Origin of the sequence: Klebsiella sp. 10982, assembly GCF_048589245.1 — a bacterium.
GTDB classification, from domain to species: Bacteria; Pseudomonadota; Gammaproteobacteria; order Enterobacterales; family Enterobacteriaceae; genus Klebsiella; species Klebsiella quasivariicola.
The window spans coordinates 1-111,007 of sequence record NZ_JBMAXV010000002.1 but is presented as its reverse complement, the minus strand read 5'-3'; the positions used below and the strand labels follow the sequence as shown (position 1 = coordinate 111,007).

Sequence of the window (111,007 nt, the reverse complement as noted above, 5' to 3'; positions counted from 1 at the left end):
AGGCGAAAGCCCGCCTGCGGCGATTGTTGGCCTGTACCTCGACGAGTGAAGCATGCCGTATTCTGCGCCCGTTGCTGGCATTAATGGCCAGCCGCAATGTGACACTGGATTTCGCCAGGCTACTCAATGAACTGCAGTGGTTTTCCGGCAGCAGTCGCGAACGGATCCGCGCCCGCTGGGCGCAAGAATTCTATCGTCGAGCCGACGAGGCAGCCGGGAATGAGGCGGGGAATCCACATGACTGAACTCTTTGCGAGTGCTTTACATCTCGATCGCGCTGCGGTGAAAGCCCTGAAAATCAGCGATGCCTATTCCCTGCACCGGGTGGTGTACAGCCTGTTTGCTGATGCGCGCACAGACCAGGAGAAGTGCAGCCATATGTCGAGCGGGATTGCTTATGCCGACCAGGGCGGAGATTTCCATGGCCGCAAAGTATTGATCGTCTCTGACAGACCTCCCGCTGCAAAGGTCGATGGGCTGTACGGTGAGGTCAACAGCAGATTAATTCCGGCCGCCTTTCTCTCTCATTCACATTATCGCTTTCAGGTGCAGGTGAATCCGGTACGGAAGGATAAACAGACAGGTAAACGCGTCGCGGTGAAAGGCCGGACTGATATTGCGCAGTGGTTCATTCAGCGCGCTGCCAGCCGCTGGGGCTTTGAAGTGGATGCGTCGAGCCTGCAGGTTGACGCGGTGGAAGTGCTGCAATTTAAAGATAAAGCAGGTCGCCAGGTGACCCTTGGCAAGGCGACGGTGCAGGGCTTGCTTACCGTCACCGACCGACAGCAGTTCCAGCATAGCTTTCATCATGGCATTGGCAAAGGGCGAGCCTTTGGCTGTGGCCTGCTGCAGATTGTGCCCGTTGTTGATGCGCTTTTTTCCTGATGGTTAATCAATTTATTAAGGATAATCCAATGACTACCCCATTTAAAAACACCCGTATCGAGTTTCATATTTTGCAGTCTTTCCCGGTGACCTGCCTTAACCGCGATGACGTGGGGGCTCCCAAGTCCGCTATTGTCGGCGGTGTGTCGCGCGCCAGAGTGTCATCGCAGTGCTGGAAACGTCAGGTTCGTCTGGCGCTGCCAGATTTTGGAATTCGTCTCGGGGTGCGTAGTAAAAAAATTGCTTCATTGCTGGCCAATGCCTGTCGCACAGCAGGGGCGAGCGAAGAACAGGCCACTCACTGCGGTGAGACGATGGCCGCTTTTTTCTCCGACGATACCCTGTTGTTTCTCAGCGCGGCTGAGGCCGCCGCATTTGCCGCTTATGCGCAGGAAAAAGATTTTGACGCCGCGAGCCTGAAAGACAAAGAACTGGTCAAGGTCGCCAAAAAGGTGGTTAACAATACCCTGGATGCCCTGGATATTGCGCTTTTAGGCCGTATGGTGGCCAAAGCGGCGGATATGAACGTTGAGGCGGCGGCATCGTTCGCGCATGCCATTTCCACCCATAAAGTGAGTAATGAGGTCGAGTTTTTTACCGCCGTGGATGACTGTAAAACGGAGGATGAAAGCGGTTCGGCACATATGGGCAGCCTGGAGTTTAATTCGGCGACCTACTATCGCTATGTCAGCCTGGATCTCGGGCAACTGGCGCAGACGTTGGGTGAGGGCGCCGATATGAAAACCGCCGTCGCCGCTTTTGTTAAGGCACTCTATGTCGCCGTCCCCTCAGCCCGACAGACAACGCAGTCCGGGGCCTGCCCGTGGGAATATGCTCGCGTGTTACTGCGTAAAGGTCAGGGTCTGCAGGCTTCATTCGAGCAGCCCGTTAAGAGTCAGGGTGAAGGCTTCTTATCCCCCAGTAAAGCGGCGCTCAAAGACTGGTTGCATACAAAAGAAAAACTCTCTGGCTCCCTGTTCGGCAAACAAGGCGATTACGAGTGGGGTGAGGATCTTGACTACAGCATTGACCGACTGATCGCTGACTTGCAGTCACATCTGTAATGGACGGTGAAGATGAGCCAAACTACGCACTATATGCTGCTGTGGCTTGAAGGGCCGCTGCAGTCATGGGGATTCGATTCAAAGTTCGGTGTACGCGATACGCTGAATTTCCCGACCCGCTCGGGCATTCTGGGGCTGATTTGCTGTGCACGAGGCGCCGCGGGGCCAGAGGTCGAGTGGCTGGCGGAGATGAATAACCTGCCGATGGAGGTTCGCGCCTACGCCCGAACCGACAAGGAGGGCCAGCCGCTCCTGCGCGAGCCGACATTGTGCGATTTCCAGATGGTTGGCAGCGGATATGACGACAGCGATCCGTGGCAAAGTCTGCTGATCCCTAAAACATCCGATGGAAAGAAAGCCGTAGGGGGTGGAACGAAAATGACCTACCGCCACTATCTCCAGGATGCCGTATTCGCCGTGGTAATGGGGCTTGGCAGCCAGCAAGCCGAGTCGTTACCAGAGGCGCTACAAAATCCGGTATGGGATTTATATCTCGGTCGTAAAAGCTGCGTGCCCAGCGAGCTGATCTATCAGGGCATCTATGACAGCGCAGAAGCGGCATGGCAGCAGGCCCGGACATTAGCTGAGAGTAAGCGGCGCACGCTGAGCTACAGGGTCATTGAAGGGGAAGGGGATGGCGATGTCATCACGCTTAATGATGTCCCGGTGCAGTTCGGCCGGCATAAGCGTTACCGGGATCGTCAGGTGACCGTGCTGGAGTGCGGCTAATGGCCCTGGGGGAGAGGCTGTTTGTCAAAGTTACCCGCGAACTCCTGCCTCAGGTAAAAGATAAATATCCTTTTCTCTATCTTGAGCGCGGGCGGCTGGAAATTGATGACAGCAGTGTGAAATGGGTGGATGCGGATGGCAACGTGGTGCCTCTCCCGGTGGCGACCATCAACACGCTGCTGCTCGGCCCCGGGACAACTGTGACGCATGAGGCGATCAAAACCGCGACCGCCGCTAACTGCGCGGTGTGTTGGGTGGGCGAGGATAGCCTGCTGTTTTATGCCGCCGGTTTTTTGCCCACTGCTGATACCCGCAATCTTAAAGCGCAGATGGCGCTGGCCTGCGATGGGGCGTCTGCCCTTAAGGTTGCCAGGATGATGTTTGCTAAACGCTTTCCGGATGCCGATCTGGAGGGTAAAAGTTTAAACAGCATGATGGGCATGGAGGGGAGTCGGGTTCGCGCGTTGTATCAGCAGAAAGCGCAGGAGTATGGCGTCGGCTGGAAAGGGCGTCAGTTTACACCAGGCAAGTTTGAACTGAGTGACCTGACAAACCAGGTACTGACCTCCACCAACGCCGCCCTGTATGGCATTTTATGCTCGGTTGTGCATGCGATGGGCTACTCGCCGTATATCGGCTTTATCCATTCAGGTAGCCCTTTACCGTTTGTCTATGATTTGGCCGACCTATATAAAGAACGACTCTGTATCGATCTGGCTTTTTCGCTGTCGAGGGAGATGGCGGGTCGATATGATAAACATAAAGTTTCTGAGGCATTCAGAAAACGAGTGATAGCCCTGGATTTGCTCAACCTTATTGCCGCCGATATCAATGAGCTAATGGGAGGAAAAGGTGCTCGTCGTACTGGCAAATGATCTGCCGCCAGCGGTCCGTGGACGAATGAAGCTGTGGTTTGTCGAACCCCGGCCAAATGTGTTCGTCTCAGGCGTCAAAGATTCGGTTGCACAAACCGTTGTTGATTATCTGATGCAGTACACGCCTGTGGAATCGGGCCTGATGCTGTTTCGCAGTATTCCTCAACCGCCTGGTTATGAAATTCGCTACAAGGGTGAGGTCAGAAAGCCGATTATTGAACTCAGTGGGTTACAGCTGATTATTGAAACCCTAAAACTGTCGTAATACGTGGATATTGTGGTTAAATTCTCGCTCTTTCACAATATGTTGGTGTCTTCCCCACGCACGTGGGGGTGTTTCCGGGTGAACTCCCCCCGCAGGTGGAGGTGTTTGGTCTTCCCCACGCACGTGGGGGTGTTTCCTCCCCCCGCAGGTGGAGGTGTTTGGGCAGCTTGTCTTCCCCACGCACGTGGGGGTGTTTCTTTGCTGGTCCGCAGCGCGGTCGCGGTTGGGGGGTCTTCCCCACGCACGTGGGGGTGTTTCCTTTTGATCTTCGCACCATTTTTCAACGGCTTTGTCTTCCCCACGCACGTGGGGGTGTTTCTAACCCCGGTTTGATCCAGTTTTTCAACCAGCCGTCTTCCCCACGCACGTGGGGGTGTTTCCAGACCTCTTCGTCCACCTCGACCGCCCTACAGGTCTTCCCCACGCACGTGGGGGTGTTTCTATCGCCCGGGCTCGCAGGCGCAGGACTATATCGTCTTCCCCACGCACGTGGGGGTGTTTCTACCAGTTACAGAAAGGGGATTGCCTCGAAGTTGTCTTCCCCACGCACGTGGGGGTGTTTCTATATTGGCTATATCCCGATTTATACAGGCATGGTCTTCCCCACGCACGTGGGGGTGTTTCTCTGAGCTGGTGGCCATTAATGCTGGAGCTGTAGTCTTCCCCACGCACGTGGGGGTGTTTCTAGATAACGACCCGGACGACTTCCGGCGGCGGCGTCTTCCCCACGCACGTGGGGGTGTTTCCAGATCCCACCAGATTTCCCGCAGCTCACTAAGGTCTTCCCCACGCACGTGGGGGTGTTTCTGTGGATTCATATGCTTTAGCAGGATATGCGCAGTCTTCCCCACGCACGTGGGGGTGTTTCCATCAGCAGAGAACCCGAGCGTAGACAGGCATTGTCTTCCCCACGCACGTGGGGGTGTTTCTATTGTTCGCGGCAAGTGTCATACGACCTGGTAGTCTTCCCCACGCACGTGGGGGTGTTTCTCATCCTTAACGGGTCGATGATTGAGCCTGTGAGTCTTCCCCACGCACGTGGGGGTGTTTCCCAGCCATCGGCAAAGCATATCGCGCGACCGTGGTCTTCCCCACGCACGTGGGGGTGTTTCCTCGCGCGCCGCTGCGGGCTGATCACGGCCAGCGTCTTCCCCACGCACGTGGGGGTGTTTCCAAAGAGGGGATCTGTTACGAGCTGCGCGACTAGTCTTCCCTACGCATGTGGGGCTTAGCAATAAGCGGAATACTCGTATTAGAATAAATATTTTATAGCCAGCGAAACTTAAAATGATTTTTAGCTAATGAAACTGTCGTTTGGGAGAGGTAGGAGTATTTTATTGCGATAGAGAAGGGAACTGTTTAAAGCAATAACCGCGAATGATTCTTATAAAATGAAGGATAGGGAATTCATATGTTTCGGCTTTACCAGTCACATGATTTAATACGCCAGTTAAAACCTGAAGACTTTCAATATATTTTGACACCAGCAGGTTCGCTAAGAGAAGTGTGTATACATTACGACCTCTCCTGTGAGGCGAATGGTCACAGCCTCGCTTTTGGCCTACCGAAGGAAATATACAATTCATCTCCACATAAAAGGCCATATGAACGAAGGCAACGTAGCTATGCAGATCCTATCTACGATGAGGTAGAGCACAGGCTACAAATTGGCTGGCTTGTTGGTCTGGATATCTCCAGGTGTTGGAGCAGTGACAGAAATCCATTTTACATCGACGACAATGGCGATTTAATTTTTACCCCTACCGCTTCGTTATACCATGCGTGGTTTAAGAACGAAATTATGAACGCCTACAGGCACACGATTGCCGATCGCCAAGGAAGGAAGCCAGCTCCCACTCAGCATATACAACACAATTATAATGGCTCAAGAATCGCACCAGCGTCAAAGACACTAAACAGTAAGACCATTGGCCGACTGCTAGCCGCTGGCGGTGTATATAATGGCAACATTGAAGGATTCCATGAAACAGCGTTGCAACTGGGTGGGGATGCGCCTGCAGGTTACGACCAGATTATGGACAATAAAGGATTACTCATTGCAGGAGCCTCTTTCGCGGCAGGATTAACAATGGGTAGGGTGAATCCTTTAAGTGAGTTAGATGAGTTATCGAGTCTCAGTAAAATACCAGCCTTTGAAAGTCCGTATGTAAAGGGCTTCATCTCTGAGAACGGTACGTTAGTGAATGCTGAACATGCCGTTATCGATCCGAAAAAACTCGCGACGTACGCTTTAGATTCAACACATCCTACAGGCGGTCATAAGGCTCGGGTGTTTGAGTCTGCCATGGGGTACAACCCAACGAATGCGGATGTTTTAGCCGCACGAATTCAGAAGGGCGTATTATCGGCCCCAGCAAAGATATTGCAGACAAACAACTACGGTCAAACAATGGCTGTAGATATGCCAATTTTAGGCATCAATGGTGAAACGGCGGTCATCCGTACAGGCTGGATGTATGAAACAGATGCGCTCGTTCCTCGCCTGACAACTATTTACGTTAAATAGGGAAATAAACATGAAAAGAGCCGAATTAGACGTTGTGGTTTTAGGTGAGGATTTACCGAATGAAGGGCTGGTAAAAGGAACGCCTGGTACGATTGTTATGGTTTTTAATACGCCAACAACTGGCTATCTGGTCGAGTTTTGCGACGAGAAAGGAAAAACAATCGCAATGCCAGTTTTATTCCCCGCCCAGCTAAAGCGCTATTTCACCATTGGTAACCTGAAGTCGCTGATGGTTGAAGGTAATTATCCCGTAGCCGACCCTGTAGACCCAGACGTCATGGCAGATTTAATGCACAAAGTCGCGCCTGTTGAATGGGAGGACAAGAAAAGAAGGGGCTATGAGGATATTCAACGACTATTGATTAGTCGGCCGGACTACGCGGATATGTTCAATATTATGGATGGGGGTGAGTACAATGGCATGACATTGTACAGCCTGGTGCAGGCAGAGAACGGTGAACCTGCATGGTCGAATATCTTTGTTCGAAACTTTGAGACGCGTATTAACGAAATCTATGTCGATCCAAACCTCAATGACAAAGTAGTGATTGGTGAAGAGGGCATGTCCGTGATTGTCTACAGCTTCACAGATGACCGTTTCGAAATCCGCGATAAAGTCTCCTCGGATTATGTCATTGAGTCACATACCCACTTCACCGGACTGTTGTCCGCCCTCATTGAGCCGGTCAGCTGAATCCGACACATCCATACCTTCAGCGTTTCCCACGGACGTGGGAATTTTTTTCCGCTCAGCTTACCCCGCCAGATGGCACACGGCTTCAATATTGTGCCCGTCTGGCGCAATCACAAACGCGGCGTAATAACTGGCGTGGTAGTTTGGCCGTAACCCCGGCGCGCCGTTGTCCCTTCCTCCGGCGGCCAGCGCCGCCTGCCAGAAGGCATCGACCTGCTCGCGGCTGTCGGCACGAAAGGCAATGTGCAGCGGCGCCGGTTTTTCCGCGCTTTGATAGAGGCATAGAGAAACATCGCCGCTGCCGGCCAGCTCTGCGCCGTAGCTCGGTTCGCCTTCGCCGACCAGCGTTACGCCAAGTGGGGCCAGAGCCTGTAAAAAGAACGCTTTGCTTGCGGCGTAGTCGCTGACGCCGAATTTCACATGATCGAACATAACGTCTCTTCTCCTGTGGACGGAATATCGCCAGCTGAACGGTTCAGCCAGGAAATAGATGGAAAATAATTAACAACGGTTATTAACTTTTTTAACAGCTCTAAATGTTTAATTATTCCTAATACGAGTGTTTACAGACGTTTAATCTGCCATGTACCATAAACAAAAAATAACATTTGTGATACAAGTCACTCTTTTTGGGCGCATAGGTAAGCTCAGCGCGGTGTGAACGCCGTTGGTTTACCGCCTCAAGGTTATGGCAGCACCCTTCTCACGATGACATCCCGGTGAATTTCGCTCCGATTTCCCGCGTTTCGTTGAGAATCGTCTACTATCCAAACGATAACCCTATAAATGATGTCGCCTCTGGCGATGTTTTATCCGACTTGCCGGGCCGGGCCAGACGCTAAGCGGTTTGAAAGCGCAATGGTATCGGTTCCAGCACGACATTCACTGGGTTTGTCTGCGACAAAAACAGTAATTTTCAATGACAGGAATGTGATGATGTCGAGCGAGAAAACCAACAATTCCAGGCGTGATTTCCTGGTGAAATCGATGGCGCTGATCCCGACGGTGGTGATCGGCGGCGCGGGAGCAGGGGCCATTGGCGTGGCCACCAGCGCGACCGCGCAGGCGGCCCCCGCGTCAGAGCCAGCCTCCGGGAACACCGCGGCGGCCAACGACTGGAAGCCGCAGTTCTTCAACGATCGTGAGTGGGTGTTTATCAACGCCGCCGTCGCTCGCTTAATCCCGGCGGATGAACTCGGTCCCGGCGCCAAAGAGGCCGGCGTCCCGGAGTTTATCGACCGCCAGCTCAATACCCCTTACGCCACCGGCTCCATCTGGTATATGCAGGGTCCCTTTAACCCCGACGTGCCGAAAGAGATGGGCTATCAGCTGCCGCTGGTGCCCAAACAGATCTATAACCTCGGGATCGCCGACGCCGAGGCCTGGTGTCAGGACAAATATCACAAGACCTTCGCTGAACTGAGCAGCGAGCAGCAGGACGAGGCGCTCGGCCTGTGGGAATCCGGCAAAGCCGAGTTCAAACAGCTGCCGGCCTCGCTGTTCTTCACCTATCTGTTGCAGAACACCCGCGAAGGCTTCTTCAGCGACCCTATCCATGGCGGCAATAAAGGTATGGTCGGCTGGACGCTGATTAATTTTCCCGGCGCGCGCGCCGACTTTATGGACTGGGTTGAACGGGGCGAACGCTACCCCTTCCCGCCGGTATCAATTAATGGGGAGAGGGCGTAATCATGGCCACCGTATTGAAAAAAACCGATGTCGCGATCGTCGGCTTCGGCTGGGTTGGGGCGATCATGGCCAAAGAGCTGACCGAAGCGGGGCTCAACGTCGTCGCGCTGGAGCGCGGCCCGATGCGCGACACCTGGCCGGACGGCGCCTATCCGCAGGTTATCGATGAGCTGACCTACAACATCCGCCGCAAGCTGTTCCAGGATCTGTCGAAAAGCACCGTCACCATCCGGCATAACACCAGCCAGCAGGCGGTGCCCTATCGCCAGCTGGCGGCCTTCCTGCCGGGTACCGGCGTGGGCGGCGCCGGGCTGCACTGGTCCGGCGTCCATTTCCGCGTCGATCCCATTGAGCTGCGGATGCGCAGCCACTATGAAGAACGCTACGGCAAAAACTTCATCCCCCAGGATATGATCATCCAGGATTTCGGCGTCACCTATGACGAGCTGGAACCGTTCTTCGATAAAGCGGAAAAAGTATTCGGTACCTCCGGGACCGCCTGGTCGATCAAAGGCAAGGTCGTCGGCAAAGGCCGCGGCGGCAACGCCTTCGCCCCGGACCGCTCGGACGACTTCCCGCTGCCGGCGCAGAAAAACACCTGGTCGGCGCAACTGTTTGAAAAAGCGGCGCTGGAAGTGGGGTATCACCCCTATAACCTGCCGTCGGCCAACACCTCCGACTCCTATACCAACCCCTACGGCGCGCAGATGGGCCCGTGCAACTTCTGCGGTTTCTGCAGCGGCTACGCCTGCTACATGTACTCTAAAGCCTCGCCGAACGTGAACATTCTGCCGGCGCTGCGCCAGGAAAAACGCTTTGAGCTGCGGACCAACGCCAACGTGCTGAAGGTCAACCTGACCGACGACAAATCCCGCGCCACCGGCGTGACCTACGTCGACGGCCAGGGGCGCGAAATGGAACAGCCGGCGGACCTGGTGATTATCGGCGCCTTCCAGTTCCACAACGTGCACCTGATGCTGCTCTCCGGGATCGGCAAACCGTACAATCCGGAGACCGGCGAAGGGGTGGTGGGGCGTAACTTCGCCTACCAGAACATGACCACCATCAAGGCCATTTTCGACAAAGACACCTATACCAATCCGTTTATCGGCGCGGGCGGCAACGGCGTCGGCGTCGACGACTTCAACGCCGACAACTTCGACCACGGCGCGGCGGGCTTTGTCGGCGGTTCGCCGTTCTGGGTCAACCAGGCCGGGACCAAGCCCATCTCCGGTTTCCCGGTACCGCCGGGCACCCCGGCGTGGGGCAGCAAGTGGAAAGCGGCGGTGGCCGACACCTACACCCATCACTTGTCGATGGATGCCCACGGCGCGCACCAGTCCTATCGGCAGAACTACCTCGATCTTGATCCGAACTACAAAAACGTCTTCGGCCAGCCGCTGCTGCGCATGACCTTCGACTGGCAGGAAAACGACATCAAGATGGCGCAGTTTATGTTCGATAAGATGGCGCCGATCGCCAAAGCGATGAAGCCGAAATATATCCTCGGCAGCCCAAAAAACGCCAACAGCCACTTTGATACCACCACCTACCAGACCACCCATATGAACGGTGGGGCGGTGATGGGGGAAGATCCGAAAACCAGCGCCGTTAACCGTTATCTGCAAAGCTGGGACGTGCATAACGTCTTCGTCATCGGCGCCTCCGCGTTCCCGCAGGGGCTGGGCTACAACCCAACCGGCACGGTGGCCGCGCTGGCCTACTGGTCAGCGAAGGCGATCCGTGAGCAGTATCTGAAAAATCCGGGTCCCCTGGTGCAGGCATAAAGGAAGGCAGATGATGAAAATGCAATGGTTATCGGCCCTGGTGCTTGGGGCATTGAGCTGCGCGGCTTTTGCCGAAGAGGCGCCTGCGGACAGCAATCTGATTAAGCAGGGGGAGTATCTGGCGCGGGCGGGGGACTGTGTCGCCTGCCACACCAACGGCAAAGCAGGGAAACCTTTCGCCGGCGGTTTGCCGATGGAGACGCCGATCGGCACTATCTACTCCACCAATATCACGCCGGATAAAGAACACGGCATCGGCGGGTACACCTTCGAAGAGTTCGACGACGCGGTGCGCAAGGGCGTGCGGAAAGACGGTTCCACGCTCTATCCGGCGATGCCGTATCCCTCGTTCGCGCGGATCAGCGAAGCGGACATGCGCGCCATGTACGCCTACTTTATGCACGGCGTGGAGCCGGTGAATGTCGCCAACAAGGACACCGACATCCCATGGCCGCTGTCGATGCGCTGGCCGCTGGCGTTCTGGCGCGGCATCTTCGCCCCGACGCCGAGCGACTTTGTCGCCAACCCGCAGGTTGACCCGGTGCTGGAGCGCGGCCGCTATCTGGTGGAAGGCCTGGGCCACTGCGGCGCCTGCCATACCCCGCGCAGTCTGACGATGCAGGAAAAAGCGCTCAGCGAAAGCGAAGGCGATGATTACCTGGCGGGCAGCAATGCGCCGATTGACGGCTGGGTCGCCTCCAGCCTGCGCGGCGAAAACCGCGACGGTCTGGGGACCTGGAGCGAAGCCGAGCTGGCCGAGTTCCTCAAAACCGGACGCAACGATAAATCGGTGGTCTTCGGCGGCATGAGCGATGTGGTGGAGCACAGTCTGCAGTATCTCTCTGATGACGACATCACCGCCATCGCCCGCTATCTGAAGTCGCTCCCGCCGCGCGGCGGCAAACAGACCCCAGCCCCGGTGGAAGACAGCGTGGCGAAAGACCTGTGGAAGGGGAACGACAGCAAAACCGGCGCCGCGCTGTACGTCGATAACTGCGCCGCCTGCCACCGCACCGACGGCGTAGGCTATAAGCGCGCTTTCCCGTCGCTGAAGGGCAACCCGGTGGTACAGACCGAAGATGCCACTTCGCTGATCCACATCGTTCTGACCGGGAGCACCACGCCGGCGGTGAAAGAGGCGGTCTCCAACCTGACCATGCCGTCGTTCGGCTGGCGTCTGGACGACCAGCAGGTGGCGGATGTGGTCAACTTCATCCGCACCAGCTGGGGCAACAACGCGCCGGCGGTCAGCGCCAGCGATGTGGCGAAGGTGCGTAAGGAGACCGCGGCGCACGATGAGAAGGCGTTAGGCAACGCCGATATCTCGAAGCTGCCGGGGGCCGGACAGTAATCGTCAGGGTTGCGTCGCCCGCGCGGCGCAACCCATACTTAGCCACGACGTAAAATACTGTCTGAATCAAGGAGTTTGCCTTCATGCTGCATGCAGAGCGACTGACCTGCATCGTTGACGATCGACCGCTATTTGCGGCGCTGACGCTGTCCCTCGCTGCCGGCGAGCTGCTGCAGGTCGCCGGTGATAACGGCGCGGGGAAAACCTCGCTGCTGCGGATCCTTTGCGGCCTGGCGCGCCCGGAAAGCGGGGTGGTGAGCTGGCAGGGGCATCCGCTGGCGAAGGTCCGGGAGTCATTTCATCGTCAGTTGCTGTGGCTGGGCCATAAACCCGGCGTCAACGCGGCGCTGACCGCCGATGAAAACCTGCGTTTCTTCTTTCCATCCAGCCGCCTTCAGCAGCGGGAAAGCGCCCTCGCCGCCGTCGGCCTGGCGGGCTATGAAGACCTCCCCTTGAGCCAGCTCTCCGCCGGGCAACAGCGGCGGGTGGCGCTGACCCGCCTGTGGTTAACCGACGCGCCGCTGTGGATCCTCGATGAGCCGTTCACCGCCCTCGACGCCACGGCGATGGAAACCCTGACCCGCCGCCTGGAGCAGCACGCCCGGCAGGGGGGAAGCGCGATCCTCACCACTCATCAGCCGCTGCGGCCGCTGCGCTGCCCGTTGCGCACCCTGCGCCTCGGCGGCGACGCGGGAGGCGGGCAATGATGCGAGCGCTGTTGGCCCGGGAACTGCGCCTGGCGTGGCGCAGCGGGGCGGAGATCCTCAATCCGCTCTGGTTCTTTCTGATCGTCATCACCCTGTTTCCGTTCGGCGTCGGCGCTGCGCCGCAGCTGCTGGCGCAGATTGCGCCGGGCGTGGTGTGGGTCGCCGCGCTGCTGGCGGCGCTGCTGGTGATGGATCGGTTGTTTCGCGACGACTGGCAGGACGGTTCTCTGGAGCAGCTGTTGCTCCTGCCGACGCCGTTGGCGGCGGTTGTGCTGGTGAAGGTGGTCGCCCACTGGATGATGAGCGGCCTGCCGCTGCTGATCGTCTCGCCGCTGGCGGCGCTGCTGCTGGGGATGAGTCTGCACGATGCCGGCGTGCTGGCGCTGACCTTGCTGCTCGGCACCCCGACGCTCAGTTTTCTCGGCGCGGTGGGGGTTGGCCTGACGGTCGGTCTGAAGCGCGGCGGCGTCCTGCTGAGCCTGCTGGTGCTGCCGCTGGCGGTGCCGCTGCTGATTTTCGCCACCGCGGCCTGCCAGGCGGCGGCCGCTGGGCTCCCGGTCAGCGGCTATCTGGCGATGCTGGCGGCGTTCTTAACCGCCAGCGCCACCCTGTGCCCGTTCGCCACCGCCGCCGCGCTGCGGCTGACCGTGCAATAATTCGCTGCGCCTGCGGGCGCGGCCATCATAACCGTGTGAGTAAGCGTCTATGTGGAAAGCGTTACATCAACTGGCGATCCCAGAGCGGCTGTACCGTCTGTGCGGATGCTGGATCCCCTGGCTGGCGGCGTTGAGCGCGCTGTTGCTGGTCATCGGCCTGGGGTGGGGCTTTGGCTTCGCCCCCGCGGACTATCAGCAGGGGGAAAGCTATCGGATCATGTACCTTCACGTCCCGGCGGCGATGTGGTCGATGGGGCTGTACCTGGCGATGGCCGTCGCGGCCTTCGTCGGGGTGGTCTGGCAGATCAAAATGGCCGACCTGGCGATCGCCGCCCTGGCGCCGGTGGGGGCGGTCTGCACCCTGGTGGCACTGGTCAGCGGCGCGGCATGGGGTAAGCCGATGTGGGGAACCTGGTGGATCTGGGACGCCCGCCTGACCTCAGAGCTGGTGCTGCTGTTTCTTTACGCCGGAGTCATCGCCCTGTGGCACGCCTTTGACGACCGGCGGCTGGCCGGGCGCGCGGCCGGGATCCTCGTGCTGGTCGGGGTGGTCAATCTGCCCATCATTCATTACTCGGTCTACTGGTGGAACACCCTGCACCAGGGCTCGACCAACCTGCAGCAAACCATCGACCCAAGCATGCGTCTGCCGCTGCGGATCTGCATCTTTGCCTTCCTCATGCTGTCGGTCACGCTGACCCTGATGCGCCTGCGTAACCTGATCCTGCAGCTGGAGCGCCGTCGACCGTGGGTGGTGGCGCTGGTGAATAAAGGAGCTGCCCGATGAGCCCCGCCTTTTCGTCTTTCGCCGCCTTCCTGAATATGGGCGGCTATGCCGTGTACGTCTGGCTGGCGGTGGCCGTGGCGGTCGCCGCCTTTGGCTTGCTGACGGTGCACACTCTGTGGGCGCGGCGGGCGCTGTTCCATGAGGTACGACGCCAGCAGGCGCGCGAGCGGCGGATCGCTGCCGCCCGCGAACACGACAAGGAGGCCGCGGATGCAAGCGCGTCGTAAAACCCGGCTGTATATCGTGCTGGCGGTGCTCGCCGGCCTCGGGCTGACCGTCAGCCTGACGCTGTACGCCCTGAGCAGCAATATCGATCTGTTCTACACCCCGGGGGAAATTATCTACGGCAAAACGGAAACCCGGGCGCTGCCCCATACCGGGCAGCGGCTGCGGGTAGGGGGCTACGTTCAGCCGGGCTCCCTGCAGCGCGACCCGCAAACCCTCGACGTGCGCTTTAAGCTGTATGACGCCCGCGGGGTCGTGGACGTCAGCTATAAGGGCATTCTGCCAGACCTGTTCCGTGAAGGGCAGGGCGTGGTGGCCCAGGGCATTCTGGACGGCGAGCGGCATATTACCGCCCAGCAGGTGCTGGCCAAACATGATGAAAATTACACGCCGCCGGAGGTGAAAAACGCCATGACGCCGGAGAAAGCGGGGGCGCAGCCATGATGCCGGAGCTGGGCAACTTTTTATTGTGTCTGGCGGCGGGGCTGGCGCTGTTCCTGAGCGTCTATCCTCTGTGGGGCGCGGCGCGGCAGGATCGGCGGCTGATGGCCCTGGCGCGGCCGCTGGCCTGGGGGCTGTTCGCCTGTATCGGCGGCGCCTTCCTGCTGCTGGTGCACGCCTTTGTGGTCAATGACTTTACCGTCCGCTACGTGGCGGAAAACTCTAACAGCGCGCTGCCGGTATGGTATCGGGTGGCGGCGACCTGGGGGGCGCACGAGGGCTCGCTGCTGCTGTGGGTCCTGCTGCTCAGCGTCTGGACCTTCGCCGTCGCCTTATTCAGCCGCCGGATGCCGCTCGACGCCGTCGCCCGGGTGCTGGCGGTGATGGGGATGATCGCCTTTGGGTTCCTGCTGTTTATCCTCTTTACTTCCAACCCGTTCAGCCGCGGCCTGCCGCAGTACCCCATTGATGGCCGCGACCTTAATCCGCTGCTGCAGGATATCGGCATGATTTTCCATCCGCCGATCCTCTATATGGGTTACGTCGGCTTCTCGGTGGCTTTCGCCTTCGCCATCGCCTCGCTGCTGGCGGGCCGGCTGGATACTGCCTGGGCGCGCTGGTCGCGTCCCTGGACCCAGGCGGCGTGGATGTTCCTCACCCTCGGCATCGTGCTGGGCTCGGCGTGGGCCTATTACGAACTGGGCTGGGGCGGCTGGTGGTTCTGGGACCCGGTGGAAAACGCCTCGTTTATGCCGTGGCTGGTGGGGACCGCGCTGCTGCACTCCCTGGCGGTGACCGAGAAGCGCGGCAGCTTCCGCGCCTGGACGGTGCTGCTGGCCATCGCCGCCTTCTCCCTGTGCCTGCTGGGCACCTTCCTGGTGCGCTCCGGGGTGCTGGTCTCAGTGCATGCCTTCGCCTCGGATCCGTCGCGCGGGCTGTTTATCCTGCTGCTGCTGATTGTCGCCATCGGCGGGTCGCTGCTGCTGTACGCCCTGAAGGGCGGCCGGGTGCGCGCGCGGGTGGAACATACGCTGTGGTCGCGCGAGTCGTTCCTGCTCGGCAACAATATCTTGCTGATGGCGGCGATGCTGGTGGTGCTCCTCGGAACGCTGCTGCCGCTGGTGCATAAAGAGCTGGGCCTCGGCAGCATCTCCATCGGCGAGCCGTTCTTCAATACCATGTTCACCGCCCTGATGGCGCCGTTTGCGTTGCTGCTGGGGCTGGGACCGCTGATCCGCTGGCGGCGCGATGACGTCGCCAGGCAGATTAAGCGCCTGATTATCGCTCTGATAGTGACGTTGTCACTTTCTCTGGCGCTGCCGTGGCTACTGCAGGACCGTATCACCGCCATGGCAGTCATCGGCCTGATGATGGCCCTGTGGGTGCTGATCTTCGCCCTGATGGAGGTTCACGAACGGGCCACCCATCGCCACGGCTTCTGGCGCGGCCTGCGCACCCTGACCCGCAGCCAGTGGGGGATGGTGCTCGGCCACGTCGGTGTGGCGGTGACCGTTATCGGTATCACCTTTAGCCAGAACTACAGCGTGGAGCGCGATGTACGGATGCGCCCCGGCGACAGCATCGATATCCATCACTATCACTTTGTGTTTAACGGCGTGCGCAATATCGTCGGCCCCAACTGGACCGGCGGCGAAGGCATTATTGCCGTGACCCGCAACGGCCGCCCGGAAGCGACGCTGTATGCCGAGAAACGCTTTTACACCGCCAGCCGGATGATGATGACCGAGGCGGCGATCAGCGGCGGGCTGACCCGCGATCTGTACGCCGCGCTGGGGGAAGAGCTGAACGACGGCAGCTGGGCCGTGCGTCTGTACTATAAACCGTTCGTTCGCTGGATCTGGTACGGCGGGGTGCTGATGGCCCTCGGCGGTCTGTGCTGCATGCTCGACCCGCGCTACCGTATGCGTAAGAAGCTGCAGGAGGCCTCATGAACCGGAAGCTACTGTTTATCCCGCTGGTGCTGTTTCTGGCGCTGGCCGCCGCGCTGTTCTGGCAGCTGATGCGCAACGCCGATGGCGATGACCCGACGACCCTCGAGTCGGCGCTGATTGGTAAACCGCTACCGGAATTTCGCCTTGAAGCGCTGAATACCCCCGGGCAGACGCTGGACCGGCGAACGCTGATTGACGGCAAGCCGTTGCTGCTTAACGTCTGGGCCACCTGGTGTCCAACCTGTCGCGCCGAGCATCAGTTTCTCAACGGCCTGGCGCAGCAGGGCGTGCGGGTGGTGGGGATGAACTATAAAGACGATCGGCAGAAGGCGATGAGCTGGCTGCAGCGCCTGGGGAACCCGTACATGCTGAGCCTGTACGACGGCAACGGCATGCTTGGCCTGGATCTGGGGGTGTATGGCGCGCCGGAGACGTTTCTTATCGACGGTCAGGGCTTCATCCGCTGGCGGCATGCCGGCGACCTGAACGAACGGGTGTGGCGCGAGGAGCTCCAGCCGCTGTGGGATCAATACAACCGGGGGGCGGGCTGATGAGAGGGGTAATGGTCATCCTGCTGGCGCTGATGCTGACCGGCCAGGCGTGGGCCGCCATCGACACCTGGCAGTTTAAGGATGAGGCCCAGGAGCAGGCCTTCCGCGAGATCACCTCCCGGCTGCGCTGCCCAAAATGCCAGAACAACAGCATCGCCGACTCAAGCGCGATGATTGCCGCCGATATGCGGCAGAAGGTGTACGAGCTGATGCAGCAGGGAAAAACGCAAGAGCAGATCGTTGACTATATGGTGGCTCGCTACGGCAATTTTGTCAGCTACGAGCCGCCGCTGACCGCGGGCACGGTGCTGCTGTGGCTGGGGCCGGGGCTGTTCGTCCTGGCGGGCGCGGGGGTGATTATCGCCCGCGCGCGTCGTCGCGACATTCCTGACGCGGCGCTCAGCGCCGAAGAGCGCCAGCGGCTGGCGGCATTATTGCAAGAAGGAAAAGAACGATGAGTCTGTTGGTGGTTATCGCCGGGCTGTTGCTGGCTGGCGCGCTGGGGCTGCTGTACTTCCCGTGGTCGGGCAAAGGGGCGGTGGACCGCGATACCCTCAACCGCGCCCTGTACCAGTCGCGCCTGCAGGAGCTGGCGCAGGAGCGCGGCGAGGACAACCCGGCGCTGGTCGTCGAGCTGCAGCGCACGCTGCTGACCGATATCCCGCCGCAGCCGCTGCCTGGCGAACGGCCGCTAAACCGCTGGGCGTTGTTTCCGGGCGCGCTGCTGCTGGTGGTCCTGAGCCTCGGCCTGTATCTGAAAACCAGCGATATTGGCCAGGTGTTGCTCTGGCAGCAGGCTGAACGGCATTATCCTGCGCTGTTGCAGCAGGTTAAGGACCCGACGGCGGCGCCGCTACGAATGGATGAGCTGGCGGAGCTGCGGCTTGGCCTGCGCAGCCACCTGCAGGATACCCCGAACGACCTCGCCGGCTGGCAGCTGCTTGGGCGGCTGGGCCTGTTGTTAAACGATGGCGAGACGGCGATCGGCGCCTTTGGCCGGGCGCATGCTCTGGCGGCGGATGACCCCGCGACGGCTTTCGATTACGCCAGCGCGCTGGTGCGGGCGGGGGATAGCGGCCAGGTTCGGATGGGCGAGCTGCTGCTGCGCGACCTGCATCAGCGGCAGCCGACCAGCCTGCCGGTGCTGGAGATGCTGGCCCTGAGCGCGGTGCGTAATGAAGATTACCCCGAGGCCGTGGCAGCCCTGCAGGCGTTACTGGCCCGGCTGCCGGAAGGAGATGCGCGGCGCGCGGCGATCGTCCGCCAGCTGGCGCAGGCGCAGCAGCAGGCGCAGTAACAGCCCGGCGGCGCTGAACTTGGGGTCTGCCGCGAGGACGGTACGGGCAGTTTTTGTAGGCCGGGTAAGTTTTGTAGGCCGGGTCAGGCGCAGCCGCCACCCGGCATAAAATCGGCCCATGCCCGCAGTCCTTGCCCGGCGGCGCTACGCTTGCGCGGGCCTACGAAGGGCGCGATTAGAGCGTCAAATCACCGGGCCGGGTAAGGCGTAGCCGCCACCCGGCAAAAATACGGCACCAGAGCGTAGCCCGGATTAGGTGCCATACGCCGCCATCAGGGATTTTCTCTGCTGGCGCTGTCATCAGAATGAGAGCGATTGCAAACGTCCTTTCTTCGCTCATAGCGGACCTTCAACTCAATCGCTCGTCCGATCCGCGCCAGCAGCGGACGTTACGCATGAACTCTAATGATCAATGGGTGGGGTAGTTCCCCTACTTAGCGCGTTGTTCCACTCATCCAGAGTCACAGTAAAAAGCATGCTTGCGGGCTCATTTTTCACGTCATGAATATTTCGTGAAAACCGGAGACCTGCTTTCGTCAGGATCTTTTGGGATGCCAGATGGTTTGGTCTTACTACCGCAGAAATCTCAGCCAGTTTTAAAACATCAAACCCGTACCCGACCGCATATTTAGCGAACTCTGTCGCCAGACCTTTCCCCCACGACTCTGTAGAGAAACGATACCCCAGGTTCATTATCGGTGTATTGTCATAACTGATAATGCTAAGCCCTCCAAAACCGATAATTCTATCGGGATTCTCTTTCAGTGAGATAGCCCAGTTTCCGAACCTATAATTCTCCCAGTGGTTAAGCCAACGGGCCATTACATTACGTGCGTGACTCATATCAGGATACGGGCCTGCTGGATTGAACGTATTTGTTGCAGGGTCGCCATAAATCCTGAAGAGATCATCTATATCTGATGCGTTAACGCGGCGAAGATAAAGTCTTGAGCGATCTGACTGCAAAGTAATCTCCCGATCTACAGTTTATAAAGCGGAGTATATTGCTGATATATAGATGTTAGATCCAGATTTCTCAACAGGATTGTTATGCTCGTGTGACAAAATATTCAATCGCACATAGTGACAGGTAGCTCTTCGCTCAAAGCATACTTTCATCCCAGCCAGATTGCCACGTTGTGCCGAAGCGTAAGTGAGAACGCCAGAGACTTTCAAATATCGTTGCTGTGTTTTGCACGAAGCTCACACCCAAACCAAAAAAAAGCCCCTGCGTGAAAGCAGGGGCAAGCCATGTCAGAGCTTATTTTTTATTAGTTAAATACCATCCCGCCGTCGATCAGCAATGACTGACCGGTCATGTAATCAGAATCCGGGCTGGCAAGATAGGAGACGCAGGCGGCGACATCTTCCGGCTCGGATAGCCGACCGAGAGTGATGCGTTTGGCGAACTCGGCGGTACCGTAGCCCAGCGGTTTCCCGGCGGCTTCGGACACCTGGCGGTCAATTTCGGCCCACATTGGCGTTTTGACAATCCCCGGGCAGTAGCCGTTTACCGTGATGCCCAGCGGCGCGAGGTCGCGAGCGGCGGTCTGGGTTAAGCCGCGTACCGCGAATTTACTGGAGCTATACACCGCCAGCTCCGGGTTGCCGACGTGGCCAGCCTGGGAACAGGCGTTGATGATTTTCCCGCCGTGACCCTCTTTTTTAAAGGCCTCGACCGCCGCCTGAATGCCCCAGATCACTCCTTTGACGTTGATGTTGTAGACTTTGTCGACAATCTCCGGAGTAATGGATTCGATCGGCGTGGACGGTGCCACGCCGGCGTTATTGACGATGACGTCGAAGCCGCCCAGCGTTTTGCGCGCCTGTTCGACGGCGGCAAACACCTGATCGCGGTCAGAAACATCCACTTTCACCGCCACGGCGCGTCCGCCGGCCTGGTTGATTTCGGAGGCGACCGCCTTGGCGGTGGCGTCGTTATAATCGGCAATGGCCACGGCAAATCCATCTTTCACCAGACGAAGGGCGATAGCTTTGCCGATCCCCTGGCCGGCGCCGGTAACAAGTGCGACTTTTTTCATTTTCCTTTCCTTATTGTGATGACTTACAGAATCTGACTCAGATGCAGCTGGCCCATCAGCAGCGGGTTATCGCGATAATCCACCGGGATGGCCACTACCGCCGGGCCGTCGACGTCCATCGCCGCATGCAGGGTTGGCTCCAGCGCTTCGGCGCTTTCCACGGCAAACCCTTTGGCACCGAAGGATTCGGCATAGGCTTTAAAATCCATCGGCCCGAACGCGACGCCGGACAGGCGCTGATATTTTTTCTCTTCCTGAATGGCCACCATGTTGTAGCCATTATCGACCCAGATGAGGTGCAGCACGTTGGCGTTCAGGCGGACAGCGGTCTCCAGCTCCATGCTCGACTGCAGGAAGCCGCCGTCGCCGGAGACGGAGACCACTTTGCGCTCAGGATTAACCAGCCAGGCGCCGATGGCCCAGGGCAGGGCGACGCCCATGGTCTGCTGGCCGTTGGAGATCATCACCTGACGGGCGCGGAAGCTGTACAGGTAGCGGGCGATCCAGATATGGAAGCTGCCCATGTCCACGGTCAGCGTGACGTCGCTGTTGACGATATCCTGCATGGCGCGAACGATGCGCAGCGGATGCAGGGCAAACTGGTTCAGCTGCGCGCCGCGATGGTCCAGCAGCTCGCGCTGGTGCTGGCGGTCGCGGAGGATCTCCGCCGCCTGCGGGGAGAGCACCAGCCGGTGATCGATATTTTGCGCCAGTTTGTTAAGCGTGCCGGCGATATCGCCCACAAGCTCGACATCCGGGGTGTAGTTGCGCTCTTCATAGGCGGGCAGCACGTCGATATGCACCAGCGTTGCGTTGCCGCTGTTCCACATCGCCGGTTCATATTCCACCGGGCTGTAGCCAATGCAGATCACCAGGTCGGCGAGCTGCAGCAGACGGTCCCCGGCCTGGTTGTTAAACAGCCCGACCCGGCCGGCGAAGCGAGAAAAGTTATCCTGATTCACCGCCCCGGCGGCCTGATAGGTGCTGGTGACCGGAATATGGCTGGCCTCCAGCAAACGGCGCAGCGCCGCGCTGTTTTCCGGCTGGCTGGCCATCAGGCCGAGCAGGAAGATCGGGTTCTTCGCCTGGGCGATAAGTTTCGCCACCTGGTCGATGGCGTCATCCGGCGCGGCGCCCATCTGCGGAGCCCCGCTGGCCGGCAGCACTTTGCCGCTGACCGGGCCATCGACCACATCCTGCGGCAGACTGACGAAGGCGCTCCCCGGCCGGCCCTGTTCGGCGGCGCGGAAGGCGTTGGAGACCACCTCGGCCAGCGCATCCGGCGCCGTCACCTCGACGGCGTATTTGGTGACCGGGCTGAACATCGCCACCGTGTCCATACTCTGATGCACCTGTTTGGCTTTATCGGCGCGTTTTACCGCGCCGCCCAGGGCCACCACCGGGTCGCCTTCGCTGTTGGCGGTGGCCATGCCGGTGATCAGGTTGGAACAGCCGGGACCGGAGGTGACCAGCGCTACGCCCGCTTTGCCGGTAATGCGTCCGACCGCGGCGGCCATAAACGCGGCGTTGGCTTCGTGGCGTACCGGAATAATGCGAATCGAGGAATCCAGTAGTGAGTCAAACACCTTGTCGATTTTGGCGCCGGGGATGCCGAACACCTGCCGTACGCCCTGAGCTTCCAGCTGGCTGACGACGAGATCGGCGCCGTGCGCCCACTGGCGTACCGGATACTGTTTGTCCATGTGACCCCCTTAACTTTCTACGGAACGGATGGAGGCATCGAGATTATCGGGATGCAGATTGGCCTGCAGGAACGCGCTGTCGGCGGGCAGGTCGATCATCAGCTTGTGTATTTCGCCGAAGGTCAGCACCCCGTGATCGAGCTGGTAATCCAGCAGGTGACCGCCGCCTTTGCGGTCATCGGTAATAAAGTGCTCGTGATACCCGGCGACGTTGATCCCCTGCATATGCTGCGGGGTACGGAAGCCGACCAGCACCCCTTCGCGCTGGTTAAAGCGGAACACCGGCTGATCGTCGAGGACGTCGGTCATCGCCCGGTACGGCGGCGTCTGGCGTGGCACGGTGCGGGTATGGGCATGGCGGAAATGGCCGTCGATGCGCAGGGCGCAGAACAGGTTGTCAGAGGGGATTTGCTGGTCGATAACCTCGTGCAGCTGCTGGCGGCTCACCGGATGGTCGAAGGTTTTCCGGTACTGCGGCTGAAACCAGGTCATCACCGCGAACGGCGTTTTCTGCTCCGGCTGGGCTTTACGCGCGCTACCGTCGGCGCGCAACTGATAGACCTGACTGCTGAAGGCGATCATCTCCCCGTCCAGCTCATTAAAGGTCCCGAGGCCGAAATCGCCGTGCTTCAGCAGGTCCGCGATGGTGGTGCTGCCTTCGTAAACCCCGCTCAGCAGGGCGCTCATGAGCGATGTCTGATAGAGCACGCTCTCGGGATGCTGCGCGGAAAACGCCCGCAGGGTTTCGCACAGACTTTCTTCGCAGGTGCATTCAGCAGAATGATTCATATACCACTTCCTCGTTCAACAAATATAAGAAAGGTTAAATAAATGTTGACCCGATTCAGCTCACAGTTCCAATATAGAAACCATGCTGGTTTGAGATGTTTTCGATATGGAACTTCGCTATCTTCGTTATTTTGTCGCCGTCGCCAGGACGCGGCACTTCACCCAGGCCGCCAAGGAACTGGGTATTTCACAACCTCCATTAAGTCAGCAAATTCAGCGGCTTGAACGCGAGGTGGGGACCCCGCTGTTTCGGCGTTTAACCCGCGGGGTGGAGCTGACGGAAGCGGGCGAGTCGTTCTATGAGGATGCCCGTCAGATCCTCGCCATGAGCGATGCGGCGCTTGAGAAGGCCAAGGGCATTGCGCGCGGGATGAACGGCAGCCTGTCGCTAGGCATTACCAGCTCTGATGCTTTCCATCCGCAAATCTTCACCCTGCTGCACCGTTTTCAGCTCGATCACCCCGGGGTGACCCTCCATCAGATGGAGGGCAATATGGCCAATCTGATGACCGCCCTGAGCGAGGCCGAGCTGGATATCGCCTTCGTCCGTCTGCCGTGCGAGAGCAGTAAAGCGTTTAATCTGCGGATCATTGATGAGGAGCCAATGGTCATTGCGCTGCCGCGCGATAACCCGCTGGCGACGCAGCCGACCCTGACTCTGGAGCAACTGCGCGACGAGGCGCCGATCCTCTTCCCGCGGGAAGTGGCCCCGGGGCTGTATGAGCTGGTGTACAACAGCTGCCTGCGCGCCGGGATCGATATGGAGCGCGCCTGGCAGTCGTCGCAGATTTCGTCGTCGCTGAGCATGGTCAATGCCGGCTTCGGCTTCGCGCTGGTCCCGCAGTCGATGACCTGCATTCAGCAGCCGAACGTCAGCTATCACCCGCTCAGCGGGGCGCCGCTGAAGACCGATATCGCCATCGCCTGGCGGCGCTTCGAGCGCTCGCGCACGGTGAAACGCTTTCTGGCGATGTTCTGATCTTCGCGGCGCCAGCGGCTTACTGCGCCACCCAGCCGCCATCCATGTTCCACGCGGCGCCGCGCACCTGGGCGGCGGCATCGCTGCACAGAAACAGCGCCATTTCGCCCAGCTGCTGCGGGGTGACAAACTCCCCGGAGGGCTGTTTTTCCGCCAGCAGCTGGGCGCTGGCCTGCTCCGGGTCGAGCCCCTCGGCGATGCGCTTATCGATCTGCTGCTGCACCAGCGGGGTCAGCACCCAGCCGGGGCAGATGGCGTTGCAGGTGATGCCGCTGCGCGCGGTTTCCAGGGCCACGGTTTTGGTCAGGCCGACCACCGCGTGTTTGGCGGCGACGTAGGCCGATTTCTCTTTCGACGCCACCAGGCCATGCACTGAGGCAATGTTAATGATGCGTCCCCAGTTGCGCTGGCGCATGCCCGGCAGCGCCAGGCGAGTGGTGTGGAAGACGCTGGAGAGGTTAATGGCGAGAATATCGTTCCATTTCTCCACCGGGAACTGCTCCACCGGGGCGACGTGCTGGATGCCGGCGTTATTGATCACGATATCGACGCCGCCGCAGGTGCTTTCGGCATAGCGCATCATCGCCTCGATCTGCCCGACGTCGCGCAGGTCGGCGTCGTGATAGCCGGGGATCTTGCCCAGCGCGGCGACTTCAGCCCGCGCGTGGCTGCTGTCGCCGAAGCCATTGAGGATCACCTGCGCGCCCGCCTGCGCCAGCACTTTGGCGATCCCTAAACCGATGCCGCTGGTGGAGCCGGTGACCAGCGCCGTTTTACCGTTTAAATTCATTTTATTCCTCCTTCAGTCTGGTATCAGACAATGCCGGTGACATAGAACGTGGCGATGACAAACAGCACCGCGAGGCTTTTGATCACCGTGATGGCGAAAATGCCGCCGTAGGCCTGGCGATGGCTCAGGCCGGTGATCGCCAGCAGGGTGATCACCGCCCCGTTATGCGGCAGGGTGTCCATACCGCCGCTGGCCATAGCGGCGACGCGGTGCAGGACCTCCAGCGGAATATTGGCGGCGTGGGCGGCGGCGACAAAGGTCTCGGACATTGCCGCCAGCGCGATGCTCATCCCCCCGGAGGCCGAGCCGGTGATCCCGGCCAGTACCGTGACGCTGATCGCCTCGTTTAACAGCGGATTGGGAATGGCCGCGAGGGCTTTCGACAGCACCAGGAAACCCGGCAGGGCGGCAATGACTGCGCCGAAACCATACTCAGAGGCGGTGTTCATCGCCGCGAGAATAGCGCCGCCGACCGCCGTCCGGCTCCCCTCCGCCAGCCGGCCGCGAATATTGCGATAGCCGCAGACCAGCACCAGCACAATGCCGGAGAGCAGCGCCGCCTGCACCGCCCAGATGGCGGTGATTTTCCCCACCTCGGTGACCACAGGCTTGGCCAGACCCGGCAGGGTGAGCTCATGGCTGGCGCCGTACCACTGCGGGATCCAGTGGGTAAACAGCAGATTCAGCACCCCCACCAGCAGCAGCGGGGCGATAGCGATCAGCGGATGCGGCAGATCGATATCATCTGGCGTCTCCGGCTCATTTTGCAGGTCGGTCCCATAGCCTTCGCCGCGGGCCTGCGCTTTGCGGCGCTGACGCTCCAGCCACAGCAAGCCGAAAATGATAATGAACAGCGAGCCGATAAGCCCCAGCCACGGGGCCGCCCAGGCGTTGGTGCCGAAGAAGCTGGTGGGAATAATATTCTGGATCTGCGGCGTGCCGGGCAGGGCGTCCATGGTAAACGAGAAGGCCCCGAGAGCGACGGTGGCCGGGATCAGCCGTTTCGGGATCCCACTCTGGCGAAACAGTTCGGCGGCGAAAGGGTAGACGGCAAAGGCCACCACAAACAGCGACACCCCGCCGTAGGTCAGCAGGGCGCACACCAGCACGATCACCGGGATCGCATGGCGGCGTCCGAGGATGCGGATGGCGGCGGCGACAATCGAGCGCGAGAATCCCGACAGCTCAATCAGCTTGCCGAACACCGCGCCCAGCAGAAACACCGGGAAATAGAGCTTCACAAAGCCGACCATTTTTTCCATAAACAGGCCGGTAAAGGCCGGGCCGACCGCGCCCGGATCGGTGAGCAGCACCGCGCCGAGGGCGGCGATCGGCGCAAAGAGGATCACGCTGTATCCACGGTAGGCCGCCAGCATCAGTAACGCCAGCGCGGCCAGGGCAATTATCACACTCATCACGACGTCTCACTCTCATTGTTATTGTAGGGGTACAGAACGCGATACTAAGGCTTCAGGGCGTAGCGAAGCTGATGTTCCCGGCGCGACTGGATGCGCTGTTGCCGCGCCTCATCCCAGCGGTAAAAGCCTTGCCCGCTGCGGGCGCCGGTGTTGCCTTGCGCCACCTTCTCCGCCACCAGCGACATCATCTCCGTGCCGCTGGCCAGCTCCGGCAGCAGGTGCTGGCGGATATCCTGGACCGTCGCCAGGCCGGTCATGTCCGCTGCCTCCAGCGGGCCGACCATCGCATAGCGGCGGCCGAGCGAGGCGCGCATCACCTGGTCCACCACCTCGGCAGAGGCAATGCCGCTGTGGACGATATGCAGTGCTTCGCGCAGCAGGGCGAACTGCAGCCGGTTGCCGACAAAGCCCGGCGCGGCGCGATTGAGCACCACCGCTTCCAGCGCGCAGGCGGCGCAAAAGTCGCTCACCTGGCGCGCCAGATGGGGCAGTGTGGCGCTCCCGGGCACCACTTCCACCAGCGGGATCAGGTGCGGCGGATGCCAGAAGTGGGCGATCAGCAGCCGTTCAGGGTGGCGCATGCCCTGCGCCAGCGAGTCCGGCGGCAGGCCGCTGGTGTTGCTGGCGATAATCGCCTCGTCGGCGATCAGCGTTTCCAGTTCGGCATACAGGGCGTGCTTCAGCGTCAGCCGCTCGGGGATCGCTTCTATCAGCAGCGTGGTGTCGGCCAGGGTATTCAGCGCCGGGGTGGGGGGCAGACGGGCCAGCACGGCGTCGCGGTCGGCGGGATCCTGCTGGCCGCTGGCCTCCAGCTCGCACAGGATGGCGCTGGCCACCGCCGGAACCTCGGCGAGACGCTGCGGATCGGTGTCATACAGGCGGACGGCGTGACCGTGACGGGCGAAATGACAGGCGATGCCGACGCCCATCAGTCCCGCGCCAAGTACCGCCAGGCGTGGTGTAAACATAGTAGCTCCTGTTAACGTTGAAGGGTCATGGCGATGCCCTGGCCGCCGCCGACGCACAGGGTTGCCAGCCCTTTGCTGGCGCCCCGGCGCTGCATCTCATGCACCAGACTGACGAGGATCCGGCAGCCGGAGGCGCCGATGGGATGGCCAAGGGCGATGGCACCGCCGTTGACGTTGACCTTCTCGCTATCCCACTCAAGCAGCTGACCGACGGCCAGCGCCTGGACGGCAAAAGCCTCGTTGGCTTCGATAAGATCCACCTCGTCCAGCGTCCAGCCGGCGCGCTGCAGCGCCTGGCGGCAGGCGCTTACCGGGCCGATGCCCATCACCGACGGGTCAACCCCGGCGACCGCCGCGCTGACGATGCGCGCCAGCACCGGCAGCCCAAGCTCGTGCGCTTTATCGACGCGCATCAGCAGGACCGCCGCGGCGCCGTCGTTCAGCGATGAGGCATTCCCGGCGGTGACGCTGCCGTCAGCGGGACGAAACGCCGGACGCAGCTGGGCCAGCTGCTGCTCGCTGGTCTCCGGGCGCGGTTGCTCATCGTCAGTCACCCTTCGCGGCGGTTTTTTGCCCTGCGGGACGCTGACCGGGACGGTCTCGTCGCGAAAGCGTCCAGAGGCGATGGCGGCCGCCGCTTTGCGCTGGGAACTGACGGCGAAGGCATCCTGGCGCTCGCGGCTGATGTCGAAGGCGTCGGCGAGGTTCTCGGCGGTGATGCCCATGTGGTAGTCATTGAAGGCGTCCCACAGGCCGTCCAGAATCATGCTGTCCTGCAGGCTGGCGTGGCCGAAACGCAGGCCGTCGCGGGCGCCGTGCATCAGGTAGGGGGCATTGCTCATGCTCTCCTGGCCGCCGGCGATGACGATCTCGGCGTCGCCGCAGCGGATCGCCTGCACCGCCTGCTGAACCGCTTTCAGCCCGGAGCCGCACACCAGATTGACGGTGACCGCCGGGGTCTCGACCGGCAGGCCGGCCCGCAGCGCGGTTTGCCGCGCCGGGTTCTGCCCGCAGCCGGCGGTGAGCACCTGGCCGAAAATCAGTTCGTCGACCACCGCGGCGGGCAGCTGGCAGCGTTCAAGCAGGCTGCGCACCACCGCGGCGCCGAGGTCTACGGCGGAAAGCGGGGCGAAGGCGCCGCGAAAGCTGCCGATCGGGGTACGTCCTGCAGCAACAATGGCAATATCGGTCATGGTCTCTCCTTAGCTGAAGCGCATTTCGCGCACATCGTCGGCCACGATCAGCCGTCCCGCCGTTTTACGCCTCACCTCGTCGGGGCTGACCCCCGGGGCCACTTCGCGCAGGACAAACGCGCCGTCGACAATGTCCAGCAGGGCCAGGTCGGTGAGCACCCGGCGAATACAGCCCACGCCGGTGAGCGGCAGGGTGCACTGCGGCAGCAGTTTGGATTCGCCGTTTTTTGAGGCATGGGTCATCACCACGATGATGTTCTGCGCACCGGCCACCAGGTCCATGGCGCCGCCCATCCCCTTGACCATTTTTCCAGGGATCATCCACGAGGCGATATTCCCCGCGACGTCGACCTCAAAGGCGCCAAGAACGGTCAGGTCGACGTGGCCGCCGCGGATCATGGCGAACGACTGGGCAGAGTCGAATATCGCCGCCCCGGTTTGCGCGGTGACGGTCTGTTTGCCGGCGTTAATCATGTCGGCGTCGATGGTTTCCTCATCGGGAAATTCGCCCATCCCTAACAGGCCGTTCTCCGACTGGAGCATCACCTCAATACCGGCGGGAATGTAGTTGGCCACCAGCGTCGGGATACCGATCCCGAGATTGACATAGTCGCCGTCGCGCAGCTCCTGAGCGACGCGCATCGCCATTTGTTCACGGGTCAGCATCTCAGTGCCCTCCGGCGCGCAGGGTGCGCTGTTCAATACGTTTTTCGAATTGCCCGACGATCAGCCGGTCGACATAGATCCCCGGGGTGTGGATGGCGGAGGGCGGCAGTTCGCCCGGCGGCACAATCTCTTCCACCTCCACCACCGTAATGCGCCCGGCGGTGGCCATCAGCGGGTTGAAATTCTGCGCGGTATGGCGATAAACCACATTGCCGTACCAGTCGGCTTTCCAGCCTTTGACCAGCGCGAAATCGCCGCGGATCGCCTCTTCAAGGATGTAGTGCCTGCCGTCGAACTGGCGCACCTCTTTGCCTTCGGCGATCGGGGTGCCATACCCGGTGGCGGTGTAAAAGCCGGGGATCCCGGCGCCGCCGGCACGGATTTTTTCGGCCAGCGTTCCCTGCGGGGTAAGCTCAACCGCCAGCTCGCCGCTCAGCACCAGCTGTTCAAACAGCGCGTTCTCCCCGACGTAAGAGGCCACCACCTTGCTGACCTGGCGCGACGCCAGCAGCAGGCCGAGACCGAAGCCGTCGACGCCGCAGTTGTTGGAGACCACCGTCAGCCCCTGCACCTGGCGACGCTGCACCTCGGCGATCAAGTTCTCGGGAATGCCGCACAGGCCGAAGCCGCCGGCGAGCAGCGTCATGCCGTCCGTTAACCCTTCCAGCGCCGCTTCGTAGCTGGCGACGCGTTTATCCAGTCCTGCCATCTTGTCTCTCCTGCCTTGCGATGGCCTTATCATTGGCGCAGGCGACTGATTTGATAATTTTGAATTTGTGACCCACTCATTTGGATTTTTAATTAATTTCCTGTTAACTAATTTTTTTCAATTAGTTAACGGGAAGAAAAATGAAAATGAGTGTCAAACAGTTACGCGCGTTTTTAGCGGTAGCTCACACTCTCAATTTCGCCCACGCCAGCGAAAGGCTGAATCTGTCGCAGCCCGCTCTCAGCCTGACTATCAAAGGGTTAGAGGAGGCGCTGGGCGGCGCGCTGCTGCAGCGCAGTACCCGCAAGGTGAACCTTACTCAGGAGGGGGAACTCTTTCTGCCGATGGCCCGTCAGCTGCTGGCCGACTGGGATAACGTCGAGGAGGCGATGCGTCAGAGCTTTACCCTGCAGCGGGGGAAAATTTCGGTGGCCGCGATGCCGTCGTTTGCCGCCAACGTCCTGCCGGAGGCGCTGAAGGCCTTTCGCGATCGCTATGCCGGGGTGAACGTCACGGTGCATGACGTGATTAATGAGCAGGTAATCGAGATGGTGCGCGAGGGGCGAGTGGAGATGGGCATCGCCTTCGAGCCATCGCCCAGCCACAATTTGCTGTTTACCCCGCTGGCGGTGGACCGCTTCGTGGCGATCGTTCCCCGGCAATCGCCGCTGGCGAAGAAAAAGCAGCTCACCTGGCAGGAGCTGTTGACCCTCGATTTTATTACCCTGCAGCGCCCCTCGGCGGTACGCCTGATGCTGGAGGAGGCGCTGGCGCGCAGCGGTCGTCAGCTGGACGTGGCGCTGGAGAGCCACCAGCTGGTGACGGTGGGAAGAATGGTGGCCAGCGGGCTGGGGGGCAGCGCGGTGCCGGCGCTGTGTAAAACGCAGATGGCGTCGCTGGGCGCCGTCTGTCTCCCGCTCAGCGATCCGCCGATTGAGAAGTGCGTCGGCGCGATCCATGCCGGGCACCTGCCGTTGTCAAAGGCGGCGCAGGCGCTGCTGGATACGCTGAAAGGGTTCTTGCCTACCTGAGCAGGCGGGAGGAACAAAAAAAACCGGCCAGCTGGCCGGTTGGATAATCAGATTTTGCAGGCGTCGCCGCAATCGTCATCGGCAACGATCGCCTGGGCTTTTTTGTCCGCTTCTTCCAGACGCTCCGCGTTGCGCTCTTCCGCTTCATCCAGGCCGCTGAAGACCAGGTTGTCGAGATCAATTTCCATAAGTTACCTATCGTTGCTGGTTTTTAATCAGCGTCAAGTATAGGGCAAAACCGCCAGCGGATGTAGCCGCTCTCCGCGCCGAACGCACAGAGCGTTAAGTCGCTGAATGCCACGCTCTCCCTACCATAATTAACCGTTGACAGACTGGCGTTGGCTTAATTAATAACCATGCAGAATGATTTCCTGTGTATATATTAAATGAAAGGACAACGAAGGAGTAATTAAGCGTTGACGAAACGCTTTTATGTTAATATGCCGGCGATTATGGATGAATCTATGGATCTTAATCAATGGAACATACTGTTGCAGGCGCCATCAAAGAATGGCGTAAACATAATAAAGTGATCGGTCAGGTCAAATTAAACTATAAAAAAATATTACGAAAATGCAGAGAGCTGTCGCTCGCAGGAGGTAAATACAGAGAATATCAAGAACGTTGTGCGCAATATCAGTGCGCGCGGTTGACTGCCGTAACCAAAGGACTGGTGCCTTTCGAGGATAAACCCTTTAAAGCCTATCTTAATAAACGGCTGTCAAAACGTCACAAACTGGATATCGCCCACGGTGCGCTGAATTTTATTGAGAAAACGTTTCACCCCGACGTCCTGCCGCAGCTGTACAATGTGGCGGATTTTGGCCGCGCAATGTTTGTTATTCCTTTGAAAAATGGCGATAACCTTGACGTTAAGCTGCTGGCGTCGCCGTTTCAGGAGGAGGGCGAGCTGATGCTACAGCTGTTTCTCGGTGAGCGCCGCGTCTACAGCGTCTGTTTTTCCTGTACCGACGATGGCCGCGCCTATATCGGCGGCATCCAGGGCGGGAAAGACATCACCAATGACGAAGTGAAGGTGCTGACGAAAGAGCTGCATGGCGCGCGGCCGAAAAATATCATCATGAGCGTGCTGTATGGTTTTCTGCGATATTTCAACATCACGACGATCTACGCGATTGATGCCGATTACCACGTGAAAAGCGATCTGGTGAAAGCCAGTTATTCATCGCTGTGGCTGGAAATGGGCGGTGAGAAGCAGTCACGTGGCTGGTATAAACTGCCCGCGCAAGAGATCAAAAAAAGTATTGAAGAGGTGAAAAGTAAGCACCGGAGCCAGTTTATTAAACGCGAAGGTCTTAAAGAGCTGATTCAGATTGATATGGCGAATGCCCTGCAGCAAATTACCTTGCCAGCGCGGGTGAATTAACGCCACTTACACGCCGGGCGGGCAGCAGGGGGCTGCCGCCCGCCCGGCGCTATCCTTTCTTCACTGGCGCGTTTCCCGCCAGATTTCCTCCTTTCCCGGCGTTTTGGTGACCTGTCGAGCAGGCGAGGCCGCGCGTCCGGCGCCCGGAACACCTTCCTCAGCCTTCGGCATGGTTATCGGCTTTGACGATCTGTAGCGCGGCGGGGTTCGCCACGGCGCCGCTGGCGGTGACGAATCCGGGATGGACGGTCTCACCGCTGGCGGTGTCCACCAGCGCAATATGCGGTGCGCTGTGCAGCACCTGCTGGTGGCCCCATTCCATCAGGGCGAACAGCACCAGCGCCAGGCTACGGCTTTTGTCGGTCAGAACATATTCATAGCGTTCGCGGGAGCCGGCTTCCCGGTAGGGCACTTTGCTCAACAATCCCGTTTCAGTCATGGTTTTTAACCGGGTGGTGAGCGTCTGGCGGGTGATGTGGGTGTGCGCCAGCATCGTTTCAAAACGCGTCACGCCGTAAAACGCTTCGCGGAGGATCAACAGCACCCAGCGGTCGCCGAGGATTTTCGCCCCTTCCGCCAGGCCGCACAGCTCCGGGTCGAGATAGGGTAGTGATTTATTTTTTGACATCGCGAGATTGACCTTCTACTCTGAGTTTGAATTTTAGACTTAGATGCTAAGGAGCATAGCGTGCCATTTGTTAACGTGCAAACCATTAAAGGGATCATGACGGCGGAACAGAAAAGTGAGCTGCTGCGACGGATGACCGATCTGCTGGTGGAGATTGAGGGGCAGGGCGATCCGCAGTTCCGCCAGTCGGTGTGGATCCGCATTGACGAACATGACCCGGAGCAGTGGAGTCTGGGGGGCGTACAGCCGACGGCCGCGATGATTGCGGCGAAATTTGCCGCCGCGCGGCGCGACTGATCCGTAGAAAAACCGGGCTGCAAAGCCCGGCTCGCCAGACGGGCCGCCATTTGCGCTTTTCGGCTTTGCTTTACTGAACTTCATCTAAGCTACAGCGCGTAAAAACGTCACACACGCTACATGCTGTAGTAATCTCTACACCATGACAATGCATCTCCTGATACTTAACCTGACAACGTCGCAAGCCACGCTGCGCATGCGTGTCTGGCGAACCCTGAAGCAGAGCGGGGCAGCAGTCCTGCGCGACGGGGTCTATCTGCTGCCCGACGTGCGCCAGGGCTATGAGACCTTCCTCAGCACCTGCGAGGCGATCCGCGCGCAAGGGGGAACCGGGTATGTGTTTACGATTGAGGCGGCGGAAGAGGAGGCGCTCAGGCCGCTCTTCGATCGCCGCGAACAGTACGGCGCGCTGTTGCAGGATCTGCAGGCGCTGCAGAGGGCGTTATCCGCCGACGAACTGGCGGCTCAGCTCAAACAGCTGCGTAAAATTCAGCGTGATTACCGGCGAATTGAGGCCATTGATTTCTTCCCGGGGGCCGCCCGGGAGCAAACCGCTGAGCGACTGGCCGTCGTTGAGCAGGCGATAAATCAGCGATTATCGCCGGACGAGCCGCAGGCGGTAGCGGGCGAACTGAGCCTGCTGGACAGAGAAGCCTTTCGCGGCCGGCAGTGGGCCACGCGCCGACGGCCGTGGGTCGATCGTCTGGCCAGCGCCTGGCTTATCCGGCGCTTTATCGACCACGAGGCGCGGTTCCTGTGGCTGGCCGCCCCCGAGACCTGCCCGGCGACGGCGGTCGGCTTTGATTTTGACGGCGCGCCGTTCAGCCACGTCGGCACGCGGGTGACTTTTGAAGTACTGGTCCACCGCTTTGCGCTGGAAGCCGCGATCCCCGACAGCCTGGCGCGGCTGATCCACTTCCTGGACGTCGGTGGGGTACCGACCCCGGAGGCGGCGGGGGTGGAAAGCATTCTTGCAGGGCTGCGGGAAACCATTACGGACGATGACCAACTGCTGGCGGCAGCCTGCTCGCTGTTCGACGGCTTACTGAGGTCCTGTGAAATGAGGTCTGGCAACCATGAGCAAAACGGTCGTTCTTCCGCAGACTGACACTCCTTCCGTCGTCGCTTCCGTCTCCTTCTGGCAGGCTTTTCGCTTCTGGCTGAAGCTTGGGTTTATCAGCTTCGGCGGGCCTGCCGGGCAGATCGCCATGATGCACCAGGAGCTGGTGGATAACCGACGCTGGATATCGGAAGGGCGATTCCTGCATGCGCTCAATTTTTGTATGGTCCTGCCCGGCCCGGAGGCCCAGCAGCTGGCCACCTATATCGGCTGGCTGATGCATAAAACCTGGGGAGGCGTCATCGCCGGGGTGCTGTTTATTTTGCCCTCGCTGGTGTTACTCATCGCCCTGGCGTGGATCTACCTCGTCTGGGGGGATGTCGCGGTGGTGGCGGGGATTTTTTATGGCATCAAGCCTGCCGTGGCGGCAATCGTGCTGCAGGCGGCGCACCGCATTGGCTCGCGGGCGCTGAAAAATGGCGCCTACTGGGCTATCGCCGCTGCTGCCTTTGTCGCTATTTTTGCGCTGAACGTTCCCTTTCCGCTGATTGTCCTCGCCGCCGCGATCGTCGGCTTTATCGGCGGACGGCTGGCGCCGGCAACATTCGGCAAAGCGGACGCCCATCGTGCTCCGAGTCACCCTGGCGGGGCCGCCATTATTGATGACACGACGCCGATCCCGGCCCACGCCCTGTTCAGCTGGCGGCGTACCTCCCGGGTGCTGATCGCCGGGTTGCTGCTGTGGCTGGTGCCGATGGCCGCCCTGACGCTGATGCTGGGCTGGGCGCATCCGCTGACCCAGATGAGCTGGTTCTTTACCAAAGCCGCGCTGATGACCTTTGGCGGGGCATATGCCGTCCTGCCCTATGTTTATCAGGGGGCGGTGACCCACTTCGGCTGGCTGACGGCAGGGCAGATGATGGACGGCCTCGCCCTTGGGGAATCGACCCCCGGACCGTTGATCATGGTGGTGACTTTTGTCGGGTTTGTCGGCGGCTACACCAAAGCGGTGTTGGGCGTTGATGATGTGCTGCTGGGGGGCATCGCGGCGGCGTGCCTGGTGACTTGGTTTACTTTTTTACCCTCGTTTATCTTTATTCTCGCCGGCGGGCCGTTTATTGAAACGACCCATAATAAGGTGGGATTCACCGCGCCGTTGACCGCCATCACCGCCGCGGTGGTGGGCGTTATCCTGAATCTGGCGCTGTTTTTTATCTGGCATAGCGTCTGGGGACCATCCGGTTTCGACCCGTGGTCCGCAGCCATAGCCCTGGGCGCCGCCGGGCTGCTGTTTCGCTATAAGTGGAAGTTGACCTGGGTGCTGGCCGCCGCCGCCGCGGTAGGGCTTATCGTCCATATGGCGGGACTGTCCGGCGCAGGATAAGGTCGGCGTTGGGCTGAGAGACGTACACCGATGGGGGAGAGGCCAGTGCCCGGGCAGGCCCTGGCCGGATGGAGGAAATTTATTTATAGACGGGAGGCTCCACCGCGAGATGCAGTTGACAATATTGTTCAACGCCTTCTTTAAGCATCTTAATAATCATAAGTAGCATGGGTAAGTGCGGAACTAACTGAACAAGCAGTGCGCCCGTAGATCCGTCAAGCAGCGCCAGTGCGGCATCCACTTTCTTTTTCCATGCTTTGTTATATTCCACGCAAAAATTTTTAATATCGGCTGGCTGCGTTGAACGGGCAATCTGTTCGAGTTCTTCGATGGCGTTGAGTGCCGCTTTTATTTTCTCAATATCAGTGTGTTGAGTCATGTTAGCCTCGTAGTAACAGGAGAAAGAGAATTAACTCGTTTTTACTTCCCGGTTTGTGGCTTAAACAAAAGCCACGGTAAGGTGTAATCGTACAGCGCTTTCACCGGCACCACGGATAAGTGGAAATGTTTATCGTGCGGGCTGGCGCCATGATAATCCCGCCATATCCATGGCTGGACAGAAGCGCTAATGATCCGTTTGTTCCAGATAATATATTTAATTCGTTTGTCTTTGCTCTCGACCAGCGCATCGACAATCGCCTGAGCATTACACCCGTGATAAGGATCGTGTGTAATATCGATAGCCGTTACCACACCAATATTGCCATCCATCACCTGCGGATTATGATCCGAGTTGGTGTGAGCATGATGTTCATCGCCAATGGTGCCATCGCTGTCCGTGTTGCGATGTGGCGCGAATTGATCAATCTGATCTCTGAGTATCAGCAGACTCTTTGCGACCCGCCATACCATGTTATTTACCCTCCGGATTAAAACAGGGATTTGAGCTGACCGGCTCTGCGCCAGGAACCACGTCCTGATAAACCGGAGAGGGGGGAACAGGATCGGCGACAGGAGCCGCTTTCGCGCTGCTGACTTGTTCCTTTTTCAGGTTTTTCACTTGCAACAGATAATTAAGAATGACGTTCCAGAGCGCCGATCCACCGCTCGCCATCAGGCCAATGCATAATGTCATCAGGTCCGGATGTTTAATGGCCGAGAAACTGCCGGCGACAAAAGGTTGGGTCAAAAACGCCGTCACAATACCAGCAGCTACCGCTAACAGCTGCAGGGCAGATTTGCGCCGTCCTTCGATGACCGGATCCTGTTTTTCCAGATTGAGCCAGGGAAAATACCCTTTGATAATCTCTACCAGTCTTTCCGAGGCGATACTGATGGCGATCAGCATCGTAATGATGTTTTCAAGTTGCGAAGAAATGGCATCGCTCATATTATCCTCACTCTTGCTGTGTTGAAGGGAAATAAATCACAATGTTTTTATCATGTGTTTAATTCACAGTAGAAAATTCATGTCGACTAATTTTACGGTCAATTTTCGTCGTTCAGGCCAGTAATTGATAAGTTGTAATAAAATGACGGCGCGAAATAAAAATACGCCAGAGCGTGTTCGGAATAACTATTTAATTCGGCACGAAAACTGACTCGCGATAATAAATATATCGTCGCTTTTTTGATGAGTATAACGGAGGAAACCGACACGCCACTCATTCATATGAATGAGTGGCGTAAAAAAACTCGCCGCGCGGGCAGGAGGAAGAGATGCGGGCCAGCGACCGGTTAGCGTACCCCGGAATGGGACGCTCAGGTCGTGGGGGTTTCGCGGGTGGCCAGTGCCAGCGGGTTGCTGTCCAGCTCCAGCTGGTCGCGCAGCGCCCAGCCGCGCAGCTTGCCGGGGTTAAGCAATCCCGCCGGGTCGAGAGACTGTTTCACCGCCACGACGTCAGGACGGATCTCGCCCTGTTTGCCGTCCTCAACCTGCAGTACGTGGGGATTGTTAATCTTGACGTCGTTGTCGCGAAATATCTGCATGATGGCGTTGAGCCGCGCGGGTGTGGTATAGCGCACCAGCTGCAGACCGCTGGCGGTGAGATTGCCCTCGCTATCGCGCAGAAACTCAATATGGGAAATCACCTCCCCGGCGAAGTGCTGCTCCATCTGTAAAATTTGCTGCGGATAGCGCAGCGGATCAAACGCCGTCTGCAGATAAGTCAGCGTATTGTCCACCTTGAGCGCATGCAGGGTGGTGTGGTTCCAGCAGTATTCCATTAACGAGGCGTTTTGCGTCCGGGCCTCGTCGCTGGCCTGACGGATGGCGTTGCTCCCGCGATGGCGCTGTAACAGGCTGGCGCAGAGTCCTTCGCTCTCCTCGGCGATCAGGCTGATAACCGCATGCTGCCCGGTGCGGTAACGATCCTTGAGGTGGCTAAAATAGTCGGCGATCGGCGTGGCCAGCAGCGCGACCTGACGTTTCACCAGCCCCGGCGAGCGGACGCAGGCGTTGGCATAGTTCAGCGCATCAGCGAAATCGTCAAACACGTCCAGACGTTCAATCCACTGGTGCACGGGCGCCAGCGCCAGCTCAACCTCCAGAATGATGCCGTTGGTGCCGTAGGCGTGATGCAGTAGCAGCGCTTCGGGAGCCGGGATGGTCAGTATGCGGGGGACCGGCTCGACGGTCATCACTTTGACGCTGAGCACATTGCCGGGCGCCGCCAGCGGCCCATAGTTGATGGAGCCGATGCCACCGAACCCGCCGCCGTAGAGGCCGCCCAGGCTTGCCAGGCGGTAGGTTGACGGCATACAGCGCAGCTCCCAGCCCGTTGGGCGGGCGGCGGTTTCGATGTCTGCCAGACGAATGCCGGCCTGGGCGCGTACCGTGCCGTTGCCGAGGGCGACGATCTGGTTGAGTCCGGTCATATCGACCAGCAGCCCGCCTTCGAGGGGGACCAGTTGGCCATAGTTGCCGGTGGCGCTGCCGCGCAGGGTCAGCGGCAGCTGGTGCTGCGCGCAGGCGGCGACCAGCTGGCGCAGCTCCTCTTCGTCGCGTGGGCGAACCACCGCGTCCGCCTGTTTCCCCGCCAGTTGCTCAGTGAGTAGCGGACTGAACCAGTGAAAATCGCGGGAAAGCCGTTTGATCTTCGCCGGCTGTAAGGTCCACTCCAGCATCGGGAGTGCCTGCTGGATCGCCGCGACCGCGTGTTGACGCTGCTCATCAGTCATCATTTTTCTTCCTGTTCGTCAGCAAAACATTAATGAGATTGCACGGCTTCGCTTTCATGCCAGGCGCTGAGCGCCCGGCGTGAAACCCAGGACATCACGCCAAACAGCGCGATCCCGGCGAGAGAGATCAGCAGCAGCGCGGCAAACATCAGCGGAATATCCAGCTGGTAGCCAGCCTGCAGGATCTGATAGGCCAGACCGGTATTGGTCCCGCCGGTCCCGGCGACAAACTCCGCCACCACCGCGCCAATCAGCGACAGCCCGCTGGAAATACGCAGCGCGCCGAAGAAATAGGGCAGCGCCGAGGGGATACGCAGCCGCACCAGCGTTTGCCAGCGGCTGGCGTGATTGAGGCGAAAATAGCTCAGCAGGCCGGGGGAGACGCTGCGCAGGCCCTGAGTGGTATTGGAGATGATGGGAAACACCGCCATCAGGGTGGCGCACACCACCAGCGAGAGCGTGGCGTCCTTCACCCAGATGATGATCAGCGGGGCGATGGCGACGATCGGCGTCACCTGCAAAAACACGATATACGGAAACAGGGCGGTTTCCACAAAGCGGTTCTGCACCAGGATAAACGCCACCGCGGCGCCGATGACAATCGACAGCAGAAACGAGATCAGGGTGATCTTGAGGGTGAACAGCAGCGCCAGCAGCAGCGGCGTGAGATGCGTCCACAGGCTCTCCAGCATCACCAGCGGCGACGGCACCAGAAAGGCCGGGATGCGGAAATAGCTCACCGCGCCCTGCCACAGAAGCACCACCGCCACCGCGACGAGGGTCGGATAGAGAATTTTGAGAAAACGCGGATGCTGGACCCACGGCGTTGAGGTTGTGTTTTTCATATTATGACTCCATACCGGACTGACTGGCCTGCAACAGACTGTCCTGCAGCTGACGGGCATACAGGGAAAAGGCCGGACTGACGCGGAACGCCTCGCTGCGCGGGAACGGCTCGCGGATGGCAATATCTTCCACCACCCGTCCGGGACGGGCCGCCATCATGATCACCCGCTGTGAGAGAAACACCGCTTCATGGATCGAGTGGGTGACGAACACCACCGTCAGGTTCTGCTCCTGCCAGAGACGCAGCAGGTCGCTGTCGAGTTTATTACGCGTGATTTCATCGAGCGCGCCGAAGGGCTCATCCATCAGCAGCAGCTTTGGCCGGGTGACCAGGCCGCGGGCGATGGAGACGCGCATTTGCATGCCGCCGGAGAGTTCGCGCGGCAGGACGTCGGCGAATTTGCCCAGCCCCACCAGCTCAAGGACTTCACTCACCCGGGTATTACCTTCCGCGCGCGGCACGCCGGCCAGATCCAGCGGCAACCTGACGTTATTGCGCACGCTGCTCCACGGCATCAGGGTGGCTTCCTGGAAGACGAACGACAGCGGATGCTGGGCTTTCTCCCGGCTATCGCGCCGCCACAGCATCAGCTTGCCGTCGCTGGGCTCCACCAGGCCGGCGACCATCTTCAGCAGCGTACTCTTCCCGCAGCCGGACGGGCCGAGCAGGGTAATAAACTCCCCCTGATTGATGGTCAGGTTAACGGGCAGCAGCGCCCGGGTACCGTTGCTGTAGATCTTCTCCGCCGACAGCACCTCGATGGCCGGGGTGGCAGAGGCGGGCGTAAAGCGGGTGTCGCTCATCACGGTCAGTTTCGGGGCGGTATTCATGGCATCACTCCGGCGTCTTTGACCATCTCCAGGGTGTAAGTCTGCTCAAACGGCACCTTGCTGGCGTCGATCAGTTTGTTTTTCACCAGCATGTCCCAGGTTTTCTTCAGCCGCGGCTCGGTGATGATGCCGATGCCGCCGGTCTTAGCATCGCCGCCGGTCACCAGCTGGTACTGCTTCATCTGGGCAATACCAAAGGCGATCTGCTCGGCGCTCATTTGCGGATTTGCTTTACCGATCAGGCTGTTGCCGGGGGCGGGATCCTGCAGGTAGCTTTTCCAGCCCTCCATAGAGGCTTTGACGAAGGCCGCCACCGCCGCCGGACGTTTGCGGATGGTGTCGGCCATACAGATAATCGAGTTGCCGTAGGGCGGGTAGCCCCAGTCGCTGAGCGGATAGACATAGAACGGCTGTCCGCCTTTGGCGACGGAGAACGGCTCGGAGGTCACGTAGCCCTGCTGCACCAGATTTTTATCGGCGAGGAACGGCTGGACGTTAAAGGTATAGGGGCGCACTTTGCTGCCAGCCAGACCCAGCTCGCTCTTCGCCCACGGCCAGAAAGAGGTATAGGCCTCGGTAGCGAGCAGGAAGGTTTTGTCTTTAAGCTCCGCCGGGTTCTCCACTTTGTTATGAGTGATAAAGACCGTCGGCGAGTGCTGGAACACGGTAGCGACGGTCACCGCATGCACCCCGGCCTGCCAGGTCTCCAGCGCCTGACCGTTGTCGCCAAGGGTACAGTCCGCCTGGCCGGCCGCCATCAACTGCATGACGTTGATCTGCGGGCCGCCCATTTTAATCTCGACATCGAGACCGGCGTGCTGATACAGCCCGGTGGCCTGGGCCTGGTAAAACCCGCCGTGCTCGGCCTGGGCATACCAGTTGGTGAGAAACGTAAACTTCTCCGCCGCGAAGCAGGAGGCTGAGGTGGCGAGGGCGGCCACGGTCAGCAGGGTAAAAACGGGCGTCGGTCTGCTATTCATCAGGGCTCCTTGGATCCAGCAACGAAAGAGGGGGGTAGAGACTGCACAAAGCCGTGCCAGTGCTGTTTGCCCCAGGTCGGTTCGCGACGTTCGACCCAGGCCATGCGGTGGATCTCAATGATCGCCTGCGCCCAGCTGGCGGCGAGGGAGTCGAGAAGCCCTTCGCCTTGCTCCCGCGTCGCCGGGGTCGGGTCGCCAATCACCCCGCTGGGGCCAAAGTCATAGGAGGCCCACGCCGCCGCCGGGCGGCCTTTTGACAGGGTCGGGCAGGGAAATTCCGGCGGGAAGTTGGCGACCGCCCGCTCCATATGAACGCACTCCGGCGCCAGCGCCAGCATCAGCGCCGTTTCGCTATGCCCGGCGTGCATCGCCATCCGCTGTTCATGCGGGCTGAGAAACTGCTTTTCGCAGTTGGGCACGTTGAACACGTCGTGGGGGATGGCGATGAAATCCCCGTGGCGCAGGCGCATTTCCCGGCAGGCGATCTGCAGGATCTGCGGCTGGCCGCCGTGGCCGTTGATCATCAGCAGCTTGCGAAAACCGGCCCGATAGAGGGATTCGGCGATCTCCAGCACGGTATGCAGCAGCGTATCGCCGCTGAGGGTCAGGGTGCCGGGAAAATGCAGATGCTCCTCGGACTTACCGTAGACGATCGGCGGGATGGCGTAGGCCGGGATCGCCGCCGGCAGCCGGGCAAGGGCATGGCCCGCCACGCCTGAAGATATCACGCTGTCCACCGAGCAGGGCAGATGCGGGCCGTGCTGTTCTATCGCTCCAGTGGGGAGGACGATAACCGTATTGCTTTTATCCGGCAGGGCGGCAACGTCCGTCCAGCTCAGAAAAGGGAGAAAGCGCGCGGCAGGAATGTAACCGTTAATCATCGCGGAGCCTCGGAGTTAAATGACGGGGGTAACCAGACGGTCGCTTCAACTTCAATCAGTACCGTGGCGTCGGGCAGCATTTCGCTGACCTGCACCACGGTGGAAACGGGCGGCTGGTCGGGATAAAACAGCTTTCTGACCCGGCTGTAATAGGGAAAATGGTCAAGGTTGCGAAAGTACTGCACCAGCTTGATAACGTCGCTCATCTGCCCTCCCGCGGACGCCACGGTGCGGCGGATGCTTTCCAGTACGTACCAGCTCTGGGCGAGGATCGGGCCCTGTTTCGCGTCGGTCGAAAATTCGCCGGTCGCCCCCAGCAGCTCCCGCACCGGCTCAGGCACATCCTGAAAGCCGTTGACGATGGTGCCGGTCAGGGGATTGACCGGAATAATGCCCGAGAGAAAGATAAAATCGCCGGCTCTGCGCCAGGCGGCATACCGCGCCAGCGGTGCCCCCGCGCCTGCTTCAAGACTCATGTGCCATCTCCTCTTGCCACACGCGCCGGTGGGTTAATCTGCCGTGGTTAACCACCAGACGGGCGGCGCTGTTTAAAGGCCAGGTAAAACGGTCGCTACCCGGGAAAATCACCACGCTGGCCGCCGCGCCGACGGCAAAGGGCGCCGCGTCTGCCGGCGAACCGGTTAACGCCGCGCGATCGCAGATCAGCCGCGACTGCCGGTCAAACAGGTCGCTGAGCTGGGCGCTGAACAGGCCGCAGGCCAGGGTGTCCAGCGGGTCATAGCTGCCCGCCGGGCAGAAGGCATCCTGAACGTTGTCACAGCCGAGCAGGGTGGCCACGCCGGCGGCCTGCGCCTCGTGCAGCAGGGTGATCCCCCGCTGGCGCGGCGTGCGGCCGAATGTCGCATCCTGCAGCAGCAGGTTGGTCATCGGCAGAGCGATAAGGGTGACGCCGTGCGCCGCCAGCTGGCGCAGGATCGGCACCGCCTGTTCGTCGCTGCCGGCGGCCAGCGCGCAGCCGTGGCTGCAGCAGATATGCCCGGGAAAAGGGTGGCGGGAGAGATGGTCCGCCAGCCAGGCCATCCCCTGAGACACCTCGCGGAGCTCCTCATCGATATGCAAATCCAGATCCAGATCCCAGCGGGCGGCGCTATCCAGCAGGTTTGCCATGGCGGCGGCGTCCCAGTTGGAGGAGTGGATAAAGCCGCCCAGCAGGCAGCGCTCCCCGCTGTTGGCGACCGTTCGGGCAATGGCCCCGGCGTCTGCCGGATCGCGAAACAGGGTCAGCGGGACCAGCGCCACTCGCTCCAGGGTGATGCCGCCGGTATCGAGGCGGGCGATCTCCTGCCAGACGTCCGGTGCGTCGGCGGTAAACCAGTCGATATGGCTGCGCAAATGGGTCACGCCATTTGCTGCCGCCCGGGCCAGCGCGGCGGACGCCCTACGTTGAATATCCGCTCTGGTCCAGTGCCGGCGATCCTCGTGCATGGCGTGGATCGCCGCCAGCAGCCCGGCCTGCGCCGGAAGGCAGCGTTCAATGGTAAAGGTCTTGTCCAGATGGGCATGAGGTTCCACCAGGCCGGGGAGCGTCAGGGCCCCCGCCAGGTCCCACAGGCCGGGAACCGGCTGGTCGGTCGGGGTCAGTGCGGCAATCCGACAGTCGCGAAAGGCCAGGTCCGCCAGCAGCGGTTCGCCATTGGCCTGCGTCGGCCAGCCGTCGGGCAGCGCCCAGGCCGGGAGGCGGGCGCGGCTGATGCCGGCGAGCGGCGAGGAAGAGGAGGGGAACGTCATCGTCAGTCTCCTCACAGATCCAAAACCAGACCCGGGGATTTCGCCCGCGAACAGCAGAGCGTGATCTGGTCGTTGCCGGCTTTCTCTTCCGCCGTCAGCACGCTGTCCCGGTGTTCGGGGATCCCGTCGAGGACCCCGGTAATACAGGAGCCGCACATTCCCTGTTCGCAGGAGAGCATCACCTCCACCCCGGCGTGCTGTAATACCTGAGCAATCGTTTGATCCGCGGCGACCTGCAGACGCTGGCCGCTGGAGGCCAGCTCAATATAAAACGCATTTTTCGCCGCGGTATTATTTTCCGCCGCGGGAGTAAAACGCTCGAAGACGAATTGCGACGGCGACCAGCAATATTCCTCCATGACCGACTGCAGTCGCTGAATAAACCCCTCCGGGCCGCAGGCGACCACTGCGGTATCAGGATCGGGCGTGGTTAAGCAGGCGGGGATCCGCTGGCGAAACGACGCGCCTTCCTCGCTACAGTGGATCGCCACGGTGCCGCCCGCAGCCAGCTGGGTCAGGCGCGGGGAGAAGGCCGTCTGGCGCGCGCTGGCGACATAATAATGCAGCTCCAGCGCCCCCATTCTGGCGGCAATCGCTTCGGCCATCGCCAGCAAAGGCGTGATGCCGATACCGCCGGCAAACAGCAGGTAGCGCCCGGCCTGCGGCAGGAGAAAATGATTACGCGGCGGCGAAATGGCGAGCCGATCGCCGGGTTTGAGCTGCTGGTGCAAATAGCGTGAGCCGCCGGTGGAGGTGTCAGTCAGCCTGACGCAAACTTCATAAGTATTACTGCGGTCAGGCGCGCCACACAGGGAATACTGCCGGGGGCCAACGCCGGGAATAATAATATCGATATGCGCCCCGGCGGAGCAGGCCGGTAATATTTCCCCGGCCGCCGCCTGCAATATTATGGATAGGTTTCCCTCACCATTGGGGCGTATTTCCCCGACCGAGACCGAAATAAGATCGTGGCTGTGCATTACCATTTACTCTCCCTCATTCCGCTGTCTGCAGGGCGGCCAGGGGCGGCGAAGAGATAACTCCCCTTCGCGGTGAACTGTCCGGCGTGCAAGAAAATGGGTGAAACGATCGTTTCTCCGCTATGAATGCTACGGTATTGTGATAAAACTGTTGCGTCCAGAGCTTTGATTCGCACAACCCGTTGCAAAAAAGAGAGCACCCAAACCATGTTTGCCTTCTCCCGATTTCTGCTCTATTTCACCGAAGTGGCCCGACAGGGGTCGTTTCGTAAAGCGTCAGAGGCGCTGCATGTGTCGGCGTCTTCCATCGATCGGCAGATTTTGCGCGTGGAACAGGAGCTGGCGATGCCGCTCTTCGAGCGCCACCCCACCGGGCTGCGGCTGACCGCCGCCGGGGAGCTGCTCCTGCACGCGGCCAATAACTGGAAAAAGGACTTTACCCGGGTCTGCGAACAGCTGGATGACCTGCGCGGGTTGCGGCGGGGGCATGTGCGCATCGCTACCATCGATGCTATTAACCGGCATTTTTTTTCGACGATGCTCAAAGAGGTGCATAAACATTATCCCAACATCTCTTTTACATTGACCACCATCAACAATATCCACATTCAGCAGGCGCTGATCTCCGGCGAGGCGGATTTCGGCATCATGCTCAATCCCCAGACTTCCCGCGAACTGCAGGTGCGGGCGTTTGCCGAGATGAATATGGGTATTGTGGTGCCCACCGGCCATCCGCTGGCCAGCCGCAGCGCGGTGCGCTTTAGTCAGTGCCTCGACTACCCGTTTATTCTGCCATCCGTCCCGTTGATGATCAGCGAGCCGGTGGCGGCGCTGGTGAATATCAGCGGCAACGAGGTGAAGGAGGTGGCGGTGTCGAATAACATTCACATGATCCGCACCCTGATCAAAGAGCAGATGGGCATCGGCATCCTGTGCCGGCTGGATATTCTCGATGAGATCGAGTCCGGCCAGCTGGCGTTTGTGCCGCTAACCGATCCGCAGCTTAAACCTTTCACGCTGGCGCTGTGCGTCTCGCCCGCCCGCCAGCTTTCCCTCGCCGCCTCGATGATGCTGAACCAGCTGGAGATGCTCTTCAGCCAGCTGTGAGCGACCGGGCAGGCACTAAAATCATTCATTAACGCACCATTGTGGTGCGTTTTTGGTGTGCATGAATCAAAGGTTGCATACCCAAGGGCGGCGGCGCAGGCGATTTCTCGCGGTAGTTCGCGGGCGATCAAATCTGGCATTGTTTTTGTATAACTGAGTGTGAGTAGAAGCGGTCAGTACGGGTTATCCATACGGGACATTGCTCAGTCACCATGTCGCGGTTCAATGTTGACCGGGATGGGAGGCTGAGCCGTGGTTTGCTCGCCCCTCTCCCGGCATGAAGAGGAGAGGGATAATGAAAAGTCATGCACGCCTTCCCCGGGGCTTACGCTGGCTGGGCCTGATGGCTCTCGGCGGTGTCTCGCTGGCCGTTCAGGCCGAGGAGAAAATCGTTCTGCTGACCTCCTGGTACGCCCAGGCGGAGCAGGGGGGTTATTATCAGGCCCAGGCCACCGGGCTGTACAAAAAATACGGTCTCGACGTCGAGATCCGCTCCGGTGGCCCCCAGGTCAACGGCATGCAGTTGCTGTTGTCGAAGCGGGCCGATGTGATCATCGGTTACGACCTGCAGCTGCTGGAAGGCATTCAGCGCGGCTTCCAGGCAAAAGCTATTGCCGCGCCCTTTCAGTACGATCCCCAGGGGCTGTTGACCCACGCCGATGTCACCTCCCTGCAGGGGCTGAAAGACAAAACCCTGCTGGTCTCCAGCTCCGGTCAGGCGACGTGGTGGCCGTGGCTGAAGGCGCAATACCAGCTGAGCGATGCGCAGGTTCGCCCCTATACCTTCAATATTCAACCCTTTGTCGTCGACGACGCCGTCGCCCAGCAGGCTTATGTCAGCTCCGAGGTGTTTCAGGTGCAGAAGGCCGGGGTGAAGGCGAACTTCTTCCTGTTTTCTGAGCATGGTTATCCTCCCTACGGCGGCATTCTCATCGCCCGCCCGGACACCATCGCCGAGCGTAAAGGGGCGATGGCGAAGTTCGTCCGTGCCTCAATGGAGGGTTGGGTGAGCTATCTCAAGGATCCGGCGCCGGGAAATGCGTTGATTAAGCAGGACAACCCGAAAATGACCGACGATCTGCTCGCCTGGGGCGTGACCCAGATCCGTGAGCATCATCTGATCGACGGCGGGGATGCCGCCAGCCAGGGCTGGGGGACGATGACCGACGCGCGCTGGCAGAAGACCCGCGACTTTATGGTCAGCGCCGGTCTGCTGGCGGTGACCACCGACTGGAAACAGGCCTACACCACCGAATTTGTCCAGGCCATGCAGGTTAAACCCTGAGGAGCGACGCCATGTCATTAATCATTAAAAATGCCCATGCCATCCTCAGCGGTCTGCCGGGGGAGGCGGCGCGGCTGGCCGGGCCGGATATTCGCATCCGCGACGGCAAGATTGCGGCCATCGGCAGTCTGACGCCGCAGCCGGAAGAGCGACAGATCGATGCCCGCGACTGCGTGATCTATCCGGCATGGGTGAACACACACCACCATCTTTTTCAGTCGTTACTGAAGGGCGAGCCGCAGGGGCTGAACCAGAGCCTGACGGCCTGGCTGAGCGCCACGCCGTACCGCTTTCGCGCGGCCTTCGATGAGCACACTTTTCGTCTGGCGGTGCGCATTGGTCTGGTGGAGCTTCTGCGCTCGGGCTGCGCCAGCGTGGCGGATCACAACTACCTGTACTGGCCGGATATGCCTTTCGATACGTCGGAGATTGTCTTCAGCGAAGGGGAAGCGCTGGGGATGCGTATCGTCCTGTGTCGGGGTGGGGCGACCCAGGGCCGGGCGGTGGAACAGGATCTGCCCGTAGCGCTGCGTCCGGAAACCTTCGACGGCTATATGGCGGATATCGAACGGCTGGTCAGCCGCTATCACGACCCCCGGCCCGGTTCTCTGCGTCGGGTGGTGATGGCGCCCACTACCGTCCTGCACTCCGCGCCGGGCGCCCAGCTGCGGGAGATGGCGAAGCTGGCCCGTCAGCTGGGGATCCGGCTGCACAGCCATTTATCGGAAACCGTCGATTATCTCGACGCCGCGCGGCAGAAATTCGCCATGACGCCGGTGCAGTTCTGCGCGGAGCATGACTGGCTGGGAAATGACGTGTGGTTTGCCCATCTGGTGAAGCTGCTGCCGGAGGAGATTGCCCTGCTGGGCCGTACCGGAACCGGCATCGCCCACTGCCCGCAAAGCAATGGCCGACTGGGCAGCGGCATCGCCGATCTGCTGGCGCTGGAGCAGGCCGGGGTCCCGGTCTCGCTGGGAGTGGACGGCGCTGCCTCGAATGAAGCGGCGGATATGCAAAGCGAAGCCCATGCCGCATGGCTGCTGCAGCGCGCGCGCAAGGGAATGCTGGCGCAGCCGCGCTACGCCGGGGGCACCTTCGAGGGCGGGGCCGATGCGGCCACGGTGGAGGATGTGGTGCGCTGGGGCAGCGCCGGCGGGGCGCAGATCCTTGGCTTAGCGCAGAGCGGCACTCTGCAGGTCGGCATGCAGGCGGACCTCGCCATTTACCGGCTGGACGATCCGCGCTACTTCGGCCTGCATGATATGGCCATTGGGCCGGTGGCCTGCGGCGGGCGCGCCGCGCTGAAGGCGCTGCTGCTCAATGGCCGCCCCATCGTGGAAGATGACGCCATTCCCGGTCTCGATCTTGACGCGATGCGCCACGACGCGCTGGCGGCCGTCCGTACCCTCCAGCAGCGCGCCGCTGTTTAACTGATAACAGGATAATGACGATGACCTCAACCACCCAGAATCAACGCTACGCCTTACAGGAACTGGAAAAAGAGGCGCTGATGGGCGCCCAGGGTGAAGAGACCTTCGCCCGCGAAGTGCGCTGTATCGACCTGTCGAACTTTGCCGAAAGAAAAAGTGAAATTGCCGAACAACTGTGGGAGGCGGCGGTGGAGATTGGCTTCTTCCAGGTCAGCCACCACGGTATTCCGCTGGCGGAGATCCGCCAGGCCTTCAGCATGACCGAGGCGTTTTTCGACCTGCCCGACGAGGTGAAGCGCCAGTATCCGCTGGCAGGCAACGCCGGCTGGGAGAGCAAGGCGCAGGTCCGGCCATCGACCCGCACGCCGGATCAAAAAGAGTCCTATCAGATAACCCGGCCGCTGATGGCCGGGCGCTGGCCCAGCGATCGGGAGTTGCCAGCATTTCAGCAGACGATGCTCGGGTTTGAATCGCAGTGCTGGCAGCTGGGGATGAAGATCCTCTCCTGCTTTGCTTTGAAGCTCGGTTTTCCGGAATCGTTTTTCACCACCGCGCACGATCCGCAGCGTGACACCTACCAGAGCACCTTACGCATGCTGCATTACTATGCGACCGGGCAGTCGCAGCAGGGAATGTGGCGGGCCGGCGCGCACACCGATTTTGACTGCCTGACGCTGCTGTTCCAGCGCCCCGGCCAGGGCGGCCTGCAGGTTTGTCCGGGCAAGGATCGTGAGAGCCAGCAGTGGACCAGCATTGAGCCGCGCGAGGAGGTGATCACCTGCAATATCGGCGATATGCTGATGCGCTGGAGCGACGATCAGCTGCCGTCTAACTTCCACCGGGTGAGAAACCCGCTGCCCCACGAATATCAGGGGCCGCGCTACAGCCTGGCGTTTTTCTGCCAGGCCAATAAAGATGTCGAGATCCTCGGGCCGCAGAGGAAGTACCCGCCAATCAGCGCTGAGGATTATCTGCAGCAGCGGATCCAGGCCAATTTTGCCAAAGGGTAAGATGCTGCCTTGAGAGGTATACCTGCCGCCGGCTTTCGCTGGCCGGGCGGCAGGATATCTGGCGCTGAGCTTTTCAGCTACCGTGTTAAGTTCCCTGGTGTCGTTGAAATAACTGAAGAATATCCCCTAAGCGTCAGCAGCAAGCTGCCTTGGTTAAGGCCCTGAAAATCATGCCCTTTACGTCGTAAACGCCGTAAAGCCAGCTCACCGGGGGTAAAGGGATTACCTTAACTTCTTTATTGCTGTTAGTGGGTTAAGGCTAACCAGGGCAGGGGGGCCGAATTTATAGCTCGGTAACCGGCTACGCCGGGCTTTCGGCGCCATTTGACTCCACAGACACATGTAACCTCATCTGGCACCTCCATGCCGTTGACGCGGCATTCACGATGCTGTAGGTTTTAACGTCTGCTTTGTGCCAAAAGCGGACATCACTATTTGTGTAAATATCCCGCTGAACCTGCAGTGTTTGGGACATAAACATCACAAAGATGGAGATCATACTCTGGGTTAATAACATATGGGAACTTGAAGGTTCCAATATGTTATTAATAGAATTCGAGCGATTATCAATGAAGTCGCAAAAAAGGTTAACTAACCTTCCTTTTCTTGACTTTGCTTAGCAACTAAAATTATGCAACCAATCACTTCAACAACCAGATTGAGAGACAGTGCTACGGCAAACAGCTTTGCTGCTATAAAAATTTAGCATGAGAAAGAATTAGCTAATGCTTGGGATGACTTATTAAAGACAAATTATAAATTTTAACATATGGCAGAAAAATTGTGTGTCTAAACAGAACACAAGGAATTTCAGATCAGCCTCTAAATTTTCAAAGCAACCTGAAAATCTTGGGCATTGTTGCCCTTTCTTTATAACCGCTAGCATGCCCACGATTACAGCCCCCCTAGGTGATTCCTCAGAGTAATGATCCAATCCCTCTGCCGATGCCTCTACTCAAACAGGGTATATATTTAACTATTGCGATCATTTAAAACATTGCTAATGTTGAGTGATGAATTGAGTGATCATTGTATGCTGTTAGCATGATTTTTTGATGTAACCCTCACTGTCCATATAAAGGTTATTGAAATTTCACCTTATATACAGTAATGTGTCTCGAGTATACCATCATATATTAACAGTAGGTGTAAATGAAAATTTTCAATGACCGTGAAAAGTTTGAAATCAAAGAGTCAATATTTACTTTTGAATCCTTAATTGCGGACGCACCACCAGAAATATCATCAATGCTCAAAGGAAAAAACGTTATTATTTTACCATCTCATGGGTATGAAGACGTTTATTACACAGGCACATTAGATACACTAGATTATCTTAATGAAAATAACATTAGTGCTGAAGTATATGCTACCGACGACGAATATAAAGAATTGGGGTTGCATGCGGCAGATATATGGCTTGGTACCTTTATTATTAAAAATTTTGTAATACCTATATTCTGTAGTGTAGTTTCAGCATATATTTATGATAAAATAAAAGCAAAGAAAAATGATAAAATTTCGCTAACATTCATCGTTGAAAAGAAAGATGGAAAGACTGTTTCAATTGAGTACAATGGAAAAATAGAAAACCTCAATGAAGTTCTGAATGCTGTTAAAGGATTTAGTAATGAATATTGAATTAACAACCTTGGAAGACATTGTAAATCCAGAAATTATTAAAGCAATTGACTCCTTAAAAGAAGAAAAATTAAAAGCTATCAAATATGGTGATGAAGAAAAAGCCAATGAGTGCTGGAGAGTACTTAAAGCATTTGATCTAAATGTGCTTTATATTCGAGCATTCAATAATATAAAAAATAATAAATATAGAGATGCATGGAATGAACTCGAACAGTGTGAAATAAATTATGAATTTCTTAATGAAAATTCAACGGAAACTTTTTTAATTAATACAAGATCTAAGTTCATAATAGACAAGGTTCTTAAATGGCAGTCACTTTATCCGTATTGCCTATTTATTAGTCCCGGTTTTAAAGTTGGTTACTATACCTGCAGTATCTGTGATCACAGAGTTAGACCAAGATCGAGGTGCGGACATAAAAAAGGTAAAATCTATAACGGTGAACTATGTCTTCATATAGCTCATGACATGGAGTTCCTTGAGGTTTCAATTGTATCAACACCTGCTCAAAAGTATTCAGTAATGCATGATGATGCAACCCTTGACTTTACACTGATACAATATATATCAAATATTTTAGAAAATGCATTCGAGGAGTGGGATTTAAATAGAACAACTATGAGTTTTCCAAAAGAGCGTTTTGCAAATGTGAGAAACGAGGATGATTGCCCTTGTAAAAGTGGCAGAGAGTTCCATAGTTGCTGTAGTGATAAAAAAGAAATTGAAATTCCACATATTGATTTCATACTTTCAAAAGCTATCCCTTCTGATAAAGAAGAAATTAGTTTTCCGTATTAGAAATAAATATGAGTTAGATCACGGTCACTAGGGCAAGCACATGATCCTTTCCTCGCCCATACACGTCATGCCAGAGGGATTCATCGGTATCGACGGAGGGGAAATTTTTTTGTTGGCAGAGGCGTTCGAGACGCTGATCCGTGAATTCACTGCGGGGTGCGCTGAAGGCACACTGGCGGAGGCCCTCGCCGGATTGCACTGTATGTATGAGGATTTGTGAAATGTCTGATATCGATGTAATGAGACTGGATCAGTCTGTCACCCGTCCGGAACAGGATCGCTATGGCTTTCGCTATGTTGCTGCACAGCTGGCACAGTCAATACAGGCTATCGGTCGTGAAGGAAGCGCCGTTATCGGCATTGAGGGAGTATGGGGCTCGGGAAAAACGAGTCTGCTTAACCTATTGCACACGGAACTGGATAAACAGAAAGAAGACAACACCTTTGTTCTGAGTATATCCCCCTGGCTTGACGGCAGCGGAACCAGTCTGGTCGAATCGCTGTTGATACCTGTGGCAGGTATTATTGCCGCTGAGGAAGAGCGTCTTCTTTCGCCTGAAGACCGGGAAAGCCTCGAAAAGAAAAAAGTACTTACCCGGACAGCTCGGACCCTGATGGAATATACAAGAGCGACTGCCCGCCATCTTGCCCCCCTAGCTCAGACTGCAGCGATGATCCCGGGAATACCTGATGCCAGCGGTGCGCTGGATGCGCTGTCAGAGTCTCAATGGCTAAAAGAAAAAGAAAAAACTGCTACGGAGATGCGTACTGAAATTGCAGAAAAGATTGTCGGAATGGATTTAAGCTTTATTATTCTTCTTGATGATCTGGACAGACTGGAGCCTGCGCAGGCTGTGGAGGTCGTCCGCTTGGTCAAATCCGTCGCTGATTTTCCCCGCTTCCGCTACATACTTTGTTATGACAAATCTGTACTTGCTCTGGCCATCAAAAAAGGTCTAGGCGTGGAGGATGGCGAACTTTATCTGCAGAAAATTGTGCAAATTTCGTTTAGCCTGCCGAGACCGGAATCTTTCGACCTGCGTCGTGAATTTTTTTCGGGAGTTGTCGGATTATACGAAACGGTTAACGGCGAGCTTCCGGACGAAGAATTTATAAATGACTTGAATCGCGTGACTGATATCTACGGTGCTGCGCTGAAAACACCCCGTGAAGTTCATCTGTCCCTGAATAATCTGCGGTTCAGATACAGCGGAATACGTGATTACGTCTATTTACCGGATCTGAGCTTTTTGCAATTGATTCGCACCACCAATCCCGGATTGTATGACTGGACAGAAGAATATCTTACAGAGCGGGCAATTGTGGAATCTGGTGACGGCAGTGTAAGTGAGGAAGAACAAAAATTGCTGACACAAAATTTAGTTGAGTGTCTGTCCCGTTTCCGAGCTGCAGAAGCAAAATCTGTAAGTTCCCTGAAAAACTGGGTGCCGGGAATTTCAGGGTACCAGGCTAATATACAGAAGCTATTTGCTCAGACAAGTGATGAAGATAAAGCGTTGATGACAGCAAATCGGCGTCTCGGGAGCACGGCATACTGGCGTTATTACTTTGCATTTTCTTCGCCTCAGAACGTACTGCCACCAGCGTATTTTGATGAGCTGTTCCGTAAAAGCAGTAATCCTGAAGAATATCCGGCGATGGCCCGTGAACTCTTGGCTAGGATCAACAGCAATGGTGTGTCCTCACGCACCTGGTTTGAACATATTCTAAGTCAGTTGACACGGCCGATGATAAACGAGCGTGCAGCCTTCGAATGTCATGGTCTGCTGACATTTTTCTTTAATGCTGGCGATGAGATATATGAACGTTACAGGCAGAGAAATCGCTGGTTTTCACGGTATGATCTTGATGTAAACAGCGTGGCTGATCGTCTTCTGAAAAGGATGTTGGATAATGACCGGACGAAAACGATGGAAATCCTGCTTTCATTGACGATGAAAGGAACCGCTTGGGTCTGGATTGCGAATTATATCCGCGATTTGCTATGGCAGAACGGGTTGGCCGGTGACCGAGCTGAGCCAGAGAACGAGCGTGTACTGAACGATGGAGAACTGAACTGTATTCGTCAACATTTCTGCGAACGTTTAAACAAGGGTGAACTGAAATCACTGCTTGTGCAGGATGGCGATCTGGGGGACTTTGTCTGGGCCTGGCAGGATATTGCAGGCCCAGAATACGTTATTGCATGGATTACTCAACATATTGACAGTGATAAAGTTTTTCTGATGTTGTTACTGAGCCTGCGATCTCATATTATTTCCAGTGCAACCGGGCACTATCTGACACTAAAAATAAGGGATATAGCTCACCTGTTTGGAGGTGAGGAAATGCTCTTGGAAAGGTTAGAGCGTATTGAGTCCGAGGATAATTTTCCAGATCAAGTAAAAGACGTTAGGGCCGCCATCGCCCTCAGTAAGTCATTCTGATGCCTCTGTTCTACGGGTAATAACGACTAACTCAGTGTGAGAGGCCGCTTAGCGGCCTTACATCTATTTTCAGACACTAAGAGCTTTTTCTTTGTCAAATGGGATCCCAGCATATTCCTTTGCTCAACAATTTGCGTTTCCAGCCGCCATATTCATCAAGCTCGGTATACAGTACGCCAGCAAGATCTGAACATCTTTCGTGCTCGCCCTTCTTGAGTACCAGTACTTCCCCGCGAAATATCCCAGCTCATACAGGACATTCTGACGTGCACGCAGTCGTGTGCTTTCAGATGCCAAGGAATAACCGCTAACACTAACTTCCGCTCCTCGCTCACAGCGGACCTTCAGCTTGTATAACTAGTCCGCTTCGTGCCAGGAGCGGACATCACAATGTTTGTTCAGCTAACATAAGTTGAGCGTTTCATAATGATATCTCTCTGGGGATCCGTCCCAACCTGGAAGATATGTTCACCCACCTCGGTAAACCCAAGCTTACGGTAAAAAGAGATTGCCCTTGGGTTATGTTCCCAGACACCTAACCAGACAACATCCGATCCCTTTGCCGCAAATTCAGCAAAGCATTTGCGCATAAGCGCTTGTGCTAATCCTTTGCCATGATAAGGTTCATCGACATACAGACACAGGATTTCTCCGGCGTGAATGCTATTTACGCAGGGAGGAAATTCTTCCCACCTCAGTTGGGCATACCCTATCAGTTTGCTTTCGTTTTCGCAGACTACTGTAATCCAGTCTTCTCTGAGGATTTCTTGCAACTGAATATCTGTTGAATAACTTGCCTGGCAGTGAAGATCCATATCCTTCTGCGTATTACCCTCCTCAAACGTTTTTCTGAAGGTTCGTTCGGCTAAAATGGCAAGCTCTTCTGCATCAGAGGGGCTGGCTCTACGGATTAACATTTATCATTACTCTCTGCGAAGTGTTCTTATTTTTGCCCGGGTTTACGATAAATATCGGGTCGATTGATTTGCCAGACAAAATCTGGTCGGTTCAATGGGTTATACCCCAGCTTCTGGTATAACCAGGGCGCGCTGTCGGTTACCAGCATTATCCGTCGCAGACCTGACATCACTGGATGGGCGTGGCAGCATTCAATCAGCCAACGACCAAGACCACTTTTCTGATAATCGTTCAGTACGTAGACGTCGCACAAATAACCAAAAGTGGCATAGTCGGTGACCAGTCGGGCGAAGCCGATTTGTCTTGTTCCATCCAGAAGCGCAAAACAAAGGCTGTTCTGGATTGATATCCTGACCGTTTCTGCATCAATGCCCGCAGCCCAGGACGATTGCGAGAGGTAATCGTGAATGGCTTCCAGCTGAAAAAAGGCGGGATCGGTTGTGACAGTAAACTGACCTTTGGTAAAACGCAGATGCTGATTATTCACCGAATTTTTCCTTCTGGGCTACTTGTAATGAGGCAGCGGGTTGTCCTCTGTTCCGGGGAATGCTCAGGATGCTTTTTCATGCACGGTCATGATAAATACCAGCGGGCTCTCCCCCTGGTTTTCGTAGAAATGAGGAACGTCCGTTCTGGCCGTTGCCGAACAGCCGGTTTTTACCCGATACAAATGGTCCTTTACCCCCAGTGTGAGCGTGCCCGACTGAACATAAAACAGTTCAAGCGTTCCTTCCGTGTGGCCCGGTGAAGCAAACTTTTCCCCCGGCTGCATTTCCCACATCCAGAGCTCGGTCATATCAGGCCCACCCGACCCTGCGAGCAGTCTTGCTCTCCCGCCTTTTTCACCTTCCCACAATTCTGGGATCTCATCTTCAGCAATGAGATGCACAGTCGGTTTGGAACTGACATCAACAAAATCAGCCACCGAAACCCCCATCGCGGCAGCCAGTCGGCATAACAGGGCAATGCTGGGATTGGCCCGGCATCCCTCAATCTCAACCAGCGCTCCCTTGCTGACGCCTGCCTGACGGGAGAGTTCATCGAGGGAGATTTTCTTTTGCTTACGATACCGTTTTATTCGCTGAGATACGGCTTCATTCACTGTGTTGACGATAGCATTTGCATCGGTCATTAAATTGACTTTTTTGGTCATCGGTCATTATCATGGGATAAATTAGTCATTACAGGATTATCACGTGTTAACAGTATCGCCGTCAATTGCCCCTGAAATTTATCGTATTGCCCCAGGTTTTCGGGCGCTCAGTATCTGCGTGAAAGCTGCGCCAGTGCTTCATCCCGGCGCTGGAGAAACCGCGCTGCGGGAAGCCTGTGAAGCCGTGCTGGCCGGTGAACCGGAGTGGGCGGAATCTCATCTGGCAGCCTGGGCCGACGTTTTTCAAAAGTTTGGTGCCAAACCTAAACGCACCCCTTGCTCAGCTGATGCGTTACGTAAGCGCGTATTACGTGACGGAACGATGCCCGCGCTCGATCCCATCGTTGATCTTTATAACGCCGTGAGTCTCCGCTACGCCGTACCGGTTGGTGGGGAGAATATCTCTGCCTATCAGGGGTCACCACGTCTGGCTGTGGCAAACGGAACAGAGCCTTTTGATACCGTCAAAGAGGGTGAAACGGCCGTTGAATATCCTTCACAAGGAGAGGTTATCTGGTGTGATGATACCGGCGTGACCTGCCGCCGCTGGAACTGGCGACAGGGGATCAGAACCCGCCTGGGCGTGGACGCTCAGCAAATGTGGTTCATTCTGGAAAGCTTACCGCAGATGCCGCTGGAGAAACTGCACGAAGCCGGAAAGATGCTGACCGACGGCCTGGAAAAAATGATGCCCGGCCTGTGGTTTGACGTTGCTGTCATCGAAGAACAACAGCAGTAATACCCTTCAGGAGAAACATGGATGTTTACCGGTTTGCCGGCGTTTCCATTAACCCCAGTCACCGCCAGCGGTGTGGATGAAAAGGGTTTCAGCCCTATCTGCAACCGTAGTCAGCAGGCGATATCGCGGGTATAGCCCATGTTAAAAGGGTGCTGGAGCTGAAGCAATCTACCCGCAGACCTGGCATCTGTCGGTTCTTTTGAAACCGGGTAGAAAATCAATCTACATCGCACGTTTGAAACAACATTTTTAGGTGCGTAATTCGCTAATGGCGGACCTTTGGCGCAGTGAACTCATCTGCTCTGTGCCAGAAGCGGACTTTCTTCTTTTGTTAAACAAAGAGGTTTAAACGAAACCGTTTCATGATAAATCTATAAATATAATAAGGCGAAAAGGAAGAAAAAATGAAAATCAGGCTTGCAGTACCTGAAGAGGCAGAGGAGTGTTGGAATATAAGGAATCTTTCTATCCGGGAAGGATGTAAGCCAAGTTATTGTGCCAGTGTGCTCGAGGCCTGGACGCCTGAAGCTATGCCTGAACATTACAGGGCGGTTATTACGGAAAATCCTTTTTTTGTTGTCGAGCTGCCTGATGCAGGATTGGTGGCGACGGGGTATCTGGATCTTACCGAAGGTAGCGTAGAAGCTATTTTTACATTGCCGGATTATTTTGGTAAAGGTTTTGCTAGCCTGATTATTGAGACGATTAAAGATGAGGCGGTTAAAAGAGGGTTGAAACAGTTAATCTTGACCTCAACACCAAACGCGCAAACTTTCTACGAAAAGCATGGTTTTATGTTTATCAAAGAAACGACATCCCCCTCAAGACTTGCCAAAACCGACCTGCGTTGCATGGATATGTCCATCACATTATCAGTCTGAGTTTTCTTGTGCTTCTGGCAGGATAAAATCTATTCGCTACAAGTTCAGGACGGCAGATTCTAAACCTTGGGCTGGCTATAACTCATGTGTTCAATGTCCGCTCCTCGCTCACAGCGGACTTTAAACGCACCCAGTACGCCCGCTTCGAGCCAGGAGCGGACATTTTGAAAGCCATCAAGTCCTTAGCTTGATGCCCATCGGAAATGTTTACTTTACAATACCAGCTACGAACAGCCTAACTAAAGCCAGGTGATCACGTGCATTCAAACATGATTGAATACCTTAATATTTTCGTACAGGTTGTTGAGCAGGGCAGCTTTACCAGAGCCGCTGACATTCTGCAGATTCATCGTCCCACCGTGAGCAAAGCGATACAGCAGATAGAGGACGACCTCGGCGTAAAACTCATCCATCGCACTACCCGTAAGTTGAGCGTTACGGCTGAAGGGGAGGCGTTTTATCATCGTGCCAGGCTTGTATTGTCTGAAGTTAATGACATGATGGCGAGTTTTTCACCTACCCTTCCACCTCGGGGGCGGCTCAGGCTTGATGTCCCGCTGGCGCTGGCTCACGCCATACTGATCCCTAATCTCAAACATTTCCAGTCACTGTATCCTGACATTGATGTCATATTGGTTTCATCGGACAAAAAAACCGATCTCATTACTGAAGGTGTGGACTGTCTTGTCCGCCTGGGTGAGCTTCAGGATTCGAGTTTTATCTCCAGACGTCTTGGTGACATCAGGATGGTCACCTGTGCAGCCCCGTCTTACTTGCAACAATATGGACGACCGGAAACACTTGCGGATCTGGATCAGCATCGGGCAATAAACTTTTTCAGCGACCACAGTCGTGATGTGATAGAATGGAAATTTACTAAGGACGGGAAGATTGTTTCGTTGCGTCCCGTAGGCAGCATGCTGGTTGATAATTCAGATATTCTGCTCTCCTGTGGACTGGCGGGCCTCGGCATAATCCAGGCCACCTTTAACGCCCTTGCTCCACATATTGCTTCCGGCGCTCTTGAAGAGATTCTGACGCAATACCCTTCTGTGTCTAAGCCCGTGTCGGTGCTGTATCCGGACAGGCGCTACCTTTCGCCCAAAGTACGGGTCTTTATCGACTGGTTCAGTGAGGTTCTGACCATGCAGAACCGCTGAAACCAATGGATTGTTAACAGATAATTAATACTGAAGTTCCCTGTCAGCTATTTTTGGTACGTTTATAGCAGCGTAGATTGTCAGTAAATAAACCGGGCATGTCTTCAACAATATTCGAAAGATGTGCTGATAACTGACGAGAGCTGAATATGTCTAAAGTTGTTACCTTTAACCGCACCGGTGGTCCGGAAGTTTTGGAAATTGTCGATATGGAGGTGCCCGCACCAGCAGCGGGTGAAGTTCAGATTCGCGTACATGCTATCGGTCTTAATCGTGCAGAAATCATGTACCGCAACGGCCAATATGTTATTGAGCCGGAATTTCCGGCACGTCTTGGTTATGAAGCGGCTGGCGTTGTGCAGGCCGTAGGTGAGAATGTTGAGGCGTTTACCACTGGCGATCTGGTCAGCGTAATCCCTTCGTTTATGTTTAATGAATACGGCATGTACGGCGAACTGGTCAATGCACCTGTGCACGCTGTTGTGAAGCATCCTGAAAATCTTTCCTTTGAGGAAGCCGCTGCAAGCTGGATGATGTATGTCACTGCATATGGCGCGCTGGTTGAATATGGCAACCTTCAGGCTGGGCAGAATGTTGTGATCCGCGCAGCATCAAGCAGCGTAGGACTGGCTGCCATACAGATTGCTAACATGCTGGGTGCTAAACCCATTGCGCTTACCCGAACTGCCGAAAAAAGAGACATGCTTCTTAAAGCGGGTGCCGCCACTGTTATCGCTAGCGCTGAGCAGGATATGGTTGCGGAAATCAATCATGCGACAGATGGCATGGGCGCCCATATTGTTTTTGATCCTGTCGGTGGGCCGGACGTGGCAAAACTGACCCAGGTGATGGCACCGCAAGGGATGTTCTTCCAGTACGGCGCGCTAGACAGCCGCGACCTGCTTGTGCCTGTCTTTGATATTCTCGGTAAGCATCTCACGCTGCGTGGATATGAGCTGTTTGAAATTACGACGGACCCTGAAAAAATGGCACGCGCAAAATCCTTCGTCACCGAAGGGTTACGTTCCGGCAAACTGAAACCTGTCATTGATAAAACATTCCCGCTTGAGGATATTGCGGATGCACAGCGCTATATGGAAGCAAATGGACAGGTTGGCAAAATCGTTGTAGTGGTTGAGTAAACCTCAAACCCACTAACCTTCACCCAGAGGAGCTGGTGTGAAAGGTGAAGCGGAGGGCCATACGCTGCAGATCAGGATTCAGCGGTGCAGGCTTTTCTGACCTAAAGGGAAGAGGGGGGCACACTCTGCTTCAGTGGGGGTAGCTAATCACCTCAAATTGTTTGATACAAGGGGTGGGGGCGCCGATGCGGGTGACAAGGGTATCTCTGCCGCAGCCATAAAATCGATGAAGCAACGTATTCGCGATGACAGATAGCGGCTGGCGGGCCACAGGACCGAGAAATGCCCTTCCTTCACGCAACAGCCGGGCAACACCTCCTGCAGCCGTCCCTCATCCATGGCCTCGCGCACGACAAAATCAGGCACATAGCCGATGCCCATTTCCGCCGTGCTTAAGCGAATGACGGCCTCAATGTTATTGACCGTTATCACGGAAGCGGCCCTGAAATCTCCCGTCAGCCGCATATCGCGTAGCTCCCAGGGCTGGATCAGCCCCGTCGCGGGGAAGCGGAAAAAAATGCACTTGTGCGCCGCCAATTCCGCTGGCGAGCCGGGAACGCCGTATTCCGCCAGATAAGCCGGACTGGCGCAGAGCACAAAACGAAAGCCCCCCAGCTTTCTGGCGATCAAGCGGGAGTCCGCTAATTCACCGCTGCGAATAGCGACATCGAATCCTTCATCGATCAGATTGACCAGCCGGTCACTAAAGTCGAGATCCAGTTCAACCTGCGGATAAAGACGGGTAAAGGCGGTGAGGGCGGGGAGCAGCAGGCGGTAGCCGATGACAGGCAGGGAAATCCTCAGTTTGCCGGTGGGCTGCGAGAGACGGCTCGTCAGCTCAGACTCGGCCTCCTGGATCTGCTCCAGGATACTCTGGCAGCGCGTCAGAAACGCGGCCCCTTCCGCCGTCAGACTGACGTTTCTGGTGCTGCGGTTGAACAGCCGGACCCCCAGTTTATGCTCAAGCCGGGCGACATTCTTACCCACCGCCGAGGCAGATATGCCCAGCAGCCTGGCGGCCTGAACAAAGCTTAACGTTTCGGCGGTGCGGACAAAGGACGTCAGCGAGGTGAGGCTGTCCATCGATTATAAACCTTATGTCTCTTAAGAAGATATTTGCAGTCTATTTATCGGCAAGAACATCCGCAATAGGATGGCGACAGTTTATTCATTCCTAGCCGACTGATGAGGACCGCCCGATGTTACTCACCGCCAGAACACCTTCCCGATACGCCAGCGCCCTGGCCGCGCTTTCTGTCTTTATGGCGGCCTTGCTGCTGCCGTTAAGTTTTACCGGCGGCGTCATGACCACCCCCGCGATACAGCAGTCGCTGGGCGGTTCTCCCGCTGCGCTGTCGTGGTTGACCAATGGCTTTATGCTGACCTTCGGCAGCTTTTTGCTGGCTGCAGGGGTGACGGCGGATGCCATCGACAGAAAACGTATTTTTATCGCCGGCGCCGCGCTGTTTTGCCTGAGCAGCCTGCTGTTTTGCCTGACACACAATCTCTTCCTGTCAGGCACGCTGAGGTCACTGCAGGGCCTGGCCGCGGCGATGATTTTAGCCAGCGGCAGCGCGGCGCTGGCCCAGCTGTATGACGGCGCTCAGCGGACCCGGGCATTCAGCATCCTGGGCACGGTGTTCGGCGTTGGCCTGGCGTTTGGCCCGCTGGTGATCGGCTTCATCACCAACGCGGTGGGCTGGCGCGGCGTATACGCCCTGTTTGCGCTGCTCTCGGCAGGGGTGCTGCTTATCGGCCTGGGATCTCTGCCTGCGGCAGAAAAAAGCGAGCCGCGGAAACCCGACAACCTCGGCTTACTCCTGTTTACCCTGGCCCTGATGCTGTTTACTGCATCGCTTATGGTCATTCCGGCCCGTGGTCTTTTATCGCTGATCACGCTGGCCTTGTTCATCGCATCGGGGGGGCTGTTCGTTGCGTTTGTCGTGCGCTGTCAGAGAGTGAACAACCCGGTGCTGGACATCTCCCTGTTACGCCATCCGCGTTTTGTCGGCGTGCTGTTACTGCCTGTCGCCACCTGCTGTTGCTATGTTGTCCTGCTGATTATTGTTCCGCTGCATTTTATGGGCGGAGAGGGGATGAGTGCGTCGCAGAGCGCGCTGTATCTGATGGCGTTGACCACGCCGATGCTGGTTTTTCCATCCGTTGCGGCCCTGCTCACCCGCTGGTTTTCGCCCGGGAGGGTCTCCACGGCGGGACTGGTGATGGCCTCCGTCGGGTTGCTGTTGCTGGGAGATGCTTTTCACAGTAACCACCTTCCGCTGCTGGTGCTGGCGCTGATCCTCTGCGGGGCAGGGGCGGCGTTTCCCTGGGGGCTGATGGACGGCCTGGCGATTTCCGCTGTGCCGGTGGCGAAAGCCGGTATGGCGGCAGGCCTGTTCAACACCGTTCGCGTTGCCGGCGAGGGGATCGCCCTGGCGGTCGTTTCCGCGGGACTGACGGCAAGTAATACCCTGACGCTGCAGAGTCGCGTTCACGGGTATGCGCCTGAGGTGATTGACCGCGCCGCAGGCTGGCTGGGGGCCGGAAATATGGCGCAGGCGGCGGCGCTTTTGCCTGACGTTTCCCGCCGCTTGCTGCGCGAGAGCTATGACTCTGCTTATACGTTGCTGTTTACCGCGCTGGCGGTCGTCACCCTGCTGTGCGCCCTGATGGTCTGGCGGACGCTATGCCGGAAGGGGGGCGCTATCCAAACCCGCGACAGTGGATCCTGAACCCCCTTGCTAGCGCGGTGGCATTACGCGTCCCGGTCTGCTGAGCGAGCCGGGACTGTCATTGTTTCGCTGGCGGAACTATGCTGATTAGGGCGGCCATATGCGCCGCCCCGGCAGCGGAAACAGTGACTCACAGGTGTCGTTATGGCGATTGATCCGGAACTGATTTACATCGAGATCCTGGAAACGGTGCTGATGGCCACCCTGGATCCCGATTTGTGGAAATCGGCATTGCAGAAACTGGCGTTACTGACCGGCCATCAGTACGCGGCATTTCTGTTTTACGATAAAGGCAACGCCCATCTGTTGACAGATTCATTCCTGCTCGAGGAGAAGGTCTTTACCGCCTATCGCGACGTCTTTCTGGCTATCGATCCCGCCGAAAAAATATTGACCGCGTTACCGGTCGGGCAAATATATCGGGACCGGGAATATTTAGGCGATAAGTTTATTGCCGGCAGCGTCTATTACAATGAATTTCATCACCCCAACGACCTGAATAATCTCACCAGCGTCAAGCTGTGCACCATCAATGGCTATGCCACCTATCTGTCACTGATGACGGCCAATACGGCGGCTTATCCGCAGCCGGTGCAGTTTGAACTGTTCAGGCGCCTGATCCCGGCGTTAAAAACTGCCTGCCAGCTTCACGCCCGCTTTGAACAGCTGCGGGACACTATAAAATACCAGAGCGCGGTGATGGACAACGGGATCTACCCGGTATGGCTGGTGGATCATGGCGGTAAAATTCTCTACGCCAGCGCGCATGCCGAACGCTACCTGCGCGCCAACGCCCGCCTCTCCTGGTATAGCGGGGGCGATACGCTGTGCCTCGATACCGACAGTAAAAAGCTGAAACGCGCCATCGAGCAGGCCACCCGGACGGCAGAGCCGCCGAAGGCAGGGCTGTGCTATACCGCCGGGCGTCAGCCGAAACCGATCCTCGTGATCCCGGCAGCCCGTCTTGCCGGGGTCGCCTGCGTGATTATTCCCGAGCCGTTTCTCACCGGCAGCGCCTTGATGGAGCTGTTTAACGTCAAGCCCGCCGAGAATGCGGTGGCGGAGCTGCTGGTGCGGGGCATGACCCCGGATGAATGCGCCTTACATCTGGGCGTATCCATCGCCACCATCAGAACCCACCTCAGCGCCCTGTACCGGAAAACCCATACTCGTCATCAGGCAGAACTTCTGCTGATCCTCCGCGCGATTCACGGCTGATGGTTTCGCATCCTCAGGAATGATGGTCGCGCAGGAAAACCGTCAGCACCTCTTTCGGCGGCACACCGCCGCATTCGCCAATCATCCAGCCCACCGCCCCACGGTGATAGGCGCCGTGAAAGAGCATGTGGTTCAGCATCTCCATCGCGGTCATATTGCCGTCACCGCCGTCGACAAATTTGAAGGCGATACGTTCGTGGAAATCGGTGGGGGTCATGGCGCTGACGTACTGAATGTACTCATCTGTACAGGCGGTCATGGCCGTCTCCAGCTGATCAACGGTTGGCGTCTCGGGGGTATTCAGCGCGGTATAACCGTGCGGCCTGCCGCGCAGGTTCGCCCGAAAAATCATATCAACGACATGGATATGGTTCATCAGCCTGAGGGTCAGATGACGTTTTTCACCATATACCGTTCCGTCAATTGCGCGGATCGCCTGCAAGGTGGCAAGGTCAATCCAGCGCTTGTATTTCAACAGCGTCACTACTGTGTCTTTGTCCATAGTCGGTCTCGGGTTGGTTGAACCGTTATCATACTGGTTATGCCGGTGAGTCGTCACGCTCCGGCATCAGGCACAAAAAAGCCTCGCCGGGGCGAGGCTTTCCAATAAACCGATGAGTTAGTCAAATACACCGTTAATCACGGCGGTGACGATCGCCGTGCTCAGGGCGACCAGCACCAGGTCATCGCCGATCGCGCGCCATTCATAGCCAGGATAATAGGGCAGGTCGTTAATCATCGAAGCCGGCAGGGTCTTTTTCGCGATACCCGGAGGGAGCGGTTTGCCGCGGGCGACGTTTTTGGCGATACCCGGCGGCAGCGCCTGATAGCCGACCAGACCGTAGTTCACGGCAAGGGAGCGCGCCCGCGAAAAGCTAATATCGCTGTCGACGTGGTCGGGTTTACCGTAGTTTTTGCGCTTGCCATGATCGTCAGTGGACTGACCTTTATTCTGGCCTTTATTGCCATGGTCGCCATTGTTACTGCTGTTACCATGATTGCCGCTATTGCCATGGTTACCACTGTTCCCGTGATTACCACCACCATTACTGTTGCCGTTACCCGGGTTGGCATAGACCGGCGCGGCCATGACGGCAAGAGAAATAACCGCCGCCAGTGCTGTTTTGAGAGTGCGACGCTTAAGCATGATGTTGTTTCCTTAATGGGGAGTACACGCTTAAAAAATAAGATAAAGCTATACCCCAGGCAATCTCATCATTTCTTATTTTCAGAAGGCTTTTGAGCGCTGGCGGGAAAGGGATAGCGGGGCGCGGACGAGCAATTCCATTGCTGCGTTTTGACAGACGGGCGACCGCGCCCCGCTAAATGGGGTGCCAGCAGGATCGCTCCCGGGCATGGAGAAAAAAATGCCCGAAGCCATCGGGCAAAAAGAACAAAAATATTACGCTTCATTCATAACGCGTCTCACAAGACGAAGCGGATAGTAAAGCCTGGCGCCGTCGCGCACAATCGGCCGGTTGTTTAGAAATAAACAACCCCGCCGACCGTGCTCAGGGGGAGACCCAATGACAGGCGACCCGATGGCCCGGGACCACCTCGCGCAGCGCCGGAGCCTCTCTCCGGCAATGTTCGCTGACCTGCGGGCAGCGGGATGAAAAGCGGCAACCGGGGGGCGGATTGGCCGGATCCGGGATCTCGCCTTGCACCAGCGCCTGCGGTTCGCTGTGCGGATCGAGGGTCGGCACCGCGGCCAGCAGGGCGCGGGTATAGGGGTGGAGAGGGCGACTGAACAGCGCATCGCGGCTGGCGCTTTCCACCAGCTGTCCCAGATACATTACCGCCACATCGTCACACAAATGCTCCACCACCCCGAGATCGTGGGAGATAAACAGGAAGGTGACGCCGCGGTCGTCGCGCAGATCGGAAAACAAATTGATGATCTGCGCCTGAATCGACACATCGAGAGCCGAGATGGGCTCATCAGCGACGATAAAATCCGGGTTGAGGATCAGCGCCCGGGCAATACCGATCCGCTGGCGCTGGCCGCCGGAGAACTGATGCGGGAAGCGGGCGTAGTGTTCCGGCGCCAGGCCACAGATTTTCATCACGGCGATCACCCGGTCATACAGCTCATCGGGGGTGCACAGCTTGTGCTGCAGCATGGCTTCGCCAATCGCGTCGCCAATACGCAGCCGCGGGTTCAGTGAGCTGTAGGGGTCCTGAAACACCAGCTGCATTCTGGGCCGGATGGCGCGCAGGGCAGGCGCGGTAAGGTCGGCCAGCTCCTGACCGTGAAATTTCACGCTGCCGGCACTTTTCTCATACAGGCCAAGCAGGGTCCGGCCGACGGTGGTTTTACCGCTGCCGGATTCGCCCACCAGGCCAAAAATGGTGCCCGGACGGATGTTAAAGCTGACGCCGTCCACCGCGCGAAGCTCGCCGGTCTGCTGGCCAAACAGGCCGTCTCGCAGGGGAAAATATTTTTTCAATCCATCCACTTCAATGACATAGCGTTCACTCATGCTGTCGCCTCCGCAAATTCGCTATAAAGGCAGGCGGCTCGATGGCGCTCGCCGAGCAGGGGCGGAATCGCCTCCCGGCAGCGCGCTGTCGCCCGCTCGCAGCGCCCGGCAAAGGCGCAGCCCGCCGGCAGGGCGGCCAGGTCCGGCACCTGGCCGGGAATTGAGTACAGCCGCCGATGCCGCTCACCCGGCACCGGGCGGGAGGCGATCAGCCCCCGCGTGTAAGGATGTTGCGGATGCCGTAGCACCTCTGCGGTGGCGCCCTGTTCCACGATCCGTCCGGCATACATCACCACTACCTGCTCGGCCATCTGCGCGATCACTCCAAGATCGTGGGTAATCAGCATCATCGCCATCTGGCTGGCCCGCGCCCGGTCGCGCAGCAGGCGCAGGATTTGCGCCTGCACGGTGACGTCCAGCGCGGTGGTCGGTTCGTCGGCAATCAGCAGTTTGGGCTGACAGCTCAGCGCCATGGCAATCACCACCCGCTGCAGCATGCCGCCGGAAAGCTGGTGAGGATAGCGGGTCATCAGGCTGTCGCCGCGCGCCAGGCCGACCTCGCTTAACAGCTGGATGGCCTGCTGCCAGGCGGCTTTCGGCGTGGCGCCGAGGTGGCGGATCGGCGGTTCGCACAGCTGCTCCCCGATGGTCAACACCGGGTTCAGGGCCGACATCGGTTCCTGAAAGATCATGGCCAGCTGGTGGCCGCGCAGGTCGGCCATCTGTCTGGCTTTCAGTCGCAGCAGATCGCGGTCCGCGAAACGGATCTCACCGCCGTCGATGCGCGCGGCCTGCGGCGGCAGAAGGCCCATCAGCGCCATGGCGGTGACGCTTTTGCCGCAGCCGGATTCGCCCACTACGCCAACGGTTTGCCCGGCCTGTATAGTGAAAGAGACCTCCTGCACCGCGCGCACGCGAGTGCGTTCCCCGGCGAAAGAGACGGAAAGATGATTAAAGGAGACTAACGGCGTGGTCATTTCAGCCTCGGTTTCATATTGGGATCCATGGCGTCGCGCAGGCCATCGCCCAGCACGTTGATGGCGATCACGGTGATAAAGATGGCGATGCCCGGCGGCATCCACAGCCAGGGGCGGCGCTGGAAATCGATCAGGCTATTGGCGGCATCCATCATATTGCCCCACGACGGCGTCGGCGGCACCACGCCAAGGCCGAGATAGCTCAGCGCGGATTCACTGAGAATAGCGTTGGCGACGGCCATGGTCGCCATCACCACCAGAATCGGAATGGTATTCGGCAGCAGGTGGCCAAACAGCCGGCGACGCGCCGACAGGCCCAGCACCTGGGTGGCCAGCATAAAATCGCGTTCGCGCAGGGAGAGACATTGTCCGCGCACCAGCCGCGCCAGTCGGGGCCACTCCAGCAGGCTGAGCATCACCACCACCATATAAATGCGCGAGTCCGGCGAAAAATCGAGCTCGGAAAGCATCGCCCCGGCGACGATCAACAGCGGTAACCCGGGGATGGTCATCACCAGGTCGGCCACCCGCATGATCAGTTTGTCGGTTAACCCGCCGAGATACCCCGAGAGGGCACCGAGCAGGTAGCCGAGGCACACCGACATCACCATGGTCAGCAGGCCGATAATCAGCGAGATGCGCCCGGCCAGCAGCAGGCGGGTGTAGACATCGCGACCAAGAAAATCGGTCCCGAGCCAGTGTTCCGCCCCAGGCGGTTGGTTGATGCTCAGAGCATCGGTGGCATCCTCTTTCCACGGCGACCAGACGGGCCCCAGCACGCACCACACCGCCATCACCGCCAGCAGGATCAGGCAGAACATGGCCAGCCGGTTACGGCGTAGCTGTCGCCACCCCTGGCGCCAGAGAGAGGGGGGAATATGCGCCAGCGCCGGGATAGCCGCCTGCCGCTGGCGGCGACGGGAAGCAAAGTAAGACAGGATCATCACGACCTCACCCGAATACGCGGATCGGCCCAGGCGTACAGCACGTCGGCGAGCAGATTCCCGACGATCGTCAGCACCGCCAGAAACAGGGTAAACCCCATCAGCACCGGATAGTCGCGGGCGGCCAGCGAGTCGATATGAATGTGGCCCGCCCCCGGCCAGTTGAATACCTTTTCGGTAATGATCGCCCCGGAGAACAGCCCCGGCAGCTCGAAGCCCAGCAGGGTGATAATCGGCAGCAGGGCGTTGCGCAGGGCATGTTTGAGGATCACCGTGCGCTCCTGCAATCCCTTGGCGCGGGCGGTACGGATAAAATCCATTTTCACCACGTCGAGCATACTGGCGCGCACATAGCGCGTCAGGCTGCCCGCCTGCAGCATCACCAGCGCCAGCACCGGCAGCGCCAGGTGGGCGGCCACTTGTAGCACATACTGCCAGCCGCTCTCGTCGCTGCCGGTATTGGTCATCCCGCCTACCGGTAGCCAGTGGAGATCGACGGCAAACCATTTAATCAGCAGCAGGCAGAGGAAAAAGGTGGGGAACGACATGGCGGCAAACACCGCGACGCTTACCAGATGGTCAAACCAGGAGCCGGGCCGCAGGGCGGAAACCACGCCGACCGCCAGGCCAATGCCCCAGTAAAAGACCAGCGCGACGCTGGCCAGCAGAAAAGAGTTCCAGATGTACTGGTTGAGCAACTGGCTGACCGGGATCTGATATTGCAGTGAAAAGCCTAAATCGCCGTGCAGCAGCTGTCCCAGCCAGTGGAGGTAGCGGGTGAACAGCGGCTGGTCGAGGCCGTAGATCGCCTTCAGCTCCGCAGCGCGGGCGGCGGTCAGGGTGATATTGCCATCGATAAAGTCGCCGGGGGTTTTGGCGAACAGCATAAAAATGATGAACGAGGCCAGCAGCAGCATCGGCAGCGTTTGCAGCAAGCGCCTCAGGATGAAATTTTTCATGACGGTCTCATATCAGCCGCCGGTTAACCCGGCGGCCAGGGGAGTTACTTGACGATTTTTACATCCGGCAGGCTGCCGGTCAGGCCGTTGTAGATATCCGGCTTAAAGCCGGTGACGCGGGCGCTGCTGGCGGAAAGGATGTTGCGATAGCCGAGCAGGATCACCGGCGGATCGTCGGCCAGCACTTTATACAGCTGGTGGTAGATCGGCTTGCGCTGTTCAATGTCGAGCACCGCATTGCCGGCGTTAATCAGCTTATCGACTTCCACATTATGGTAGCCGGACTCTTTCGCTTCGCTGCTGTAGAAATCCCATACCCCGTCGTGCGGGTCGTTGAGCGTGCTGGTGCTAAAGGAGGCCAGATCGTAATTTCCTGCTTTGCGCTGCGCCATCAGGGCGTTGAAATCCACCACCTGCGGCTTCAGCAGTACGCCAATCTGCCGCCAGTTCTCCTTGGCGATGGGGATCAGTGCATCGTTGAGCACCTTCTTGCTCACCAGCAGGGTCAGCTCCAGGCGCTGGCCGTCTTTGGCGCGGATACCGTCGGCGCCAGGTTTCCAGCCGGCCTCATCCAGCAGCTTTTTCGCCTGTGCCGGATCGTAAGGGTAAGGGTTGACGCCTTCAGCGTTAAAGGCCCAGGAGATCGGGGCGATCGGCTCGATGGCGACTTTGCCGTACCCCTGATAGACCACGTCGATCAGCTTCTGCCGATCCAGACCGTAAATCAGCGCCTGGCGCACGCGCTTATCCTGCAGCGCCGGGCGATGCACGTTGAACTCCACCTGGCTGTAGTCGCTGGAGCCGTAAAGATTAATGTTGGCGAAACCGAGCATCTTCAGTTGCTCAATATCGTCGGGACGCGAGGTAAAGGCGTCATAGTCGGTCTCCCCGGTCTGGAACAGCTGGAAGTTGGTCGACGGATTGGTCACGCGGTAGATAAAGCGCGGCGTTGGCGGTGTTCCACGGTAAAAATGGCTATTGGCATGGAAGCGAATTTCCTGACCGGGAATATATTTGTCGTACACGTAAGGGCCGTTGCCCAGCGGCTTGCCGTGCAGTGAGCGTAGATAGTCGAGATGTCCCCGCTGATATCCTTTGCCGTACCAGGCTTTCGACAGCACCGGACCGCCAATTTTGGCCAGCGTGGTGGCGCCTGGCTGAGTGGTGGTCACCTGCAGGGTGAGCGGGTCGATGACCTTCAGGCCGCTGACGCTGTCAGCTTTGCCGGCTTTGTAGTCCGCGCCGCCGGCGATATTGGCCAGGGTGATGTCGGTATCGCCATCATAGCTGGGGTCGAGCAGGACCGTCAGGGTAAAGGCGACATCTTCCGCCGTCAGCGGTGAACCGTCGCTGAAGGTCAGGCCAGGGCGCAATCTGATGGTGTAGACTTTACTGTCCGGGCTGACCGTCCAGCTCTCCGCCAGCCCGGGGACCAGCTTACCCTGGCTGTCCCAGTCGAACAGGCGTGAAAAGATAACGTTGGTGACGTTCTCATCCCAGCCGTTGACGAAAAAGTAGGGGTTAAAGATCCCCTGCGGCTCGGAGATCCCGGCCACCACCGTGCCTGTGCGCAGCCTGGCGCTTGCCGGGATCTGGCTGGCGTCGGTGGCCGGAGTGATGCCTTCTTTCAGGATCCCATCCGCAAAGGCGCCAGAAGAAAATGCCACCACGCCGCCGAGCAGGGCCACTTTTAGCGCCAGGGCGAAGCGGGTTTGTCTGGTTTTTAATCCTTGTTGTAATATGGACAAAAGTGCTACCTCATCAAATGATTGCGTGGTTATTTACAATTCATGACGAAAGATAAGAGGCGCACTTCGCCCTGTCTAACACTGAAACGCTATGGTTTATAACCAATTATCCTTAGCAAAGGATCGGGAATATAATTCCATCTGTTTGCTAAGACGCAGTGGTTTCCGCTGGATGAGGTCGGTGGGTCAGAATGCTGTCCGCCACCCAGCCATCCTGCGCCAGCGCGCTGGCGGCCAGCGGCCCGCTCAGCCGCACCTGCAGCTGGCCGATCACCCGACCCTGAATGCGCTCGCAGTTGCTGTACAGCAGTCGGGCATCGGCCCCCAGCAGGCGGGCGATATGCTGCAGATTGGGTTCGCGTCCGCTGCTGCCGTCAAAACGCAAGGTCACGATCTGCTCGCCATCGCGCAGCGTCGGCCCGGCCTCCGGGCGGTCGGGATGTTGCTGGCCGAGCATGGCGCGCGTCACCGGGTGCTGCGGGTTGCCAAACACGCGCCAGACGTCCCCCTGTTCGACAATGCGCCCGCCCTCAAGCACGCTGACCCGATCGCAGAGGGTGCGAATGACCTCCATTTCGTGGGTAATTAGCACAATAGTCAGCCCCAGGCGCTGGTTAATCTCCTTCAGCAGGGCTAACACCGACAGGGTGTTTTCCGGATCCAGCGCCGAGGTTGCCTCATCGCACAGCAGAACTTCCGGCTGCGTGACCAGCGCCCGGGCGATGCCGGTCCGCTGTTTCTGGCCGCCGGAAAGGCGGGCCGGATAACTGTCGCGCAGCGCGCTGAGGCCCACCAGCTCAAGCATTTCCGTGACCCGCCGCTGGCGTTCGCCGGCCGGGACGCCAGCCATCTTCAGCGGCAAGGCGATGTTCTGCGCCACGGTTTTGGTGGCCATCAGGTTAAAGTGCTGAAAAATCATCGCCACCCGCCGACGCAGATCGCGCAGCTGGCGCGTGGAGTAGCGCACGGTTGACTCACCGTGGATGAACATCTCGCCGCTGTCGGCATTCTCCAGACGATTAAACAGGCGCAGCAGGGTGGATTTTCCGGCGCCGCTGCGGCCGATGATGCCGAAAATTTCGCCCTGACGGATGGTCAGGTCAATGTCCTGCAGCGCCTGCACGCCGTTAGGATAGGCTTTGCTGATACCGGCAAACTCAATATGGATCGGTGGGGAGGGGATATGCGTCACGATGATACGCTCCGTTAGCCCGGGCAGCGGCTGACGCCGCTGCCCGCGGTGATTAGAATCCAGGTAAAATTTTGCCCTGATAACGCGTCAGGATGAACTGACGAACCGCGTCCGAATGCAACGCTTGCGCCAGCTTCTGAATGCCCGGATCCTGAATATTGTCCGGGCGCGCCACCAGATATTCGACGTACAGATCGCTGCCTTTTTCCACCAGCAACGCTTTATCGGTATCAATGCCGGCCTCCAGCGCATAGTTGGCGAAGATAAAGGCCAGGTCGACCTGCTTCACCGCCCGCGCCAGCATGGCGCCCTCCAGTTCGCGGATCTTAAAGTGATGCGGGTTGCTGGTGATGTCCCTGGTTGCCGATTGCGGATTGTGCGGATCTTTGAGGGTAATCAGCCCGGCGTTGCTTAACATCACCAGCGCGCGGCCGGTGTTCACCGGATCGTTAGGGATGGCGATCGTGGCGCCGTCAGGCACCGCGGCGAGGGTCGTGTATTTGCTGGAGTAGGCGCCGAAGGGCTCGATATGCACCCCGACCACCGGCACAAGGTTGGTGTGGCGGGTCTGGTTGTAGTTATCGAGAAACGGACGGTACTGGTAGTAGTTGGCGTCGAGGTGTTTCTCCGCCAGCTGCTGGTTAGGCTGAATAAAATCGTTAAACACTTTGACCTGTAAGTCGACGCCTTCCTTTGCCAGCACCGGCTTCACAAATTCAAGGATTTCCGCATGCGGTACCGGGGTGGCGCCGACGATCAGCGTCTCGTTAGCCAGCGCTGCGGTGGAGAAGAGGGCCAGCAGTCCGGCGGCAATAATGGATTTTTTCATGATCGTGATTTCCTGAAACCTGGAGGAGTAAGTTATTTGCGGCTGACGTAGCGCACCAGGCGGTCGCCGCTCATTTGCAGAAGCTGTACCAGCGCAATCAGCATCAGGACGGTGACCACCATCACGTCAGTCTGAAAGCGCTGATAACCAAAACGAATGGCCAGATCGCCCAGCCCGCCGCCGCCGATTACCCCGGCCATCGAGGTGTAGTCGACCAGCAAAATGGCCGTCACGGTTACGGCGGCGATCAGCCCGGCCCGCGACTCCGGCAGCAGGGTGTGCCAGATAAGCTGCCAGGTGCTGCCGCCCATCGACCAGCTGGCTTCCACCAGGCCGTGCTCCACCTCGCGCAGGGCGGTTTCCACCAGCCGGGCGAAGAACGGGGCGCAGCCGGCGACCAGCGGCGGGATGGTCCCTGCCACCCCCAGCGAGGTGCCGGTTAGCAACGTGGTCACCGGGATCATTACGATAAGTAAAATGATAAACGGCAGGGATCGCAGCACGTTGACGCACAATGACAGCAGCCGGTAAAGGCGCGGGGCATACAGCAAACGCGGCTCGCCGGTGAGATAGAGCACAATCCCCAGCGGAAGCCCAATCAGCACGGTCCAGCCCAGCGACCAGGCCAGCATAGTGAGGGTGTCGAGGGCGGCCTGGGCCACATCGCTCCAGTCGATTTGCGCGAAAAACGCCAGCAGACTCGTCATATCAGTTCCAGTCATGTCGTTGCGGGCGAATACCGTTCAGCACCCAGTTGCCCAGCAGCTGATACTTCCAGCGAACCGGGTCGTGCAGGGTATGCACCCGGGCGTTGCGCCAGTGACGGTCGAGGTTGAGCGACTCACCGGTAGCGCGCGTCCCCCCCAGCTCAAACAGGCGGCTGGCGGCCTCCAGCGCCACTTCGGTGGTCCAGATTTTGGCGCGGGCAACCGCCAGCGAGGCCTCGGCGACGTGCTCCTCGCTGAGGTCATTTTTATAGCGGTCGAGCACCCGTCCCGCCCGTTCCAGCAGCGCGTCGGCGGCGGCAAGACGGCTGTCCAGCTGGCCGATATGGTAGATAGTCAGCGGATCGTCGCTCGCCCGCTCCACACCGGCGTCGATCCACGGCCGGGCGCGGTCGCGCACGAACGCCACGGTATCGTCCAGCGCTGCACGGGCGATACCGGCGTCTATCGCCGCGGTGGTCAGCTGGGCGAAGGGGCCGGCGAGGGTCGGGCTGGCGTAAGACTTCCAGGTTGGAAAAAGGTGGAAAGGATTAACCGGAAGATTGTCGGCCAGTACGGTGCCGCTGGCGGTGGTGCGCTGACCGAGGCACGCCCAGTCATTGACCACCGTCAGTCCAGGGCTGTCGTGCGGCACGAAAGCGAGCTGGGCGCGTTCGTCGGCGTCCAGCGCCAGAATGCCAATCCAGTGGGCGTACAGCGAGCCGGTGCAGTAGCCTTTACGGCCATTGATCCGCAGGCCCCCGGCGCCTTCCTCGATACGGGTACGAATATCGAGCACCGTTTTCCCTCCGGTTTCCGACAGGGCATTGGCGAAGCGATAGCCCTGCAATACCTGGGCGAAAAAAAACGCCTGCTGCTCGTCGCTGCCCTGCAGACGAATGTCCTCCAGCAGGCAGTAGTGGTTCTGGGGGATCTGGCCTAACGACGGATCGGCCGCGGAGACAATGGCGATAACCTGCGCCAAAGTCGCGGCCGAAACCTCGGCGCCGCCAAAACGGCGTGGCACCGTGATGCCCCACAGTCCGCTGTTGGAATAGGTGTTGACGATCTCCGCCGGAACGATACCCGTGCGGTCGCGCTCGGCGGCGCCGGGTTTAAGCACGGCGGCGATCTCATGGGCGATGGCAAGGGCTTCCGCATCGCTGGCAATAATATGCGCCTGCGGCGTGGACTGGGTGTAAGGCAGAGCGGGTGAACTGGCTGACATCATCTTCTCTCTTATTCAGTAGATAGCTTATGCATAAATTAGATAAATAAATAATTCATAATACCTGGGGGTTATATGTATGAATAAGCAAAACCTGTGCCAGCGAGTAAGGAAGGCGCGATGGCGGTATTTAGCGGGTTGCAGAGGTCTGCTGGTGGTGCGGACTGCTGCAAATGCAGCGTACTTTTGCGCTGGCTGTTGCAAAGGCAACAGCTGGAGAAGCGATCGCCGGACAGAGGGGGCTGTCCGGCGGTGAGTATGGCGAGGCCTCAGCGCCCCTTCGCCGCCGGGGGTAGCAGTGAGGGGGCGGTCGCGGTTAGCGGCTGCCAGAGCCGCTCGGGGTCGCTAAATCCCTCTTCGACGAGGGCAAAAAAGCGGCTGGCGTGGAGACCGTCGACGAAGGCATGGTTAAACCGCCCGGCCACCGGGATCACGCCATTCTGCAGTTTTCCCCAGGTAAGCGCGGGCACCGCCGCGCCGACGGCATATTCCGCATGGGTCATCGAGGTGAAGTGAAGCCACGGCAGACAGCTGGCGCAGATAAAATGCTCACCATCGACGATGAGCGGTGCCGGGGATGTCTCTCTTGCCGCGACGATCTTCGGCGTGGCCGCGTCGCTGAAGGCGGTGAACTCGGGGGCGTTGTCGCACCACACCTGGCGGAATCCCTCCCCAACGGTCATCACCGGTGTCATTACCGCCAGGTTGTCATATTCAATCACCTCGTCATTGCGCACACGCTGGCGTAGCTGCGGTACCCCGTTGGCCGCGCGCAGCAGGGCATAAAGCGCGAGCTGAAAAAACGAGACCCGACGCTCCTTCGCACATTCGTAGAGGCGCTGCGCCGCTATCGGAACGCAGAGATTAAAGCTGGGGTTAGCAAATTGGCGGTAAAAGGTGAAATGGTCCCGGCGGGGCCAGGTCGCGGTGTCGATAATCCGGTAATGAGCCATGGATGCCTCCTTATTGCTGGCGATCTGCTGACTATGCGACGATTTCGATCAGGTTGCCATCAGGATCGGCGATCACCGCCTCATAATAGCCGTCGCCGGTGGTGCGCGGCGGCGAAACCAGTATCCCGGCGGCCCCGGCGCGTTGAGCGAGGGCATCGACCTGTTCTGCCCCGCCTACCGAGAGGGCCAGATGCGCCCAGCCGGTATGGTTGTTATCCGCGCTGGCCGGCTGCAGGCCAGGCTTGGTCATCAGCTCGATCACTACCTCATCGTCGATAGTAACAAAATAGGAGGCAAAACCGGGGTTGGTCTGGCTGAGGTATTTTTCATTGATGCTAGCGGCAAAAAACTCAACCCAGAAGCGGGCCTGGACGTCGAGCTGTTGGGTCCACAGGGCAAGATGGGCTATTTTCATGGTAAACCTCCGGGCAGGAACGTTGACAATCAGAGCAGGGCAGACGATCATGCTTGCTGTTGCTCGGTTTTGATTATTTAAGGAGTTTGGTTTGCTCGATTATGCTGCTTTCCCGCAACAGCGACAAGCGCTGATTTGCCAGATCCTGCAGGAAAACGGCAGGGTGGTTTGCGCGGAGCTGGCCGCGCGGCTTCAGGTATCGGAACACACCATCCGGCGCGATCTGCATGAACTCAGCCGCGAGGGGGTGTGTAAAAAGGTGTACGGCGGGGCGGTGCTGAGCCTGCCGGAGGCCGGGGACTACAGTGAGCGGAAAGATAAGAATCGAGCAACAAAGCTCAGGATCGCACAGCAGTGTGCCCGGCTGGTGAAGCCCGGTGGCACCCTTTTCATCGATACCGGCACCACTAATCTGGCGATGGCCGAGGCGCTGCCCGCCGAGCTGGCGCTGACGGTGGTGACGAACTCCCCGGAGATCGCTGCGGTACTGATGAAAAAACCGTTGTATGACGTGGTGATCCTCGGCGGCCAGGTACAGCGGGCAAGCGGCGGCTGCGTCGGGGCTGCTGCCGTAGCTCAGGTGCAGGGCATGTTATTCGACCAGGGGTTTATCGGCGGCTGCGCCATGGCGCCAGAGTCGGGCCTGACCGGCTTTGACTACGCCGATTGCGAGTTCAAAAAAGCGGTTATTAAACAATGCAGCGAAATTATTGTTGGCCTGACCTCGGATAAAATTCCGGCGGTGGCGCGGTTTGTGGTCGCCGCGAGCAGCGATATTGACGTACTGGTGGTGGAAGAGAATATCAGCCGCGAATATCGTGTTGCCTTTCAGCAGCACGATATCCGCATCCATACCGTGTAGCCGTTAACGGGTCAGGGAGGTGGCGATAAGCCGCAGACCCAATGCCCCCAGCACCGTCGCGGTGGCGATGTCGATTCGTCGTTTCAGCCGCAGGTATACCCGCCGCGGCCGGTCAGCAGACAGCACCAGCGCCACCAGCGAATACCAGCTGACATCAATCAGAAAGCTCATCAGCGGCACAATGTAATAGAAAGCGGTGGGGATCTGCGCTGGCAGCAGGGCGGTAAAAATTGAGGCGAACACCAGCGCGGTTTTGGGATTGCTCAGTTGCGTATACAGCCCGTCGCGGAAGGTCTTCAGCAGCGAACGATTGCCGGCCATCCCGCTGGCGCAAAAGTCCATCGGCTGCGCCGACCCGCGGAAAATTTTATAGCCAAGCCACAGCAGATAGAGCCCGCCGGCCACCTTCAGCCCAATGAACAGTTCCGGTACCGCGGTGAGCACCTTCTGCAGGCCCAGCATCGCCATAATAGAAAAAATGGCAGCGCCGGCGCCGGTACCGAGGGCGGTCACCATACCGTGCAGACGCGAGCGGGCAACCGCATTGCGCGCGACAAAAATAAAGCTTGGGCCAGGACTGATCACGCCCATGATCAGCACCGCGGCAATGGCCATCAGGCTGGATAAGAACATAGCAACTCCTGGTATTTCCGCCGCAGACAGGCGGTCGGCAACGGGTGAACGATACGAGCAGACAGAGTAGCAAACTGGCTCAGGAAAGCACGTCAAAACCGTGTGGAAAAGGAGGGGGGAGCGGGCGTCGGCGCCGCGCGTTTTCTGTGCAACTGTTTGAATAACGATTCCCATTCTTGTCATCAATGGTAAACTGAATAACTGTGATCTTTGTCATACCGTAATAACTACAGAGAAGAGACACTGCTATGCAACATATCATTGAGGGCTTCCTCAACTTCCAGAAAGAGATCTTCCCCCAGCGTAAAGAGCTCTTCCGCAGCCTGGCCTCCAGCCAGAATCCCAAAGCGCTTTTCATCTCCTGTTCTGACAGCCGTCTGGTGCCGGAACTGGTTACCCAGCAGGAGCCGGGACAGCTCTTTGTCATTCGTAATGCCGGGAATATCGTGCCGTCTTTCGGGCCGGAGCCGGGCGGCGTTTCAGCGACCATCGAATATGCCGTGGTTGCCCTGGGAGTGACGGATATCGTGATCTGCGGCCACTCCAACTGTGGGGCGATGAAAGCCATCGCCACCTGCCAGTGCCTCGAGCCGATGCCGGCGGTCTCCCACTGGCTGCGCTACGCCGACGCCGCGAAAGCGGTAGTGGAAAAGAAAACCTGGGCCAGCGAAACCGATAAGGTCAACGGCATGGTGCAGGAAAACGTCATCGCCCAGCTGAACAACATCAAAACCCATCCGTCGGTGGCGGTTGGTCTGCGCGATCAGACTCTGCGCCTGCACGGCTGGTTCTACGACATTGAAAGCGGTGACATTCAGGCGCTGGATAAAAACACGAAATCCTTTGTGTCGCTGTCGGAAAATCCGGACGTCTTTTTCGAATAAAGCCGTTCTCAGGGCAGGGAGGCCCTGTTCATTCCCTCCACCACGCCATGCACGGCGCCGCTTTACAGACAGCGGAAGGCTTCCGGCAGGTCCGCAAAGTCAGATCTATCATTTTATGCTCTCCAGCGAACCGGGTATTTTTTCACATCAGGCTCTTTTTTTTGGAAGAGAGTCAGTAGCGTCCGGATTCGGGCGAATGCCACTCGGGGCTGTTGGGAAACGTCAGGAAGGGGAAATACTAAAGCGCCGTGCGGGACGGCGCTTTAGCAAGCGCTAAAGGGCAAGGGGATTATTTGCTCAGTTCGGCTGTCATATGAACACGGTTGTTAAACTGGGCGCTGGTGATTTTATAGGATGCACCCTGTTCTGCGGCCTGGGCGGCAATTTTTGCTTCCGCGCGGTCCAGTGTGGAGGCAGTGGCGCTAACGCTTTGGGCGAAGCTGGCAGCAGAGAACAGAGACAGAGCAGCAACAGCAACGAAAGTTTTGATTAATTTCATGGTCGTATTCCTTAATTTGGTGTCTGATAAAGGGCCTGTTGCCCTGATGTGATAAAGAATACGCTTGACGCCTTGAGGTTAAAATCAAAACAATTTGCGAAACTCTTTCAAATAATATGAATGATTTTCGCGCGAGCGTGAGGCCGCACGCTGCGGGCGGGATGGGGCAGGCGCCGTTGTCAGTGGGCGGAGATCGGTGGACAGGCGGCTAAAAGAGAGCCTGGCGGTCATGAAATGATGGAAATGGCTATGACTGACCAGACGGAAATTCACTTTAATCCTTTCCAGACCGTTATAGACCCGCTTACGATTGATCCCCAGCGTAGCGGCCATTTGATGCACCGACTGACCCTTCATGGTGGCATTTAACATCCGCATTTCCAGGCGGTTGAGCGGGGCTCGTTGACGAGAAGAAACGCTCTGACGTTGATGACGTGGCACAAGGGGCCAGCGACGCTCGGCCAGGCAGTGCAGAAGGCGGCTCACTTCACGTACCGTTTCGCGCTGACTGACCCACAGGAGGGTATCCGCGAAAAAGGCACGGCCACGCTTTACGTGACTGGCTGACGTAAAGCCGATGACCAGGCCCTGAAAGTGCTGGGCGATCTCAGCGGCAGCCTGGTAATCATGATAGTTTTCCAGCGACAGAATAATGACATCCAGCGCGGTCAGTTCTGGTAGATGACTGAGCGGCAGGGAGTGAATAACTTTTAATTCGGGCGCCGTTTGCTGAATATCCCGAATACACTGGGCAAGGCCGATATTAAAATAAATATTATTGCTGTGAATTAAAATGTTCAACGGGAAATACCTGTTACATGCGACGTATGGGGTCCGGAGAGGGGATTAGCTGCGTACCAGGAGTTTCTTCATATCAGCAGGCGCGGTGTTAATATAATTCAACATGCCCGGTGGTTTAAATGAATAAATTTCGGCTACATACGCGTTATTAATATAATACCCTTCACATTTAACCCGAATAATTAATGCGTTTTCCACCCCCACCTCGGCCAGACGGGATTTTAAAGTCTGAATGACTTGCCATAGGCGCTGCGCGGAAGGGCGGAGATTATTTTTTTCCCAGACGTTAATCATTAACTCTTCGTCACTGACTAACCGTTCCCTGCCATGCGCCAGCAGGTACTCCAGTAAACAGGCCATGGTGCTACGCAGCTGAATCTGTTTTCGGGTCCCTCGTAGCGTGATAATTTCCCGATGATGCAGGCAGTAGAAAATATCATCCGCTAACTTATAGCCAAGTAGTTTATAGCCTTTAGTCATCCACCACTCCATGATAAATTCTCTTATTGCCGATGCAGATTACCTGCCAGGCGCGTCCTGACCAAGTTAATTTTATCTGCTAGAATAATCAAAACAAATAACCATATACGCATACATAACTAGAATAAAAATCTGATAATCTTGCTGTGTTCTGTTGGATTATGTGGTATAGGAAAAATCTTAATCAAGACGCGGGCGCTGGTAAGCGGTTGAAAATATGGATGGCAGAAAAAAATAAAAGCACTTACATTGATCTAGATCAATTTAATGCCTTTCTACTGGTATTGAACATTTACATAGTAAAACAAAGATTGAAATAACTTACGTTATACGGTGTTAAGCTGATTCTGAACTTATGGAATTACCCAGGGAACTGTTCATTACTTTCAGGAGCGTTTTATGGCCATTGCAACTCGTAAGCCTCTTTGTAACAAACGCTGGTCGGCCAGCCCGGCCTCTCAGGATCTTCAGCTCACCCAACTGCGTCACCCATGGGTCGCCACTAAAGCCAGCTGCAAAAGTAAAAAGGGCTGGAAGCGCCGCGGTTAGCGGCCTGTCCAACCTCCCTTACATAAAGCCCTGCTTGCCCCTGCGGACATGCAGGGCTTACCTCTGCGACGTTTACACCGCCCGCAACAGATAGCCGGAGGGGGTCTCCACCACCCTGGCAAAACCAGGCAGGCCAAGATGCATCCCGGCGATCAGCCATTGTTCGCTGGCGGCCTGACGCAGCACGTTCTCGCGGGTTTGCCGGGCCTGGTCAGGATCGACGTCGAAAGCCACCGATACCTCGGGCCGCGCGGTCTGAATCGGCGGAAAATGGACGATATCCCCCCAGATCAGCAGCGAGGTATCGCCCAGTTCCAGTCGATAGCCGGTATGCCCGGGGGTATGGCCGGGCAGCGCACATGGCTGGATACCTGCCACCCTTGTTTCTTCATTAAGTTCACGAATTTGTTCTGCGCAGATCGCCAGCACGCGGCGGACGAACAGCACGTTACGCTGGCCGCGATCGCTGGCATTGGCGAGGGTCGACGCCGCCAGCCAGTAAGCCTGTTCCCGCCAGGGCAGGTAAACCGTGGCACGGGGAAACGCTGGTGCACCAGCGGCCGTGAGCAGGCCCCCAATATGGTCCGGGTGGGCGTGGGTCAGGAGGATGGTGTCGATTTCTTCAGGGCGCACGCCCAGCTGCGCCAGGCTGGCGATCAGTGCGCCGCCGACGCCGTTGACCCCACCGGTGCCCGTATCCACCAGCACCGTGTGCCCGCGACCGCGGATCAGATAGGCGCCAATCTCAATGGTCTCCGGTGAAGCGATCCCCGCCTGCAGCTGCAGGCGCACCGCTTCTTCAGGGGGAAGCCCCGAGAGTAACGTCAGCGGCGCCGCCATCTGACCATCACTCACGGCGCTTACCGTCAGGTCGCCTTGCGTCAGGGTATAAAAAGGGGCTGGTATCATCATGACCTCAAGCTCGCTGCGCCGGGTTACGCAACCGGGCGGTGATGGGTTGATAAACAAAGACGGTGGCTGCCGTGGCCAGGTGTTTCAGGTCGTCGCGCGGGAGGATGGCAGCACACCGGGCGTGTTGGGTCCCCAGGCCGCCGGGCTGCAGGACCCACAGTGGGGCGACGGGCAGGGTTTGCGCGGTATCGCTTAGCAGCAGCACCTCATCTGGCCGGACTTCCCGCATGTCGCCATCTGTAACATAGAGGTGGCGATGCCAGTCGGTGATCGCCGATTGCCAGTGGGCAAAATGGCCCCCTCCGTTGCGGCGATAGGCGTCGCTGTCGATCACGGCAGCATCGCGGATATCGTGCAGCGCCAGATAGCGGGGGCAACCCTCGCTGAGGGCGCGGAAGCGCTGGGAAGCATAAAAGCCGGGCACAGACACCAGCGCCGGCAGTTTTTCCTGATTGTAAAAGGTATTCCACGCCGTTTCGCTTTGTGGGTCGGTGTAGGCGCATTCGACGACATAGAGCATTGGGACCTCGCTGGACAGATGATTGCGCTTACAAGGCGCTTTAGTGAGTTTTCATCATCCTATCGGCTAAAACTGGCGCTGAAAAACGATGTTAATTCAAGGTTCAGTGATATTCTGTCACTGACTTTCGCCGAGGCCGTACTGGAGCCATCGTTATGCGTCGTAAAATCCCCAGCAGCGCTGCGCTACTGGCTTTTGAGGCCGCCGCCCGCCACGGCAATTTTGCCCGCGCCGCGGCGGAGCTCGCGTTAACGGAAGGGGCGATCAGTCGGCAGATAGCCCGTCTGGAAGCGCTCCTCAACAGCAAACTCTTCGACAGAACAGGGAGTCGGGTACGGCTCAACCCGGCAGGCGCCCGCTATGCCCGCCAGGTCCGTGAGATCCTCACCCGACTGGAGCGGGACACCCATGACGTCAGCGGGATGCCCGCCGAGGGTCGCAGTCTGGAGATCGCTGTGCTCCCCACCTTTGCCAGCCGCTGGTTAATTCCCCGGCTCGGGCGCTTTACGGCGCAGCATCCACATATCGTGGTTAATATCGCCGCCCGCAGCGATCCCTTCATCCTGCCGGGCAGCGGATTTGATGCGGCCATCCATTTTGATCACCCGGCGTGGACTGGGATGGAGGTGACGTTTTTGTTCGAGGAGTATCTGCTGCCGGTCTGTCATGCTGCGCTGGTGACGGATGACGATCTCCCGGGGCAGCTTAACCGGCTGCCGCGCATTCACCGGCGGCAAAACCCCGACGCCTGGCTGCACTATGCCCGCGAGTGTGGTTTGACGCTCGATAATCCGGCGCAGGGTCCACGCTACGATCTGCATGAGATGGCGATAGCCGCGGTATTGAGCCAGCAGGGGGTGGCCCTGGTACCGAAGATGTACGTGGAAAGCGAGTTGCGTGTCGGAACGCTGGTCGCCCCGTGGCCCGGCTCCCCGACGCTGGCCAAGCGTTTCTGTCTGATTAAACCCGGCGGCGGGGAGGGGGAGCAGCCGCTGCAGATGTTCGAGCGCTGGCTGCTGGCGGAGATTGCAGCAGGTTAGGTGATGGCTGCATCTGTGGCCTGTTGCGTCGCCCGCTGCCGGGCATATTTGCCCGGCGAAATTCCGGTATAACGAGTAAAGGCTACGCTGAACGCGCTGGCCGAACCATAGCCGATGCGTTCGGCGATTTCCGCAATACTGATGCCGGTTTCGCTCAGCCACTGCATGGCCAGCGTCATCCGCCAGCCTAACAGATACCCCATCGGCGTCACCCCGGTCAGTTCGATAAAGCGTTCAAATAACGTCGAACGAGACAGCGCACAGTCGGCGGCCAGAGCGTTAACCGTCCAGCGTCTGGCGGGGTCCTGGTGCAGCAGGCGGATTGCCTGGGCGACCCGCGGGTCGCTCAGGCCGCGCACCAGACCGGGGGTCGCAAGAGTTCCGGTGGAACGGATGGCTTCGATGAAAAGCAGTTCCACCATCCGCGCCAGAACGAAAGATTTGCCCGCGCGATCGGCCTGCGCTTCCTCTTTCAGCAGCCTGACAAAGGTGGCCAGCCGCGGCTGGTCGCGGACCACTACAAAGGCTGGCAGCAGCGAGGCCAGCAGGCTGGCGTTCGTCGAACCGGAAGCGCAGTGGCCAATCAGCGCCTGCATCTGTGACGGCTGGTCAAGCGCTCCCAGCCGAAAGTGTCCCTCCGCCAGCCGCACCGGGATGGTCTCCAGCGCTGGCGATCGGGGCGGGGCCAGACTGGTAAGCGCGAAGCGGTACGCCGCCGGGATCAAAATAAAATCCCCGGCGCGCAGGATCTGCGGCTCATGCTGGTCAATTTCCAGCCGACAACTCCCGGCCAGCACGGCGCCGTAGAACGACATCCCTTCATCCGAACGCCTCACTCGCCATTCTCCCGCCCCCTCGATGGTTTTGGTCAGCACCGCTCTGAGATTTAACATCGCGATGATCTCCGCCAGCGGATCGCTCATTCCCGGACTCCTGCTAATGAATGGTGGACTATTGACCCTATATCGTCCGGGAAAGGCTGTCTATGATTGAAATGGAAACGTTAACGGGAGACAGAAATATGAAGACGATTATGATCACCGGCTGTTCCTCGGGTTTTGGCCTGGAGACGGCGCGTTATTTTCTCGAACATGGCTGGCGGGTGATCGCCACCATGCGTGTCCCGCAGGAAGGTCTGTTGCCCGCCAGCGACCGCCTGCGGCTGGTGCGTCTTGACGTCACCTCGGCGCAGAGTATCGCGGAGGCCCTTGCCGAAGCGGGAGAGATCGATGTTCTGGTTAACAACGCTGGAGTGGGGATGCTTAACGCCCTCGAGGGCGCATCGCGCGAGGCGATAGCAGACTTGTTTGCCACCAACACCCTGGGAACTATCGCCCTGACTCAGGCGGTACTTCCCCGATTCAGAGCACGCCGTAGCGGGACAATTGTCAATATTACCTCGGCGGTGACCCTGCAACCGATGCCCCTGCTGGCGGTCTATACCGCAAGCAAGGCGGCAGTGAATGCCTTCACGGAGTCGCTGGCGCTGGAGCTCCGTGCTTTCAATATTCGCGTCGGGCTGGTCCTGCCGGGACGCGCCCCGCAGACCCGGTTCGGGGAAAACGCCCGCCGGACGATGGGGCAGCTCCCGGAAAGCTATGCGGCGCTCGGTCAGCAGATCCTCGACCGCATGCAGGATAACGCCAGCGTGACGCAGGCGGTTGATGTGGCTCAGGCCGTCTGGCGAATGGTGAACGATCCTGATGCCCCTTCGCGGCTGCCGGCTGGAGAAGATGCCCTGGCGATGGCGCAGGTCAGCCTTCGCCGTGTCTGAAGGCGATATGCGGTTCTTGTCTGCCAGGCGGTAGATGCGCAAGCTGCCGCTGCGCTTTATGGTCGGGGAATATTATCCGTGTCAGGATCGCCAGGACACTAGTGGCGGGTTATGTGAAATAATGGTCGGCTGGCGCTTATTGATGTAAATCAGGACTACCATGTATTTCATGGTGCGTTTTTCGCCGCTTATTCTGGATATGTGCGACTCGTCCGCCATATTATTACACGATCAATGGCTAAGGTCTTTTATATTTAATTTCTCAATGTCGTTCGGGCGTTAATCTTAAAAAGTTAGTCTGGCCAGACCGGGGCTGGACTTTCTTTATTCTCTTGTGGCAAGGTTCTATCCCTTATTTACCGCATGCTTGCCTTATTTCGCCAGAGATAGTTTTCAGTATGGAATCTTGTTTTTGCGAAGCCACCGCTTCCGCCCTGCGTCCAGACGGCTTCCTTCTCTGGCATGACAAAATATTGTCAGTTTATTTTTTTATTCTGTTTATCGTCTTTTTCAACATTACGCAGCCACCTCCGAGCTGAACCGAAATACCGCTGAATTCAAACTGAATGTACTCCGCGAATACGCGGAGACAAACGGGATTTTCATGTGCATGTATTGCTGAGTGTCTGTTATCCAGGACGTTAAAAAAAGCCACCGTTCTGCCTTGCTCAGTGCGCTTAGGGTTCCTTTAGGAGACAGCGATGGGCGGTAGCGTTCGCGAAAACAGGCGGGTGCGTTAGCGCAGCCAGGGGGCGGGACGGCGGAGGTAAATGAATGAAGGACGTTGTGATGGAGTTTAACGCCAGAAAAGATGGAGTAAAGCGATGAGTAACAGCCTGCTGAATCAGCAGATATTGCCGGTGCTGAGTTAGCAACTGTTACCCCATATAGCGGCAGAACAGAAGCCGCAGCACCTGACCCTGGACTGGGATGAGGTAGAGGGGGAGCGCCTCCAGAGGCGTGTCCGCTTTTTTCGCAGGAAGTCTTGCCGGGTTATTATTATCCATTGGTGCTGAAACATCCAGAGCAATATACACGTCCCGATATCTGAAGCGCAGAAATCCGGTACTGCATGATAAACTGCAAAGTCTGGGAGAACTGGATCTTCTGTATTTCCTTGTTGAGGATATTGTAAAACCTTTCGAAACAGCGTGTATGGTCGGTGATAAGATTCAGCAGAATTTAAAAAAATATGTGAATACTTGTTTGGTGGATTATGAATATAAAACGAAAATTATTCATCATACTTTCCCGTGTTATCAAGGGGGCAGGTATGGGATTAGGTGCTTCAGGTATCGCGCTGGCTGGCTGGTTCTTTTTTTCTCAGTCAATGAATATAAATATCTCTGGGGTTTACTTTCAGTTGTGGAATTCCTGGTGGGGTATCTGATATATCGTTTTGCATATGCATATATATATGACGAATGGACTGATTATCATTAAAAAATTAAACAGCGTGGTCTGTTAATCGATTTTTGATACTCATTTAAAGGGTTGGCTTCCCCTGCATTAATGTGGACTAGTATGGAAGAGGCAAGCAAAGCTCTTTGCCCATACACAACATTTTAAATCAGCAATACAATCGGGGAGCAGGGGATAAAATTCAGAAACTACAGAGAAAAAAGCTTGGTGCGTCTGAATGGACTCGAACCATCGACCCCCACCATGTCAAGGTGGTGCTCTAACCAACTGAGCTACAGACGCATTATGGTGCGTTTAATTGGACTCGAACCAACGACCCCCACCATGTCAAGGTGGTGCTCTAACCAACTGAGCTATAAACGCATTATGGTGCGTTCGATTGGACTCGAACCAACGACCCCCACCATGTCAAGGTGGTGCTCTAACCAACTGAGCTACGAACGCAATGTTGTGGTGACAACGGGGACGCATATTAACGGCAGGGAGGGGATGTGGCAAGAGGTAAACGTCACTTTTCTTGTACATTGCATGCGATTGCGGAACTTTTACCCATTCCGGATATATTTTACTGAACCACAAGGATATTTCTTCGCCAGCGAGCGTCACAGCTCTCATTTTTCAGCCAGTCTAATCCAGCGCGGAAGGGTTGCCGTTGTGTTAAATTATCGGCCATCAGAAGAGAAGGAGTGATAACGAAGATGAAATCTATTGGTATTTTCTGCGGTTCTTCAGCTGGCGAACATCCGCTGTATCTCGAAACCGCCCGTCTGGTTGGACGTACACTGGCGCAGCAGGCGCTGGCGCTTGTCTATGGCGGTGGCAAAGTCGGTCTGATGGGGGCGGTCGCCGATGCGGCGCTGGAGGCTGGTGGCGTGGTGATAGGCGTGATGCCGCGCGGCCTGGTGGAGCGGGAAATTGCCCACCGTGGTTTGACGGAGCTACATGTGGTCGAGGATATGCACGAGCGGAAAACCAAAATGGCGGCGCTGGCGGATGGCTTTATTGCCCTGCCGGGCGGGGCGGGGACGCTCGAAGAAATTTTCGAACAGTGGACCTGGGCGCAGTTGGGGATCCATGAGAAACCGTGCGCGTTCCTGAATATCAAGGGCTATTACGATCCGCTTCAGGCGATGGTCGATAACATGGTGCGGGAAGGGTTTATGCATCCGCGCTATGCGGAGATGCTGCCGTTTGCAGACTCGGTGGAGGAGATTATCGCCGGTTTTCGCGACTATACGCCGCCGGCCCGTAAATGGGTTCAGCAGCCAGCTATTTAAACATCAAGCGCAGAGTAAACAGTGCGCAGACGATGAGCAATAACAGCAGCAATTCGAAGCGATAGCGTTGCAGCATGATGTCCTCCTGAAAAAAAACCGGCGCTGTTCAGCGCCGGTTTATCACCTTTTATGCCCTGACCGTTATGCCGCTGGTTTAACCGCCGGTTTAGCTGCATGGTGCGCCACTTTATGGTGTTTCTTCGCAGCCTGGGCTTTTTGCTCAGTAGCCGGTTTAGCGGCCGCTTTATGGTGTTTCTTCGCAGCCTGCGCTTTTTGCTCGGCTGCCGGTTTAGCGGCCACTTTATGGTGTTTCTTCGCAGCCTGGGCTTTCTGCTCGGCTGCCGGTTTAGCGGCCGCTTTATGATGTTTCTTCGCAGCCTGGGCTTTTTGCTCAGTAGCCGGTTTAGCGGCCGCTTTATGATGTTTCTTATGGTGAACAGTGGTATGGCTGGCTGCTGCACTCAGGGTGGTGCTCGCCGCATCGGCAGCGAAAGCAACTGACGACAGACCCATAGCAGCGGCAACGACCAGAGCTAATACTTTTTTCATTCTGAAATCCTCGACTTGGTTTCTTGAGTAACCCCACTGCGGGGCTGTTGGCAACACTATAAGCGCCTGCCGGGAGGTCATCAGTGAGTCTTTGGTGTCGGGGAGTAACGGAATGTACAATGCGGCCGCTGTGCCGTAGAACGAAAAAGCCCGCCGGAGTGGCGGGCTTAGATAAGTTAACGCGCGGCGCGCTGTAAGATGATGCTGGAAGGCTGGCGCTGCAGAAAACGCATCCGCAGCATCATCATGATGGCGGCAGAGGTCAGGCCGATGATAAATCCGCACCAGAAACCGGCAGGTCCCATGCGGGGCACAATCATATCGGTCAGCGCCAGCAGATAGCCGCTCGGCAAACCCAGCACCCAATACGCGGTGAACGTGATAAAAAAGATAGACCGCGTATCTTTATAGCCGCGAAGGATACCGCTGCCGATCACCTGGATGGAGTCAGAGATCTGATAGATAGCCGCCAGCAGCATCAGATGCGAGGCCAGCGTCACCACCTCCGGGTTGTCGTTATACAGCAGCGCAATCTGCTTACGCATCAGCACGGTAAAGATAGCGGTAAATACCGCCAGGCAGACGCCCACGCCCACGCCGGTGCGGGCCGAAACTTGGGCATCTATCGTTGAGCCCTGGCCAAGGCGGAAGCCGACGCGAATGGTGACCGCTGCCGCCAGCGACAGCGGCAAAACGAACATCAGCGAGCTGAAGTTCAGCGCAATCTGGTGACCGGCGACGTCAATGATCCCGAGCGGGGAGACCAGCAGCGCGACGACGGCAAACAGAGTGACTTCAAAGAACAGCGCCAGAGCAATGGGCAACCCCAGCTGCACCAGCCGCAACAGGACGGCGAAATCGGGGCCATTGAAGCCCTCGGCGCAGCGAATATCCCGCATCGAACGCGCCCGGCGCACCCACCACAGCATGCTGGCGAACATCACCCAGTAAACCGAAGCAGTCGCTACGCCGCAGCCGACGCCGCCCAGTTCGGGCATGCCGAAATGACCATAAATAAAGATATAGTTCACCGGAATATTAACCAGTAAGCCGATAAAGCCCATGACCATCCCGGGCTTGGTTTTAGCCAGCCCTTCACACTGGTTACGCGCTACCTGGAAGAACAGATAGCCCGGCGCGCCCCACAGCAGCGCGCGCAGATAGCCAACCGCCTTCTCCGCCAGCAACGGATCGATGTTGTGCATGGAGCTGATGATATACCCGGCATTCCACAGCACGACCATGATCAGCACCGAGACAAAGCCGGCCAGCCAGAAGCCCTGACGCACCTGCGGCGCGATACGCTCCCGCCGGCCAGAGCCGTTAAGCTGCGCCACCACTGGAGTCAGCGCCAGCAGCAGGCCGTGGCCGAAGAGGATCGCCGGCAGCCAGATGGAGGTCCCGATGGCCACGGCGGCCATATCCGTGGCGCTGTAGCCACCCGCCATCACGGTATCGACAAACCCCATCGCCGTCTGCGCCACCTGCGCGAGGATGACGGGTATGGCCAGAGCTAATAACTGACGCGCTTCAATAAAATACTTCTGCACGTGAACACCTTCGAATTGTTGTTATTTTGAGACTAAAAAAGCCGCCGTAACTGGCAGCAAGGGGATAAAAATGAGGAATTTCCAGTCTATTGTAGCGAGGATTAGCCATTAAGCCAGTGAAAAAAGAGTCGGGGCACGAAGCGCGCTGGCAACCGCTTTGCCCTCCTGTTATTGTTCCTGATAGCGAAAACGGTAATCATACCGTCATGATTTTCAACAGGAGCCTAAGATGTTTACAGGTATTGTTCAGGGAACCGCGAAAGTGGTCTCCATTGATGATAAACCCAATTTTCGCACCCACGTGGTGGAGTTACCGGCACATATGCTGGAGGGGCTGGAAACCGGCGCCTCTGTTGCCAATAATGGCTGCTGCCTGACGGTGACTGAAATCAACGGCGCGCGCATCAGCTTCGATTTGATGAAAGAGACACTGCGTATTACCAATCTCGGCGATATCAAGATCGGCGATGAAGTGAACGTTGAGCGAGCGGCGAAATTCAGCGACGAAATTGGCGGGCATTTAATGTCCGGCCATATCATGACCACAGCAGAAATTGTGAAAATCCTCACTTCCGAAAATAATCGTCAGATCTGGTTTAAAGTGCAGGATCCGACGCTGATGAAATACATCCTCTATAAAGGATTCATCGGTATTGATGGCATTAGTCTGACGGTGGGAGAGGTCACGGCTACTCGTTTCTGCGTGCATCTTATTCCGGAGACGTTGCAGCGGACCACGCTGGGAGCGAAAAAGCTGGGCGATCGCGTCAATATTGAGATCGATCCGCAGACCCAGGCGGTTGTCGATACGGTCGAACGCGTGCTGGCGGCGAAAGAGATTGCGGCTAAGGTCAATGAAGCCTGAAAAAAATCCCCCGCCGATAGGCGGGGGAGTGTTATTTAACGGGCGACGCGCAGTCCATGTTCAATACCGCGCGAGAACACCACCTGCCAGAGCTGAATGTCGCGGGCGCGGAAGGCGCCGGCGCAGGCGTTCAGATAATAGGTAAACATGCGTTTGAAACGTTCTGAATAATTATCGGCAATTTCCGGCCAGCTGGCGAGGAAACGCTCATACCAGGCCATCAGGGTCGTGTCGTAATCGGCGCCGAAATTGTGCCAGTCTTCCATCACAAAATGCTTCTCGCTGGCTTCGGCAATGTGACGCACGGAAGGCAGGCAGCCGTTAGGGAAGATATATTTATCGATCCACGGGTCAACATTATGATCAGTGACTTTGGAGCCAATAGTGTGCAGTAAGAAACGGCCATTGGGTTTCAAATTACGGTCGGCAACCTCGAAGTAGGTGGCATAATTTTTCGGCCCCACGTGCTCAAACATGCCTACGGAGACAATGCGATCAAAGCTGTCATGCAGATCGCGATAATCCTGGAGACGAATCTCCACATCGAGATCGGCGCAACGGGCCTGAGCCATCTTTTGCTGTTCAGCGGAGATAGTTACACCCACGACGCTGACCTGGTAGTGTCGTGCCATATATTCGGCAAGACCACCCCATCCACAGCCGATATCCAATACCCGCATACCCGGTTCAAGCTCAAGCTTGCGGCAAATCAGATCCAGTTTGTCCTGCTGCGCGGCCTCAAGGGTTTGCGCCTCTTTCCAGTAACCGCAGGAATACTGCATGTAAGGGTCAAGCATCCGACTAAACAGATCGTTACCGAGATCGTAATGCTCTTTGCCCACAATCCAGGCGCGTTTTTTACTTTGTAAATTAAACAGACGAGCGCCTGCTATGCGGAGTGTATCTTTGAAATGGTGAGGGAGCTGTTTTTCCAACCCGGCACGTAACACCTTGTGGAAGAATATATCCAGACGCTCGCAGTCCCACCAGCCGTCCATATAGCTTTCGCCTAAACCCAGCGAACCTTCCTGCAAAACCCGTTTAAAAAAGAGAGGGTTTTTAACCCGCAGGTCTGACGGCGCGGAGCCATTGATTTCAATTCCCGCACGGCCTAATAATTCAGCTGCAATCCGGTACCAGTCATCATTTGGTACACTTACTTCTTCTATACACGATGAACTCATAGCTTCTCCATCACGCCCAAGTGATCAGAACCTTAAAACAGCGTAGACGCTTTTTTGGCTTTGTGAGAAATCTCACGGATAATCCGTGAAGTCGCTATCCGACGTAAACAGAGGAAGGGAGATAACCCTTGCCGAAAGGCCTTCCATGGTGAAACGGAGGCATCCTGCATCCGTTAATCTGTAACTATTTTCTATTTATGTGAACCCGGATCCAGTATAGGACGCTAAGTACTGGCTTTCAATAAAAATTTCTTAGCATGCTAACGACTGGTCCGGGTCCCGGCGAGGTAAATTAAGCGTGGGAAGAGTGGGGAGTCAGCTCAGGTGTCTGCTGCAGACGAAAGCCTATCCCGGCTAAGCCAATCGAGACCAGCATCACGCTGGTGGTGGTCAGCAGCGGCGTGGCGATCAGCGCCGATACCAGCAGACTGGTCAGGAAGCAGAGACCCAACTGCAGCGTATTTTGCAGCGCCGCTGCCCGGCCGGTCGCCTGCGGGAAGGGTTTCAGCGCCTGGGCGACCACGATAGGGTAGATCCCGCCATTGACCACCGCCATCAGGCAGAAGGGGACCATTAACGCCACCAGTGAGGCATGCGTCTGCAGGCCGACTAGCCAGGTGGCGGCAACGCTGACGGCGAAGACCACCAGCAGCCACGGCAGCATCTGTTGACCGGACCACTTTTGCAGCAGCGCGCGGCAGCCATAACCCCCGACCAGAAAGGCAATCGTCTGCGGGATGTAGCTCAGGCCGATGGCGGTTGGGCCGTAGCCCATCTCGTGCAGGATAAAAGGCGATCCCGTGAGCCAGGCGAAGAAGCTGGCGGAACAGGCGGCGTAGATCAGGACATTGCCGCTGTATTCACGCGAACGCAGCAGTGCGAGGAAGGTGATCTTCTGCTGTGTCACGGCGACTGGCTTTGCCGCTGCCTTCAGGCGCAATGCCGGTAGCATCAGCAGCAGGGTAATAACAAACAGAGTGGCGAAGATGGCCTGCCACTCAAAGTGAATCAACAACCAGCTGCCCAGCAGCGGGGCCAGCGCTGGCGATAATCCCACCAGCGGCATAATGGTAGCGAAGATACGGTTAGTCCGCTGGGCGGGATAAAAATCGGTGACCATTGCCTGCCAGGTAACCGCCGCGGCGCATACGCCAATCGCCTGCAGAAAGCGTAACGCCAGCATCAGGGTGGCATTGTGTACCCACAGCATCCCCAGACAACCGATAGCAAAAATCGCCAGCCCGCTCAGGAGCACCGGTTTACGCCCGTAGCGATCTGACAGCGGCCCCCAGAACAGCTGGCCCAGTGCGAAGCCAGCGAGAAACAGACTCAGGCTGGCGCTGATTGAGGCGGGGGAGGTATTGAGATCCTGCTGCATGGCGGCAAACGCCGGCAGGTACATATCGGTGGCCAGAAAGCCCAGCACGCTCAGGCCAGCCAGCCAGACTAAAAATCCTTTCCCAGGTTGTGACATAACGTTCTCATTTTTGACGGCAGGTACGATGGCGCAGAGTGTAGGCAGTGCATTGTGGCTTGTGAAACGCTAATATTTGTCACATGCATTCAAAAAATTTGCAGGCAGAATATGTGGTCTGAATACTCTCTGGAAGTGGTTGATGCCGTTGCCCGTAATGGCAGCTTCAGCGCCGCCGCGCAGGAGCTGCACCGGGTCCCTTCCGCGGTTAGCTATACCGTGCGTCAGCTTGAAGAATGGCTGGCGGTTCCCTTGTTTGAGCGGCGTCATCGTGACGTGGCGCTGACCCCGGCTGGAGTCTGGTTCTTACAGGAAGGGCGCTCTGTTATCAAAAAAATGCAGATCACCCGCCAGCAGTGTCAGCAAATCGCCAACGGCTGGCGCGGACAGTTGTCGATCGCGGTGGACGATATTGTGAAGCCGGCGCGCATGCGCCAGATGATCGTCGATTTCTATCGCCATTTTCCCGACGTCGAACTGATCGTCTTTCAGGAGGTATTCAACGGCGTGTGGGATGCCCTGGCCGATGGCCGTGTAGAGCTGGCGATCGGCGCAACGCGATCTATCCCGGTCGGCGGCCGCTATGCGTTCCGCGATATGGGGATGCTGAGCTGGGACTGCGTGGTGTCAAGCGATCATCCGCTGGCGAAGATGGATGGCCCTCTGAGCGACGATGTTCTGCGCAACTGGCCGTCGCTGGTGCGAGAGGATACCTCACGTTCACTGCCAAAACGAACGACATGGTTACTGGATAATCAGAAGAGGGTGGTCGTTCCCGACTGGGAGTCGTCTGCTACCTGTCTGTCGGCTGGACTTTGCGTCGGTATGGTGCCGAGCCATTTTGCCCGTCCATGGATAGATCGCGGCGAATGGACCGCACTGGCGCTGGAAAATCCGTTCCCGGATGCCGCCTGCTGCCTGACGTGGCAGCAGAGTGACGCTTCACCGGCGCTGAACTGGATGCTGGACTATCTGGGAGACAGCGATACGCTAAACCGGGAGTGGCTGCGGGCGCCGGAATGATCCGCGCCCGCAGAGGCCTTAGCGGCGATAATCGACAAACGGGCCATCCGCCACCGAGCGGCGTTCGACCAGTCGGGGATGAACTTCGATAGACTGTGACTCTTCACGCTTGTTGACGATACGATCCAACAGCATGTTAAACGCGGCTTCGCCCAGCGAATCTTTTGGCTGATGAATGGTAGTCAACGCCGGGCTGAAATAGCGGGCGTTGCGCACATTATCATAACCGATCAGCGAAATGTCCTGCGGCACGCGCAGCCCCATTTCGTCTGCGGCGCAGATAGCGCCCATCGCCATGATATCGCCACCGCAGAATACCGCCGTTGGGCGATGCTGCTGGTTCAGGATCTGCTGCATTGCCCGGTAGCCGGACTCAGGTTCGAAGTCGCCCTGCACAATCCAGTTTTCCGGCACGTTGATATGCGCTTCTTTCATTGCCTGCATAAAACCGGCCAGGCGTCCTGCGCCGGTATTGCGCTCCAGCGGCCCCGGGATCACGCCGATTTCGCGATGACCTCGCTCAATCAGATAGCGTCCGGCAATATAACCGCCCTGGAAGGCGTTATCGATCACCGCATCGGTAAAATCAGCTTTCGCTTCGCCCCAGTCCATCACCACCATCGGAATATGGCGGTATTCTTCCAGCATGCTCAGAACCGAATCCGGATACTCAGAACACATCACCAGCAGGCCGTCGACGCGCTTTTGCGCCATCATCGACAGATAGGCACGTTGTTTTTCCGGATCGTTCCATGCGTTACCCAGGATCAGGGTATAGCCCTTCTGGAAGCAGCTCTTTTCAACGGACTCAATAATTTCAGCGAAATAGGCGGCTTCGCTACTGGTCGCCAGCAGGCCAATCGATTTTGTATGATTGACTTTCAGGCTGCGCGCTACGGCGCTCGGCGAGTAGTGCAACTCTTTGATCGCCGCCCACACCGCATTACGCGTCTCTTCGGCAACGAAACGGGTTTTGTTAATTACATGTGATACAGTTGTAGTGGAAACGTTTGCGCGCTTCGCTACATCTTTAATAGTTGCCATTACATCTCACTCCATGCCTTGACCTGATCGCCTGATCATCGATACGTAAACGTTTGCCTACACACACCCTGAATACAATTTTCAACATTGCATCACGTCGGGAAAACGACACAGAACGACAGGAAGGGGTCAATGGCCGATACGCTTTTAAATTAGCGTGGGATTTTGTCCGATCTTGGGGCAAAGTGGAAGAGCAAAAATGTGCATCGCCCTAAATCCCGGAAGATTTTTGCGATTTTTTGTGCAAAAATGAGCAAGCTCACTTTTGGTGTGGGGATAACTAGAGGGAAAAATGATGGATACCAATTTAAAGTTTTCGCTGATCACCACGATTATTGCTCTCGGCGTGATTGTCGCTTTCAGCCTGACCGCCATACTGCACTAAGTTTCCGCTGCGGGAGGAGCGCGACTCCTCCCTCTCTACCGCTATTATTATCAATTCTGCAAAAATCTTTTGTCATTTCGTTCACTTTTGTTTTTTTGTGATTGATGTCATGCTTTTGACTTCTGATGTTACGCCGTCCTCTCTGACGGCCTGATGGAGTCATTGAATGAAAATCAACTTTCCTTTACTCGCGCTGGCGATCGGCGCCTTTGGCATCGGCACCACCGAGTTCTCCCCGATGGGATTGCTGCCGGTGATTGCGAAAGGTGTGGACGTCTCGATACCGGTGGCGGGAATGCTGATCAGTGCGTATGCCATCGGCGTCATGGTCGGCGCACCGCTGATGACCCTGCTGTTGTCACATCGCGCACGGCGCAATGCGCTGATTTTTCTGATGGGGATCTTCACCGTCGGCAACCTGTTGTCATCCATCGCGCCGGATTACACCACGCTGCTGCTGTCGCGCATTATTACCAGCCTCAACCACGGCGCGTTCTTTGGCCTGGGGTCGGTGGTGGCGGCCAGCGTTGTACCGAAACATAAGCAGGCCAGCGCGGTAGCCACCATGTTTATGGGACTCACTATCGCCAACATTGGCGGTGTACCGGCGGCCACCTGGCTTGGCGAAACCATTGGCTGGAGAATGTCTTTCCTCGCCACCGCGGGGTTAGGCCTGCTGGCAATGGTCAGCTTGTGGTTCTCCCTGCCGAAGGGCAGTGCGGGTGAACGCCCTGAAGTCAAAAAAGAGCTGGCCGTCCTGTTGCGCCCTCAGGTGCTCTCTGCCTTGCTGACTACCGTCCTGGGCGCGGGTGCGATGTTTACGCTGTATACCTACATTTCGCCAGTGCTCAATACGCTGACCCACGCTTCATCGCTGTTCATTACCGCGATGCTGGTGCTGATTGGCGTCGGCTTTTCGCTGGGTAACTATCTGGGCGGTAAATTCGCCGACCGGTCGGTCTCCGGCACCCTGAAAGGATTTCTGCTGCTGCTGATGGTGATCATGCTGGCAATCCCGCTGCTGGCGCAATCTCAGGTCGGGGCGGCCATCAGCATGATTGTCTGGGGCGCTGCCACCTTTGCGGTAGTGCCACCGCTGCAGATGCGCGTCATGCGCGTGGCACATGAAGCGCCGGGACTCTCTTCTTCGGTGAATATCGGCGCGTTTAACCTCGGCAACGCGCTGGGCGCTGCCGCCGGTGGGGCGGTGATCTCTGGCGGACTGGGCTATGCGTTTGTGCCGGTGATGGGGGCGATTATCGCCGGTCTGGCGCTGCTGCTGGTCTGGTTTAGCGGACGAGCGCAGCCGGAAGAGGCTTTCGCCAGCCAGTAATCATTGGATGGGGAAGGGCTAAAAAAGAACCGCAGCCGGGGAGACCCTGCTGCGGTTTGTCGTTTATGCCGCCAGGTTGGCCGCAACAAACTTCCAGTTAACCAGCGCCCAGAAATGGTCCAGATAGCTTGGACGGGCATTGCGGTAATCGATGTAGTAAGCGTGTTCCCAGACGTCAACGGTCAGCAGCGGTTTCGCATCGGTGGTCAGCGGCGTACCGGCGTTGCTGGTGGAGACGATAGCCAGGCTGCCGTCAGCATTTTTGACCAGCCAGGTCCAGCCGGCGCCAAAGTTTTTCGCTGCGGCATCGGTAAATTTCGCTTTAAAATCAGCAAAGCTGCCGAAGGATTTTGCAATCGCTGCCGCTAATTCGCCTTCCGGTTCACCGCCGGCGTTTGGCGCCAGGCAGTTCCAGTAGAAAGTATGGTTCCACACCTGCGCTGCGTTGTTGAATACGCCGCCTTCAGAAGTGCGCACGATCTCTTCGAGGGATTTGCCTTCGAACGCGGTGCCTTTGATCAGGTTGTTGAGGTTAGTGACATATGCCTGGTGGTGTTTACCGTAGTGGTATTCCAGGGTTTCTGCGGAAATGTGCGGCGCCAGGGCGTCTTTTGCATATGGTAATGCAGGTAATTCAAACGACATTGCTACTCTCCTTATAACTTTTTGTTTTATCTCACATTGACAGGATGAGGTTTTCACCTGAATCGTGTTCTGACCGCCCGACGCTGTCGCGTCCCGGGCGTGTTATTGTATTGAGAATGTTAACATTTGCCGCCGGCAGTGAAAAGCCTTACCACCATAAAGGTTATTGTGACAGGCGCAACTGTCGAAGACTTAACCGTTTTCTGGAAAACCGAGGCACTTTCCGCCTGGTAATGTAACAAAAATGTATTAGTAGCCAGTATCTGCCGTTGTGAATTCTGTCGTTGACAGGTCAACCCGATAGCTTTCCCTTAATGACGGCCGCGTTGCACAACCACTGCATGCTAGCCAATCTTTGTTAAATCAACTTATTAAATTAAATATGCATCCAGGCAATCACCGCTATGCCAATAATTCATTGTCTATTTTCATATTTGTATGACAAATATAGCCACCCGACGAAAGTGACCAACAGGATGTTCACGATGAAAAGAACAGATGAGGTGGTGAGTCCAAAAATGATCCCGGTGGTGCAGGGGATCGTTGACTGGATCGAAGCCCACATATTTGACACCCTGCCGGTGAGCGCGATTGCCAAAAAGTCCGGGTATTCGCACTGGTATTTCCAGCGGCAATTCGCCATGGTGACCGGCTGTACGTTAGCGAATTACGTCAGTCGGCGGAAGATGTCCATTGCGACGATCTATTTAACGCAGACCCAGGCCTCTATGCAGAGTATCTCTGAGAGTCTCGGTTACGAGGGACAGGCGGCATTCTGTCGTGCTTTCCGCCGTCACTTTGGCATGTCGCCGACCCGCTATCGTCGTGAAACGCCGGGCAAAGAGAGCAATTTGCAATATCCTCTGCGGGTGGGGATGGGGAACGAGCAGGGGAGGCGGCCTGCCGCGTCGGCGGCAGACCGGGATCAGCGAATGGTTTTCGGCGTCATGACGCGACGGGCGCCAACGTAATGGCGAACCCAGTAGTCCTCGCTCAGGGAGGTGATTTGAATGTCGCGTCCCGTACGCGGTGACTGAATAAATTTCCCATTGCCAACGTAGACGCCAACGTGGTCAGCAGTGCCGCGTCCGCGGGTGCGGAAGAAGACCAGATCGCCGCTCTGCAGTTCGTCACGATCCACCGGACGCGCGTCACGCAGGTGGTACATTTCGTTGGCGGTACGCGGGATATGGATCTTAACCAGGTCTTTGTAGGCGTAATACACCAGCCCGCTGCAGTCAAAGCCGGTACGCGGCGAGGTGCCGCCCCAGCGATACGGTTTACCCAGCTGGCCCATCAGTTTATTCATGGCGGTACTTTGCGCTTTTTGTACCCGGACTTTATGCGCGTCGGCAATCGTCAGATTCGCTTCGCTGGCCTCGGGTTTACAGCGTTTTTTATAGCCCTTACGCACCACGCATTTACTTTTGACGCTGTTCAGCGCCAGAGTCGGCTTGGCGCTGGCGGCGATCGTTTTCGCACACTGCTTTTTATAGCCTTTACGCAGGACGCATTTTTTCGTAACGCCGGCGGCCTGACGGTTTAGTGCGGTTTGGCTTGCGGCGGTAGTGCGGGAAGGGAGCCGGGTGCTGGAAGACTTTCTACTGGTGGTTTTAGCGGTGGTTTTACTTTTTTGACTGGTTTTTTTCTTGCGCTCTGAGCCACTTTTCGCGGCCAACGCCTTTGGCGAGGCAGAGGCGTGAGAATGCCCTGACGCATTAGCCAGTGGCGTGAATGAGATAGATGTGAACAGTAATGCACAGAGCGATATCGCGATTTTGTTTAGCCGCGCCACTGAGCAATCCCCTGATTAATTACAGACATGTACAAATGCCTGACGATGAATGACAAACCGGAACGATTCTAAAGCAAAAAAAACCGGAAAGTTAATATTCTTTTGTATCAAAAATGTCGATTGGTTAACGATTGCAAGAAAACGCGTCAGACATTGACCGTCTCGCGCAGAAAATGCGCAATGCGCGCTAGCCCGCGCCATCAAAATGATATTTTTAAGGCAACTTCGCGCAACAGAAGATAAAATAGGAATAGTGAAGAAAATGTTATTATCCGTCCTGCCTTCAGGACGCTACAATGACAAGTTACTGCCGTAGAAAGAAGTTTAAGGAAGCACGACAATGAGCTCGACTTTAGAAAAAATCCAACGCCAAATCGCTGAAAACCCGATCCTGCTGTACATGAAAGGGTCGCCGAAACTGCCAAGCTGCGGTTTCTCTGCCCAGGCCGTTCAGGCGCTGTCAGCCTGTGGCGAACGTTTTGCTTACGTTGATATTCTGCAGAATCCGGACATCCGCGCCGAGCTGCCTAAATATGCCAACTGGCCGACCTTCCCGCAGCTGTGGGTAGATGGTGAACTGGTGGGCGGCTGCGATATCGTCATCGAAATGTACCAGCGCGGCGAACTGCAGCAGCTGATCAAAGAGACGGCGGCGAAGTACCACACCGACGAGCCGAAAGCGGAGTAGTTCCCGCCATCAGCAAAAAAGCGACTTCCCGGGAAGTCGCTTTTTTTTGTCATTCCGGCGTCGCCACAGGCAGCGGCCAGCCGCCGAGCCGCTTCCAGCGGTTCACAATCTCGCAAAACAGCTGCGCCGTCTGTTCGGTATCGTAGAGGGCGGAGTGGGCCTGGGCGCCGTCGAACGCCATGCCTGCGGCAATGCAGGCTTTGGACAGCACCGTCTGGCCCAGCGCCAGCCCGCTCAGCGCGGCGGTGTCGAAAGTGACGAACGGATGGAACGGGTTGCGTTTTAGCCCCGCCCGTTCGGCGGCGGTCATGGTGAAGCTGTGGTCAAACGTGGCGTTATGCGCCACCATGATGGCCCGGCTGCAGTCGCTCTCTTTCATCCCTTTGCGTACCATTTTGAAGATGGCATGCAGGGCATCGTATTCGCTGACGGCGCCGCGCTGCGGGTCGTGCGGGTTAATCCCGTTAAAGGCCAGCGCTTCGGGCTGCAGATTGGCGCCCTCGAAAGGTTCAACATGGAAATGCAGCGTTTCATCGGGCATCAGCCAGCCTTGCTCATCCATCTTTAACGTAATGGCGGCGATCTCCAGCAGGGCGTCGGTTTTGGCATTAAATCCGGCGGTTTCAACATCGATTACCACTGGATAAAAACCGCGGAAACGGTCGCACAGACCATTCAGTTGAGCGTTCTCGGACATCAGATTCTCTTAGCTGGAAAAAAGTAGCGCGCATTATGGCAAATTTTGCCGCGGCTTGCAGCAGGCAGGGGGTGAAAACAACGGGCGCCGCAGCGCCCGGGCGAGCCATGAAAACAAAGGCTATGGCCGTGAAGCGTTAGTTGCCGAGGCCTTTGCCGGCATCTTTCTCTTCAATCAGCTCAATTTTGTAACCATCCGGATCTTCCACGAAGGCGATGACGGTGGTGCCGCCTTTTACCGGTCCGGCTTCACGGGTGACGTTGCCCCCGTTCTGGCGGATCCGCTCGCAGGCTTCGGCAGCGTTGTCGACGCTCAGGGCGATATGACCATAGGCCGTACCCAGCTCATAGCTGTCCACGCCCCAGTTGTAGGTCAGTTCAATCACCGCGGTATCGCTCTCTTCGCCGTAGCCGACAAAGGCGAGGGAGTATTTGTACTCCGGGTTTTCGCTGGTGCGCAGCAGCTTCATGCCCAACACGTTGGTATAGAAGTCGATTGAACGTTGCAGGTCGCCAACGCGCAGCATGGTGTGGAGTAAGCGCATAATGTCCCCTATGCAGTTTATTTGATAGATCAGAGCGTTGAGTATAGCGGCGATATGTCGCCGCTATCAATGGAGGGATTACAGAGTCGGATAATCGGTGTAGCCTTCCGCGCCGCCGCCGTAGAAGGATTCCGGGCGCTGTGGGTTAAGCGCCGCTTTTTTCTGCAGGCGAGCTACCAGATCCGGGTTGGCGATGTAATCGCGGCCAAAGGCTACGGCATCAATCAGCCCTTTGTTGATCAGGTCGTTGGCTTTTTCTACCGTGTAGGCGCCAGCGCCAATGATCACCCCCGGGAAGCGGTCGCGGACTTTCTGACGGAAGGCTTCGCTGTAAGGCTTGCCGCCCGCCCAGTCCGGCTCGGACATGTGCAGATAAGCGATACCGCGTTTCGCCAGCTCGCTAATCAGATACAGCGCGTCTTCTTCTTCGTTCGGGCCGTTATCGACGTTCTGGAAACTACCGATTGGCGACACACGAATGCCGATCCGGTCGGCGCTCCACTCTTTGCTCACGGCGTCGATCACTTCCAGCACCAGACGAGCGCGATTCTCCACATTGCCGCCGTACTGGTCGGTGCGATGGTTAGAGGAAGGCGACAGGAACTGGTGCAGCAGGTAGCCATGGGCCGAGTGCAGCTCAACCAAATCGAAACCCGCGTCGCGGGCATTGCCGACCGCCTGACGGAAATCGTTGACGATCCCTGGGATCTCTGCGGTTTCCAGGGCGCGGGGCATTGAGGTGTCGACGCGGATGGCATGACCGTTTTCATCGCGCAGGGAGGTGCGGGTGCCAGCACTCAGCGCCGACGGTGCGACCGGGGCGGCGCCGCCAGGCTGCAGGCTGCTATGGGAAATACGCCCGGTGTGCCACAGCTGGACGGCGATACGGCCATTTTCCGCATGAACACCGGCGGTGATTTTCTGCCAGGCGGCAATCTGCTCCGGGCTGTGCAGCCCTGGCGCGCCGGCATAGCCTTTGGCCTGAGCGGAGATCTGCGTTGCTTCGCTGATGATCAGCCCGGAGCTGGCGCGCTGACGGTAGTATTCGCCCATCAGCGGGGTAGGGATATCGCCCGGCTCGATACTGCGCAGACGCGTCAACGGCGCCATAAATACGCGATTAGGAACGGTCACCGCACCGACTTTCAGCGGGCTAAATAATTTTGCTTCCGACATAATGACTCCTGAGTAGACCGGTCGTCTAGTAACTGATGAAATAAAAACGCCTGTTAAACAGCAGGCGCCGCAATAATCTGTTTGGCGTGGGCAAGGGCGCTTTCCAGCGGCGTTGCGCTACGCGTAATTTTGGCCTGCAGGTTGGCGCCGAGCCACAGTGAATACAGCACCTGCGACAGGGTCATGGCCTCGCCGTCAAACGTCAGACTACCCTCCTGACGTCCTTTCTCCAGCGCCTCGCCCAGCAGGGCGATAATCTGGCTGGCGCCGCGATCCATGGCGGCGCGCATATCTTCTGACAGGTCGCACACCTCCGCCGATAGCTTAACGGTGAGGCACCCGCTAATAATCCCCTGCTGGCAGAACTGGTTCAGCGTGTGCTGATAATAAGCCAGCAGACGGTCGCGATAGTTGCCGTCGCCATGATCGAAGTGGTCGACCAGGCGCTGCAGATAGCCGGTATAGTGATGTTCAAGCAGCGCGACGCCGAAGGCTTCTTTAGAGCGAAAGTAGTGGTAGAAAGAGCCCTTGGGCACTTCCGCCGTCTTCAGAAGTTCGCTCAAGCCCATTCCGGTAAAACCGCGATGCATGCAGAGCTGCTCGCCGGTGACCAGGATATGTTCTCGGGTATCGCATTCGCTGTGTCTGTTCATGGAGCACACTGTAGTAGACCGATTGGTCTAATGCAACCCCCTGCGGAAAAATGTCCGCTGGCGCAGCACAGGGTGAACAAAATTTGCGTCGGCGCGGGGAAACGTCTTCAATGAAAGGAGACGAGGGGACAGGAGGCGTGTGGTGGCAGAGCAGTTAGAGTTTTTTCCGGTGCAGAGCCCGTGCCGGGGAATATGTCAGGCCGATGAACGCGGCTACTGTCGCGGCTGTTTTCGCAGCCGTGAGGAACGCTTCGACTGGCAAAAAATGAGCGATGCGCAGAAACAAGAGGTTTTGCGTCTCTGCCGCCAGCGCCTGCTGCGCAAATTACGTGCGAACAGGCCAGATCAGGCGGAAGAACCGCAGCAACCCTCACTGTTTTAAGCCAAAAATTACGTATACTCAGAGCACTTTTTTATTGAGGAAGCGGTTATGGTTCAGCGTATTGCTATGGCTCCCCAGGGGCCGGAATTTTCGCGTTTTGTGATGGGCTACTGGCGTCTAATGGACTGGCAGATGTCTCCTGACAAGCTGGTCAGCTTTATTGAACAGCATCTCGATTTAGGCGTGACGACCGTCGACCATGCCGACATCTATGGCGATTACCAGTGTGAAGCCGCCTTTGGCGAAGCGCTAAAGCTGGCGCCGCATCTGCGTAGCCGGATGGAGATTGTCAGCAAATGCGGCATTGCTACCCGGGCGCGCGCCGAAAACACTATCGGCCACTATATTACTGACCGCGACCACATCGTACTGAGCGCTGAGCAATCGCTGCGTAACCTGGCGACAGATCATCTCGATCTGCTGCTGATCCACCGTCCGGACCCACTGATGGATGCCGACGAGGTGGCAGAAGCTTTCCTCGCGCTGCATCACAGCGGCAAAGTGCGCCATTTTGGCGTATCCAACTTTACTCCTGCCCAGTTCACGCTGCTGCAGTCGCGCCTGCCGTTTACCCTCGCCACTAACCAGGTTGAAATTTCACCGGTGCATCAGCCTCTGCTGCTCGATGGTACCCTCGATCAACTGCAGCAACTGCGCATTCGGCCGATGGCGTGGTCTTGCCTTGGCGGTGGTCGCCTGTTTAACGAAGAGGGCTTTCAGCCGCTGCGCGATGAGCTGGCGCAGGTGGCGCACGAGCTCAACGCCGACAGCATCGAGCAGGTGGTTTATGCCTGGGTACTGCGTCTGCCGTCGCAGCCGCTGCCAATTATTGGTTCGGGCAAAATCGAGCGTGTGCGCTCGGCGATTGTGGCCGAAAAACTTAGCATGACCCGTCAGCAATGGTTCCGTATCCGTAAAGCCGCGCTCGGCTACGACGTCCCGTAACGGGCATTTCGCCTCCGGAAAGCGGTTCCTGGTTTACACTTAACAGGGAGACAGCCATCCGGAGGTGTTATGCAACGATGTATTCTCGCAATCCTTTCCCTCGCATTTTGCGCTGGCGCACAGGCCGTCAGTGAAGATGTTCAACTAAATCTTGTGACCAGCCAGGGCGTCGGGCAGTCCATCGGTAGTGTAAAAATTACCGAAACCGATCGCGGCCTTGAGTTTGCCCCCGATCTGCGGGCGTTACCGCCGGGCAAGCATGGGTTTCATATCCATGCTGAAGGCAGCTGCCAGCCGGCGATGAAAGAGGGCAAAGCCGTGGCCGCCGGGGCGGCGGGTGGCCATTACGATCCACAACATACCGGTAAACATGAAGGGCCGTTGGGCACCGGTCATCTTGGCGATCTGCCCCTGCTGGTGGTTAATGATGCGGGTGTGGCCGCCCAGCCGATTATTGCCCCGCGACTGAAAACACTGGCAGAAGTGAAAGGGAAGGCGCTGATGGTCCACGTCGGTGGCGATAATATGGCGGACAGCCCGCAGCCGCTGGGCGGCGGCGGCGAGCGGTTTGCCTGCGGAGTGATTAAGTAGTCTTTTCGCCAATCGTGCCGGCGATCGGGGCCTGTTCCAGCTGCGACAGGGCGCAATAGAGCCGCCAGATTGCGGCGGCCAGCTCCCGGGCTGCCGGCTGATGGTGGTGGTTAAGGGCGTCACAGATCCGCAGCAGCTCCTGCAGAGTGGAGGCCAGTGGTCGCTGCTGTACGCCACGCTCGCTCATCACATCACGCAGCAAGTTAATGCACAGATCGCGCACCTGGGCGAGGGGATCAGAGCGGGTCTCCCATTCACGTAGCTGCCAGACGACGTGTGAACAGTTCAGCAGCACAACGCCCCAACGCAGCAGCCAGCGCCGGGCCAGAGCATCTTTACTTTGACTCAACTGACTGACGTGATGATAGACCAGCGATTCAAATTCATGCTCACTGTGCTGGGGATGACGGCTGAGCTGATCGACAAAGTGACGCCGTAACGCCCTGATATGGCGCCGCCCTTTGCGGGCGTCTGAGCCGGGACTGAGTATCGCAAAGGCCAGCCAGGCAAAGCCCACGCCGACAATCTTACTTAAATTGTCATTAAAAAAAGCCGCATAGTCGTACACCGGCGGGTTGGTCACGGAGATAAACGAGCCCATAAAGACGATAAGCTGCCCCCACAGGCCGGCAAATTTTGGCCACTGCAGCTTGAGCAACTGCATGGTAGTCAGCAACGGGAACAGAAACAGCAGAAACTGCCACAGGTCGGTTATCTGTACCATCAGGCCGAACTTCACCACAAAACTGAACAGCGAGAGCAGCACCAGGGTCTGCATCAGCAGCGTCAGCGAGCGAAACGGCGAGGCGGAAACCGAATAGAGCACGCAGCAAATGGAGGCCAGCGTCAGAGCCGCCGCGCAGCTGGTCCACTGGGTACTGATCCCCCACGCGCCAATCGCCACCAGCGCGCAAAAGGTACGGATGCCGTTGAGCAAGGCTTCTGCCTGATCGGTGTGGCGTGCCAGTGCGGGTGCCGAGGGTACATTGAACTCGGTGATGGCCGACGCGTTTTCAACCCGACGGATCCAGCGACTGCTTTCGAGATAAATACGGCAGAAATAGCGTAACCGCGCCCAGAAGGCGATATGCCGGTAATCCGCGCCCGGCGGCGGTGCCAGCGGCGCCAGGATCCGTGCGACGTGATAGCTGTCGGCGCGGGGGGTTGCCAGTTCAGTGAGCAGCGACTCCAGTACTTCACGCGTGTACGTCGGAGCGTCGGGCCAGTTCAGCAGCATGCGCCGCAGGCTGGAGATGACGCTGGTCATTCTGAGCTGCTGATGCAGCAGATAGTTCAACAGGGGGTTCTGCCGCCGGAAGCGGTAGTGGCTCCAGAAGGCCTGGATCCGTAGCAGGTTCATGGTCAGGATCTGGCCAATCACGCTTTCATGGGCGGTGCGGATGGCATCCGTCGTTTCTGGCACCCACAGCAAGCTGGCGTGCTCCAGCAGCCGGGCGTGCATAGTCTTTAACGCCGTCAGCAGGTTGCTGCCGTCGGAGGTACTTGGCAGGATCATCATCATCACCCCCCCGCAGAGGATCCCGACAATGACTTCGCAGACACGCGACTGTGCGATGACCCACAGTTCGTAGCTGTCGCTGATGTTAATGACCGGAAAGGCGATGATAGCGCAGGTATAGCCGGCGAGCTGAAAGGCATAGGCCACGTTGTTGGTGAACAGGGCACAGGCCCAGGTACACAGTGCCAGCCAGCCGGAGATACTCAACAGAAATAGCCAGGGATCGTTGAGGGTATGACCTGCCAGCAGCAGTGCGGCACAGGCGCCGAGCAGGCTGCCGGCGATGCGGCCAAAACTTTTACTGATTACCCCGCCGACGGTGGGGAAGCTTACCACCGCCGCAGACGTCATCGCCCAGTAGGGTTCATCGAGATCCAGCGCGTAGGCAATACTCAGCGCCAGACACATGGCAATGCCATTGCGCAGTGCATATCGCCACTGCGGCCGGGTGGCTTTAACCCAGGGCAGTGTGCGCCACGACAGGGGCTGTAGATTCATTACTGTCCGCCAACCGAGACCGTGCAGGTGGTCCCGGAGACCAGCGTGACGTCGGCCGGCAGCTTATCGAACGCGATCCGTACCGGGACGCGCTGCGCGAGACGGACCCAGGGGATATTGGGTTTGATATTAGCCACCAGACCGCTTCCCTGTTCGACGCTCTGATCGACAATCGCGCGGCCGATGCTGGCGACATGACCCTGCAGCGTTTGCTGATTGCTGTAGAGGATTATCTGCGCCGGATCGCCGATGCGAATATGGCGCAGTTTGGTCTCTTCAAAGTAACCCAGAACGTAGAACGAATGGCTGTCGACCAGGGCGAAGACCGGATGGCCAGTGGTAGCGTAGTCGCCGATCCGGGTGGAGAGGTTAGTCACCCAGCCGTCCACGGGGGCTTTAACCGTCGTCTGGCTAAGCTGCCACTGCGCATGTTTCAGCGTCGCCTCGGCGACCCCCATACTGGCTTTGGCGGCGGCGAGGGTGGTGGTGGCCGTGTTCAGCGCCGTATTGACGTTCTCAAGATCTTCAGTCGAGATAGCATTTTGCGACAGGTTGCGGCGGCGGCGGGCATCGCTGGCAGCCTTGCTTTGCTCAGCCTGCGCTTTCGCCACCTCGGCTTGCGCTTTCGCCAGCTGTGCCTGTGCGTTTAATACGGCGATGCGGTAGGGGGTATCATCGATGGTGAACAGGACATCTCCCGCGTTTACCCGTTGGTTATCGGTCACGTTCAACTGCAGAATACTGCCGGAAACCTGCGGGGTGATCCCGACCTGTTCCGCACGGACTTTACCGTCGCGAGTCCACGGAGACTGGGTGTAGAAACTCCATAACAACCATGCGGCAATCAAGGCGATGGCCGCCACTAACAGCGTTGAGAGATATTTTAATTTTTTCATAGCAGGGAGATCACCAGGCAATCAGTAACACCAGGGCCAGACAGACCGAGAGCGCAAACAGGGAGAGATCCATCAGCAAGGGATGCCAGATGTCGCCCGCATACATCCAGTCACGCAGCTGGCGATGTAACAACAACCAGATAAAAAAACCTAACAAAACAGCTTTGAACAGCGGGGGGAAATAGACGGATGCGCCGAACACGAGGTCCTGCAGCGGCAATCCGGATGTGTTAAGACTCAGTTTCACAAGCAAAAATCCTTTGCCATTACAGGGATAACCCCAGGACGTGCTACTCTTTAACAGTGTAAATCATTGTTTTGGTTTTTGTTGAATCAAGTAATTCATTTGTTTTGGTAATTCAAATGCTGCACACTATTCTAAAATCAGTATAATAACTTAGCAAGCTAATTATAAGGAGATGAAATTGGAATCGCCACTTGGTTCTGATCTGGCACGTTTAGTCCGCGTTTGGCGCGCACTAATCGACCATCGCCTGAAACCTCTGGAGTTAACGCAGACCCACTGGGTCACGCTGCATAACATCCACCAGCTGCCGCCTGAGCAGTCGCAGATCCAACTGGCGAAAGCCATTGGTATCGAACAGCCATCGCTGGTGCGCACGCTCGATCAACTGGAGGAAAAGGGGCTCATTTCGCGCCAGACCTGCGCAAGCGATCGGCGGGCCAAACGCATCAAACTAACCGAAAAAGCTGAACCGCTGATCAATGAGATGGAAGAGGTGATAGGCAAGACCCGCGACGAGATCCTGACAGGGGTGTCGAAGCAGGAAGTGGAAACGTTGCTCCACTTAATTCGCAAGCTTGAACAAAATATCCTCGATCTCCAGGCAAAAGATTAATCTTTTTGCGGCCCGGATTGCCCCGGGCCTTTTTTCAGTTACTCTGACCGCGCCAGACCACCACCCGATTACGCCCGCTGTTTTTTGCTTCGTACATGGCCGCATCCGCCCGCTGGACGCACTCCTCTGCGCTCACGCTGGCGTTACGCGTCGTATACACGCCCATACTGATGGTCATTCGTTCCGGCAAATGGCTCTGCTCAACGCTGACCGCCTGGCGGATGCGTTCGGCAATCGCCTGGGCATCTTCTTCACCGGTATTGACCAACAATAAGGCAAACTCTTCCCCGCCAATCCGTGCGGCGGCGTCGTCAACACGCGAATGGTTCTCCAGTACCGAGGCGGCGAACTGGATCACTTTATCCCCTACTACGTGACCGTAGTTATCGTTGATGCGTTTGAAGTGGTCGAGGTCGCTGACCAGCACCGACAGCGGATGCTGGGCATTGACCTTCGAAAGCTGCTGATTGAGGGTGTCGTAGAAGAAGCTGCGGTTGTAGAGACGAGTTAAAGGATCACGGATCGAGTTCTGATACGAATTGACGTACTTATGGTTCGATTCCCGGTAGAGAATGAAAACATCAACCAGCAGCACCAGGATGAGGAACAGTGTGCAGAGCGTTTCAAAGAAACGAGCCTGGTACCAGGTTTGATCGAGGTCCCCCGTGACGGAGAGGAGCTGATACAGGGTAAAGAGATAAGCGCTGCAAAAAAAAGCGCCGCTATACCAAAATATATTGCGCAATTTGCTCAGGCAGATTAATAAAATCAATGTAATAAACCAGATGCATATCAGCACCCAGCCAGTAATACTTTGCCACAGCGGTGTAAAAGTATGGCTGGTATCATCGATGAAGTCGATGTTCAACCACGGTGAGTGGCTTGAGAAGAGCCAGGACAAAATAATAATAGTTAAAGAAAAAACAATACACGCCATGAATGTAATTGCGTGCGCTTTCCACGAATGCATCAAACGCTGGCGGAAATAGTATAATACTATTGATGACATGAATGATAAAGCCATCATTATATTACGGAAGAAATAATA

General features: G+C 57.4%; 119 protein-coding genes, 3 tRNA genes, 2 pseudogenes and 1 CRISPR repeat array (1 of these 125 cut by a window edge). Of the genes and pseudogenes, 57 read left to right on the top strand and 67 right to left on the bottom strand.

Annotated features, from left to right (window positions below; genetic code table 11):
• The 8 genes from casB to ACKLKD_RS02115 all read left to right on the top strand — a co-directional run.
• A protein-coding gene (gene casB / locus ACKLKD_RS02150; protein ID WP_025712117.1) for a type I-E CRISPR-associated protein Cse2/CasB crosses the window boundary here: on the top strand, nt 1–245 show its 3' end. The gene continues 322 nt to the left of window position 1, outside the view; 245 of the gene's 567 nt are visible here — the last part of the coding sequence; the start codon falls outside the window, past its left edge; it ends in the stop codon at nt 243–245.
• A complete protein-coding gene (gene cas6e / locus ACKLKD_RS02145; protein WP_025712118.1) occupies nt 238–885 on the top strand; it encodes a type I-E CRISPR-associated protein Cas6/Cse3/CasE in 648 nt (215 codons plus the stop codon). Before casB ends, cas6e begins: the two co-directional genes overlap by 8 nt.
• Before the next feature lie 29 nt (nt 886–914).
• Nucleotides 915–1,949 (top strand): type I-E CRISPR-associated protein Cas7/Cse4/CasC, encoded by a 1,035-nt coding sequence (gene cas7e, locus ACKLKD_RS02140; RefSeq protein WP_025712119.1) that lies wholly within the window; start codon nt 915–917, stop codon nt 1,947–1,949.
• 12 nt (nt 1,950–1,961) lie between these two features.
• Nucleotides 1,962–2,678: a type I-E CRISPR-associated protein Cas5/CasD gene (cas5e, locus tag ACKLKD_RS02135; protein WP_025712120.1), complete on the top strand. Its 717-nt coding sequence runs from the start codon at nt 1,962–1,964 to the stop codon at nt 2,676–2,678.
• Nucleotides 2,678–3,553, top strand: coding sequence for a type I-E CRISPR-associated endonuclease Cas1e (gene cas1e / locus ACKLKD_RS02130; RefSeq protein WP_025712121.1), 876 nt, complete (start codon nt 2,678–2,680; stop codon nt 3,551–3,553). Before cas5e ends, cas1e begins: the two co-directional genes overlap by 1 nt.
• On the top strand, nt 3,531–3,818 hold the full coding sequence (cas2e, locus tag ACKLKD_RS02125) for a type I-E CRISPR-associated endoribonuclease Cas2e (RefSeq protein WP_071993256.1): 288 nt from the start codon (nt 3,531–3,533) through the stop codon (nt 3,816–3,818). Before cas1e ends, cas2e begins: the two co-directional genes overlap by 23 nt.
• A gap of 47 nt (nt 3,819–3,865) precedes the next feature.
• Nucleotides 3,866–4,991: direct repeats of the CRISPR family, unit length 28 nt; unit sequence GTCTTCCCCACGCACGTGGGGGTGTTTC.
• A 238-nt stretch (nt 4,992–5,229) separates the two neighbouring features.
• Nucleotides 5,230–6,345 (top strand): DUF6883 domain-containing protein, encoded by a 1,116-nt coding sequence (locus tag ACKLKD_RS02120; RefSeq protein ID WP_025712123.1) that lies wholly within the window; start codon nt 5,230–5,232, stop codon nt 6,343–6,345.
• Between the two features lie 10 nt (nt 6,346–6,355).
• Nucleotides 6,356–7,039 (top strand): YrhA family protein, encoded by a 684-nt coding sequence (locus ACKLKD_RS02115; RefSeq protein WP_025712124.1) that lies wholly within the window; start codon nt 6,356–6,358, stop codon nt 7,037–7,039.
• A gap of 60 nt (nt 7,040–7,099) precedes the next feature.
• On the opposite strand, the gene ACKLKD_RS02110 is transcribed toward ACKLKD_RS02115, so the two are convergent.
• Nucleotides 7,100–7,471, bottom strand: coding sequence for a VOC family protein (locus ACKLKD_RS02110; protein WP_025712125.1), 372 nt, complete (start codon nt 7,469–7,471; stop codon nt 7,100–7,102).
• Nucleotides 7,472–7,972: 501 nt separating this feature from the next.
• Here ACKLKD_RS02110 and ACKLKD_RS02105 point away from each other — a divergent pair.
• From ACKLKD_RS02105 to ccmI, 12 genes are all read left to right on the top strand, one after another.
• Nucleotides 7,973–8,728, top strand: a complete 756-nt coding sequence (locus tag ACKLKD_RS02105; RefSeq protein WP_165931788.1) for a gluconate 2-dehydrogenase subunit 3 family protein — start codon at nt 7,973–7,975, stop codon at nt 8,726–8,728.
• Nucleotides 8,729–8,730: 2 nt separating this feature from the next.
• Nucleotides 8,731–10,515 (top strand): GMC family oxidoreductase, encoded by a 1,785-nt coding sequence (locus tag ACKLKD_RS02100; RefSeq protein WP_002908285.1) that lies wholly within the window; start codon nt 8,731–8,733, stop codon nt 10,513–10,515.
• 10 nt (nt 10,516–10,525) lie between these two features.
• Complete coding sequence (locus tag ACKLKD_RS02095) at nt 10,526–11,866, top strand: c-type cytochrome (RefSeq protein ID WP_165931789.1); 1,341 nt, start codon at nt 10,526–10,528, stop codon at nt 11,864–11,866.
• Nucleotides 11,867–11,949: 83 nt separating this feature from the next.
• Nucleotides 11,950–12,573: a cytochrome c biogenesis heme-transporting ATPase CcmA gene (gene ccmA / locus ACKLKD_RS02090; RefSeq protein WP_080896729.1), complete on the top strand. Its 624-nt coding sequence runs from the start codon at nt 11,950–11,952 to the stop codon at nt 12,571–12,573.
• Nucleotides 12,570–13,229, top strand: coding sequence for a heme exporter protein CcmB (ccmB, locus tag ACKLKD_RS02085; RefSeq protein ID WP_012541449.1), 660 nt, complete (start codon nt 12,570–12,572; stop codon nt 13,227–13,229). The genes ccmA and ccmB overlap by 4 nt, the downstream gene beginning before the upstream one ends.
• A 49-nt stretch (nt 13,230–13,278) precedes the next feature.
• Nucleotides 13,279–14,016 carry a heme ABC transporter permease gene (locus ACKLKD_RS02080; protein WP_008804529.1) on the top strand — a complete coding sequence of 246 codons (738 nt, stop codon included), beginning with the start codon at nt 13,279–13,281 and terminating at the stop codon, nt 14,014–14,016.
• A complete protein-coding gene (ccmD, locus tag ACKLKD_RS02075; protein WP_002908220.1) occupies nt 14,013–14,243 on the top strand; it encodes a heme exporter protein CcmD in 231 nt (76 codons plus the stop codon). The genes ACKLKD_RS02080 and ccmD overlap by 4 nt, the downstream gene beginning before the upstream one ends.
• Nucleotides 14,227–14,685 (top strand): cytochrome c maturation protein CcmE, encoded by a 459-nt coding sequence (ccmE, locus tag ACKLKD_RS02070; protein ID WP_087805207.1) that lies wholly within the window; start codon nt 14,227–14,229, stop codon nt 14,683–14,685. The genes ccmD and ccmE overlap by 17 nt, the downstream gene beginning before the upstream one ends.
• On the top strand, nt 14,682–16,634 hold the full coding sequence (locus ACKLKD_RS02065; protein WP_025712134.1) for a heme lyase CcmF/NrfE family subunit: 1,953 nt from the start codon (nt 14,682–14,684) through the stop codon (nt 16,632–16,634). The genes ccmE and ACKLKD_RS02065 overlap by 4 nt, the downstream gene beginning before the upstream one ends.
• Entirely contained in the window at nt 16,631–17,185 is a 555-nt protein-coding gene (locus ACKLKD_RS02060) for a DsbE family thiol:disulfide interchange protein (protein ID WP_087805210.1), read from the top strand. The genes ACKLKD_RS02065 and ACKLKD_RS02060 overlap by 4 nt, the downstream gene beginning before the upstream one ends.
• A gap of 11 nt (nt 17,186–17,196) precedes the next feature.
• Entirely contained in the window at nt 17,197–17,643 is a 447-nt protein-coding gene (locus tag ACKLKD_RS02055; RefSeq protein WP_165931865.1) for a cytochrome c-type biogenesis protein, read from the top strand.
• Nucleotides 17,640–18,482 (top strand): c-type cytochrome biogenesis protein CcmI, encoded by an 843-nt coding sequence (gene ccmI, locus ACKLKD_RS02050; protein WP_087805214.1) that lies wholly within the window; start codon nt 17,640–17,642, stop codon nt 18,480–18,482. The genes ACKLKD_RS02055 and ccmI overlap by 4 nt, the downstream gene beginning before the upstream one ends.
• Nucleotides 18,483–18,884: 402 nt before the next feature.
• On the opposite strand, the gene ACKLKD_RS02045 is transcribed toward ccmI, so the two are convergent.
• The 4 genes from ACKLKD_RS02045 to budA form a co-directional block, all read right to left on the bottom strand.
• A complete protein-coding gene (locus tag ACKLKD_RS02045; RefSeq protein ID WP_071993257.1) occupies nt 18,885–19,448 on the bottom strand; it encodes a GNAT family N-acetyltransferase in 564 nt (187 codons plus the stop codon).
• Between the two features lie 305 nt (nt 19,449–19,753).
• Complete coding sequence (locus ACKLKD_RS02040; protein WP_023341702.1) at nt 19,754–20,524, bottom strand: (S)-acetoin forming diacetyl reductase; 771 nt, start codon at nt 20,522–20,524, stop codon at nt 19,754–19,756.
• 23 nt (nt 20,525–20,547) lie between these two features.
• The gene (gene alsS / locus ACKLKD_RS02035) at nt 20,548–22,227 is read right to left on the bottom strand and encodes an acetolactate synthase AlsS (RefSeq protein WP_025712139.1); all 1,680 of its coding nucleotides are present in this window, start codon (nt 22,225–22,227) and stop codon (nt 20,548–20,550) included.
• Between the two features lie 9 nt (nt 22,228–22,236).
• Nucleotides 22,237–23,016 (bottom strand): acetolactate decarboxylase, encoded by a 780-nt coding sequence (budA, locus tag ACKLKD_RS02030; protein WP_080924302.1) that lies wholly within the window; start codon nt 23,014–23,016, stop codon nt 22,237–22,239.
• A gap of 106 nt (nt 23,017–23,122) precedes the next feature.
• Between budA and ACKLKD_RS02025 the strand changes: the two genes are divergently transcribed.
• Nucleotides 23,123–23,995, top strand: a complete 873-nt coding sequence (locus tag ACKLKD_RS02025; RefSeq protein ID WP_080924301.1) for a LysR family transcriptional regulator — start codon at nt 23,123–23,125, stop codon at nt 23,993–23,995.
• A 19-nt stretch (nt 23,996–24,014) separates the two neighbouring features.
• Here the strand turns inward: ACKLKD_RS02025 and ACKLKD_RS02020 are convergent, their stop codons facing one another.
• From ACKLKD_RS02020 to ACKLKD_RS01995, 6 genes are read right to left on the bottom strand one after another with little or no spacing between them, the layout of a single operon-like run.
• Complete coding sequence (locus tag ACKLKD_RS02020) at nt 24,015–24,785, bottom strand: 3-hydroxybutyrate dehydrogenase (RefSeq protein WP_087805216.1); 771 nt, start codon at nt 24,783–24,785, stop codon at nt 24,015–24,017.
• 23 nt (nt 24,786–24,808) lie between these two features.
• Nucleotides 24,809–26,203, bottom strand: coding sequence for a GntP family permease (locus tag ACKLKD_RS02015; protein ID WP_014907456.1), 1,395 nt, complete (start codon nt 26,201–26,203; stop codon nt 24,809–24,811).
• A 44-nt stretch (nt 26,204–26,247) separates the two neighbouring features.
• Nucleotides 26,248–27,171, bottom strand: a complete 924-nt coding sequence (locus ACKLKD_RS02010; protein ID WP_087805218.1) for a 3-hydroxyacyl-CoA dehydrogenase family protein — start codon at nt 27,169–27,171, stop codon at nt 26,248–26,250.
• Nucleotides 27,172–27,182: 11 nt separating this feature from the next.
• Nucleotides 27,183–28,364, bottom strand: coding sequence for an acetyl-CoA C-acetyltransferase (locus ACKLKD_RS02005; RefSeq protein WP_025712146.1), 1,182 nt, complete (start codon nt 28,362–28,364; stop codon nt 27,183–27,185).
• Between the two features lie 9 nt (nt 28,365–28,373).
• Nucleotides 28,374–29,030, bottom strand: coding sequence for a CoA transferase subunit B (locus ACKLKD_RS02000; RefSeq protein ID WP_025712147.1), 657 nt, complete (start codon nt 29,028–29,030; stop codon nt 28,374–28,376).
• A 1-nt stretch (nt 29,031) separates the two neighbouring features.
• Nucleotides 29,032–29,739, bottom strand: a complete 708-nt coding sequence (locus tag ACKLKD_RS01995; RefSeq protein ID WP_025712148.1) for a CoA transferase subunit A — start codon at nt 29,737–29,739, stop codon at nt 29,032–29,034.
• A gap of 140 nt (nt 29,740–29,879) precedes the next feature.
• Between ACKLKD_RS01995 and ACKLKD_RS01990 the strand changes: the two genes are divergently transcribed.
• Nucleotides 29,880–30,770 carry a LysR family transcriptional regulator gene (locus ACKLKD_RS01990; protein ID WP_080896735.1) on the top strand — a complete coding sequence of 297 codons (891 nt, stop codon included), beginning with the start codon at nt 29,880–29,882 and terminating at the stop codon, nt 30,768–30,770.
• A 47-nt stretch (nt 30,771–30,817) separates the two neighbouring features.
• On the opposite strand, the gene ACKLKD_RS01985 is transcribed toward ACKLKD_RS01990, so the two are convergent.
• Nucleotides 30,818–30,958, bottom strand: a complete 141-nt coding sequence (locus ACKLKD_RS01985; RefSeq protein ID WP_002908189.1) for a hypothetical protein — start codon at nt 30,956–30,958, stop codon at nt 30,818–30,820.
• A gap of 290 nt (nt 30,959–31,248) precedes the next feature.
• Between ACKLKD_RS01985 and ACKLKD_RS01980 the strand changes: the two genes are divergently transcribed.
• Nucleotides 31,249–32,157 carry a DUF535 family protein gene (locus ACKLKD_RS01980; protein WP_080896736.1) on the top strand — a complete coding sequence of 303 codons (909 nt, stop codon included), beginning with the start codon at nt 31,249–31,251 and terminating at the stop codon, nt 32,155–32,157.
• A gap of 157 nt (nt 32,158–32,314) precedes the next feature.
• Here ACKLKD_RS01980 and ACKLKD_RS01975 read toward each other — a convergent pair whose 3' ends face one another.
• Entirely contained in the window at nt 32,315–32,785 is a 471-nt protein-coding gene (locus ACKLKD_RS01975) for a winged helix-turn-helix transcriptional regulator (protein WP_080896737.1), read from the bottom strand.
• Nucleotides 32,786–32,845: 60 nt separating this feature from the next.
• Between ACKLKD_RS01975 and ACKLKD_RS01970 the strand changes: the two genes are divergently transcribed.
• The 3 genes from ACKLKD_RS01970 to chrA all read left to right on the top strand — a co-directional run bounded on the left by ACKLKD_RS01970 (nt 32,846) and on the right by chrA (nt 35,526).
• Entirely contained in the window at nt 32,846–33,082 is a 237-nt protein-coding gene (locus ACKLKD_RS01970; RefSeq protein ID WP_004202976.1) for a tautomerase family protein, read from the top strand.
• 148 nt (nt 33,083–33,230) lie between these two features.
• A complete protein-coding gene (locus ACKLKD_RS01965; RefSeq protein WP_080896738.1) occupies nt 33,231–34,190 on the top strand; it encodes a chromate resistance protein ChrB domain-containing protein in 960 nt (319 codons plus the stop codon).
• Nucleotides 34,159–35,526 (top strand): chromate efflux transporter, encoded by a 1,368-nt coding sequence (gene chrA / locus ACKLKD_RS01960; protein WP_025714439.1) that lies wholly within the window; start codon nt 34,159–34,161, stop codon nt 35,524–35,526. The genes ACKLKD_RS01965 and chrA overlap by 32 nt, the downstream gene beginning before the upstream one ends.
• A 79-nt stretch (nt 35,527–35,605) precedes the next feature.
• Here the strand turns inward: chrA and ACKLKD_RS01955 are convergent, their stop codons facing one another.
• The 11 genes from ACKLKD_RS01955 to ACKLKD_RS01905 all read right to left on the bottom strand — a co-directional run bounded on the left by ACKLKD_RS01955 (nt 35,606) and on the right by ACKLKD_RS01905 (nt 44,913).
• Entirely contained in the window at nt 35,606–35,905 is a 300-nt protein-coding gene (locus tag ACKLKD_RS01955; RefSeq protein WP_025714440.1) for a hypothetical protein, read from the bottom strand.
• Between the two features lie 41 nt (nt 35,906–35,946).
• Nucleotides 35,947–36,378: a hypothetical protein gene (locus ACKLKD_RS01950; RefSeq protein ID WP_025714441.1), complete on the bottom strand. Its 432-nt coding sequence runs from the start codon at nt 36,376–36,378 to the stop codon at nt 35,947–35,949.
• A gap of 1 nt (nt 36,379) precedes the next feature.
• Nucleotides 36,380–36,856 (bottom strand): hypothetical protein, encoded by a 477-nt coding sequence (locus ACKLKD_RS01945; protein WP_025714442.1) that lies wholly within the window; start codon nt 36,854–36,856, stop codon nt 36,380–36,382.
• A gap of 371 nt (nt 36,857–37,227) precedes the next feature.
• Nucleotides 37,228–38,649: an FAD-binding oxidoreductase gene (locus ACKLKD_RS01940; protein WP_025714443.1), complete on the bottom strand. Its 1,422-nt coding sequence runs from the start codon at nt 38,647–38,649 to the stop codon at nt 37,228–37,230.
• A gap of 26 nt (nt 38,650–38,675) precedes the next feature.
• Nucleotides 38,676–39,491, bottom strand: coding sequence for an ABC transporter permease (locus ACKLKD_RS01935; RefSeq protein WP_004175779.1), 816 nt, complete (start codon nt 39,489–39,491; stop codon nt 38,676–38,678).
• A gap of 1 nt (nt 39,492) precedes the next feature.
• A complete protein-coding gene (locus tag ACKLKD_RS01930; RefSeq protein ID WP_004175785.1) occupies nt 39,493–40,323 on the bottom strand; it encodes an ABC transporter ATP-binding protein in 831 nt (276 codons plus the stop codon).
• Nucleotides 40,320–41,303, bottom strand: a complete 984-nt coding sequence (locus tag ACKLKD_RS01925; RefSeq protein ID WP_080924294.1) for an ABC transporter substrate-binding protein — start codon at nt 41,301–41,303, stop codon at nt 40,320–40,322. The genes ACKLKD_RS01930 and ACKLKD_RS01925 overlap by 4 nt, the downstream gene beginning before the upstream one ends.
• A complete protein-coding gene (locus ACKLKD_RS01920; protein ID WP_080924293.1) occupies nt 41,303–42,184 on the bottom strand; it encodes a creatininase family protein in 882 nt (293 codons plus the stop codon). The genes ACKLKD_RS01925 and ACKLKD_RS01920 overlap by 1 nt, the downstream gene beginning before the upstream one ends.
• Nucleotides 42,181–42,660, bottom strand: a complete 480-nt coding sequence (locus ACKLKD_RS01915; protein WP_002908128.1) for a RidA family protein — start codon at nt 42,658–42,660, stop codon at nt 42,181–42,183. Before ACKLKD_RS01915 ends, ACKLKD_RS01920 begins: the two co-directional genes overlap by 4 nt.
• Nucleotides 42,650–43,933, bottom strand: a complete 1,284-nt coding sequence (locus tag ACKLKD_RS01910; RefSeq protein WP_087805220.1) for an amidohydrolase family protein — start codon at nt 43,931–43,933, stop codon at nt 42,650–42,652. The genes ACKLKD_RS01915 and ACKLKD_RS01910 overlap by 11 nt, the downstream gene beginning before the upstream one ends.
• Nucleotides 43,934–43,944: 11 nt before the next feature.
• On the bottom strand, nt 43,945–44,913 hold the full coding sequence (locus ACKLKD_RS01905) for a PDR/VanB family oxidoreductase (RefSeq protein WP_087805249.1): 969 nt from the start codon (nt 44,911–44,913) through the stop codon (nt 43,945–43,947).
• A gap of 207 nt (nt 44,914–45,120) precedes the next feature.
• Between ACKLKD_RS01905 and ACKLKD_RS01900 the strand changes: the two genes are divergently transcribed.
• The 7 genes from ACKLKD_RS01900 (at nt 45,121) to ACKLKD_RS01870 (ending at nt 54,635) form a co-directional block, all read left to right on the top strand.
• Nucleotides 45,121–46,020, top strand: coding sequence for a LysR family transcriptional regulator (locus ACKLKD_RS01900; RefSeq protein ID WP_025714449.1), 900 nt, complete (start codon nt 45,121–45,123; stop codon nt 46,018–46,020).
• A gap of 295 nt (nt 46,021–46,315) precedes the next feature.
• Nucleotides 46,316–47,305, top strand: coding sequence for an ABC transporter substrate-binding protein (locus ACKLKD_RS01895; RefSeq protein WP_080924290.1), 990 nt, complete (start codon nt 46,316–46,318; stop codon nt 47,303–47,305).
• Between the two features lie 11 nt (nt 47,306–47,316).
• Nucleotides 47,317–48,735 carry an amidohydrolase family protein gene (locus ACKLKD_RS01890; protein ID WP_087805222.1) on the top strand — a complete coding sequence of 473 codons (1,419 nt, stop codon included), beginning with the start codon at nt 47,317–47,319 and terminating at the stop codon, nt 48,733–48,735.
• A gap of 20 nt (nt 48,736–48,755) precedes the next feature.
• Nucleotides 48,756–49,745 (top strand): isopenicillin N synthase family dioxygenase, encoded by a 990-nt coding sequence (locus tag ACKLKD_RS01885; RefSeq protein ID WP_087805225.1) that lies wholly within the window; start codon nt 48,756–48,758, stop codon nt 49,743–49,745.
• 1,152 nt (nt 49,746–50,897) lie between these two features.
• The gene (locus ACKLKD_RS01880; RefSeq protein WP_025714452.1) at nt 50,898–51,386 is read left to right on the top strand and encodes a hypothetical protein; all 489 of its coding nucleotides are present in this window, start codon (nt 50,898–50,900) and stop codon (nt 51,384–51,386) included.
• Nucleotides 51,376–52,188: a hypothetical protein gene (locus ACKLKD_RS01875; RefSeq protein ID WP_132312364.1), complete on the top strand. Its 813-nt coding sequence runs from the start codon at nt 51,376–51,378 to the stop codon at nt 52,186–52,188. The genes ACKLKD_RS01880 and ACKLKD_RS01875 overlap by 11 nt, the downstream gene beginning before the upstream one ends.
• Before the next feature lie 221 nt (nt 52,189–52,409).
• Nucleotides 52,410–54,635 (top strand): KAP family P-loop NTPase fold protein, encoded by a 2,226-nt coding sequence (locus ACKLKD_RS01870; protein ID WP_025714454.1) that lies wholly within the window; start codon nt 52,410–52,412, stop codon nt 54,633–54,635.
• A 123-nt stretch (nt 54,636–54,758) separates the two neighbouring features.
• Here ACKLKD_RS01870 and ACKLKD_RS01865 read toward each other — a convergent pair whose 3' ends face one another.
• The 4 genes from ACKLKD_RS01865 to ACKLKD_RS01850 all read right to left on the bottom strand — a co-directional run bounded on the left by ACKLKD_RS01865 (nt 54,759) and on the right by ACKLKD_RS01850 (nt 56,706).
• A complete protein-coding gene (locus ACKLKD_RS01865; protein ID WP_353736296.1) occupies nt 54,759–54,932 on the bottom strand; it encodes a TIR domain-containing protein in 174 nt (57 codons plus the stop codon).
• Between the two features lie 101 nt (nt 54,933–55,033).
• A complete protein-coding gene (locus ACKLKD_RS01860; protein WP_025710890.1) occupies nt 55,034–55,552 on the bottom strand; it encodes a GNAT family N-acetyltransferase in 519 nt (172 codons plus the stop codon).
• Nucleotides 55,553–55,578: 26 nt separating this feature from the next.
• Nucleotides 55,579–56,040 carry a GNAT family N-acetyltransferase gene (locus ACKLKD_RS01855; protein ID WP_023282666.1) on the bottom strand — a complete coding sequence of 154 codons (462 nt, stop codon included), beginning with the start codon at nt 56,038–56,040 and terminating at the stop codon, nt 55,579–55,581.
• A gap of 63 nt (nt 56,041–56,103) precedes the next feature.
• Entirely contained in the window at nt 56,104–56,706 is a 603-nt protein-coding gene (locus tag ACKLKD_RS01850) for a helix-turn-helix domain-containing protein (RefSeq protein WP_025710888.1), read from the bottom strand.
• Between the two features lie 43 nt (nt 56,707–56,749).
• Between ACKLKD_RS01850 and ACKLKD_RS01845 the strand changes: the two genes are divergently transcribed.
• From ACKLKD_RS01845 to ACKLKD_RS01830, 4 genes are all read left to right on the top strand, one after another.
• Nucleotides 56,750–57,445 (top strand): B3/4 domain-containing protein, encoded by a 696-nt coding sequence (locus tag ACKLKD_RS01845; protein WP_025710887.1) that lies wholly within the window; start codon nt 56,750–56,752, stop codon nt 57,443–57,445.
• A gap of 404 nt (nt 57,446–57,849) precedes the next feature.
• Nucleotides 57,850–58,326: a GNAT family N-acetyltransferase gene (locus tag ACKLKD_RS01840; protein ID WP_025710885.1), complete on the top strand. Its 477-nt coding sequence runs from the start codon at nt 57,850–57,852 to the stop codon at nt 58,324–58,326.
• A 269-nt stretch (nt 58,327–58,595) separates the two neighbouring features.
• The gene (locus ACKLKD_RS01835) at nt 58,596–59,486 is read left to right on the top strand and encodes a LysR family transcriptional regulator (RefSeq protein WP_025710884.1); all 891 of its coding nucleotides are present in this window, start codon (nt 58,596–58,598) and stop codon (nt 59,484–59,486) included.
• Between the two features lie 149 nt (nt 59,487–59,635).
• Entirely contained in the window at nt 59,636–60,628 is a 993-nt protein-coding gene (locus ACKLKD_RS01830) for a zinc-dependent alcohol dehydrogenase family protein (protein WP_021469699.1), read from the top strand.
• A 147-nt stretch (nt 60,629–60,775) separates the two neighbouring features.
• On the opposite strand, the gene ACKLKD_RS01825 is transcribed toward ACKLKD_RS01830, so the two are convergent.
• Nucleotides 60,776–61,711: a LysR family transcriptional regulator gene (locus tag ACKLKD_RS01825; RefSeq protein ID WP_025710883.1), complete on the bottom strand. Its 936-nt coding sequence runs from the start codon at nt 61,709–61,711 to the stop codon at nt 60,776–60,778.
• A 116-nt stretch (nt 61,712–61,827) separates the two neighbouring features.
• On the opposite strand from ACKLKD_RS01825, the gene ACKLKD_RS01820 reads away from it, so the two are divergent.
• The 3 genes and pseudogenes from ACKLKD_RS01820 (at nt 61,828) to ACKLKD_RS01810 (ending at nt 64,555) form a co-directional block, all read left to right on the top strand.
• Nucleotides 61,828–63,360, top strand: a complete 1,533-nt coding sequence (locus tag ACKLKD_RS01820; protein ID WP_080924167.1) for an MFS transporter — start codon at nt 61,828–61,830, stop codon at nt 63,358–63,360.
• A gap of 144 nt (nt 63,361–63,504) precedes the next feature.
• A pseudogene (locus ACKLKD_RS01815) lies at nt 63,505–63,618 on the top strand (LuxR family transcriptional regulator); the annotation flags it as partial.
• Nucleotides 63,619–64,299: 681 nt separating this feature from the next.
• Nucleotides 64,300–64,555, top strand: a pseudogene (locus ACKLKD_RS01810) (transcriptional regulator).
• Nucleotides 64,556–64,591: 36 nt separating this feature from the next.
• Here the strand turns inward: ACKLKD_RS01810 and ACKLKD_RS01805 are convergent.
• From ACKLKD_RS01805 to ACKLKD_RS01745, 13 genes are all read right to left on the bottom strand, one after another.
• Entirely contained in the window at nt 64,592–65,080 is a 489-nt protein-coding gene (locus ACKLKD_RS01805; protein WP_087805227.1) for a DinB family protein, read from the bottom strand.
• Nucleotides 65,081–65,197: 117 nt separating this feature from the next.
• Nucleotides 65,198–65,725 (bottom strand): anti-virulence regulator CigR family protein, encoded by a 528-nt coding sequence (locus ACKLKD_RS01800; protein WP_087805230.1) that lies wholly within the window; start codon nt 65,723–65,725, stop codon nt 65,198–65,200.
• Nucleotides 65,726–66,089: 364 nt separating this feature from the next.
• Complete coding sequence (locus tag ACKLKD_RS01795) at nt 66,090–67,061, bottom strand: ABC transporter ATP-binding protein (RefSeq protein WP_025710878.1); 972 nt, start codon at nt 67,059–67,061, stop codon at nt 66,090–66,092.
• Nucleotides 67,058–68,038: an ABC transporter ATP-binding protein gene (locus ACKLKD_RS01790; RefSeq protein ID WP_087805232.1), complete on the bottom strand. Its 981-nt coding sequence runs from the start codon at nt 68,036–68,038 to the stop codon at nt 67,058–67,060. Before ACKLKD_RS01790 ends, ACKLKD_RS01795 begins: the two co-directional genes overlap by 4 nt.
• Nucleotides 68,035–68,985 carry an oligopeptide ABC transporter permease gene (opp4C, locus tag ACKLKD_RS01785; RefSeq protein ID WP_087805234.1) on the bottom strand — a complete coding sequence of 317 codons (951 nt, stop codon included), beginning with the start codon at nt 68,983–68,985 and terminating at the stop codon, nt 68,035–68,037. Before opp4C ends, ACKLKD_RS01790 begins: the two co-directional genes overlap by 4 nt.
• On the bottom strand, nt 68,982–69,941 hold the full coding sequence (locus ACKLKD_RS01780; RefSeq protein WP_025710875.1) for an ABC transporter permease: 960 nt from the start codon (nt 69,939–69,941) through the stop codon (nt 68,982–68,984). Before ACKLKD_RS01780 ends, opp4C begins: the two co-directional genes overlap by 4 nt.
• Nucleotides 69,942–69,985: 44 nt before the next feature.
• Nucleotides 69,986–71,689: an ABC transporter substrate-binding protein gene (locus ACKLKD_RS01775; RefSeq protein WP_087805236.1), complete on the bottom strand. Its 1,704-nt coding sequence runs from the start codon at nt 71,687–71,689 to the stop codon at nt 69,986–69,988.
• Nucleotides 71,690–71,837: 148 nt separating this feature from the next.
• Nucleotides 71,838–72,881: a methionine ABC transporter ATP-binding protein gene (locus ACKLKD_RS01770; RefSeq protein ID WP_025710873.1), complete on the bottom strand. Its 1,044-nt coding sequence runs from the start codon at nt 72,879–72,881 to the stop codon at nt 71,838–71,840.
• 52 nt (nt 72,882–72,933) lie between these two features.
• Nucleotides 72,934–73,710 (bottom strand): MetQ/NlpA family ABC transporter substrate-binding protein, encoded by a 777-nt coding sequence (locus ACKLKD_RS01765; RefSeq protein WP_025710872.1) that lies wholly within the window; start codon nt 73,708–73,710, stop codon nt 72,934–72,936.
• 32 nt (nt 73,711–73,742) lie between these two features.
• Nucleotides 73,743–74,417, bottom strand: coding sequence for a methionine ABC transporter permease (locus ACKLKD_RS01760; RefSeq protein WP_025710871.1), 675 nt, complete (start codon nt 74,415–74,417; stop codon nt 73,743–73,745).
• 1 nt (nt 74,418) lies between these two features.
• Entirely contained in the window at nt 74,419–75,645 is a 1,227-nt protein-coding gene (locus tag ACKLKD_RS01755) for an SfnB family sulfur acquisition oxidoreductase (RefSeq protein WP_025710870.1), read from the bottom strand.
• Nucleotides 75,646–75,911: 266 nt separating this feature from the next.
• The gene (locus ACKLKD_RS01750; RefSeq protein ID WP_080924157.1) at nt 75,912–76,595 is read right to left on the bottom strand and encodes a CatA-like O-acetyltransferase, family 1; all 684 of its coding nucleotides are present in this window, start codon (nt 76,593–76,595) and stop codon (nt 75,912–75,914) included.
• Between the two features lie 31 nt (nt 76,596–76,626).
• Entirely contained in the window at nt 76,627–77,010 is a 384-nt protein-coding gene (locus ACKLKD_RS01745; RefSeq protein WP_025710868.1) for a VOC family protein, read from the bottom strand.
• A gap of 91 nt (nt 77,011–77,101) precedes the next feature.
• Here ACKLKD_RS01745 and ACKLKD_RS01740 point away from each other — a divergent pair, with 91 nt between their 5' ends.
• Nucleotides 77,102–77,872, top strand: a complete 771-nt coding sequence (locus ACKLKD_RS01740) for a DeoR/GlpR family DNA-binding transcription regulator (RefSeq protein WP_025710866.1) — start codon at nt 77,102–77,104, stop codon at nt 77,870–77,872.
• A gap of 3 nt (nt 77,873–77,875) precedes the next feature.
• Here ACKLKD_RS01740 and ACKLKD_RS01735 read toward each other — a convergent pair whose 3' ends face one another.
• Nucleotides 77,876–78,505, bottom strand: coding sequence for a LysE family translocator (locus ACKLKD_RS01735; RefSeq protein ID WP_025710865.1), 630 nt, complete (start codon nt 78,503–78,505; stop codon nt 77,876–77,878).
• A gap of 248 nt (nt 78,506–78,753) precedes the next feature.
• Between ACKLKD_RS01735 and ACKLKD_RS01730 the strand changes: the two genes are divergently transcribed.
• The gene (locus tag ACKLKD_RS01730; RefSeq protein WP_025710864.1) at nt 78,754–79,389 is read left to right on the top strand and encodes a carbonic anhydrase; all 636 of its coding nucleotides are present in this window, start codon (nt 78,754–78,756) and stop codon (nt 79,387–79,389) included.
• A 289-nt stretch (nt 79,390–79,678) separates the two neighbouring features.
• Here ACKLKD_RS01730 and ACKLKD_RS01725 read toward each other — a convergent pair whose 3' ends face one another.
• The 3 genes from ACKLKD_RS01725 to ACKLKD_RS01715 all read right to left on the bottom strand — a co-directional run bounded on the left by ACKLKD_RS01725 (nt 79,679) and on the right by ACKLKD_RS01715 (nt 81,169).
• Nucleotides 79,679–79,888 (bottom strand): YdgH/BhsA/McbA-like domain containing protein, encoded by a 210-nt coding sequence (locus ACKLKD_RS01725; RefSeq protein WP_025710863.1) that lies wholly within the window; start codon nt 79,886–79,888, stop codon nt 79,679–79,681.
• 84 nt (nt 79,889–79,972) lie between these two features.
• Complete coding sequence (locus ACKLKD_RS01720; protein ID WP_087805238.1) at nt 79,973–80,689, bottom strand: hypothetical protein; 717 nt, start codon at nt 80,687–80,689, stop codon at nt 79,973–79,975.
• A 45-nt stretch (nt 80,690–80,734) separates the two neighbouring features.
• Complete coding sequence (locus ACKLKD_RS01715; RefSeq protein WP_025710861.1) at nt 80,735–81,169, bottom strand: winged helix-turn-helix domain-containing protein; 435 nt, start codon at nt 81,167–81,169, stop codon at nt 80,735–80,737.
• Between the two features lie 399 nt (nt 81,170–81,568).
• Between ACKLKD_RS01715 and ACKLKD_RS01710 the strand changes: the two genes are divergently transcribed.
• Nucleotides 81,569–81,718 carry a hypothetical protein gene (locus ACKLKD_RS01710; protein WP_042929032.1) on the top strand — a complete coding sequence of 50 codons (150 nt, stop codon included), beginning with the start codon at nt 81,569–81,571 and terminating at the stop codon, nt 81,716–81,718.
• Nucleotides 81,719–81,790: 72 nt separating this feature from the next.
• Here the strand turns inward: ACKLKD_RS01710 and ACKLKD_RS01705 are convergent, their stop codons facing one another.
• Both ACKLKD_RS01705 and ACKLKD_RS01700 read right to left on the bottom strand, forming a co-directional pair.
• Nucleotides 81,791–82,627 carry an MBL fold metallo-hydrolase gene (locus ACKLKD_RS01705; RefSeq protein WP_025710860.1) on the bottom strand — a complete coding sequence of 279 codons (837 nt, stop codon included), beginning with the start codon at nt 82,625–82,627 and terminating at the stop codon, nt 81,791–81,793.
• A gap of 7 nt (nt 82,628–82,634) precedes the next feature.
• Nucleotides 82,635–83,150, bottom strand: coding sequence for a DUF4286 family protein (locus ACKLKD_RS01700; protein WP_025710859.1), 516 nt, complete (start codon nt 83,148–83,150; stop codon nt 82,635–82,637).
• Nucleotides 83,151–83,305: 155 nt separating this feature from the next.
• Between ACKLKD_RS01700 and ACKLKD_RS01695 the strand changes: the two genes are divergently transcribed.
• Complete coding sequence (locus ACKLKD_RS01695; RefSeq protein WP_025710858.1) at nt 83,306–84,190, top strand: LysR substrate-binding domain-containing protein; 885 nt, start codon at nt 83,306–83,308, stop codon at nt 84,188–84,190.
• Here the strand turns inward: ACKLKD_RS01695 and ACKLKD_RS01690 are convergent.
• Entirely contained in the window at nt 84,187–85,113 is a 927-nt protein-coding gene (locus ACKLKD_RS01690; protein ID WP_025710857.1) for an AraC family transcriptional regulator, read from the bottom strand. The two genes, ACKLKD_RS01695 and ACKLKD_RS01690, sit on opposite strands and share 4 nt — an antisense overlap.
• Before the next feature lie 98 nt (nt 85,114–85,211).
• Here ACKLKD_RS01690 and ACKLKD_RS01685 point away from each other — a divergent pair, with 98 nt between their 5' ends.
• Together ACKLKD_RS01685 and ACKLKD_RS01680 are read left to right on the top strand one after the other, a co-directional pair.
• Nucleotides 85,212–85,964 (top strand): SDR family oxidoreductase, encoded by a 753-nt coding sequence (locus ACKLKD_RS01685; protein ID WP_025710856.1) that lies wholly within the window; start codon nt 85,212–85,214, stop codon nt 85,962–85,964.
• Nucleotides 85,965–86,924: 960 nt separating this feature from the next.
• Nucleotides 86,925–87,407, top strand: coding sequence for a hypothetical protein (locus ACKLKD_RS01680; RefSeq protein WP_223862108.1), 483 nt, complete (start codon nt 86,925–86,927; stop codon nt 87,405–87,407).
• Nucleotides 87,408–87,591: 184 nt separating this feature from the next.
• Here the strand turns inward: ACKLKD_RS01680 and ACKLKD_RS01675 are convergent.
• The 3 genes from ACKLKD_RS01675 to ACKLKD_RS01665 all read right to left on the bottom strand — a co-directional run bounded on the left by ACKLKD_RS01675 (nt 87,592) and on the right by ACKLKD_RS01665 (nt 87,830).
• Nucleotides 87,592–87,668: transfer RNA gene (locus ACKLKD_RS01675), tRNA-Val, on the bottom strand.
• Between the two features lie 4 nt (nt 87,669–87,672).
• Nucleotides 87,673–87,749: transfer RNA gene (locus tag ACKLKD_RS01670), tRNA-Val, on the bottom strand.
• Between the two features lie 4 nt (nt 87,750–87,753).
• Nucleotides 87,754–87,830: transfer RNA gene (locus ACKLKD_RS01665), tRNA-Val, on the bottom strand.
• 254 nt (nt 87,831–88,084) lie between these two features.
• On the opposite strand from ACKLKD_RS01665, the gene ACKLKD_RS01660 reads away from it, so the two are divergent.
• Nucleotides 88,085–88,663 (top strand): TIGR00730 family Rossman fold protein, encoded by a 579-nt coding sequence (locus ACKLKD_RS01660; protein ID WP_025710855.1) that lies wholly within the window; start codon nt 88,085–88,087, stop codon nt 88,661–88,663.
• A gap of 141 nt (nt 88,664–88,804) precedes the next feature.
• Here the strand turns inward: ACKLKD_RS01660 and asr are convergent, their stop codons facing one another.
• The gene (asr, locus tag ACKLKD_RS01655; RefSeq protein ID WP_087805240.1) at nt 88,805–89,212 is read right to left on the bottom strand and encodes an acid resistance repetitive basic protein Asr; all 408 of its coding nucleotides are present in this window, start codon (nt 89,210–89,212) and stop codon (nt 88,805–88,807) included.
• Between the two features lie 176 nt (nt 89,213–89,388).
• Nucleotides 89,389–90,762, bottom strand: a complete 1,374-nt coding sequence (mdtK, locus tag ACKLKD_RS01650; RefSeq protein WP_025710853.1) for an MdtK family multidrug efflux MATE transporter — start codon at nt 90,760–90,762, stop codon at nt 89,389–89,391.
• A gap of 229 nt (nt 90,763–90,991) precedes the next feature.
• Between mdtK and ACKLKD_RS01645 the strand changes: the two genes are divergently transcribed.
• The gene (locus ACKLKD_RS01645) at nt 90,992–91,627 is read left to right on the top strand and encodes a riboflavin synthase subunit alpha (protein WP_080924156.1); all 636 of its coding nucleotides are present in this window, start codon (nt 90,992–90,994) and stop codon (nt 91,625–91,627) included.
• 35 nt (nt 91,628–91,662) lie between these two features.
• Here the strand turns inward: ACKLKD_RS01645 and cfa are convergent, their stop codons facing one another.
• Together cfa and punC are read right to left on the bottom strand one after the other, a co-directional pair.
• Nucleotides 91,663–92,811, bottom strand: a complete 1,149-nt coding sequence (cfa, locus tag ACKLKD_RS01640; RefSeq protein ID WP_025710851.1) for a cyclopropane fatty acyl phospholipid synthase — start codon at nt 92,809–92,811, stop codon at nt 91,663–91,665.
• 292 nt (nt 92,812–93,103) lie between these two features.
• Nucleotides 93,104–94,285, bottom strand: coding sequence for a purine nucleoside transporter PunC (gene punC / locus ACKLKD_RS01635; protein ID WP_080896760.1), 1,182 nt, complete (start codon nt 94,283–94,285; stop codon nt 93,104–93,106).
• A 111-nt stretch (nt 94,286–94,396) separates the two neighbouring features.
• On the opposite strand from punC, the gene punR reads away from it, so the two are divergent.
• Entirely contained in the window at nt 94,397–95,308 is a 912-nt protein-coding gene (punR, locus tag ACKLKD_RS01630; RefSeq protein WP_025710849.1) for a DNA-binding transcriptional activator PunR, read from the top strand.
• 18 nt (nt 95,309–95,326) lie between these two features.
• Here the strand turns inward: punR and purR are convergent, their stop codons facing one another.
• A complete protein-coding gene (purR, locus tag ACKLKD_RS01625; RefSeq protein ID WP_025710848.1) occupies nt 95,327–96,352 on the bottom strand; it encodes an HTH-type transcriptional repressor PurR in 1,026 nt (341 codons plus the stop codon).
• A 295-nt stretch (nt 96,353–96,647) separates the two neighbouring features.
• Here purR and ACKLKD_RS01620 point away from each other — a divergent pair, with 295 nt between their 5' ends.
• Together ACKLKD_RS01620 and ACKLKD_RS01615 are read left to right on the top strand one after the other, a co-directional pair.
• Nucleotides 96,648–96,737, top strand: a complete 90-nt coding sequence (locus tag ACKLKD_RS01620; protein WP_004152976.1) for a YnhF family membrane protein — start codon at nt 96,648–96,650, stop codon at nt 96,735–96,737.
• A 166-nt stretch (nt 96,738–96,903) separates the two neighbouring features.
• Nucleotides 96,904–98,070, top strand: coding sequence for an MFS transporter (locus ACKLKD_RS01615; RefSeq protein WP_025710847.1), 1,167 nt, complete (start codon nt 96,904–96,906; stop codon nt 98,068–98,070).
• 63 nt (nt 98,071–98,133) lie between these two features.
• Here the strand turns inward: ACKLKD_RS01615 and sodB are convergent, their stop codons facing one another.
• Nucleotides 98,134–98,715, bottom strand: coding sequence for a superoxide dismutase [Fe] (sodB, locus tag ACKLKD_RS01610; protein ID WP_002907771.1), 582 nt, complete (start codon nt 98,713–98,715; stop codon nt 98,134–98,136).
• A gap of 485 nt (nt 98,716–99,200) precedes the next feature.
• Here sodB and ACKLKD_RS01605 point away from each other — a divergent pair, with 485 nt between their 5' ends.
• Nucleotides 99,201–99,686 carry a helix-turn-helix domain-containing protein gene (locus tag ACKLKD_RS01605; protein WP_025710846.1) on the top strand — a complete coding sequence of 162 codons (486 nt, stop codon included), beginning with the start codon at nt 99,201–99,203 and terminating at the stop codon, nt 99,684–99,686.
• On the opposite strand, the gene ACKLKD_RS01600 is transcribed toward ACKLKD_RS01605, so the two are convergent.
• The gene (locus tag ACKLKD_RS01600; RefSeq protein WP_080896761.1) at nt 99,641–100,510 is read right to left on the bottom strand and encodes a C40 family peptidase; all 870 of its coding nucleotides are present in this window, start codon (nt 100,508–100,510) and stop codon (nt 99,641–99,643) included. The genes ACKLKD_RS01605 and ACKLKD_RS01600 overlap by 46 nt on opposite strands.
• A gap of 340 nt (nt 100,511–100,850) precedes the next feature.
• On the opposite strand from ACKLKD_RS01600, the gene ACKLKD_RS01595 reads away from it, so the two are divergent.
• Entirely contained in the window at nt 100,851–101,198 is a 348-nt protein-coding gene (locus ACKLKD_RS01595; RefSeq protein ID WP_002907768.1) for a Grx4 family monothiol glutaredoxin, read from the top strand.
• A 49-nt stretch (nt 101,199–101,247) separates the two neighbouring features.
• Here ACKLKD_RS01595 and rnt read toward each other — a convergent pair whose 3' ends face one another.
• The 4 genes from rnt to ACKLKD_RS01575 all read right to left on the bottom strand — a co-directional run bounded on the left by rnt (nt 101,248) and on the right by ACKLKD_RS01575 (nt 104,268).
• Nucleotides 101,248–101,895 carry a ribonuclease T gene (gene rnt, locus ACKLKD_RS01590; RefSeq protein WP_025710844.1) on the bottom strand — a complete coding sequence of 216 codons (648 nt, stop codon included), beginning with the start codon at nt 101,893–101,895 and terminating at the stop codon, nt 101,248–101,250.
• Between the two features lie 136 nt (nt 101,896–102,031).
• Complete coding sequence (gene gloA / locus ACKLKD_RS01585; protein ID WP_004202879.1) at nt 102,032–102,439, bottom strand: lactoylglutathione lyase; 408 nt, start codon at nt 102,437–102,439, stop codon at nt 102,032–102,034.
• Between the two features lie 78 nt (nt 102,440–102,517).
• Nucleotides 102,518–103,615, bottom strand: coding sequence for an alkene reductase (locus tag ACKLKD_RS01580; protein ID WP_025710843.1), 1,098 nt, complete (start codon nt 103,613–103,615; stop codon nt 102,518–102,520).
• A 53-nt stretch (nt 103,616–103,668) separates the two neighbouring features.
• A complete protein-coding gene (locus ACKLKD_RS01575) occupies nt 103,669–104,268 on the bottom strand; it encodes a TetR/AcrR family transcriptional regulator (RefSeq protein ID WP_025710842.1) in 600 nt (199 codons plus the stop codon).
• Between the two features lie 139 nt (nt 104,269–104,407).
• On the opposite strand from ACKLKD_RS01575, the gene ACKLKD_RS01570 reads away from it, so the two are divergent.
• The 3 genes from ACKLKD_RS01570 to sodC all read left to right on the top strand — a co-directional run bounded on the left by ACKLKD_RS01570 (nt 104,408) and on the right by sodC (nt 106,186).
• The gene (locus ACKLKD_RS01570) at nt 104,408–104,650 is read left to right on the top strand and encodes a DUF1289 domain-containing protein (protein WP_165931791.1); all 243 of its coding nucleotides are present in this window, start codon (nt 104,408–104,410) and stop codon (nt 104,648–104,650) included.
• 48 nt (nt 104,651–104,698) lie between these two features.
• Entirely contained in the window at nt 104,699–105,595 is an 897-nt protein-coding gene (locus ACKLKD_RS01565; RefSeq protein WP_025710840.1) for an aldo/keto reductase, read from the top strand.
• 69 nt (nt 105,596–105,664) lie between these two features.
• Entirely contained in the window at nt 105,665–106,186 is a 522-nt protein-coding gene (gene sodC, locus ACKLKD_RS01560; protein ID WP_025710839.1) for a superoxide dismutase [Cu-Zn] SodC, read from the top strand.
• Here sodC and ACKLKD_RS01555 read toward each other — a convergent pair.
• From ACKLKD_RS01555 to ACKLKD_RS01545, 3 genes are read right to left on the bottom strand one after another with little or no spacing between them, the layout of a single operon-like run.
• Nucleotides 106,179–108,203, bottom strand: coding sequence for an FUSC family protein (locus ACKLKD_RS01555; RefSeq protein WP_080896762.1), 2,025 nt, complete (start codon nt 108,201–108,203; stop codon nt 106,179–106,181). The two genes, sodC and ACKLKD_RS01555, sit on opposite strands and share 8 nt — an antisense overlap.
• On the bottom strand, nt 108,203–109,099 hold the full coding sequence (locus ACKLKD_RS01550; protein ID WP_025710837.1) for an HlyD family secretion protein: 897 nt from the start codon (nt 109,097–109,099) through the stop codon (nt 108,203–108,205). Before ACKLKD_RS01550 ends, ACKLKD_RS01555 begins: the two co-directional genes overlap by 1 nt.
• Nucleotides 109,100–109,109: 10 nt before the next feature.
• A complete protein-coding gene (locus ACKLKD_RS01545) occupies nt 109,110–109,346 on the bottom strand; it encodes a DUF1656 domain-containing protein (protein ID WP_025710836.1) in 237 nt (78 codons plus the stop codon).
• A 172-nt stretch (nt 109,347–109,518) separates the two neighbouring features.
• Here ACKLKD_RS01545 and slyA point away from each other — a divergent pair, with 172 nt between their 5' ends.
• Nucleotides 109,519–109,959 (top strand): transcriptional regulator SlyA, encoded by a 441-nt coding sequence (gene slyA, locus ACKLKD_RS01540; RefSeq protein ID WP_025710835.1) that lies wholly within the window; start codon nt 109,519–109,521, stop codon nt 109,957–109,959.
• A gap of 34 nt (nt 109,960–109,993) precedes the next feature.
• Here the strand turns inward: slyA and ACKLKD_RS01535 are convergent.
• Nucleotides 109,994–111,007 (bottom strand): sensor domain-containing diguanylate cyclase (locus tag ACKLKD_RS01535; RefSeq protein WP_420061963.1); only part of this gene is annotated, 1,014 nt, incomplete at its 5' end.

Coding starts and splice junctions, on each gene's coding strand:
- ACKLKD_RS01780 (WP_025710875.1), bottom strand. CDS start 69,941: ATGAAAAATTTCATCCTGAGGCGCTTGCTGCAAACGCTGCCGATGCTG.
- ACKLKD_RS02105 (WP_165931788.1), top strand. CDS start 7,973: ATGATGTCGAGCGAGAAAACCAACAATTCCAGGCGTGATTTCCTGGTG.
- ACKLKD_RS01870 (WP_025714454.1), top strand. CDS start 52,410: ATGTCTGATATCGATGTAATGAGACTGGATCAGTCTGTCACCCGTCCG.
- ACKLKD_RS01755 (WP_025710870.1), bottom strand. CDS start 75,645: ATGATGTCAGCCAGTTCACCCGCTCTGCCTTACACCCAGTCCACGCCG.
- ACKLKD_RS02005 (WP_025712146.1), bottom strand. CDS start 28,364: ATGACCGATATTGCCATTGTTGCTGCAGGACGTACCCCGATCGGCAGC.
- ACKLKD_RS01860 (WP_025710890.1), bottom strand. CDS start 55,552: ATGTTAATCCGTAGAGCCAGCCCCTCTGATGCAGAAGAGCTTGCCATT.
- ACKLKD_RS02055 (WP_165931865.1), top strand. CDS start 17,197: ATGGTCATCCTGCTGGCGCTGATGCTGACCGGCCAGGCGTGGGCCGCC.
- gloA (WP_004202879.1), bottom strand. CDS start 102,439: ATGCGCTTACTCCACACCATGCTGCGCGTTGGCGACCTGCAACGTTCA.
- punC (WP_080896760.1), bottom strand. CDS start 94,285: ATGTCACAACCTGGGAAAGGATTTTTAGTCTGGCTGGCTGGCCTGAGC.
- ACKLKD_RS01735 (WP_025710865.1), bottom strand. CDS start 78,505: ATGTTCTTATCCAGCCTGATGGCCATTGCCGCGGTGCTGATCATGGGC.
- sodB (WP_002907771.1), bottom strand. CDS start 98,715: ATGTCGTTTGAATTACCTGCATTACCATATGCAAAAGACGCCCTGGCG.
- ccmI (WP_087805214.1), top strand. CDS start 17,640: ATGAGTCTGTTGGTGGTTATCGCCGGGCTGTTGCTGGCTGGCGCGCTG.
- ACKLKD_RS01825 (WP_025710883.1), bottom strand. CDS start 61,711: ATGGACAGCCTCACCTCGCTGACGTCCTTTGTCCGCACCGCCGAAACG.
- ACKLKD_RS01920 (WP_080924293.1), bottom strand. CDS start 42,184: ATGATTAACGGTTACATTCCTGCCGCGCGCTTTCTCCCTTTTCTGAGC.
- ACKLKD_RS01820 (WP_080924167.1), top strand. CDS start 61,828: ATGTTACTCACCGCCAGAACACCTTCCCGATACGCCAGCGCCCTGGCC.
- cas5e (WP_025712120.1), top strand. CDS start 1,962: ATGAGCCAAACTACGCACTATATGCTGCTGTGGCTTGAAGGGCCGCTG.
- ACKLKD_RS01840 (WP_025710885.1), top strand. CDS start 57,850: ATGAAAATCAGGCTTGCAGTACCTGAAGAGGCAGAGGAGTGTTGGAAT.
- budA (WP_080924302.1), bottom strand. CDS start 23,016: ATGAATCATTCTGCTGAATGCACCTGCGAAGAAAGTCTGTGCGAAACC.
- ACKLKD_RS01710 (WP_042929032.1), top strand. CDS start 81,569: ATGGCCATTGCAACTCGTAAGCCTCTTTGTAACAAACGCTGGTCGGCC.
- purR (WP_025710848.1), bottom strand. CDS start 96,352: ATGGCAACTATTAAAGATGTAGCGAAGCGCGCAAACGTTTCCACTACA.
- ACKLKD_RS02100 (WP_002908285.1), top strand. CDS start 8,731: ATGGCCACCGTATTGAAAAAAACCGATGTCGCGATCGTCGGCTTCGGC.
- ACKLKD_RS01705 (WP_025710860.1), bottom strand. CDS start 82,627: ATGATACCAGCCCCTTTTTATACCCTGACGCAAGGCGACCTGACGGTA.
- ACKLKD_RS01575 (WP_025710842.1), bottom strand. CDS start 104,268: ATGAACAGACACAGCGAATGCGATACCCGAGAACATATCCTGGTCACC.
- ACKLKD_RS01935 (WP_004175779.1), bottom strand. CDS start 39,491: ATGAAAAACACAACCTCAACGCCGTGGGTCCAGCATCCGCGTTTTCTC.
- ACKLKD_RS02065 (WP_025712134.1), top strand. CDS start 14,682: ATGATGCCGGAGCTGGGCAACTTTTTATTGTGTCTGGCGGCGGGGCTG.
- ACKLKD_RS01805 (WP_087805227.1), bottom strand. CDS start 65,080: ATGGACAAAGACACAGTAGTGACGCTGTTGAAATACAAGCGCTGGATT.
- ACKLKD_RS01910 (WP_087805220.1), bottom strand. CDS start 43,933: ATGACGTTCCCCTCCTCTTCCTCGCCGCTCGCCGGCATCAGCCGCGCC.
- ACKLKD_RS01880 (WP_025714452.1), top strand. CDS start 50,898: ATGAAAATTTTCAATGACCGTGAAAAGTTTGAAATCAAAGAGTCAATA.
- rnt (WP_025710844.1), bottom strand. CDS start 101,895: ATGTCCGAGAACGCTCAACTGAATGGTCTGTGCGACCGTTTCCGCGGT.
- ACKLKD_RS01645 (WP_080924156.1), top strand. CDS start 90,992: ATGTTTACAGGTATTGTTCAGGGAACCGCGAAAGTGGTCTCCATTGAT.
- ACKLKD_RS01900 (WP_025714449.1), top strand. CDS start 45,121: ATGTTTGCCTTCTCCCGATTTCTGCTCTATTTCACCGAAGTGGCCCGA.
- ccmE (WP_087805207.1), top strand. CDS start 14,227: ATGCAAGCGCGTCGTAAAACCCGGCTGTATATCGTGCTGGCGGTGCTC.
- ACKLKD_RS01615 (WP_025710847.1), top strand. CDS start 96,904: ATGAAAATCAACTTTCCTTTACTCGCGCTGGCGATCGGCGCCTTTGGC.
- ACKLKD_RS01790 (WP_087805232.1), bottom strand. CDS start 68,038: ATGACCACGCCGTTAGTCTCCTTTAATCATCTTTCCGTCTCTTTCGCC.
- ccmB (WP_012541449.1), top strand. CDS start 12,570: ATGATGCGAGCGCTGTTGGCCCGGGAACTGCGCCTGGCGTGGCGCAGC.
- ACKLKD_RS02020 (WP_087805216.1), bottom strand. CDS start 24,785: ATGAATTTAAACGGTAAAACGGCGCTGGTCACCGGCTCCACCAGCGGC.
- ACKLKD_RS01990 (WP_080896735.1), top strand. CDS start 29,880: ATGAAAATGAGTGTCAAACAGTTACGCGCGTTTTTAGCGGTAGCTCAC.
- ACKLKD_RS01955 (WP_025714440.1), bottom strand. CDS start 35,905: ATGACTCAACACACTGATATTGAGAAAATAAAAGCGGCACTCAACGCC.
- ACKLKD_RS01660 (WP_025710855.1), top strand. CDS start 88,085: ATGAAATCTATTGGTATTTTCTGCGGTTCTTCAGCTGGCGAACATCCG.
- ACKLKD_RS01915 (WP_002908128.1), bottom strand. CDS start 42,660: ATGAGTCTTGAAGCAGGCGCGGGGGCACCGCTGGCGCGGTATGCCGCC.
- punR (WP_025710849.1), top strand. CDS start 94,397: ATGTGGTCTGAATACTCTCTGGAAGTGGTTGATGCCGTTGCCCGTAAT.
- ACKLKD_RS02025 (WP_080924301.1), top strand. CDS start 23,123: ATGGAACTTCGCTATCTTCGTTATTTTGTCGCCGTCGCCAGGACGCGG.
- ACKLKD_RS01930 (WP_004175785.1), bottom strand. CDS start 40,323: ATGAATACCGCCCCGAAACTGACCGTGATGAGCGACACCCGCTTTACG.
- ACKLKD_RS01940 (WP_025714443.1), bottom strand. CDS start 38,649: ATGATGACTGATGAGCAGCGTCAACACGCGGTCGCGGCGATCCAGCAG.
- ACKLKD_RS01945 (WP_025714442.1), bottom strand. CDS start 36,856: ATGAGCGATGCCATTTCTTCGCAACTTGAAAACATCATTACGATGCTG.
- ACKLKD_RS01985 (WP_002908189.1), bottom strand. CDS start 30,958: ATGGAAATTGATCTCGACAACCTGGTCTTCAGCGGCCTGGATGAAGCG.
- ccmD (WP_002908220.1), top strand. CDS start 14,013: ATGAGCCCCGCCTTTTCGTCTTTCGCCGCCTTCCTGAATATGGGCGGC.
- ACKLKD_RS02080 (WP_008804529.1), top strand. CDS start 13,279: ATGTGGAAAGCGTTACATCAACTGGCGATCCCAGAGCGGCTGTACCGT.
- ACKLKD_RS01550 (WP_025710837.1), bottom strand. CDS start 109,099: ATGAAAAAATTAAAATATCTCTCAACGCTGTTAGTGGCGGCCATCGCC.
- ACKLKD_RS01905 (WP_087805249.1), bottom strand. CDS start 44,913: ATGCACAGCCACGATCTTATTTCGGTCTCGGTCGGGGAAATACGCCCC.
- sodC (WP_025710839.1), top strand. CDS start 105,665: ATGCAACGATGTATTCTCGCAATCCTTTCCCTCGCATTTTGCGCTGGC.
- chrA (WP_025714439.1), top strand. CDS start 34,159: ATGAGCAAAACGGTCGTTCTTCCGCAGACTGACACTCCTTCCGTCGTC.
- alsS (WP_025712139.1), bottom strand. CDS start 22,227: ATGGACAAACAGTATCCGGTACGCCAGTGGGCGCACGGCGCCGATCTC.
- ACKLKD_RS02000 (WP_025712147.1), bottom strand. CDS start 29,030: ATGCTGACCCGTGAACAAATGGCGATGCGCGTCGCTCAGGAGCTGCGC.
- ACKLKD_RS01580 (WP_025710843.1), bottom strand. CDS start 103,615: ATGTCGGAAGCAAAATTATTTAGCCCGCTGAAAGTCGGTGCGGTGACC.
- ACKLKD_RS02060 (WP_087805210.1), top strand. CDS start 16,631: ATGAACCGGAAGCTACTGTTTATCCCGCTGGTGCTGTTTCTGGCGCTG.
- ACKLKD_RS01745 (WP_025710868.1), bottom strand. CDS start 77,010: ATGAAAATAGCCCATCTTGCCCTGTGGACCCAACAGCTCGACGTCCAG.
- ACKLKD_RS01700 (WP_025710859.1), bottom strand. CDS start 83,150: ATGCTCTATGTCGTCGAATGCGCCTACACCGACCCACAAAGCGAAACG.
- ACKLKD_RS01690 (WP_025710857.1), bottom strand. CDS start 85,113: ATGAGCGATCCGCTGGCGGAGATCATCGCGATGTTAAATCTCAGAGCG.
- slyA (WP_025710835.1), top strand. CDS start 109,519: ATGAAATTGGAATCGCCACTTGGTTCTGATCTGGCACGTTTAGTCCGC.
- ACKLKD_RS01695 (WP_025710858.1), top strand. CDS start 83,306: ATGCGTCGTAAAATCCCCAGCAGCGCTGCGCTACTGGCTTTTGAGGCC.
- cas1e (WP_025712121.1), top strand. CDS start 2,678: ATGGCCCTGGGGGAGAGGCTGTTTGTCAAAGTTACCCGCGAACTCCTG.
- ACKLKD_RS01885 (WP_087805225.1), top strand. CDS start 48,756: ATGACCTCAACCACCCAGAATCAACGCTACGCCTTACAGGAACTGGAA.
- ACKLKD_RS01730 (WP_025710864.1), top strand. CDS start 78,754: ATGCAACATATCATTGAGGGCTTCCTCAACTTCCAGAAAGAGATCTTC.
- ACKLKD_RS01620 (WP_004152976.1), top strand. CDS start 96,648: ATGGATACCAATTTAAAGTTTTCGCTGATCACCACGATTATTGCTCTC.
- ACKLKD_RS01750 (WP_080924157.1), bottom strand. CDS start 76,595: ATGGCTCATTACCGGATTATCGACACCGCGACCTGGCCCCGCCGGGAC.
- ACKLKD_RS01925 (WP_080924294.1), bottom strand. CDS start 41,303: ATGAATAGCAGACCGACGCCCGTTTTTACCCTGCTGACCGTGGCCGCC.
- asr (WP_087805240.1), bottom strand. CDS start 89,212: ATGAAAAAAGTATTAGCTCTGGTCGTTGCCGCTGCTATGGGTCTGTCG.
- ACKLKD_RS02040 (WP_023341702.1), bottom strand. CDS start 20,524: ATGAAAAAAGTCGCACTTGTTACCGGCGCCGGCCAGGGGATCGGCAAA.
- ACKLKD_RS01965 (WP_080896738.1), top strand. CDS start 33,231: ATGCATCTCCTGATACTTAACCTGACAACGTCGCAAGCCACGCTGCGC.
- ACKLKD_RS01800 (WP_087805230.1), bottom strand. CDS start 65,725: ATGCTTAAGCGTCGCACTCTCAAAACAGCACTGGCGGCGGTTATTTCT.
- ACKLKD_RS01765 (WP_025710872.1), bottom strand. CDS start 73,710: ATGAAAAAATCCATTATTGCCGCCGGACTGCTGGCCCTCTTCTCCACC.
- ACKLKD_RS01835 (WP_025710884.1), top strand. CDS start 58,596: ATGATTGAATACCTTAATATTTTCGTACAGGTTGTTGAGCAGGGCAGC.
- ACKLKD_RS01850 (WP_025710888.1), bottom strand. CDS start 56,706: ATGACCAAAAAAGTCAATTTAATGACCGATGCAAATGCTATCGTCAAC.
- ACKLKD_RS01890 (WP_087805222.1), top strand. CDS start 47,317: ATGTCATTAATCATTAAAAATGCCCATGCCATCCTCAGCGGTCTGCCG.
- ACKLKD_RS01795 (WP_025710878.1), bottom strand. CDS start 67,061: ATGAGTGAACGCTATGTCATTGAAGTGGATGGATTGAAAAAATATTTT.
- cas6e (WP_025712118.1), top strand. CDS start 238: ATGACTGAACTCTTTGCGAGTGCTTTACATCTCGATCGCGCTGCGGTG.
- ACKLKD_RS02110 (WP_025712125.1), bottom strand. CDS start 7,471: ATGTTCGATCATGTGAAATTCGGCGTCAGCGACTACGCCGCAAGCAAA.
- ACKLKD_RS01995 (WP_025712148.1), bottom strand. CDS start 29,739: ATGGCAGGACTGGATAAACGCGTCGCCAGCTACGAAGCGGCGCTGGAA.
- ACKLKD_RS02120 (WP_025712123.1), top strand. CDS start 5,230: ATGTTTCGGCTTTACCAGTCACATGATTTAATACGCCAGTTAAAACCT.
- ACKLKD_RS01565 (WP_025710840.1), top strand. CDS start 104,699: ATGGTTCAGCGTATTGCTATGGCTCCCCAGGGGCCGGAATTTTCGCGT.
- ACKLKD_RS02115 (WP_025712124.1), top strand. CDS start 6,356: ATGAAAAGAGCCGAATTAGACGTTGTGGTTTTAGGTGAGGATTTACCG.
- ACKLKD_RS01895 (WP_080924290.1), top strand. CDS start 46,316: ATGAAAAGTCATGCACGCCTTCCCCGGGGCTTACGCTGGCTGGGCCTG.
- cas7e (WP_025712119.1), top strand. CDS start 915: ATGACTACCCCATTTAAAAACACCCGTATCGAGTTTCATATTTTGCAG.
- ACKLKD_RS01685 (WP_025710856.1), top strand. CDS start 85,212: ATGAAGACGATTATGATCACCGGCTGTTCCTCGGGTTTTGGCCTGGAG.
- cfa (WP_025710851.1), bottom strand. CDS start 92,811: ATGAGTTCATCGTGTATAGAAGAAGTAAGTGTACCAAATGATGACTGG.
- ACKLKD_RS01715 (WP_025710861.1), bottom strand. CDS start 81,169: ATGACTAAAGGCTATAAACTACTTGGCTATAAGTTAGCGGATGATATT.
- ACKLKD_RS01950 (WP_025714441.1), bottom strand. CDS start 36,378: ATGGTATGGCGGGTCGCAAAGAGTCTGCTGATACTCAGAGATCAGATT.
- ACKLKD_RS01725 (WP_025710863.1), bottom strand. CDS start 79,888: ATGAAATTAATCAAAACTTTCGTTGCTGTTGCTGCTCTGTCTCTGTTC.
- ACKLKD_RS01975 (WP_080896737.1), bottom strand. CDS start 32,785: ATGTCAAAAAATAAATCACTACCCTATCTCGACCCGGAGCTGTGCGGC.
- ccmA (WP_080896729.1), top strand. CDS start 11,950: ATGCTGCATGCAGAGCGACTGACCTGCATCGTTGACGATCGACCGCTA.
- ACKLKD_RS01980 (WP_080896736.1), top strand. CDS start 31,249: ATGGAACATACTGTTGCAGGCGCCATCAAAGAATGGCGTAAACATAAT.
- ACKLKD_RS01605 (WP_025710846.1), top strand. CDS start 99,201: ATGAAAAGAACAGATGAGGTGGTGAGTCCAAAAATGATCCCGGTGGTG.
- ACKLKD_RS01555 (WP_080896762.1), bottom strand. CDS start 108,203: ATGAATCTACAGCCCCTGTCGTGGCGCACACTGCCCTGGGTTAAAGCC.
- ACKLKD_RS01875 (WP_132312364.1), top strand. CDS start 51,376: ATGAATATTGAATTAACAACCTTGGAAGACATTGTAAATCCAGAAATT.
- ACKLKD_RS01760 (WP_025710871.1), bottom strand. CDS start 74,417: ATGACGAGTCTGCTGGCGTTTTTCGCGCAAATCGACTGGAGCGATGTG.
- ACKLKD_RS02095 (WP_165931789.1), top strand. CDS start 10,526: ATGATGAAAATGCAATGGTTATCGGCCCTGGTGCTTGGGGCATTGAGC.
- ACKLKD_RS01830 (WP_021469699.1), top strand. CDS start 59,636: ATGTCTAAAGTTGTTACCTTTAACCGCACCGGTGGTCCGGAAGTTTTG.
- ACKLKD_RS01595 (WP_002907768.1), top strand. CDS start 100,851: ATGAGCTCGACTTTAGAAAAAATCCAACGCCAAATCGCTGAAAACCCG.
- ACKLKD_RS02010 (WP_087805218.1), bottom strand. CDS start 27,171: ATGTTTACACCACGCCTGGCGGTACTTGGCGCGGGACTGATGGGCGTC.